The organism is Bacillus sp. SRL543 (assembly GCF_984799205.1).
This window is the reverse complement of the sequence record NZ_OZ481794.1, coordinates 3232238-3346634: the sequence shown is the minus strand read 5'-3', so window position 1 is coordinate 3346634 and position 114397 is coordinate 3232238. Positions and strand designations below refer to the sequence as shown.

Here is a 114397-nt window from a genome sequence, read left to right as displayed (position 1 = left end):
GCAGAGGCAAGGCAGGAAGCTCCTGCAGCCCCTCAGCGGACGCAAGAGCCTGCTGTACAGCCTGCGGCCCAAGCCGAGCCTGCAGCAAAGCAGCAAGCTGCAGCACCGAACGTACCTGTAATGCCTGGTGATATCGAAATCCCTGTAACGGGTGTCAGAAAGGCAATTGCCGCAAATATGCTCCGCAGCAAGCATGAAGCGCCGCATGCGTGGACAATGATGGAAGTGGATGTCACAAACCTTGTCGACTACCGCAACTCCATTAAAAATGAATTCAAAACGAAGGAAGGGTTCAATCTCACTTTCTTTGCATTCTTCGTCAAAGCGGTAGCCCAGGCGCTTAAGGAATATCCTCAGATCAATTCAATGTGGGCTGGCGATAAGATCATCCAGAAAAAAGATATCAATATATCCATTGCAGTTGCAACGGACGATGCGCTGTTTGTACCTGTAATCAAGCATGCTGATGAAAAAACGATCAAAGGCATCGGCCGTGAAATCGCAGAGCTTGCCGGCAAAGTGCGGAGCGGCAAGCTGACTTCGGCAGAAATGCAGGGCGGCACATTCACAGTCAACAATACCGGCTCATTCGGTTCTGTCCAGTCAATGGGCATCATCAACTATCCTCAGGCTGCAATCCTGCAGGTTGAATCGATTGTTAAGCGCCCTGTTGTGATGAATAATGGCATGATTGCGGTCCGGGATATGGTAAACCTTTGTATGTCGCTGGATCACCGTGTCCTTGATGGCCTAGTCTGCGGAAGGTTCCTGCAGAGGGTTAAAGAGATACTGGAAAACACATCAAAAGAAACTACATCTGTTTATTAAGATGAACGACAGCCGCTGCAGTTTAATCAAACTGCAGCGCTTTTTTTAGCTTATCCGAAAAAGGAGAATGTCCTGGTGTCCTTCATTGCCAGTTATCCTCTTGTATACTACAATAATATTAGAAAAATAATTTTGAATATTGGATATTTGATTTCTGAGGGGAGGGAAGCTGCTATCATCAGCAGCGGTATATGAGTTATCAAGAGATGGAAAAGATATCATTTCCCAAAAAAACGCTGGAAGATTGGAAACAGGCAGCAGAGTCCGCGCTAAAAGGAAAGGCTGCAGACGCATTGGGCCGCGTTACATACGAGAATATAAAATTGAAACCGCTTTATTCACCGGAAGATGCTGTCTTGGGCCCCATATCGCAATATCCGGGACAGGAGGATTTCCGCCGCGGCATCGATCCGCTTGGCTACAGCAAGAATGACTGGAAAATTTCTCAGAAGATTTTTGCAGAAACTGCGGAAGAGCTGAAGCAAGAATTAAAACAGGCACTTGAAAAAGGGCAGAATGCGATTGTCCTTCCGATAGAGGAAATCTTCCTTGAAAGCCTGCCTGAAATACTGGATGGAGCTCACAGTGAATATCCGTTTGCCATCAATGCCAAAGATGGACAATCCAGAGCACTTGCTGTCCTGGAAGATCTTCCGGAAAGCAAGAACATATACGGATATATTGGGAGGGACCCGCTTGCCGAAGCAGCATCAAATGGTCTCCCTGCCGGCCAAAATACAGAAGGACTATATGATGACTGGGCTGCAACTTTAGAAAAAGCGGCTGCTGAAATGCCGCAGCTTAAGACGATCCTTGCAGATGCAGTTCCTTACCACAACGGGGGAGCCCACGCCGCCCTTGAATTGGCAGCAGCCGCGGCTGCTGCGACAGAGCATGTAAGCAGACTTCTGGACCGTAATTTTTCCTTGGAGGATATTTTAACAAAATTGGTGTTCAGCTTTGCATCCGGCGGCAACTTCTTTATGGAAATTGCCAAGCTGCGGGCCGCAAGGATTATTTGGGGGAAAATCGCTGCTGCCTACGGAGCCCCAAAAGACCTGCAAAAAATGGTCATTGCAGCAGAAACATCTTATTTTACAAAAACGATGGCAGATCCTTTTGTGAATTTGCTGCGAACAGGGAATGAAGCATTTGCAGCGGTGATCGGAGGAGTCCAGTACCTGCAGGTGGGCGCATTCGATGAAGCTTTAGGAGTCAATAGATCCTCTTCACAGCGGCTTGCCCGCAATATACAGCTGCTTCTCCGTGAAGAGGCGCATCTCCTGAAGGTAGCAGATCCTTCAGGCGGATCCTGGTATATTGAGAGCCTTACCAATGAGCTGGCAGAGGAAGCCTGGAACCTTTTCCTTAAAATCGAATCTTTCGGCGGCATGGCTGATGCACTGGAGCAGGGGTGGATCCAGGAACAGGCGAGAGAGGTCCTGGGGAAAAAGAAGCATGATGCCGAGACCAGGAAGAAAAGTATAATAGGCACAAACGTCTATGCTAATCTGGAGGATAAGCTGCCAGACCAGGCTGGCCGCCCTGAAGAGATGCCGTCCCGGGGCTGGACAATCGAGCCGATTCACCAGGAAAGGCTTTCGGAGACATTCGAGAATCTCAGGAGAAAGGCCCAGGAATTGGGCCGCGGGGGCAGCCGGCTGAAGGCGGGGCTGATTTCGCTGGGCGAATTGAAGGAGCATAAAGCAAGAACCGATTTTGCTGCCGGCTTTTTCGCGGCAGGGGGGATTGCTGCTGTTAAAAGCGCAGATGTCCTTGGATTGCCGGATGCGGATGAACTTCAGGAAAGCGAATACACCTGCTATTGCATATGCGGGACCAATCAGCAGTATGAGTCGGAAGGGAAACAGCTGCTAAAAGATATAAAACAAAAGCATCCCAACTCGCCTGTTTACCTGGCGGGGCTTCCAGATTCGCCGGCGGACGAATGGAAAGAGCTTGGGATTTTTGACTTCATAACCGCTAAAAGCAATGTCACTAAGATCCTTACAAAGCTTTTAGAAGAAACAGAGGTGAAGATGAATGGCTAACAAACCGGATTTCAAGAACATCAATTTATTCGGAAGCAGCCAAGAGGATGCGGAAAGTTCCTGGAAGCTGGAGGCTGGCAGGCTGGCTGGAGGAGATGCGGGCAGCCTGCGGTTCGAGACCAACGAGCATATTCCGGTCAAGCCGCTGTATACCGGATCGGATATTAAAGGACTGGACCATCTGGATGATAAGCCCGGGCTTCCGCCGTATACCAGGGGCCCTTATGCGACCATGTATGTCAACAGGCCGTGGACGGTCCGCCAGTATGCGGGCTTTTCCACGGCAGAAGAAAGCAATCAGTTTTACCGCAGGAATCTGGCCATGGGGCAAAAAGGATTATCGGTCGCCTTTGACCTGGCTACACACCGCGGCTATGATTCTGACCATCCGCGCGTAGTAGGGGATGTTGGAAAAGCAGGGGTGGCCATCGACTCAATCATAGACATGAAGACCCTTTTTGACGGGATTCCCCTTGACCAGATGTCCGTGTCGATGACCATGAACGGTGCTGTCCTGCCTGTTATGGCATTTTTTATTGTCACGGCTGAGGAGCAGGGTGTGAGCCAGGAAAAGCTTTCCGGCACGATTCAAAACGACATCCTGAAGGAATATATGGTCCGCAATACATATATCTATCCGCCTGACATGTCGATGAAGATCATTGCCGATATCTTTGAATATACCTCGCAATATATGCCAAAGTTTAATTCTATCAGTATTTCAGGCTATCATATGCAGGAGGCGGGGGCGCCTGCAGACATTGAGCTCGCCTATACTCTTGCAGACGGGCTTGAATATGTCAGGACTGGGCTGAAGGCCGGAATTGATATTGATTCTTTTGCACCGAGGCTCTCTTTCTTTTGGGCGATTGGGATGAATTACTTTATGGAAGTGGCAAAAATGCGGGCGGCAAGGTACATCTGGGCAAAAATGATGAAATCCTTCGAGCCGAAGAATCCAAAATCCATGGCGCTGCGGACGCATTCCCAGACCTCGGGATGGAGCCTCACAGAGCAGGATCCATTCAATAACGTCACAAGGACACTGATAGAAGCACATGCTGCTGCAATGGGCCATACCCAGTCACTGCATACGAATGCTTTGGATGAAGCCATCGCACTGCCGACTGATTTTTCCGCAAGGATAGCGCGCAATACCCAGCTGTATCTGCAGGAAGAGACAGGCATCACGGACGTGATCGATCCCTGGGGAGGATCTTATTATGTGGAATCATTGACTAATGAGCTGATCCAAAAGGCATGGCAGCATATAGAAGAAATCGAGAACCTGGGGGGGATGGCCAAAGCGATTGAAACGGGGCTGCCGAAAATGAGGATTGAAGAAGCGGCTGCCAGGAGGCAGGCCCAGATCGACAGCAGGAAAGAAACAATCGTCGGGGTCAATAAATACAGGCTTGAAAAAGAAGAGCCGATTGAGATACTGGATATTGATAATACAGCTGTAAGGCTTAAACAATTAGAAAAGCTGGAAAAGCTGAAAAGCACGAGGGATGGGGAAAAAGCAGACGAGGCACTCGAAGCCCTCGCAAAAGCCGCCGAGACCGGAGAGGGGAACCTGCTGGATCTTGCAGTGAAGGCTGCCAGGGCGAGAGCGACCCTCGGGGAGATTTCTTTTGCGATTGAAAAATCAGCAAGGCGCCATAAAGCAGTCATCCGCTCCATCAGCGGCGTATACAGTTCTGCTTTTACGAATGAAGAAGAAATTGCCGAGGTGAAGAGCCTTACGGACGGATTCCTGGAAGATGAAGGAAGGCGCCCGAGGATCCTTATTGCAAAAATGGGACAGGACGGCCATGACAGGGGAGCGAAGGTAATTGCCACAGCGTTCGCAGACCTGGGCTTTGATGTGGATATCGGCCCCCTTTTTCAGACCCCGGCTGAAACGGCTCTCCAGGCGGTTGAGAATGATGTCCACGTTATTGGCATGAGTTCGCTTGCAGCAGGCCATAAAACGCTTCTTCCCCAGCTGGTTGAAGAGCTTAAAAAGCTGGGCAGGGAGGATATCCTCGTCATTATCGGGGGAGTTATACCAGCCCAGGACTATCAATATTTATATGATAACGGGGCCTCCGCCATTTTTGGGCCCGGGACGGTCATTCCTGCTGCTGCCCAAAAGGTCGTGCAGGAGATATACAGAAAGCTTGGCTATGAGGAAGTGGCGGAATAATGAAAGACAAAAAGCCGGAATGGCATGATGGCGGGCCTCCTGACCTTTTCTACACTTCAATTCGTGAGGGCAAAGAGGCAGAAGCACCTTCCTCTTTTGTGCAGAAAGGTCCCAAATTCCGCAAAAGGAAGACGGAAGATCTGTCGGTGGATGAACTGAAGAATGGGATCCTTTCAGGAAACAGAAGCTTCCTGGCGAAAGCGATCACGCTGGTTGAAAGCAATGCAGAGCGCCACTTCAGGGTTGCCCAGGAACTGCTGCAGGAGGTCCTTCCCCACACCGGTGATTCAATCAGGATCGGCATAACCGGAGTGCCCGGCGCAGGAAAGAGCACCTTTATAGAAGCGTTCGGAAGCCTTCTGTGCGGGCAAGGGCATACAGTGGCAGTGCTTGCGGTCGATCCGAGCTCCAGCATAAGCGGCGGCAGCATTCTTGGCGATAAAACACGGATGGAGAATCTCTCTAGAAATCCGAATGCCTTTATCAGGCCCTCTGCTGCGGGGGGAAAGCTCGGCGGCGTGCACCGGAAGACGAGGGAGACGATGCTTCTATGTGAGGCTGCAGGCTATGATGTCATCATCGTTGAAACAGTCGGGGTCGGGCAGAGCGAAATCATTGTCAGGGAAATGGTCGATTTTTTTATGCTGCTCGTCCTGACAGGGGCCGGTGATGAACTTCAAGGAATGAAAAAAGGGATCATGGAGATTGCAGATGCCATCATCGTCAACAAAGCAGACGGTTCCAACGAGTCCCAGGCATTGAAGACAAGAGAGGAATATTCGCGTATTGTCCATTTCCTCCAGCCGGCGACAAAGGGCTGGGAAACGAAGGCGCATGCCTGCTCCGCACTGACGGGGAAAGGCATCATGGAAATATGGGAAGAGATTGAAAGCTTTAAGGACACTGCCTCCCGATCCGGAGTGTTCAGTGGGAGAAGGCGGGAACAGACGAAGGACTGGATCAGCAGCATGATAATGGATCAGCTCCAGTACAGCTTCTTCCAGCACCCTGAGGTCAAAAAAGACCTGCCGCGGATGGAAAATGAAGTCATCTCGGGAGGAAGGACGGTCGCTTCTGCCGTCGAGCATTTATTTACCCTTTTTAAAGAGATGCAGAAATAAAAAAAGCGGCCGGTGTTCAACGGAACACCGGCCATATCTAGGGAGTTTAGGGGTATGGATCTAGCTGTACTGTTATCATTCCCCAATATATGGCTAATAAACTCTATTTTAGAATTTTAATGGATTTTTTTGGCGGCTTCCATTCTTATCTGCTGCAGATGCCAGCGTCTGTGAGTGATATACATTGAAAAAGGTGCCTTGAAATTGCTATTATTAGAGCAGAGATGAATTTAACTTTTACATGAGGGGCGATAAAAAATGAATATGGACTTTAACTTGTTTATGAATGATGTTGTGCGCCAGGCCCGCCAGGAGATAGTGGCAGCCGGATATACAGAGCTTACCACTCCGGAGGAAGTCGATGATGCGCTGTCCCAGAAAGGCACAACGCTTGTAATGGTCAATTCTGTCTGCGGCTGTGCCGGGGGAATTGCCCGTCCTGCAGCGGCTCACTCGCTGCACTATGATAAGCGCCCTGATCAGCTTGTGACTGTTTTTGCCGGGCAGGACAAGGAAGCCACAGAAAAGGCGCGTTCCTACTTCACCGGTTTCCCTCCATCTTCACCATCCTTCGCACTTATGAAGGACGGAGAAATCATCACAATGGTGGAGCGGCACGAAATCGAAGGGCACGAGCCAATGCAGGTAGTCCAAAAGCTCCAGGATGCTTTTGATAAACATTGTGAAGAAGTTTAAATACTATACAGAAAAATCCCCTGCGGCCTGCAGGGGATTTTTTTCTGCAGAAGACGAAAAACCTGCTTTCTGGCTGAAAGAATCTATAAATCTCTATTAAAATAATATTAATAAAACCTAAAAAATATATTTATATTTAATTATATTATTGCATAAATATTAATATGTGTTAAAATTCATTGTAGTGAATTTTTATTAACTTAGTGTTTTTACTTGTAATAACAGGATTGAACACTATAAAATACTACTAATTATGAAAATAATTAATTTTCTAAAAATTATAGGAGGAAAGTAAAATGAAGAAAAGTATGTTACTGTTTTTGATCAGTATATTGGCAGCCGGAATTCTGGCCGCCTGCGGAGCGAGTGAAGAACCGGCTTCAAGCGGAGGGGAAGCAGGCGGATCAGACGATGAAAAAGTGCTGATCATGGGAACTTCTGCAGATTATCCGCCATTCGAATACATCGATACAGCTAAAGGCGATGACATCATCGGCTTTGATGTAGATTTGGCGAATGCATTGGCAGATAAGCTTGGCTATAAAGTCCAGGTTGAGGACATTGAATTCAGCGGACTGGTGCAGGCTCTGAAATCCGGCCAGGTCGATATTGTTTTAGCTGGAATGTCTCCGACTGAAGACCGCAAAAAGAATGTTGACTTTACAGATATCTATTACACTGCAAGACATATGATTGTAACCAAAAAGGACAGCGGAATTGAAAAACTTGAGGATCTGAAAGGCAAGACGGTCGGCGTCCAGCTGGGTTCCATCCAGGAAGGGAAAGCCAACGATATTGCGGAAGAAATCGATATTAAAGTTGAAAACCGCAACCGTATCCCTGAGATTGTTCAGGAGCTGATGACCGGCCGCTTTGATGCTGCCATCATTGAAGATACTGTAGCGACGGGCTATTTTGAATCAAATGAAGATTTGAATGGATTTGTCATTGACGATGAGGAGGAGCTTGGATCTGCAATCGCACTTCCTAAGGACAGCGAACTGACAGACGACTTCAACAAAGCGCTGCAGGAATTGAAGGACAGCGGCGAGCTTGAAGAACTGGTACTGAAATGGTTTGGCGGGGAAGAGTAATTTGAGCCTGATGTTCAGCAGGGAATCCTGCTGGACATTTTGCATCCGCCGGAATGGACATGCAGCCTGGTCATAAGCAGGCTGCCATTGAATTGGCCTCAGAAAGAGAGGAATGATACAGGTTATGAATTTGGATTTTGCTCAATTTATCCCGTCAATGCCATATATATTAAAAGGGATCGGCGTCACCCTGCAAATTGTGCTTCTTGCGGGTCTTCTTGGTTTCGCACTTGGAATCATACTTGCTTTATTTAAAATAAGCTCCTTGAAGTATTTGGGCTGGCTTGCGGATGCGTATACATCCATCTTCAGGGGAACACCGCTGGTGCTTCAATTGATGCTCATCTATTACGGGTCTCCCCAGATCATCGGCTTTCAAATAGAGCCGTATGCTGCTGCAGTGCTGTCTTTCGGACTCAATTCCGCAGCGTATATATCTGAGGTGATCAGAGCCGGGATACTGGCGGTGGACAAGGGGCAGCGGGAAGCATCAATGGCCCTTGGGATTCCTTATAAGAAAATGATGTGGGACATCATCCTCCCCCAGGCTTTAAAAAACATCCTTCCTGCCCTGATGAATGAATTCATCACGCTTACGAAGGAATCAGCGATCGTTACAACAATAGGGGTTATGGATATTATGCGCCGTTCCTATCAGGTAGGCGCACAGAAATATTCCTTTTTTGAGCCTCTTCTGATTGCGGGCCTGATTTATTATTTGATGGTCATAACCTTGACAATCATCGGCAAAGCGGTTGAAAGGAGGATGAGGCGAAGTGATTAAGGTAGAAAATCTGCATAAGAATTTCGGCAGTCTGGAGGTGCTGAAAGGAATCAGCACCACGGTTCATGATGGTGAAGTGGTAGCGGTCATCGGACCTTCAGGCTCAGGGAAATCTACTTTCCTGCGCTGTCTGAATCTGCTGGAGCAGCCGACGGACGGCCGGATATTCATCGGCAAAGAGGAAATTACCGGACAAAAAGCGGATATTATGAGAGTGAGGCAGGAAGTCGGGATGGTTTTTCAGCATTTCCACCTGTTTCCGCATAAGACGGCCCTTGAGAACCTGACATATGCTCCGATGAAGGTGAAGGGAATTTCCAAGCAGGAAGCTGAAAAGATCGGCCAGGAGCTTTTGCAGAAAGTCGGCCTTTCCGAGAAAGCGAATGAATACCCGAACAGGCTGTCGGGAGGGCAAAAGCAGAGGGTGGCGATTGCCAGGGCATTGGCTATGCAGCCGGACATGATGCTGTTTGACGAACCGACATCTGCGCTTGATCCCGAGATGGTCAAAGAAGTGCTGGACGTCATGAAATCACTTGCCCACAGCGGCATGACAATGGTAATCGTCACCCATGAAATGGGCTTTGCCAAGGAAGTGGCAGACCGTGTCCTCTTTCTGGACGGAGGTGTCCTGGTAGAGGACTCGCCGCCGGAGGAATTTTTCTCCAGCCCGAAGAGTCTAAGGGCAAGGGATTTCTTGCAAAAAGTGCTTTAAATCGTATAATTAGGAAGAAGATGGTCCAGGATCATCTTCTTTTTCAATTGGCCCGATTTTCCCCGCTGCATTCTGGGGTCGGGTCTGCATAAGACTGTATAAGGCTTTTCAAGGGTTGATAATATCCGATGAATGGCTGCACATGTATAGGAGTGCATGATATGAAATTCAGGATAGGTTACCGAACAATTAAAACAGCTGCCGGGACGGCGGTTTCCATTATCATTGCACAAATGCTTGGGCTCAATAATTTTGTATCTGCAGGGATTTTGACAATCTTATGCATCCAGGTAACTAAAAAAAGGTCGCTTACAGCTTCCTGGGCCAGATTCCTGGCGTGTCTGCTCGCCATGGTATTTTCAACCGTATTTTTTGAAGGCATCGCTTACCATCCGGCTGTCATCGGTCTGCTGCTGTTATTCTTCATCCCTACGGCTGTGCTGCTGAAGGCAAGTGAAGGTGTGGTATCCAGCAGTGTCATCACCTTGCATATTTATTCTGCCGGCCAGGTTACCGGGGGCCTGCTGTTGAATGAACTTGGAATCATTACGGTCGGGATCGGAGTGGCTCTGCTGGCGAATTTATATATGCCGAGCCTGGACAGGAAGCTGGAAGAATATCAGCTTCAAATTGAGGACAATTTTAAGAAGATCTTTGATGAAATCATCAACTACCTTCGCACGAATGAAAGTGACTGGGACGGCAGGGAGATCACAGATACAGAGCGGCTGATTTCGGAAGCAAAGACCCTGGCTTTCAGGGATGTTGAGAATCATTTTCTCCGCAATGAAAATTCCTACTATCATTATTTCAAAATGAGGGAAAAGCAATTTGAAATCATTGAAAGGGTCTTGCCGACCGTTACATCAATCAGCCTTACTGTGGAGCAGGGAGAGATCGTCGCTGATTTCATCCAGGAGCTTTCAGATAATATCCATCCCGGCAATACAGCGATTGTGTATCTGGAAAAGCTGCTGAGGATGAAGCTTTCTTTTGAAGAGAGCGATCTCCCGAAAACCAGGGAAGAGTTTGAAGCACGTGCCTCACTTCTGCATTTTGTCAAAGAAATGGAACAATATCTGGTCATTAAAAGCTCGTTCAAAGGATTGAAAAAAGTGAAAAGCGCATAATACAGTGCCTGCCGGCAGAAGCTATTCAAAAATGAATACAGGCTGGTGAAATGGATGCTTAAAATGCTTTCAGTCCTTGCGCTTTCCTTTTCTCTTTCTCCCATCTGGCCGATTGGCCCCAATCCGCTTCCAGGGGATCCTTTCGTCATCATTAATAAACAAACGAATGAGCTTGCGCTTGTAGATGAAAACAGGGTCCAGACAGTCATAAGCGCTGCCACTGGGAAGACGGCGGATTTGACGCCCGAGGGGCTTTTTACAGTAACGGTCAAGGCGAAGGAGCCCTATTACAGAAGAAAAAACATACCTGGCGGTTCCCCCGACAATCCGCTCGGAACCAGATGGATCGGCTTTGACGCTGAGGAGACGGACGGGCGCATTTACGGGATACACGGCACAAATGAGCCAGGATCCATCGGCAAATATGTATCCTCCGGCTGTGTCCGCATGCAGAATGAAGCCATCGAATCCCTGTTCGAACTCATTCCGATCGGCACTAAGATCTTGGTCGTATCAACCGGCCAGAGCTTTGAAGAGCTCGGAAAAGAATACGGAGCTATCAGCGAGCTGAATACAATATGGCCATATAAGCAGTAAAATACTTAAAATTGAGCGCCAGCGAAGAGGAGACCAAGCGCCGGCCCCGGGGAAAGCGAAGTGCCTGGAACGGAATTCTCATTACCAAAAGAAATCATGGTAAAGCTCAAATTTCAATCTATCTATAATTTGAAAGGACCGCCATAAGGCGATCCTTTTTTACGTTCTATAAAAACATGGCTGCCCCAACGGCAAGGGTGGATGCGAGCATGGCGAAAATCATTAAATAAACGATGATCTTGCGGAAATTTTTATTAGACAAGCAGGATCCCCTCCTTCTGACATTCTAATCTACTTCTCTATTCTACTAAGAAAATTCAAAATGAACAACCGCTCAATATTTGAAGGATTTTCGACATTTTTATCGAATATTAAGAGTATTATGCAAGCGGGGGGTACATAAATGATTAATAAAGTGGATCATATCGGAATCGCTGTCCTTTCGCTTGACAGTGCCCTTCCGTTTTATACAGACGTGCTCGGCCTCGAGCTGCTTGGCGTGGAGGATGTCGAATCTGAGCAGGTAAGGGTGGCATTCCTTCATGCGGGAAACGCAAAGCTTGAGCTTCTCGAGCCTCTTGGTGAAGGAAGCCCTATAGCGCAATTCATTGAGAAGCGGGGCGAAGGTATCCATCATATTGCACTGGGTGTGGACTCTATCAATGAAAGGATAGCAGAGATAAAAGAAAAAGGCATCAGAATGATTAATGATGAAGCAAAGAAAGGCGCGGGCGGTGCGAAGGTGGCATTTATCCATCCAAAGTCATCCGGGAGCGTACTTTATGAATTCTGCGAGAAGAAAGGACTGGAAGAAGCATGACGGACATCTATGAAAAAATCAATGAGCTGTACGACCGGCGCCGGGAGGTGGAACTGGGCGGGGGCGACGAGCGGATAGAGAAGCAGCATGAGAAAGGGAAGCTTACAGCCAGGGAGCGGATCGGCCTCCTGCTGGATGAAGGCACTTTTGTGGAGCTTAATCCCTTTATTGAGCACAGATCGACTGACTTCGGCCTTGACAGGGCAAAGGGGCCGGGAGACGGGGTTGTTACCGGTTACGGAAAGGTAAACGGCCGGCCTGTCTATTTATTCTCCCAGGACTTCACCGTCTTTGGCGGTGCGCTTGGCGAGATGCACGCAAAGAAAATCGCAAATGTCATGGATCTGGCTGCCAAAAACGGCGCTCCCTTCATCGGGCTGAACGATTCAGGAGGGGCAAGGATCCAGGAAGGGGTTGTGTCGCTTGACGGCTATGGCCACATTTTCTACCGCAACAGCATTTATTCCGGCGTGATTCCGCAGCTCTCTGTCATTATGGGCCCGTGTGCAGGCGGGGCCGTTTATTCGCCAGCCATAACAGACTTTGTTTTTATGGTCGAAAAAACGAGCCAAATGTTCATTACCGGCCCGAAAGTGATTGAGACCGTCACAGGCGAAAAGATTTCTTCAGAAGACCTTGGCGGTGCAGAGGTACATAATTCAATAAGCGGCAATGCCCACTTCATGGGCGGGTCAGAAGAGGAAGTCCTTCAGCAGGTAAGAAGGCTTCTCAGCTATCTTCCCCAGAACAGCGAGGAAAAGCCGCCGCGGCTTTCAGCGGATGGAGAGGACGATTACCGGCCTGATCTGACTGACTGCATCCCATTTGACAGCCTGAGGCCTTATGATGTCCGGAAAGTAGTGGAACAGATTGTGGATGAAGGCTCGTTCATGGAGGTCCAGCAGGATTTTGCCAGGAATATCGTTGTCGGGCTGGCGAGGATTAAAGGCGAATCAGTCGGTCTTGTCTGCAATCAGCCCAAGGTAATGGCAGGCGGGCTTGATATTGATTCTTCCGATAAGGCTTCAAGATTTATCCGCTTCTGCGATTCCTTCAATATTCCGCTCATCACCTTTGAAGATGTAACCGGTTTCTTCCCGGGCATCAAGCAGGAGCATGGAGGGATCATCAGGCATGGGGCCAAGATCCTTTATGCCTATTCGGAGGCGACTGTTCCGAAGCTGACCGTTATCCTCCGTAAAGCATACGGCGGCGCCTATGTTGCCCTCAACAGCAAATCCATCGGCGCTGACCTTGTGTTTGCCTGGCCAAATGCTGAAATTGCGGTCATGGGCCCTCAAGGGGCAGCCAATATCATTTTTGCGCGCGAAATACAGGGCAGCAGCAATCCTGAGGCTGTCCGGGAGCAGAAAATCGAAGAATACCGCGAAAAGTTCGCCAATCCTTATGTGGCTGCCAGCCGCGGCATGGTGGATGATGTCATTGATCCCCGGGAAACGAGGGTGAAAATTATTCAGTCACTTGAGATGCTCCGGAACAAAAAGGAGTCGCGGCCGGCCAAAAAGCATGGGAATATCCCGCTGTAAATATAATGATTGGAGGGGCTTCCGGCCCTTCCTTTTTTCATGCGCTGCCAGTTTCCCGGGCTTCCCCGCATACAGGCTCTCTGTTTGCTGTTAAAGAGTGTGAGCGGTATACTAGTTTTGTACGCATACATATTGGAGGTTTTAAAAATATGATTAATCAGGAGCGTTTATTAAATGAATTCCTGGAGCTTGTCCAGGTGGATTCTGAAACAAAGCATGAAGCAGAAATCGCTAAGGTCCTGAAGAAGAAATTCTCTGATTTGGGAGTCGATGTTTTTGAGGACGATACGACTGCTGAAACAGGCCATGGAGCAGGAAATCTCATCTGCACGCTGGAAGGCACAAAAGAAGGCGTTGATACCATTTATTTTACTTCCCATATGGATACTGTCGTTCCCGGTAAAGGCATCAAGCCATCTGTTGAGGACGGATATGTGGTGACAGACGGAACTACCATCCTGGGCGCCGATGATAAAGCGGGCCTTGCCGTTATGCTTGAGGTAGTCAGGGTTCTCAAAGAGCAGAACATCGGGCATGGCACCATCCAGTTCATCATCACAGCAGGCGAAGAGTCAGGGCTGGTCGGAGCGAAGGCGCTTGACCGTTCCCTTGTAAAAGCTAAGTTCGGCTATGCGCTCGACAGCGACGGCAAGGTTGGGAATATTATTGTAGCAGCGCCGACACAGGCGAAGGTGAAAGCTGTCATCCAAGGCAAAACAGCTCATGCCGGTGTGGCCCCTGAGAAAGGCGTTTCTGCCATCACCATCGCGGCAAAAGCAGTGGCTCGCATGCCGCTTGGACGCATTGATGAGGAAACGACTGCCAATATCGGCAGATTCGAAGGCGGCCAGCAGACAAATATCGTTTGCGACCGTGTCGACATCCTGGCCGAAGCCCGTTCCCTTATTGGCGAAAAGATGGAAGCGCAGGCAGCCAAGATGAAAGAAGCGTTCGAAAGCGCAGCAGAAGAAATGGGCGGCAAAGCCGATGTTGAAATCCAGGTCATGTATCCTGGCTTCAAGTATGGAGCAGGGGATCATGTAGTTGAAGTAGCGAAGAAAGCTGCAGCAAAAATCGGCCGCAGCAGCGAACTTCTTCATAGCGGCGGAGGCAGTGATGCGAATGTGATTGCCGGATTCGGCATCCCGACAGTCAATCTGGCCGTTGGCTATGAAGAGATTCATACAACCAATGAGCGCATGCCGGTTGAAGAGCTGAACAAGCTTGGGGAAATGGTTGTAGCCATTATCAACGAAGTATCTGGAAATGAATGATTATCAGCGAGAGGGCCTGCGGGTTCTCTCTTTTTTCTTTTTATCAGGAGGACTTTGTACACAGTTAATCACCGGATCCGTAAAAAATATGGTATATTTGTAATAGATATACATAGCGCCAGGTTAGCGGACGGAGGGACTAAAGTGATGGATGATAATAAAAAAATGATTGTGTTTCAGGTAGGCAGAGAAGAATATGCTATTCCGATTGAATTTGTGATTTCAATCGAAAAGGCGGAGGGCATCACACCGATCCCCCATCTCCCAGCATATGTGAAGGGGATTTCAAAGGTAAGGGGAGAATTAATTCCTGTTATCGATTTCGAACATATTCTCTATGACCGCAGTCAGGCAGAATCTGATGCTGCCAGGATGATCGTGCTGCAGACAGAAGAGCTTTCTCTTGGCGCTTCGGTAGCCGACGCTAAGGAAATACTTGACATGCCGAAAGAAGCCATTAAAGAGCTGGGGCTCGCTGCTTATCAGAAAACCACCTACTTCAGCGGAGTGGCAGCCTTGGGCAGCCGGCTCATCACAATCATCGATCCTCTCAGGCTGGTACAAGCGCTTGAAGGAATCCGCGAAATCAAAGAGTTCATGAAAGACAGGAAAGAAGAAGCTGTCTAAAGCTTTTTCAGATCCGGGGCCTGCCGCCCGCTGCAGGCCCTTTTGCTTTCTTCGCCTTGGGTGCATAAATTTGTTAAAATAAAGCTATCATTCAGGCAGGGAAGTGCAGAGGCATGAGAGAATTATATCCAAAGAATGGGCGGGTCATTTTGCATGTCGATATGAACAGCTTTTATGCTTCAGTCGAGATGGCCTATGATCCCGAGCTGAAAGGGAAGCCTCTGGCGATTGCCGGAAACGCAGAAGAGCGAAGGGGAATAATCGTCACATGCAGCTATGAAGCCAGAAAGTTCGGTGTCAGGACAACAATGCCGTTGTGGGAAGCAAAAAAACTGTGCCCGCAGCTGATCGTGAAGAAGCCGAACTTCGAACGGTACCGGGCGGCCTCTATGGGAATGTTCAATATCCTCGGCCAATACTCCGCCCTTGTTGAGCCTGTTTCCATCGATGAAGGCTATGTCGATATTACAGAGAGCTATGAATATGGAGCTCCTCTTGAGATTGCAGAGAGCATACAGAAGCAGATACTCGATCAGCTTGATCTGCCCTGCAGCATAGGGGTGGCTCCTAATAAATTTCTTGCCAAAATGGCTTCGGATATGAAGAAGCCGATGGGCATCACTGTGCTTCGGAAACGGGATATCAAACATAGACTATGGCCGATGCCTGTGGAGGAGATGCATGGAGTCGGCAAAAAGACAGGCGAGAAGCTGCGCACCCTTCAAATTAAGACAATCGGCGGCCTTGCCGGAGCAAATGAGCTGCAGCTGAAAGGGCTGCTCGGCATCAATGGACCGCGCCTGAAAGAGAGGGCGAACGGGATCGACCGCAGGCCGGTAGACCCCGAGTCAGCTGCCGAGTTCAAAAGCGTCGGCAATTCAACTACGCTCCCAAGGGATGTGTCCAATCAGAAGGAGCTCCTAAAGGTGCTTGATATGCTGTCGGAAAAGGTATCCGCCCGCCTGAAGAAAAAGAAGGTATATACTTCGGCGCTCGGAATCACCATCCGCTACAAAGACAGAAAGACCATAACAAGGAGCCGGAAGCTGGATAACCCTGTCAGCTTAAAGGATGATCTGGCTGCTCTCAGCCGCGGGCTGTTCATCAAGCACTGGAATGGAGATCCGGTCCGCCTCCTCGGGGTTACGGCCCAGGAACTTGTGGAGCAGGACCAGGCCGTCCGCCAGCTTGATATATTTTCTTATGAAAAAGAGGCCAGGAAAGAGCCGCTTTTCAAAACCCTGGCCGATCTCCGGAGTAAATTCGGTGATAAGATCATAGGTGCTGCCGGCGATGAAGCTGACAAACCTGTAATCGGGACAGATACCAGCTTCAATAAGGATTTCCTCCACGGTGCAGGAAAACGCCAAATCCATCATCCAAATCAAAAAGATCAGGAATAATGTTTATAAAAGGAATGGAACGTCAAACTAAGAAGGGAAAGTCCAAGTTTGATTAGTTGCATTCCTTTTGCCGTTTTGAGACATTATTATTATTGGCAGCAGCCTTGGTGGGCATGCCAGAAGTAGAAACCAGCTTCAGGAGCAGAAAGGGAGATTGATATGGCTAAACAGGAAATAGGAGTCATCGGACTTGCCGTTATGGGAAAAAACCTTGCCTGGAACATTGAAAGCAGGGGATATGCTGTTTCTGTCTATAATAGATCATCTGAAAAAACGGAAGAAATGCTCAAAGAATCCGAAGGGAAGAACATTATTGGAACCTACTCGGTCGAGGAGTTTGTCAATTCCCTTGAAAAACCGCGGAAAATTATGCTGATGGTTAAAGCTGGCGGCCCTACGGACGCAACGATCGATCAGCTTAAGCCTTATCTGGAAAAAGGCAATATACTGATAGATGGCGGAAATACCTTTTTCGCAGATACCCAGCGGCGGAATAAAGAACTGAGCGAACTCGGCATCCATTTTATCGGAACCGGGGTGTCCGGGGGAGAAGAGGGCGCGCTGAAAGGGCCGTCCATCATGCCGGGCGGGCAAAAGGAAGCTTATGACCTCGTCGCACCGATTTTCAAGGATATTTCTGCAAAAGTGAATGGCGAGCCGTGTACAACGTACATAGGACCGGACGGGGCTGGACATTATGTCAAGATGGTCCATAATGGGATCGAGTATGGAGACATGCAGCTGATCTCCGAATCTTATTTCCTTCTTAAAAATGTACTTGGCTTGTCGGCAGAAGAGCTGCACACCGTCTTTGCAGACTGGAATAAGGGCGAACTCGACAGCTATCTGATTGAAATTACAGCAGATATTTTTACGAAAAAGGATGAGGAAACAGGCAAGCCGCTCGTGGATGTGATTCTCGATACAGCCGGCCAAAAGGGCACAGGGAAATGGACAAGCCAAAGTGCTCTTGATTTAGGTGTCCCGCTTCCAATTATCACTGAGTCCGTCTTTGCACGCTTCCTTTCGGCCATGAAAGAGGAGCGCGTCCATGCGAGCAAGCTTCTGAAGGGACCTGAAGCGAAGGGCTTTGAAGGAGACAGGGAAGCGTTCATTGAATCTGTCCGCAAAGCTTTATACATGAGCAAAATCTGTTCCTATGCACAGGGATTTGCCCAAATGCGGGCGGCTTCCGATGAATACAGCTGGGATTTGAAATATGGCGATATCGCGATGATCTTCCGCGGAGGCTGCATCATCCGGGCCCAGTTCCTGCAGAAAATCAAAGAAGCGTATGACAGTGACCCTGGGCTTAAGAATCTTTTGCTTGACCCGTATTTCAAGGAGATCGCCGAAAGCTACCAGGCGGCCCTGCGGGATATCATCAGCTCTGCCGTCCAGAACGGGATTCCGGTGCCATGCTTCTCAGCGGCGCTTTCTTACTATGACAGCTACCGGACGGAAACCCTGCCGGCCAATCTGCTACAGGCACAGCGGGATTATTTTGGTGCCCATACGTATCAGCGCACCGACAAAGAAGGAACCTTCCATACAAACTGGATTTAACTTTATATGCGGGAAGCCGTCTGAACCAGGCGGCTTTTTGAATGCAGAAGAACCCCTCCGGAAAACCGGAGGGGTTCTTCTGTTCTTTGGAGTTATATGCAGGATGCGGCCTGTGCAGCCGCCTCCGCATTTCGTATTGTCCAGCTCCGGTGGCTAGAGCCTCGAGTCATAAGCCGATCAGGCCAGAAGGTTAAAGAACAACCTTCCGTCCTGCTCGTCTTATGCTAGTCGGCTCTGGGCAAGCCGCCTCCGCATTTCTTTTAGCAATTATCAACGTCTAAGTCTGCCACTGGCCACCAGGAGAATCCTTCTTTTTCAAGGAGCTGGTCTGCTTCTTTCGGGCCCATTGTCCCGGCATCATAGTTAGGGAAGTTTTCCGCTTTATGGTTTTCCCATACTTCGGAAATCTTGTCCACGAAGCTCCAGGATAATGCCACTTCATCCCAGTGGGTAAAGTTTGTGGCATCGCCTCTCATGCAGTCATACAGCAGCTTTTCATACGCTTCGGGCGTATTTATGCCGCTTCCGCTTTTATTCGAGAAGTTCAGTTTCACTTGATTCGCTTCAAGCTGGTTTCCTGACTTTTTGGCATTAAGGTGAAGCGTGATTCCTTCATCAGGCTGGATATGGATGATCAGCAGGTTCGGATTGACTGTCTGTCCTGTTTCATAGTACAGGTTCATCGGAATATCCTTGAATTGGATGACAATCTTCGTTGACTTGACGGCCATCCTTTTTCCTGTCCTGATATAGATCGGGACGCCGGCCCAGCGGAAGTTGTCGATAGTCAATCTTCCGGCCACAAATGTTTCGGTATTGGATTCGCTGTCAACCATTGGTTCTTCACGGTACCCTGGCACTTCTTCGCCGTTAAGCTCGCCTTTGCCATACTGGCCGCGCACAAAATGTTCATGGACCATTTCGCCCTCAAGCGGACGCATGGCACGCAGGACCTTTACTTTTTCTGAGCGGATCTCATCGGTCGTCAAACGGATCGGCGGCTCCATCGCAAGCAGCGCCACCATTTGCAGCATATGGTTCTGAACCATATCCCTTAAGGCCCCGCTTTTTTCGTAATAGCGGCCGCGTTCTTCTACCCCAAGGACCTCGCTTGATGTTACCTGGATATTGGAAATATGGCGGTTATTCCAGAGCGGCTCAAACAGTGCATTGGCAAAACGGATTACCTCAATATTCTGGACCATTTGTTTACCAAGATAATGATCGATGCGGTAAATTTCATCTTCGGAAAAAGCATGCCTGATCTGGCTGTTCAACTCTTTTGCAGACTCAAGATCATGGCCGAACGGCTTTTCTATGACAAGGCGCTTGAATCCGTTGGTTTCGGTCAGGCCATCCTGCTTCAAATGAACAGCAATGGTGCCGAAGAATTCCGGTGCCATGGCCAGATAGAAAATACGATTGCCTTCCAGGCCATAAGTAGTATCAAGATCTTCAGCCATTGACTTTAAAGCTAGATAAGAGCTTGAATCTGTCACATCATGTGAGTGATAGTAGAAATGGGATGCAAACTCATCCAGCCTGCTGCTGTCCTTGATCGCCGACTGAACGGAATTTTTTACATTTTCCTGAAATTCCTCGTTGGAAAGCGGTCTTCTTGCAACCCCGACGACAGCAAAACGCTCTGAAAGATTTCCCTTTTCAAAAAGCCTGTAGAGGGAAGGGAACAGTTTACGGTTGGCAAGGTCGCCTGTGGCTCCGAAAATCATGATTAATCCTGTTGGTTTTTCATTCTGTTTCACGGTACATAAACCTCTCTTCAACAAAATTTCAATATATGTAAGTTCTTATGCTGTAGGCCTGCAGCGGGATTTATCTTTAGAAAAGCTCTTTTTATGCCGGCAGGCTCACTGGATCCGCAACCCGGATGATGCCCCTGACACAAACAAAGGCTATAAAAAGTCTTCCATTAAAAGAACACCCATACAAGTATAAAATTTTATAGCTTTCCCAATGAAATCGCAAATAATATGCGCCTTTCTCCTGCGAAAGCGCTGCCTTTGGCTGCTGCCTGATTAGTTTCCGCAATGGGCGGGAAACTATCCGTATTTTATGGGGCCGAAACCTGCCTTCAATTCCGGAAAGATCTTCCTGCTGGCATTTATGATATAGTGATTATAAAAATCCGATTTTGCAGGCAAATGGATTAACTAAAGGGGGATCATGGTGGATTTACTATTTTTAGGAACGGGGGCAGGAATCCCGGCCAAGCTTAGAAATGTTACCTCAATGGCATTGAAGCTTCTGGAGGAGCGGGGGACAGTCTGGCTGTTTGACTGCGGCGAGGCTACCCAGCATCAGATCCTGCACACTTCGTTAAAACCAAGGAAGATTGAAAAGATTTTTATAACCCACATGCACGGCGACCATATATACGGGCTTCCCGGACTTCTTTCAAGCCGCTCCTTCCAGGGAGGGGAAACAGAGGTGGAATTGTACGGGCCAAAGGGGCTGAAGGATTATATTGAGATCAGCCTATCAGTGAGCGGGACTTATTTGAAGTATCCGCTGAAAATCATTGAGGCAGCAGAAGGTGTTGTTTTTGAAGATGGTGATTTTAAAGTGGAGGCAAAGCTTCTTGACCATGGAATCGCTTCTCTTGGCTACAGGATCGTGGAAAAAGACAAACCGGGCACTCTCCAGGCTGATAAGCTGAAGGAAGCGGGAGTCATGCCGGGCCCGATTTACAGGGATATAAAAAATGGGATGCCAGCTGTGCTGGAGGACGGCACTGTTTTGAATCCGGCAGATTTTCTCGGCCCGGATATCAAAGGCAGGGTCATCACAATCCTTGGTGACACAAGGATGTGTGCAAGCGCCCTTGAACTGGCCAAAGATGCTGATTTGCTTGTCCATGAAGCAACCTTCCAGGCTGGCGAAGAAGCAATGGCACGCGACTATTTTCATTCCACCACTGTTCAGGCTGCGGAAATTGCCAGGCAGGCCAACGTAAAGAAATTGTGCCTTACGCATATCAGTGCACGCTATGAAAGAGCAGACTGGGCAGCGCTCACCGATGAAGCACGCACCGTTTTTCCAGCTGCTGACATAGCAGAGGATTTCAAGGAATTCCATATTCCGGTTAATAGATAAGGAGATGGGGAGCGTGAAGACACTTTATATCGTCCGGCATGCCAAAGCAGAAGGCCAGCCATTTGAAGCACGGCTGACTGAAGAGGGGAGAAGGCAGGCAGTGAAGCTTGCCGGATTTTTCAAGAATAAGCCTGTTGATTTTATCTATTCCAGCCCTTTCATCAGAGCACTGGAGACGGTCGGGCCGCTTGCAGAGTCTAAAGGGCTTGATGTCTCTGCTGACTCCCGGCTTGGGGAAAGGGTGCTGAGTTCACTCTATTTTGATGACTGGCAGGATAAGCTTAAGCAAAGCTTTGATGATTTCGGGCTGCGCTTTGAAAACGGTGAAACCCAGGAAGAAGGGATGGCAAGGGCTGCATCCGTCATAAAAGAAGCCCTCCAGCGTCCAGAGGAGCACATCCTCCTTGCCAGCCATGGAAATTTAAGCACGCTCCTGCTTAGATATTTCAACGGACAAAGCGGCTTTGATGTGTTAATGAAGATGTCCAATCCTGATGTCTTCAGGATTGCCATCAGTGATGATGGTCATATCCTTGAACGGATTTGGCTGGAAGAATGAAAGAAGAGCGTGCAGCCTTTGGGGACTGCACGCTCTTTTTGTGTCTTGAGAAGGGCAAGCGCCCTCCTCTTTTCTTATTGTCCAGCTCCAAAGCCTAGCCCCTCGAGTCATAAGCCACTCCTGGATTAAAGGCAAAGAACGCCTTTTATCCAGGAGCGTCTTATGCTTGTCGGGGCTGAACAAGGCTTTTCCGCTTTTCCTGTTGTCCAGCTCCGGGCGCTAGCCCCTCGAGTCATAAGCCAATCAGGCCAGAAGGTTAAAGTACAACCTTCCGTCCTGCTCGTCTTATGCTAGTCGGGGCTGGGCAAGCGCCCTCCGCTTTTCTTACCACCCTCTATCATATTGTTTCGGGGGTTCGATTTCGGTGCCGAGCTGTTTGGCTGCGGTTTTTGGGAAGTATGGATCGCGGAGCAGCTCACGTGCGATGAAGATGAGGTCTGCTCTGTCGTTCTGCAGGATTTCTTCAGCCTGCAGTCCGGATGTGATCAGGCCGACGGCGCCTGTCGGGATGTCTGCCTCACTTTTGATAGTTTCGGCGAATTTGACCTGGTAGCCGGGATAAGCGTGAATGCGGGCCGGCACGAGTGCTCCGGAGCTTACATCGATCAGGTCGATGCCCTGTTCCTTCATCCAGCGCCCGAACGTGACATAATCTTCGATATCCAGTCCGTTATCATTGTAGTCGCTTGCTGATATCCTCACAAAGAGCGGTCCGTCCCAAACAGCCTGGATGCTGTCGATGACTTCACTCAGGAAGCGGTAGCGGTTTTCTGCAATCCCGCCGTATTCATCTTCCCTGAGATTGGATAGGGGAGATAGAAACTCATTGATCAGATAGCCGTGGGCCGCATGGATTTCGATAACCTCGAATCCGGCTTTCTTTGCACGGACAGCACCTTCCTTAAAGGCTTCAATCGTTTCTTTAATCTCTTGTTTTGTCATTTCTTTCGGTGTTTTCATTTTTTCATTGAAAGCAACGGCAGATGGCGCAATGATTTCGCCCTCAATAACCGCTTTTCTGCCTGCATGCGCCAGCTGGATGCCGGCACGGGTGCCATGCTCCTTCATCATGCCTGTCAGCTGCTGCAGCCCCTCGATATGGTCATCGCTCCAGATCCCGAGATCCTGGGGAGAAATGCGGCCTTGCGCTGTTACAGCCGTCGCTTCCACAATGATCAGCCCGACTTGTCCGACAGCCCTGCTTGTATAATGGGTCAAATGCCAGTTCTCTACTTTTCCATCTTCATTATGGCTGGAATACATGCACATCGGCGCCATGACGATGCGGTTTTTTAGTGTAACATCTTTCACTGTATACGGAGAAAATAGCTTTGTGTCCATAATTGCCTCCTTCTTATTTCGTGCTGCTAAGCACTTTTAGTATAGCAGGGGGCAGAAGGGAAGGAAAAAGAAAGCGCTCGCGCTCATTTATTTTTTGAGCGAAGCTCCTTCAGGCTGTATTTTGTACCGCGCCAGATGATGCCTCCCCTCTTAAAGGTCAAGAAACTCGCGCGCATGATGCTGTAAATGAACAGAAGCGCTGTTAACGGAAAAACGAGAAAAAGCGCAGGTGAAAAGGGAGTCATTCGGTTTGAAATCATTGTATAGAGGCATCCCAGCAGAATGATATTTGCGGCACTGAGTCCCATGATCAGCCGATCCGGCGAAAAAACGGCAAAGAAGGGAAGCACTTGGGAAATGAAAGTGCCGGCAATGGCGAGGACCACCATGCTGATCCGGTAATGAAGGCCCGCGAATGTATTTTTCTCAAGGCCTTTCAATGCTTCTCCAAGGCTTGTATACCATTCGACTTCGAGCAGCTCCAGTGCAGCGGCGATTTTCTGCCTGTACCCAAGCCTCTTCACCAGCATCCCGAGCATCAGATCATCATCGGGCCTCATCCTGATGGCTTCGTGTGTGCCTGCTTCTTCATAAGTGTTCTTGGAAATAAGGTTAAAAGCGCCGATTCCGATCCCCGTTTTGGACTCCGGGCTATTGGCCAGCCAGGGACGTTTATAATAGGAGAAACCGAATAGGAAAAAGCCGATGAACGCCTTGAGCCAGAAGCTGTGCGCCTTTAAAGCCGGAGCAGCTGTGAGATGATCGAGCCTCTGGCGGAAGAAATAGGAAAGTGCTCTTCCTGCTGCATCTTTCCGGAACATTACATCAGCATCGGTAAAGAGGAGGATATCTCCCTTTGCCATTTTTGCTCCCTTGCAGAGCGCATGGTTTTTTCCAAGCCAGCCATCAGGCAGGGCATTGATATGAAGCACCCTGATCCTTGCATCTTCCTGCGCGAGCTTTTCCATGATTTTTCCGGTGCTATCCTCTGACCGGTCATTAACAAGTATCCATTCCAGGTGCCTGTAATTTTGCGCCAGCTGGCTGCGGATGCTCGCTTTAATTATGGCTGCTTCGTTACGGGCTGCTGTGACAATTGACAGAAGAGGGCCGGCAGCCAGCTCTGCTTCATCTTCAAGCCGGTCAAGCCTCCGCAAGCCCAAAAAAGCATCAGCCAGGGCACAGATCCATATGATGATGCAGAGCCCAAGAAGAATGGTCACCATTTTTTTCACTTCCTCCCTGTTTTTTGCTCCATTTTAAGGAAAGGGGAGAACATGTTCAACTTCGGCTATTCTTCTGCCGCAGTTCCTCTGTAATCGCTTTGCCAAGGCGCCCGGACTGAAGTGCCGCTTCTTTGATGCATAATCTGAAAGCCTCCTGGACGCCATGGCTGTCGAGCACGCGGATCCCGGCCTCCGTTGTGCCTCCCGGGCTGGTCACATTTCTCCGCAGCTCTTCCGGATCTTTATCAGAGCGGGCGAGCATGGCCGCTGCGCCTGCCAGTGTCTGGATGATGAGCTCCTTTGCTACCCGCTGATCAAGGCCGGCCTCGGCTGCGCTTTTCTCCATTGCTTCCGCCAAATAGTAGATATAGGCAGGGCCGCTCCCCGACAGGCCGGTCACTGCGTCCAGCTGTTCCTCTTCTACAAAAACCGCCGTCCCGACAGTCTCGAAAATTTCCTTGGCGAGTGCGGCCTGCTCTTTGGTAGCTTTAAGGTTTGCCGCCAGGGCAGTGGCCGATTTGCAGACTGCAGCCGATGTGTTTGGCATGGCCCTTATGATGGCAGGCTTGAGGCGGGAGAGCCTTTCAATGCTCTTCATCGGCACGCCTGCAAGGACGGAAATGATCAGCATACTTTCGTCCAGATAAGGTGCAAGCCGCGCCATCGCTTCTGCCGCATCTTTTGGCTTCATGGCCAGGATGACTGCTTCCGCTTCGGTAATAACCTCCTCCATACTGTGGGTGGCGTGTACGCCGTATATGCATGCCATTCTTTCAAGCCGTTCTTCATTGCTTTTATTGGTCACATAAATACTCTCGGCTTTCACGAGCCCGTTTTCTATCATGCCTGCAATCAGGGCTTCAGCCATGGATCCGGCCCCGATGACCGCCAGTTTTTTCATAGTGGTTCATCCTTTCTGTTTTTTGATCAGTAAAAAATAAAAAGCCCTCCGTCCAGTAAAGGACGAAAGGCTTTGCTTCCGTGGTACCACCTTCATTCACCAGTCCGTTTGTTCAGGGCTGGTGCAGCTTAGGCCCGTTAACGCCGGGACGGGACGTCAGGTTTTCCTGACAGCTCATAAGGTAGGTTCAATGTTCAAGCGGGCGGTGAAGCCTTTCAGCCGGCGGGCTTCACTCTCTTTCGCCATTTCCCATTTACTGGCCCTATTCAACGCTTCGTTTTTTATAAAAAAGATGTTTTTGTGATTATGCAAGAAAAAGAGCGGCCCGTCAATAGGCTTTCATCATGATTTTTAAAATCCCTTAAGAAAAGTTATGTGAAAATAATGACAATTGTATAGAATGAAGTTAAACTTACAGTATATACTGTCTGTGGATTCTCCGAAGTATACATAGATTCTGTGTTTTTTCCGGTATCGGCATTCTTTATCTTCCACTGAAATGATGGTGCTGCTGGAGAAGCCAGTGTTTTTATATCCATTACCTTTATTTAAATATAATTTCAAGGAGTTAAGAAAAATGGCTGAATGGAAGAATGATATCGCGAAATTAGTCATCCCCACCCCTTTTCCAGTTGGAGATGTGAATGTTTACCTGATTAAAGGCGACAGGCTGACTTTGGTGGACGCCGGCCCCAAAACAGAAGAAGCATGGGAAGCACTGAACCATCAGCTGCAGGAGCTGAAGCTGAAGCCGCAGGATATCGAACAGGTGATTCTCACCCATCACCATCCCGATCATGCCGGCCTGCTTGATTATTTTTCCCCTGAACTTGAGGTTTACGGACATCCGGCAAATGAACGCTGGCTGAACAGGACAGAGGCCTTTTTTGATATGCATGACCGCTTTTACAGGGGGCTTTTCCGCGAATTTGGCATTCCGGATGCTTATTTGCCGTTCATTGCCCTGATGAAGAAAACGCTTAGATTCTCCTGCAGCCGCTCTCTTACCGGCTCGATTTGCGAAGGCGATGAGCTGCCCGGCCTGCCGGGCTGGAGTGTGGTGGAAACCCCGGGGCATGCACAAAGCCATATAGGTTTGTACCGCGAAAAGGATGGCACCTACATCGGGGGAGACCATTTGCTTGCCAGTATTTCCCCGAATCCCCTCCTGGAGCCTCCGCTTCCTGGAGAAACAGAACGTCCAAGGCCGATGCTTCAATATAATGACTCACTGAAAAAGCTGCTGGAAATTCCTATCAGCCTTGTGTATTCTGGTCACGGCCCTGAAGTGAGCGAAGTTCCTCCGCTGATTGAAAAGAGGCTCGGCCGCCAGCATGACCGGGCAATGCAGGTCAAAGGATGGCTTGAGGAAGGGCCGCTTACTGCCTTCCAAGTATGCCAGAGGCTGTTTCCCGCCGTTTATGAGCGGGAGTTTACCCTGACTCTCTCGGAGACAGTAGCCCAGCTTGACTATTTGGAGTCGTTAGGGGAAATTGTTATTAAGGAGGAAGACGGCGCCTTCTTTTATACAATTGCTGAATGAGGTGGTTTTTTGCTGTCAGGACGTCTTAATGAAAAAAATATTGTCATCACCGGGGCATCAGGAGGCATCGGAGCGGAAATGGCTGCCCTTTGCGCAGAAAGAGGAGCGAGGCTGTGGCTTTTGGCGCGGAATCAGGAAAAGCTGGAGGAGATTGCCGGTGCACTTGGAACCCGCTATGGCGCTGAAGTGTATACAGACCGGCTGGATGTTTCTGATACAAAGGCGGTCCAGTCCGTTTTCGCCAGGATTCTGGATGAGTGGGGACATGTTGATGTGCTCGTGAACAATGCCGGTTTCGGGGTTTTCCGGGAAGCGCACGAAGCGCCGATCGAGGAAATAAAGGGGATGTTCGATGTTAATGTCATCGGGCTGATGGCCTGCACGAGCATGGTCCTCCCTTCTATGAGAAGCAGGAAGAGCGGGCATATCATTAACATCGCTTCCCAGGCAGGAAAGATCGCTACGCCAAAGTCAAGCGTGTATTCTGCCACGAAGCATGCAGTCCTCGGCTACTCGAACAGCCTCCGGATGGAGCTCGCCGATCTGGGAGTACATGTGACGACAGTCAACCCGGGCCCGATTGCCACTAATTTCTTTAATATTGCAGATGAAAAAGGAACTTATGTGAAAAATGTCCAGCGTTTCATGCTGCAGCCGCGCTATGTGGCAGAAAAAGTGGTGGATGCGATGCTGACCGGCCGGCGGGAAATCAATCTCCCGCGCTGGATGAATGCCGGCAGCACCATCTATGCCCTTTTCCCGCGCCTTTTTGAAAAGGCCGGCCGGCGCGCATTCAATAAAAAATGAGTGCGGTTTTTTTGGAGGGAATTGTAATAGTCCCGCCAGTTTTGCAGAGTTGCTAATAAAAACGGAAAGTTGCTAATAAACGGGAAAAGTTGCTAATAAAACCAGAAAGTTGCTAATAAACTGAAAAACTTGCTAATAAAAGTCAAAAATCCGCCTTTCGCCAAACAAACAGGGCCCTCCAGCAGAGGGTCCTGTTTGTTTTTCAATTGAAATACAAGTTTTCTTTCTATTCTCAAAAGTAAGGAGATCCGGTTACAAATCCATAAACCGCATCTTCGACTATTTCATGCAAATCCGCTTCTGCATCATTATTTTTCTTCTCCTCAATACTCCTGTAAAGTTCTTCAAATTCCCTGCTTTCAGGCTTGATTAAGCTGCTGTCATGGCCATACTGGCCAAGGCAGCCGGCCGCCATCTTATATATCAATTTTCTGTCCATAAAGTTTCCTCCCTCTTTGCCAGTATAGCCATTCTCTCTGCAATTGGAAGCCCCAGTCTGCCGGCTGCAAAACACTGGAAAAACAGCATATCGTCTGGCAGGCAACCCGAAATCAAGAAATTCGTCGTAAAATTTCCATTGAACACGAACGCATATTCGCTTAATATAGTGGGTATAATGAATTAGAACAGGTGTTCCTGTTGGGTCGTCTGAAGATGAAGCTAATTGGACCGCCAAGAGGAATGCAGCCAAGCACCAAGGGAGAGAGAAGAAATGATCGATTACAGCACGATGCCGAACAACCAAATATTATGTGTGGATATGAAAAGCTTTTATGCAAGCTGTTCCGCTGTGATGGAGGGCCTCGACCCGCTTGAATGCTATCTTGCTGTAGTAGGTGATAAAAAACGGAAAGGAAGCATCGTCCTCGCCGCCTCCCCGCGGATGAAAAAGGAATTTGGCGTCAAGACCGGCACCCGCTATTTCGAAATCCCAGATGATCCCCGCATTATGGTAGTAGAACCGAAAATGGCCACCTACCTGAGAATTTCCACCGAGATCACCCGTGTATTCCACCGCTACGTCCCAAAGGAAAGCATCCATACTTACAGTGTAGATGAAAGCTTCATCAAAGTGGATGGGGCAGCGAAGCTTTGGGGAGGCGCCTATACCATTGCCGAGAAAATAAAGGATGATATTGAAAGGGAGTTCCAGCTGCCCTGTGCCATCGGCATCGGCCCCAATATGCTGCTCTCCAAGCTGTGCCTTGATCTGGAGGCGAAGCAGAAGGGGATTGCAGAATGGACATACGATGACGTCAAGGAAAAGCTTTGGAAGGTTTCACCCCTGAGGGAAATGTGGGGCATCGGGAGAAGGGTGGAAAAGACCCTGAACGGGATGGGCATTTTCACGGTCGGGCAGCTGGCCCGCTATGATCTGGAAGCGCTGGAAAAGAAATTCGGGATCATGGGGAACCAGCTTTACCACCATGCCTGGGGCGTTGATCTTTCCGACATCGGCGCGCCCATCATGGAGGGGCAGATCAGCTTTGGGAAAAGCCAGATCCTGCTGCGCGACTATAAAGATGAAGGGGAGATCAAGCAGGTGATCCTTGAAATGTGCGAAGAGCTGGCAAGGAGGGCAAGAAACCACCGCAAAGCAGGAAGGACAGTCAGCTTTGGCGTCGGGTACAGCCAGGATGAATTCGGGGGCGGCTTCTACCGGTCGCGCACCATCGCCCAGCCGACAAATGTCACCATGGATATATACAAGATCTGCCTTGAGCTCTTTCAGGAAAATTACTCCGGGAAGACGGTCCGGAAAATTTCAATGGCCCTCGGCAATATCGTGGATGACCATGAATTCCAGCTCAGCCTTTTTGACCTGAACAGCTGGAAAAGCCGTGAGCTCGGATACACCGTCGACAGCATCCGCCGCCGTTTTGGATCCGGTGCACTGCTGCGGGCGATATCCTATACTGCGGCAGGGACAGCCAAGCATCGGGCCACACTGGTCGGAGGCCATAAAATGTAAGGAGGCAGAGATATGATCCGGGACAGGGGAAGGATAAAATGGACGTCGATGATGCTCCCTGAGCATGTAAAGCTGCTCCGCGACTGGGCGAAAGAAGACACCTATGAAAAATCAAAAGAACTGGATGAGCAGCAGCTTGAACAGATGAATGAGACGCTTGCCGAAGCGATGGAGTTCGGCCAGGCGGTTGCCATCACGCACTTCCGGAACCGGCGTCATGAACTCGTAATCGGAAACATTCACTATTGGGATGAAATCAGCCAAAAGCTTCATGTCATAGACCATTTTGGCGAGGTCCACCGCATCCCGCTGAACACGGTTGCGGATGTCAGGGCAGCAGGGGAATAGCGGCAGGAAAAGAGAATGGATTTGCGCAGGGGGAGCACCTTAAAGGCAGGAGGTGTTTCTTATGCCAAGAGGCAAAGAGCTTGAGCAGCTGCCTATGTCCAATATTGCTCCGGGAGCCGGGGCGGATAAAGGGAAGTTTAACCGCCATTCGCTCAGCGGAATAGAGCGGAAAGAACAGCCCCGTCCGGAAGATGCCGGGGGAAAATAGCCTTAGCCCGGAGACGGGGCCGCCATCTTCCGGGTGATTCCACATGCAGCCGGGCCTGTTTTATCAGCAGGGAAAAAGCGGAAGTGCTGAGCACGTGAAAAGGTGGAATGCCTGCTTTATGCTAGAATGGGATTATGAAACGAAAGCAGGTGATTTTCCCATGAAAATTGCAGTCACTAGAACAGCACAGGAAAAACTCAAAGAAAAAACAGCGGGAAAAGAAGGCTATTTAAAATTAAAATATGATACAGAAGGCTGCGGCTGTGTTGTCAGCGGTGTCAGCGCCTTATGGCTGGTGGATGAAGTGGATTCCGGCGACAGGGAAATCAGCACCGATGCCGGCAGCATCTTTATAGAAAAATCCAAAATAGTCTTTTATGATGAAAGCATGACAATTGATTATTCCAGCCAAGCGGGCTGCTTTCAGCTGAAAAGCCCGAATCAGTACTTAAATCCGAGAATGAGCTTTATTAACAAGATTTCCTGAGGCAGGCCGCAATGCGGTCTGTTTTTTTGGTTGTATAGGAATTTATAAATTGTAAGTTTTGGGGATAAGTATCAATTTTTGATCCACGTCCAGCAGCAGCGCCTGCCCCTGGAGGTCACAAGCCATTCCTGCCAAAAAGGCAAAGAGCGCTTTTCTGGCAGGATCGTCTTGTGCTTGCCTGGGGGTGAGCAAGGCGGGATGGGATTTTCCTGTGCTTTTGAATCAGAAACACCGGCAGAAGACGGGCAAAATGGATTTTTTTATAAATTCAGGTTTCAAAAAAGCCGTATAAGGCTAGAGAATCATAGCGCTGCTTGGCGCATGTTACATGCTGTTTCCGCATTTAATGATAGAAGGAACTGAAGGGGGCGGGAGAATGAAGAAAAAGGCAGGCTTATGGATCATGCTGGCGGCCATCTTCCTTGCAGCATGCCAGCCTAAATCCTTCGAGGAAGCGATGAGCACAGAAGTGCCTTTCAATGTGCAAAAGGTGATACATAAAGAAAAAGTGAAGGGCGGAACAATTGTTTTGTATCTGACAGAGCAGGAGCGGGAAGCAGACAATGGGGCGGAAAAGGTGCAGGCGGTTGCCGCAGCCTATCTTCAGGAAAGCAAGAAGGCCGGCTGGAAGAACGCGGGCCATAATCATTGGGAATATGAGCAGAATGATCATATGACGGTCTATCCCGAAACCTTCTATCAATATGACACAGAAGGCAATTTAAAGCATAAAGTGCCGGTCGTGTTTGGCCGGATCCGGAACGATGATATAAAGGCAGTAGAGGCGGGAAAGAAGGATGCATTCGAGCCAGCGAAGCTGATTGAGACAGAAGACGGGCGCTTTTACTTTGCGGCCGGTGAGTTCGAACTTGTGAGGGGCCTGTCTGCCGAAGGAAAAGCTGTCATACAGCAGAGAAACAGATAAGGAGATGCACGGCAATGATGCTAGGCCAGTGAATAGAGAAGGGAGGAGGCTTTAAGGAGCCTCCTCCCGAACTGTTTAAGAACCGGCCGCCACCGGATCTTTTTTTAAAACATAGTCCTCAAGAAATTCATCAATGGCTTTCTCATAATCATTGCGGTTCTCATTCAAGGACTGGGCATGGACCCCGTTCATGGCAAGAAACAGTTTTTTCGGGCCGGGCTTGCGCAGGAAAAGGGCCTCTGTCATGGTGGGCAGGATGAAATCATCCTTGGTGCTGTGGATGAACAGCACCGGCTTTTTGATCTGGTCGATGACAGCAATGGGGGACACTTCATTCAGGGAATATTTTTCCCTGAGGCGCAGGAAGATGTCTGCCACTGGCAGAACAAGCTGGGGCGGAAGCTTCATTTCTGTTTTCAGCCGGTAGGATAGCTGCTCCCTGAAATCCGAGAACGGGCAGTCAGCTACATAAAAATCGGCTCCGTCCTCAAGCATGCCGGCATACAGCAGCATGGTGGCAGCACCCATCGATTCGCCGTGGATGCCTAAAAGCAGGTCATCGCCTTTCTCTTTTTTCAGCCAGTGGACCACAGCCTGGAGGTCGAACTTCTCATAATGCCCATAGCTCGTAGTCTTGCCGCCAGATTCTCCGTGCCGGCGGTGGTCATAGATCAGGGCATTGAATCCGCGGTTGAGAAACAGATTCATATACTTGATGCTGTTTGTTTTGTTTTCGGTCACTCCATGGCAGATGATGATGTATTTATTGGATGCGTGCGGCTCTGCAAGAACCGCTTTGAGGGAATAGCCGAAAGGGGATGGGATAGAAACTTCTCTCTTCGCAAGGCTGCTGAAGGAAAGGGGATCTAACCTCCCGGCTTCTGTTTCCCTGTTAAGGATAAAGCTGTCATCCTTTTTCTTCATATACATGATCCGATTGGTGAAATACACACCGATCGAGGTTAAAAAGACGAGCAGTGAAAAAAGGTAACGGAATGCCTTTCTCAAGACGATCCCTCCAAAATTAAGGTTTTTTCTTTATTTTACCATTAGCAGATGCTCTTCGAAATGAAAACGGACCGAAAACCATCGTTTTCTTTATAAAGAAAAATTCTGCTTTAATGAACGAAAAACAGCCGCGGAAAACGCGGCTGCTGAGCAGCTATTGCGGAGAATTCTGGCCCCTTGCCGGGTGAATGGCTTTTTCCAGCTCTTCAGCTGCAATCGTATTATTGACAGTATCGCTTGACGGCTTGCCTTTCTGGCTGTTCCCTTTGTCACGCTTCTGGCTCATGCTGATTCCTCCTTTGATTTAGCATTAATTCTTAAAATGCTCACAAAGGCGGAAGTTATACAGATATACAGGATTATGAACCCGCCTGTTCCCTGGATGCCTCTCTTGCATGCAGCTGATAAACGGCGCTTTCAATCGGACGGCTGAGATGGGGCTGTACAACATCGATGGCATCTAAAAGGCGGCCCAAATCGATTCCTGTGCTGATCCCCATCCTTTCAAGCATATTCACAACATCCTCAGTTGCCGCATTTCCTGCCGCGCCTGGAGCGAACGGACAGCCCCCAAGGCCGCCGGCAGAGGTGTCGAAGCGGTCGACACCTGCCTGGAGAGCGGCAAAGATATTCGTCAAAGCCATTTTCCTTGTATCATGAAAATGTGCAGTCAGCAAAACATCCGGGAATTCCTGCTTCAGCCTGCTGAACAGGGAGTATGCTTCATGCGGGGCAGCCATGCCGATCGTATCGGCCACACTCAGCTCATCTGCACCGGCCAGAGTAAATTGGCGGCAAAGCTCAACGGTCCTTTCTTCCTCTATTCTGCCTTCATAGGGGCAGTAGAAGCTGGTCGAGATGCATGCGCGCACAAAGTAGCCTTTTTCCTTCAATTCCTCGATCAGCGGTATGATCTCCATCATGCTTTCTGCTGTTGTTTTGTTGATATTTTTCTTGTTGAAGCTGTCGCTTACCCCGACAAAGACAGCGATTGCCCGGCAGCCGGTCATATAGGCGCGCTCGATCCCCTTCCTGTTGGGGGCAAGGACGATATCACGCACCCCCGCCCCAATGGAGCTGGCGGCAATTTCTCCCGCATCCGCCATTTGCGGCACCCATTTCGGGGACACGAAGGAAGTAATCTCCATCTCGGCAAAGCCGGCTTTCTTCAGCGCAGATATGAATTCCTTTTTTACAGGGGTGGGAATGAATGTTTTTTCATTTTGCAGCCCGTCGCGCGGGCCCACTTCTATGATAGTCGCTTTCTTTGGCAGGCAGAGGGTCATGATTTCACTCCTGACAACATATTTTTATTTGTAGATTGCAAGACAATGAAAGGGCTTTCTTATATTGTAGGAGAAAAGAAAAATAAAAAGCAAGAATAATAGAAATTTTGACAAAATAAAAGGAATTTTTCATTTTTGGCTCGAACTAATACATATTGCAGTCAAGAAAGGGTGAATAGGATGAAGCAGACAGACATCGTAATAGCGAGTGCTGTAAGGACGGCTATCGGAAGCTTTAACGGGAGCCTGAAGGGAATTTCGGCTCCGGAGCTTGGGGCTGCTGCCATTAAGGGTGCATTGGAAAAGGCGGGTCTTGAGGCCGGCCAGGTGGATGAAATTATCATGGGGAACGTGCTGCAGGCAGGCCTGGGCCAGAATCCGGCAAGGCAGGCAGCTATTTTGGCGGGGATTCCTGAAAGCGTTTCCTCTATGACGATCAATAAAGTATGCGGCTCCGGATTGAAGGCAGTGCATCTCGCCTATCAGGCGATTATGGCGGGGGATGCAGATGTCGTCGTTGCCGGCGGCATGGAAAATATGAGCCAGGCTCCTTATTTGCTGAAGGGTGCCCGCGATGGATTTAAAATGGGCGATCAAAAGCTGGTCGACAGCATGGTCTCTGACGGGCTGTGGTGTGCATTCAATGATTACCATATGGGCATGACAGCGGAAAACCTGTGCTCGCAGTATGGACTCAGCAGGGAAGAGCAGGACACATTTGCGGCATGGAGCCAGGAAAAAGCGCAGAAAGCACAAGAAGCCGGGCGCTTCAAGGATGAAATTGTGCCTGTGGAAATTCCCCAGCGCAAAGGGGATCCGGTCGTCTTCGATACAGATGAATATCTGAAAAAAGGGACAACGGCAGAAAAGCTCGCAGGCTTAAGGCCGGCCTTCAAAAAGGACGGCTCCGTTACTGCCGGCAATGCATCCGGCATCAATGATGGTGCTGCTGCGCTTGTTGTGATGAGCAGGGCAAAGGCGGAAGAGCTCGGGGTCCAGCCGCTTGCTGTCATCAAAGCAAATGCAAGTGCCGGTGTAGATCCAAGCATCATGGGAATCGGACCGGTGCCAGCAGTCAAGAAGGTGCTGGAGAAAGCAGGGATTTCAATTGAAGATCTTGGATTGATCGAAGCAAATGAAGCTTTTGCCGCCCAATCGCTTGCAGTAGGCAAAGAGCTCGGCTTCAACAATGAGATTTTGAACGTAAACGGCGGGGCAATTGCGCTTGGCCATCCGATCGGCGCCAGTGGTGCAAGGGTCCTTGTTACACTTCTGCATGAGATGAAGAAGCGGAATGCAGAAAAAGGGCTTGCTGCACTATGCATCGGCGGCGGCCAGGGAGTAGCCACAGTGGTGGAGCTGGCCTAGCAGCCTGCGCTGAAGGGAAAGGCAGCAAAAAGAAAAAAGGAGAGGAGAGAAACGATGAAAACAATACATACTTCCTTCCAGGAAGCAGTTGCCGGCATCCAGGATGGAGCGACATTGATGGTAGGCGGCTTCGGACTCTGCGGCATTCCGGAGAATCTGATCCTTGCGCTCGTGGAAAAAGGGGTGAAGGATCTGACCGTTATTTCCAATAACTGCGGAGTGGACGATTGGGGTCTGGGCCTCCTGTTAAAAAACAAGCAAATCAGAAAAATGATCGGCTCCTATGTAGGGGAAAATAAGGAGTTTGAGCGCCAGGTATTGTCAGGCGAAATTGAGGTCGAACTGCTGCCGCAGGGAACGCTGGCAGAGAAAATCCGCGCAGGCGGGGCCGGCATTCCGGCATTTTATACACCAGCCGGCGTAGGGACCCCGATCGCGGAAGGAAAAGAGACAAGGACGTTCAACGGGAAGGAATATCTGCTTGAAGAGGCGCTTGCCGCAGACTTCAGCCTGGTCCGCGCCTGGAAAGGGGACCGGATGGGAAATCTCGTTTACCGGAAAACGGCGAGGAATTTCAATCCGATGATTGCGGCCGCAGGGAAAACAACCATAGCGGAAGTGGAAAACCTTGTGGAGACAGGCGAGCTTGAGCCGGAGCAGATCCATACGCCAAGCATTTATGTGCAAAGCATCATTAAAGGCAGCCAGGAAAAGCGGATTGAGCGGCTGACTGTTAAATCATAATCAAGGAGAGAAAGGAGCAGCAGACATGAGCAGCGATAAAGGCTCCGTGCGCGAGAAAATTGCCAGACGGGCAGAAAGAGAAATTGAAAACGGTTTTTATGTAAACCTCGGCATAGGCATGCCGACACTTGTGGCCAACTACATTTCCGAAAACAAGGAAGTTGTCCTTCAATCTGAGAACGGGCTTCTTGGAATCGGCCCCTATCCTGAAAAAGAAGATGTGGACGCTGACCTGATCAATGCCGGAAAAGAAACGGTAACGGCCATACCGGGTGCAGCCTATTTTGACAGTGCCGAATCTTTTGCGATGATTCGGGGCGGGCATGTCAATGTGGCCATTCTGGGCGGCATGGAGGTTTCCGAGGGAGGAGATCTGGCCAATTGGATGATTCCCGGCAAAATGATCAAAGGAATGGGCGGTGCGATGGATCTTGTCCATGGGGCACAGAAGATCATTGTCATCATGGAGCATACGAATAAAAACGGGGATAGCAAGATCCTCAAGTCCTGCTCCCTCCCGCTGACAGGAAAAGGGGTAGTGGACCGCATCATCACTGAACGGGCCGTGATTGATGTAACAGCCGATGGGCTGAAGCTGGTCGAGGTGGCGAAAGGCTTCACGGTTGAAGAGGTAGTCAGCTCGACCGGGCCGGAGCTGCAGGTGGACGATTCGGTCTTAACGGATGCATTTTAATAGAAGGCGGGTGCAGCCTTGGCGGCTGTACCTTTCTTCTGTCTTCAGAGAGGGGAATTTAAATGGGAGTTACATTTAAAGGAATTGATCATATTCAGCTGGCAGCTCCAAAAGGGACGGAAGAACAGGCCAGGGAGTTTTATGGCAAAATTTTGGGGCTTGAAGAGATTCCAAAGCCCGCCAATCTGCAAAAAAGGGGCGGCTGCTGGTTCCTGTGCGGAAGCCAGGAGGTGCACATCGGCATCCAGGATGATTTCCTTCCGGCGAGGAAGGCCCATCCGGGTTTTGCGGTTGAGAATCTCGCGGGACTGCGGAGCAGGCTGGAGGAGGCCGGGGCAATGATTAAGGAGGAGCCGCCGATCGATGGCAGAAACCGTTTCTTTACAGAAGATCCGTTCGGCAACAGGATTGAGTTTCTTGAATTCAGCAGCTGACCTTTTTTGAGCAGTGAAGAATTCGGCACCGGTCCTTGTATGCTATAATATCCTGTAAATACGCAAAAAGAGGGATAGATATGAAGAAAAAACGCCAGCCAACACAGCAGAAAAAAGATGATAAGCCGGTTACACTCGGTGATATGCTGAATCAGGACCTGATGGACCAGCTGAAGGCAGCAAAGAAGCAGCTGAAAGATGAGGAAGTGAAGAAGGCGGAGGAAGAGGAAAAAAGAAAGAAAGAGGAACGGCGTTTAAAAGAGAAGAATAAGAGCTTTGAAGAGCTTCTCCAAGATAGCGATTTAAATTGGAAAGAGTATAAATGATGGAAACCGGGCCGAGGAAGGTGGATGTCCTGCCGTACAGCCGGAGCTGGCCCATTTCCTTTGAGAAGGAAAAAAAGCTGCTCGCCGAAGTATTCGGCAGCACGGCAGTCATCCGCCATATCGGAAGCACCTCCATTCCCGGCATGAGTGCTAAACCCATCATCGATATCCTGGCCGAGGCGGACAGCATTGCTCTTTTTGAGCAGGCAGCCGACAGGCTGAAAGAATAGGGCTATATAGCAAAAGGAGAAAACGGGATTCCTGGCCGGAGGTATTTTGTAAGATTTACCGGAGCGGGTGAAAGGCTGGTGCATCTGCACTGTTATCCAAAGGGGCATAGGGAAATCGGCAGGCATCTTCTGTTCCGGGATTATCTGCGGGAACATCCGGAGGAAGCCGATTTATACAGCAGGACAAAGCTGAAAGCCGCCCGGAAATATCCTTATGATATTGAATCTTATATCAAGGAGAAAGATCCGGTGGTAAAACTGCTTGATGGAAGGGCGCTGGATTGGCACCTGCACAATAAAGAAAAGGAACAGGAAGTATTATAATCCTGTTCCTTTTTTTGATTATATGGCAATCGCCATGTCCTATCTGTGCTGTCCATATTGATTTGCCAGGCTGATAGACCTGATGGCCTCCAGTTCTTCAGCCGATAAAGGATCAGCTGCCGCCGCCCTTGCATTCTCCCTGACCTGTGCAGCCGAGCTGGCGCCAGCAGCCACAGATGCAACGACAGAGCTGGAAAGCACATATTGAAAGGCCAGTTCTGTCATTGAGCGGCTGCCTGCCGCATCTTTCAGCTGGCGGAGAACATCTTCAAGCTCTGTATAGCTGTAATCAAGATAGCCGTTTTCCTTTACGGACCCAGAGGCTTTGCCCAGCATCTTATCGCTCAGCATCCCCTTGGCGAGAGGCCCGCGGGCCACAACGCTGATAGCATTCTCCTTAAGAAGCGGCAGGGCTGTCTCCTCAGGGCGGCGGTCAAGGATGCTGTACTGCATCATCACGGAAGAGATATTGGACTTTTCCACGTATTCGCGGATTACATTAGGCCTGATGGAAGATATCCCATAGTTGCGGATATAACCCTCCTCTTTCAATTCCTCAAAAGCTTCAATTGTCTCTTCAATCGGATCATCAAGGGTCCCGCCGTGAAGCTGGTACAAGTCGATATAATCAGTTCCCAGCCGTTTCAGGCTTGCTTTGACCGCTTCTTTGATATATGCCTTTGAAGGGTCCCAGCTCCATCCGTCTTTTGCTTCGTTCCAGCGGTTGCCTGCTTTTGTGGCAATAATGACATTTTCACGAACTTCCCTGAGTGCTTCTCCGACGATTTTTTCATTTTCCCCGAAATCGTATAGATCGGCAGTATCAAAATAATTTACGCCTTCTTCCAAAGCAGCTTCAATGATTTTCCTGCCTTCCAGGGCATCTGTTCTGAGCGACATGCAGCCGAGCCCAAGCTCGCTTACATACAATCCTGACTTTCCAAGCTCCCTCTTTCTCATATCCTCACCTCAAAATTATGATGAATTCATTGTATCGAAAAGAGGGGCAGGGGTACAAATATAAGAGATTATTTTACCCTCCGGAGCCGGACTTCCTTCCGTCCGGCGGCTGCATCTGCCGAATCGATCCATTCCTTGAGCAGCGTATGTTTACTGCCGTACTCTCTTAATTTTTCACGGATTTCCCATGCCTTTCCTGCAAGGATGACGCCTTTAGAGTGGACGTGGATTTTCAATTCATACTCCCCCAAATAAAGTATGATAAAATGTATGAGCAGATAATCGGATTAGAACTGGAGTGATAGAACAGTGAATCATCCTTTAGAAGAAAAAACGATAAAGACTGAGCATATTTTTAACGGGAAGGTCATCAGCCTGCAGGTGGACGATGTGGAACTGCCGAACGGAAAAAACTCAAAGCGTGAAATTGTCAAGCATCCTGGAGCGGTAGCTGTCATTCCCCTTACAGATGACAACAAGATCGTGATGGTAGAGCAGTTCAGAAAACCCCTTGAAAAAGCAATCGTGGAAATTCCGGCAGGCAAGCTTGAAAAAGGCGAGGATCCGGAACTTTGTGCAAAGAGGGAGCTTGAAGAGGAGACAGGCTATGTGTGCGGAGAAATTGAAAAGCTCGTTTCCTTTTATACTTCACCAGGATTCGCTGATGAAATTCTCCATATTTACGCTGCCAGAAAACTGAGCAAAAAAGAAAATCCTGCCGTTCCGGATGAAGATGAGTTTGTCGATGTGATTGAGCTTAGCCTTGAAGAGGCGGAGGCTTATATAGAAGAACAAAGAATTCATGATGCGAAAACGGTTTATGCTGTCCAATATCTCCAGATCGAACAGCTGAAAAGCAGATGACTCTCCAGTCTTATTATGCTGATATGCACATCCATATCGGCCGGACAAAGTCAGGCCGCGCCGTTAAAATAACCGGGGCCAGATCCCTTGTTTTTTCCAATATCATTGAGCATGCAAGGGACAGCAAGGGACTTGATATGATCGGGATTATTGACTGCCATTCTCCTGAGGTCATTGCGGAAATGGAAGGGCTGATGGCCTCGGGCGAACTTGTGCAATCGCCTGAAGGAGGCCTGCTGTACGGCGGCCTTGCAATCATCCCGGGGGCAGAGCTTGAAATCTATGATGAAAGCTGCAAGGGCCCTATCCATGTGCTCTGCTATTTTCCAAGCCTTGATGATATGAAGGAATTCTCTTCATGGCTGAAAAGCCGCCTCAAGAATATCCATTTAAGCTCACAGCGCATTTATGCATCAGGGAAAGAGCTGCAGTCACAGGTGAAAGCACTTGGCGGATTATTCATTCCGGCCCATGTCTTCACGCCTTTCAAAAGCATGTATGGAAAAGGAGTGGACCGGTCGCTTGAGGAGGTTTTTGATAAAGATCTTATAGATGGGATTGAGCTGGGCTTAAGTTCGGATACAGAGATGGCGGATCAGATACAAGAGCTGCACAAATATCCATTCCTGACAAATTCAGATGCCCATTCACTCGGGAAGATAGCCAGGGAATATCAGCAGATTGATATGGCCGGGGCTTCATTCAGGGAGTTTCAGCTAGCCTTAAAAAAAGAGGGTGGAAGAGGGATTTCTGCCAATTACGGACTGGATCCGCAGCTGGGAAAATATCATCAGACGGTTTGTATGGATTGCCATTCCCCTCTCTCGCCCGGGCAGTCTGGCTGCAGGGAGTGCGGAAGCAGCAAACAGGTGAAGGGAGTGGCCGATCGGATTATGGAGCTGAAGACAGCTGTGGATGCACCGGCAGACAGGCCGCCATATGTCCATCAAGTGCCGCTCGAATTCATTCCCGGCCTAGGCCCAAAGATACTGGAAAGGCTGCTGGATCATTTCGGGACCGAAATGGATATTCTTCACAGAGTGCCGAAGGAGGCCCTGGAAGAGGTTATTCCCCATAAGCTTGCAGAGCTGATCGCCAAAGCGAGGAGCGGGCAGCTCAGCTTGAAAGCAGGCGGCGGAGGAAAGTACGGAAAAGTTGAGCATTGACAGCGCGGGAAGCAGGAACGAACCAGGCCCTGTCCCTGTTTATATTTAGAAATCGTCACAGCAGGCCGGATCCCCTAAGCGCGGATCCGGCCTGTTTCTATTCTTTTAGTTTCGCAAAGATGCAGGTATCCCGCAAAGCTTCTCCACTGGCGCAGAGAGTGTTTTTCTTCAATGTAGTTTCCAGCGTAAAGCCGAGTATTTCGGGGATTTTCCTGCTGGCAATGTTCTCCGGATCGCATCGTATTTCGATCCTATTGGCAGACAGGCTGCCGAAGGTAAACTCAATAAGGGCTTTGACCGCTTCTGTAATATATCCTTTCCTGTGGTGGCGCGTATCGCACCAGTACCCGATTTCAAACCGGCCGGCTTCCCAATCGATGCGGTGCAGGCCAGTCGATCCGATGAATCGGCCGTCTTCTTTGCGGTATATATGGAGGCGGATATCTTCCTTCAGCCAAAATTGGGCATATGATCTGCGGATTCCAGCTTCTGTTTCTTCAGGGGACTGCTCTTTGGCAGCGAAAGGCAGCCATTTTTTCAGCTCTTCCTTTGATGCCATGACAGCATCATATACTTCTTTCCCATCGCCAGGCAGGCAAGGGCGGATATACAGTCTTTCTGTCTCTGCGATGATCTCAGGGAAATCGATTAAAACAGGATTCATTTTCCATTCCTCCTTTATGATTGTTCCGATTATATCTGGTGCCGCAAAGACTGGCAATATTTTTTTGAATAATGGCAAAATGATAGATGCTTGTCATAGAATGCTGTCTTCTGCATAGGATGTAATAACAGATTCTACAGGAGGAAGAGCAATGAAGAAACGTATGTACCAGAACTTTGCAGCCACTCATTTTCGCGAGCATTCCTCGATCTACTTATTCGTCATCGTCCTGTTTCTGATGGGGGTTATATTCGGGGCCGTAGTAGTGAACAGCATGAGCTTCAATCAAAAGGAAGATTTGTATTATTATCTGTCGCAGTTTTTTGGACAAGTATCTGCCGGAACTGTGGCTGAGTCAAATGATCTTTTCATCCAAAGCCTGTTTCATAACAGCAAGTTCATCGGCCTGATGTGGCTTCTCGGAATCTCGATCATCGGCCTGCCTGTCATCCTGGTGCTTTTATTTATGAAGGGGATGGTTGTGGGGTTTACTGTCGGCTTTCTAGTGAATCGGATGGGCTGGGACGGTTTTCTGCTTTCCTTTGTATCGGTCATGCCGCAGAATCTTATCATCATTCCGATATTCATAATCACTGCAGCAATGACAGTGGCTTTGTCCTTGAAAATGATCAGGCGGCAATTCATGAAAAATCTCGGACAGCCTGTTATGCCGATGTTTGGAAAATATGTGGCGGTGTTCTGCATGGCGATTGTATTGCTATCAGTCGCAGCAGGCATAGAAGCCTATCTTTCCCCGGCCCTGATGAAATCGGTTGTCAGCAGCGTAAAGCCTTAAATAAAATTTTATAATTGTTTTCATATAATAATAACTTTGTTTTGATAATGTTTGTATCTTCTTATTTATAATGATTTTATTTTGAAAACATCTCCCTATCTGTTATAATGAGAGCTGACAGTGCGAGGGAGGGACTTTACGGGATGGAGACTAGAATAGATAGAATAAAAAAGCAGCTGCATTCGTCAAGCTATAAACTAACGCCGCAGCGTGAAGCGACAGTCCGTGTGCTGCTGGAGAATGAAGAAGATCATCTGAGCGCGGAAGATGTGTACCTCCTTGTCAAAGAGAAGTCGCCTGAGATAGGGCTGGCGACCGTTTATCGCACATTGGAGCTGTTAACGGAACTGAAAATTGTCGATAAAATCAACTTTGGTGATGGAGTTTCCCGCTATGACCTCAGGCAGGAAGGCGCCGCCCATTTCCACCACCATTTAGTATGCATAGAATGCGGGGCAGTAGATGAAATCCAGGATGATCTTCTGGAGGATGTCGAAGCGATTGTCGAGCGTGACTGGAACTTTAAGATCAAAGATCACCGCCTGACATTTCATGGCATCTGCTACCGCTGCCAGGATAAAGATGATAGCGCCGATGAGGCTGATTGACGGGAACCTTTTCTTTTAACCGGAAAAGGTTTTTATTATTTTCCGGAAATCCGCTGGAATGGCCAAAAGCTTTAGCCAGGGAGGTATAAATCTTGTCCAGCTTGGCATATCTTTTACTATAGAATGCAGCTGGAGGAAGAATGATGAGATCATGGATGATCATGACATTTAAAACATTGAAGGTATTTGTCCTGTTTACGGGATGTACAATCCTTTTTTATTATGGGCTTTTATGGTTAAATGAAGAATATCAGAGCTATCATCGCTATGATGAGCCGGAAGGCAGCGCCGTCAGGGTATCAGGTGATGCAGTTTCTGATGAAACCGACTGGTTTGACAGACTGATTCTGTTTTACCTGAATGGGGAGTAATGCATAAATGGAAGACAGGCTGAAAGATTTTGTCCACTTTTTAATGATTGAAAAGGGACTGGCTAACAATACGATTGTCTCTTATGAACGTGACTTGAAAAGTTATCTGAAATTCATTGTGAAAAGCGAAGGGCTTGCCAGTTTGAATGAAGTCCAGAGGGTCCACATCGTCCAGTTTCTGAAAAGGCTGAAGGAGCAGGGGAAATCCGCTAAGACACTTGCCAGGCATATTGCTTCCATAAGGGCCTTCCATCAGTTCCTGCTGAGGGAAAAGGCATGCGAAACAGATCCATCTGTACATATTGAGTCTCCGCAGCAGGAAAGAACCCTTCCGAAAGTCCTGAGCATGGCGGAGGTGGAAACCCTCCTGGAGTCGCCGTCCGACTCGAGTCATTACAGTCTCCGCGACAAAGCGATGCTTGAGCTTCTGTATGCAACAGGCATCAGGGTCAGTGAACTGATCGGCCTCCAGATAGGAGATGTCCATTTAACGATGGGCTTTGTCCGCTGCATCGGGAAAGGGAATAAAGAAAGAATCATCCCGATTGGGAAAACGGCTTCAGAGGCAATTGAAAGATACCTTCTGCAGGGAAGGCCGCATTTTGTTTCCAAAAGCCGCAGAGATGATACCTTATTCCTGAACCATCATGGAAGGCAGCTGACCCGCCAGGGATTCTGGAAAATCCTGAAAAAGCTTGCGGGCGATGCAGGCATCGAAAAAGAGCTCACTCCGCATACTTTAAGGCATTCATTTGCCACCCATCTGCTGGAGAATGGAGCTGACTTGCGTGCAGTACAGGAAATGCTCGGGCATGCGGATATATCGACAACCCAGATTTATACTCATGTAACGAAAACAAGGCTGAAGGATGTGTATTCAAAATTCCATCCCCGTGCCTGAAAAAAAGGCGCTTTGTATCTATAAAAAAATAAATCTAACAAAACTGCTGAATATAAAGCAGTTTTTTCTTGTTTTTTAGGCTGTTTATTTTGTAGAATATAGATGTCAGACTTCTGACGAATTTAAACCTCTTGCAGGTTAATCCTTTTGAAAAAGGGTAACATATACCTGTAAAATAAATTGAAAACGTGTACATGTTTAGGAGGAGATTACATGAATCCGCATACATATAAAAGAATCTTTCTCATTGTAATGGATTCGGTGGGAATAGGCGAGGCGCCGGATGCAGATCGCTTTGGCGACAAGGGCTCTGATACGCTCGGCCATATCGCTGAAAGAATGAACGGGCTGGATATGCCGAATATGGGCAGGCTGGGGCTCAGCAATATTAAAGAAATCAAAGGTATTGAAAAAGCAGAGAAGCCGCTCGCTTCTTACACAGTGATGCAGGAAGCATCAAACGGAAAAGACACCATGACAGGACATTGGGAAATCATGGGCCTGAATATCGAAACCCCGTTCAGGGTATTCCCTGACGGCTTCCCGGATGAACTGCTCTCAGAGCTTGAAGCCCGCACAGGCAGAAAAATCATTGGAAACAAGCCGGCAAGCGGAACAGAGATCCTTGATGAGCTTGGGGAAGAGCATATGAAAACAGGCGCGCTGATCGTGTACACCTCGGCAGACTCGGTACTGCAGATTGCAGCACATGAAGAGATTGTGCCGATCGATGAGCTGTACAGCATCTGCAAAATCGCCAGGGAACTGACACTTGACGAGAAATACATGGTTGGAAGAGTGATAGCGCGTCCGTTCATCGGGCAGCCGGGAGAGTTCAAGCGTACACCCAATCGCCATGACTATGCCCTGAAGCCATTTGACAGGACCGTCATGAATGAACTGAAGGACGGCGGCCTGGATGTGCTGGCGATCGGGAAAATTTCTGATATCTATGACGGCGAGGGCGTGACAAAGTCGCTCCGCACTGAGTCTAACATGGATGGGATGGATAAGCTCCTTGAAACGATGGATATGGATTTCACAGGATTGAGTTTCTTGAATCTTGTTGACTTTGATGCCCTTTTCGGACACAGAAGAGACCCTGAGGGCTACGGAAAAGCGCTTGAAGAATATGATGCGCGCCTGACTGAAGTCTTTGATAAGCTGAAGGAAGATGACTTGCTCATCATTACCGCTGATCACGGGAATGACCCCGTCCACCCCGGAACTGACCATACACGTGAATATGTGCCGCTGTTGGCTTATTCCAAGGGCATGTCAGGCGGAAAAGAACTGCCGGTCAGACAGACATTCGCCGATATCGGCGCGACTGTAGCGGAAAACTTTGCTGTGGCGGCACCGAAGTTTGGAATAAGCTTTTTGGGCGAATTGTAAACCTGCACCATCATCTTAAACAACTGACTATGCTGAGCATATAAATGAAACTGGCAGCGGAAGGCCAAGTCTGATTCTGCAGCCTGGCTCAGCATATTCATATAAAAAGGGGATTATAGAATGGACTACGGAAAAATTCAAAATGCAGCACAATTTTTAAAAGGAAAGTACGGAGAAACCCCAAAAATCGGTCTGATCCTTGGCTCCGGTCTCGGTATTCTCGCAGATGAAATCGAACAGCCGGTAAAGATTCCTTATAATGAAATCCCGGATTTTCCTGTTTCAACAGTTGAAGGGCATGCAGGCCAGCTTGTATTCGGCCTTCTGAACGGTGTGCAGGCTGTAGCGATGCAAGGGCGCTTCCACTATTATGAAGGATACAGCTTTGACAAAGTCACTTTCCCTGTAAGGGTAATGAAAGAGCTTGGAGTGGAAATCCTGATTGTCACCAATGCTGCCGGCGGTGTAAACGAAAGTTTTGCACCCGGCAATTTAATGCTGATTTCCGACCATATCAACAATATGGGAAGCAATCCGCTGATCGGGCCGAATGATTCCAAGCTTGGCGTCCGTTTCCCTGATATGTCGGAAGCCTACTCCAGGGAGCTGCGCAAGCAGGCAAGGGAAATTGCCAGCAAGCTGAATATTTCCATCCAGGAAGGTGTTTATGTCGGGAATACCGGCCCGACATATGAAACGCCTGCCGAGGTAAGGATGCTCCGCACCATGGGCGGGGACGCAGTGGGCATGTCGACTGTGCCTGAAGTAATCGTGGCAAGGCATGCCGGCCTGAAAGTACTCGGCATTTCCTGCATTTCCAATATGGCAGCAGGCATACTGGATCAGCCGCTGAACCATGAAGAAGTAATTGAAACGACTGAAAAAGTGAAGGCGGACTTCCTAGCTTATGTGAAAGAGCTTGTACGCCAGTTTGGTGCTTAAATAAAGAAAAAGTGGTGACGAAAATGAGAATGGTGGACTTGATAGAAAAGAAACGCGACGGCAAGGAACTGTCTTCGGAAGAAATCCAATTTATAATTAAAGGCTACACTGATGGTTCGATTCCTGACTATCAGATCAGTGCTTTGACGATGGCAATCTTTTTCCGGGGCATGACGGAAAATGAGAGAGCAGATTTGACGATGAGCATGGTGGAATCAGGCGATAAGATCGATCTGTCGAAAATCGAAGGCATCAAAGTAGACAAGCACTCCACAGGGGGAGTCGGCGATACAACTACGCTGGTGCTCGGCCCTCTTGTAGCAGCAGTTGGTGTACCGGTTGCGAAAATGTCCGGCCGGGGCCTTGGCCATACAGGCGGTACGATCGACAAATTGGAGGCGGTTGAAGGCTTCCACGTAGAAATAGAGAACGAAGAGTTCATCAAGCTGGTTAACCAGAACAAAATTGCCGTTATCGGACAGAGCGGCAACCTCACGCCGGCGGATAAGAAATTATATGCGCTCCGCGATGTGACGGCAACGGTTGACAGTATCCCGCTGATTGCCAGCTCCATCATGAGCAAAAAGATTGCAGCCGGCGCAGATGCCATCGTCCTTGACGTGAAAACCGGGGCAGGCGCCTTTATGAAGACGCTGGATGATTCAAGAGAGCTTGCAAAAGCGATGGTAAGGATCGGGAACAATGTCGGCCGCAAAACGATGGCAGTCATTTCAGACATGAGCCAGCCGCTTGGTTTTGCCATTGGCAATGCGTTGGAAGTGAAAGAAGCGATCGACACATTAAGAGGCGAAGGACCGGAAGATCTGACTGAACTGTGCCTTGTACTCGGAAGCCATATGGTTGTGCTGGCTGAAAAGGCAGAAACTCCGGCACAAGCACGCGAAATGCTGGAGCAGGCGATCAAGGATGGCTCCGCCCTAGAAGCAATGAAAACATTCCTCAGCTCACAGGGAGGCGATGCTTCGGTTGTCGATGATCCTTCCCGCCTGCCGCAGGCCAAATTTGTTTATGAGCTTGAAGCAAAAGAAGACGGCTATGTTTCAGAGATCGTCGCTGACGCCGTGGGAACGGCTGCCATGGTCCTTGGTGCAGGACGGGCGACAAAAGAATCAGAAATCGATCTTGCCGTCGGCCTGATGCTCCGCAAGAAGATTGGAGACACTGTCTCAAAAGGAGAATCACTTGCCACCATCTACAGCAACTTCGAGGACGTAGAAGAAGTCAAAGAGCGCCTTTACAGCAACATCAAAATCACGGCTGCTAAAGCAGATGCTCCTGTACTGGTGCATGAGGAAATTACTGAATAAGACTGTATGGAAAAGCTGCATCCTGAAGGGGTGCAGCTTTTTTCTGCGTTCAACCCTGTCCCCATCCCCTCAGCACCAGCCTGAAATACTGGAGAATGCACCCTTCCGGCACTCGGAGAAAACCCTCTGATCTGCAGTCCCTGAATATAGCAATCCATCTGAAGCCCCTTATGCAAAATAAAAACATCACCTCCGCTGATTTATTGTATAAATTTGTCTCCTTTGGAAAAAATGGAGGCTATAAAGAATGGAGGGTTATGTGATGAAGCGAATCGTTTCTATAATGGTGTTTGTTTTAATATCAGCAATGATGGCACCGGCAGCCTTAGCCGAAGAAAGCGGTGTGAAGCTGGTTGACAACGTAAAATCGGCAATTTTGATTGAGCGGGATACCGGGGCTATTTTATATGAACAAAACAGCAAAGAACAGCTGCCTCCAGCCAGCATGACCAAGATCATGACCATGCTGCTGATCATGGAAGCTATTGATACAGGAAAGCTTTCCATGAATGAAAAAATCAGGGCGAGTGAATATGCTGCCTCCATGGGGGGCTCGCAGATATTCCTTGAACCGGGTGAAGAAATGACCACAGAACAGATGCTGAAAGGGATTGCCATCGGATCAGGAAATGATGCTTCCGTTGCCGTGGCAGAAAGGCTCGCCGGTTCAGAAGAAGAGTTCGTCAAAATGATGAATAATAAAGCCAGGGAGCTGGGCTTGAAGGACACGGAATTCAAAAATGCGACAGGCCTTCCGGTAACCGAGCACTACAGCACAGCCCATGATATGGCCCTTATGGCCAAGGAACTGCTGAAATATGAAGGTATAACCAAGTTCACGGGAACTTATGAAGCCTATTTACGGGAAGATACCGATAAGAAATTCTGGCTGGTGAATACAAACAAACTGGTCCGCTTCTATCCGGGAGTCGACGGTTTGAAGACAGGCTTTACTAATGAAGCGAAATATTGTCTTACAGCTACAGCAGAGAAAAATGGGATGAGGGTAATCGCAGTCGTCTTTGGCGCTCCTACATCCAAGGAAAGAAATGCACAGGTGACCAAGATGCTGGATTATGCTTTCAGCCAGTATGAGACCCATCCAATGTACAAGCGGAGTGAAGCACTTGGATCTGCCAATGTCAGCAAAGGCGAGAAAAAGCAGGTGGAAGCTTTGACAAGCGAGCCGATCTCCCTGCTGACAAAGAAAGGTGAAGACACGAAAGAAGTCAAGAAAACCGTCATCCTGAAAAAAGATCTTAAGGCCCCAATCGCTAAAGGCGATCAGATTGGTACCCTGAAGGTTGAAAAAGACGGGAAGACCATCGTAGAGAGTCCGCTGGTGGCCAAGAGTGAAGTAAAGGAAGCAGGCTGGTGGACACTGTATAAACGGGCTCTGGGCATCTTTACGAAATCAAACTGATGTCGAAAAAAAGGCGCATCAAGGAAAATTTAGCGAAAGCGCACTAGTTTTGCCTCCAGGAAGGAATAAGGGCCTCTTTCAGCGAAATTGACTGTCTAGAAAGGCTTGTTCCATGCAGGGCAGCATCGGGCATGGACGGCCGGCCGGACCTTGAATTTTCCGGCAGCAGAGAAGGAGGCTATCAATCATGGGTCTAATGATTGGACTGGAAGTAAAAAATGATGTGCTGTGCATTCGCTTAAGCGGAGAACTGGACCACCATATGGCAGATGAATTAAGGGAAAAGGCAACAAGTGCCATTGAGTCTTACGGGATCCGCCATATTGTCCTCAATCTGGAGCAATTAACCTTTATGGACAGCTCAGGCCTGGGAGTGATCCTGGGCAGGTATAAGCAGATTAAGCAGCTTCACGGCGAAATGGTCGTCTGTGCAATTTCACCGGCGGTACAAAGGCTATTCGATATGTCGGGGCTGTTTAAAATCATCCGTCTTGAGCCGTCAGAGGAAAATGCACTGCAAAGATTGGGGGTTGCCTGACAATGAGAAATGAAATGAATCTTCAGTTCAGCGCTTTAAGCCAGAATGAATCCTTTGCCCGTGTGACAGTCGCGGCTTTTATCGCCCAGCTGGATCCGACAATGGATGAACTGACTGAAATCAAGACGGTCGTATCAGAGGCGGTGACCAATTCGATTATTCATGGCTATGAAAATGACAGTAAAGGGATAGTTTATATTTCTGTCAGCATCGAAGACGGCTTCATCGATATGACAATCAGGGATGAAGGCCAAGGGATCGGGGATGTGGAGGAAGCCAGGCAGCCCCTGTTTACGACCAAGCCAGAGCTGGAGCGCTCAGGCATGGGCTTTACGATCATGGAAAATTTCATGGATGAGATAGAAGTTCGCTCACACCCAGGAGAAGGCACCGAAATCCGTTTAAGGAAGCATTTATCAAACAGTAAAATGCTATGCAATTAAGGGAGTCATGCTATGGATGTGGAGGTAAAGACCGATAAGACACAGACGTATCTCAAGGATCACGAGGTAAAAGAACTCATACAAAAAAGCCAGGCAGGAGACCAGAGTGCGCGGGACACGATCGTGCAGAAAAACATGAGGCTGGTCTGGTCTGTTGTCCAGCGTTTTCTCAACAGAGGGTATGAGCCGGACGATTTATTCCAGATTGGCTGCATCGGCCTCCTGAAGTCGGTTGATAAATTTGATCTGAGCTATGATGTAAAGTTTTCCACCTATGCTGTCCCGATGATCATCGGGGAGATACAGCGCTTCATCAGGGATGATGGAACTGTGAAGGTCAGCCGTTCACTGAAGGAATTGGGAAATAAGATCCGAAAGGCAAAGGACGAGCTGACCAAAAATTTTGGACGGATTCCGACTGTAACAGAACTTTCCGCTTATCTGGAAATCCCTCCTGAGGACATCATCCTTGCCCAGGAAGCTGGAAGGACGCCATCCTCCATTCATGAAACAGTGTATGAAAACGACGGCGACCCTATCACACTGCTGGATCAGATCGATGATGGAAATGATGGCAAGTGGTTTGACCAGATCGCCCTTAAAGAGGCAATCCGCGAGCTGGATGAACGGGAAAGGCTGATTGTGTATCTCAGATATTATAAAGATCAGACACAATCTGAAGTGGCAGCAAGGCTGGGAATATCACAGGTGCAGGTGTCCCGGCTCGAAAAGAAAATCCTGCAGCAGATGAAAGACCGGATGGATATGTGAATCCTCCGGTCTTTTTTTTGTGCGCTGGACCCGGGGCACTCCTGAACGGCTTTTCCAATATCGCCAATTTTTGGTCAACATGATTGGATTATTTCTACGAATACTATTTATACAAGGAAAACACTGTTTGGGAAGTGATCATAATGGAAAAAACGGTTTATGTCCGGCTCAGGAACCGTATTCAGGTGCGCCCGCAGGCTTCCGTCCAATTAAAGGATATAGCTTTGATAATTGCAGATGAAACACTGTATGAACGATTAGGGAGTCTTTCCATCCATCGTGTTTCAGATCATGACCGAAACATTATTGTGATTGACATTGTCCAGGTAATCCAGGCCATTGCCGCGGAAAAGCTGCATCTGGATATACAGGCTGTCGGTCCCTCCCAGACAATCATTGAGGTGATTTACAAAAAGAAAAAGGCTTCCACAGCATTTTTCCTGCTGATCTGGTTTCTGCTGTTCTTTGGTGCAGCACTGACCATCATGAATTTTCATGAAGACGTCAGCATGCAGACAGTGCATCAGCGGATCTATACCATCATAACCGGCAAAGTGGAGAAAAAGCCCCTGCTGTTCCAGATCCCCTATTCACTTGGCCTTGGACTCGGCATGATCATATTCTTCAATCATGTCTTCAAGAAAAGGCTTAATGAGGAGCCCAGCCCGCTCGAGGTTGAAATGTTCAATTACCAGCAGGATCTCGACCGGTATGTCATCATGCATGAAAATAAAGAAAGCATGAAGAACCTTGATGACCATTAGTATCATTATCGTCATTTTCCTGGGATTTGCGGGTGGCATATCTGTCGGGGCAGGATTTGTTGCTTTTCTGACTGTGCTGGGGATCATACCAAGGCTGACCCAGCTGTCAAAGACAATGAAAATGATTCATCATTATGAATGGGCGGTCGTCATCGGGGCGGTTGCAGGGACAACTGCAAGCCTTCAGGACCCGAGGCTGTATTTTCCCGGCTTTATCCTCATTCTGTTCGGGCTTGCCGGCGGAATCTTTGTGGGGATGGTGGCCGCAGCTCTTACAGAAGTGCTGAACGTCCTGCCGCTCCTGGCCAAGAGGCTTGGGATTGACGGGAAAATAGTCGTTCTGCTGATGGCCATCGTATTTGGGAAAGTATTTGGATCTCTGTTTCACTGGATGTATTATGTAGACTGACTATGTAAAGCGAAAGGACATCAAAGCAATGGATGAACGGAGGAAAGTCATACTGATTACAGATGGCGATGAGTATGCAAGAAGGACTGCAGAGCATGTTGCGAAAGATATTGGCGGCAGGTGCATCTCTATGTCCCATGGGAATCCATCTGTTTTGTCAGGGCCGGATATCGTCAAGATGATCAAGAAAGCCCCCAATGACCCTGTTCTTGTCATGTTCGATGACTCCGGCTATGTCGGTGAGGGGCTTGGTGAGACCGCTCTTAAATATGTGGCAGGCCACAAGGATATTGAAGTGCTCGGTGTGATTGCGGTTGCTTCAAAAACAAGGCAGGCGGAATGGACCCATGTGGATGTTTGTGTCGACCGGTACGGTGAGCTTACGCCGTATGGCGTGGATAAACTCGGGGTCGCTGAGATGGAAATTGGCAAAATGAACGGGGATACGGTCTATTGCCTCGACGAATTGGACGTTCCCCTGATTGTCGGGATCGGCGATATCGGCAAGATGTCACGAAGGGACCATTATGAAAAAGGCTCTCCCATCACCAAAAAGGCGGTGGAACTCATTCTGGAAAGGAGCGGATTCTGTGGCGGAAACTAAAAAGAAAAATAAAACCCCTATTTCAGAATCACCCGGCAGAAACGAAGACTTCATGAAGGAGCGCATCGGGCTTGGCGTCAGCTTTGACCTCGGTGTCAGGAAGCTGCAGATCCTGAAGAAAGAAGTTCAGATTTATTATGTAAATGGATTATGCGACACTTCCTTCATCACTCAAATCCTTGAAGAGCTTGTTGAAATCAACGATCATGAGAAGCTTTCCTCTAACATTTTTAATATCGTGAAAAACCGCATCGTCAATCAGTCGGTGCAGCCGATTGAAACGATGGATGAGCTGGTGGATCAGGTGCTGTCCGGCCTGATTGTCATATTGGTCGAAGGGGAGACGACGGGACTTGTTGTCGATGTCAGAAGCTATCCCGGCAGAACACCGGAGGAGCCCGATACAGAGAAGGTTGTGAGGGGATCAAGGGATGGCTATGTAGAAAATATCATTGTTAATACCGCCCTGACCAGAAGGCGGATCAGGGATGAGCGGCTCCGCTTTGAAATCATGCGGGTAGGGGAGCGTTCCAAAACTGATATAGCGATCGCCTATATTAAGGATGTCGCCAGTACAGACCTGATTGAAGTAGTCAGACAGGAAATACAGTCAATTGATATTGACGGATTGACAATGGCGGATAAAACGGTTGAAGAATTTCTTTTAAAACAAGGATATAATCCATATCCGCTCGTCCGTTATACAGAAAGGGCCGATGTCGGAGCGACCCATCTGCTGGAAGGGCATGTCCTGATTTTCGTTGATACATCGCCAAGTGTGATCATTACGCCAACGACCTTTTTCCATCATCTGCAGCATGCTGAGGAATACAGGCAGTCACCGGCAGTCGGCACATTCATCCGCTGGATCCGCTTTGTCGGGCTGCTTGCCTCCCTATTCCTGCTGCCATTATGGTTTTTATTCACACTGGAGCCGCAACTGCTCCCGGAGGCCATCAAGTTCATCGGCCCGAATGAAAAGACAAACATACCAATCGTCATACAGATCTTTCTGGCAGATATCGGGATTGAATTCCTGAGAATTGCTGCAATCCATACACCTACACCGCTTTCAACCGCAATGGGATTGATTGCAGCTGTCCTGATCGGACAAATTGCCATTGATGTCGGACTGTTTGTACCGGAAGTCATTCTCTATGTGGCGGTTGCATCCATCGGAACCTTTGCAACCCCAAGCTATGAACTGAGCATAGCCAATAAAATGGCCAGGCTTGCCATTCTGATTTGTGTCGCCCTCTTCCATACGCCGGGCTTCATTATCAGCATAACGGTGTTCATCCTCCTGCTTGCGAGCATCAGGTCGCTGAACACGCCATATTTATGGCCGCTGCTGCCTTTCAGCCCGAAAGCATTTTTGCAGATTCTGATCAGAAGATCTGTACCGGGGTCGAAAATCAGGCCAAGCATCGTCCATGCGAAAAACCGCTATAAGCAGCCGGCCAAAAATTGATTATCATGCTAATACTAATTGCAGTTTTCTGTAAAATATGATAAGTTTTTAACTAAATAAAGGACTAAAGAAAGTGAAATAGACAGTTCAGAAACATGGACTGTCTATTTTATATAGGCAGGGATAAATCGGGGCTGGGAAAAAGCGGCCGCGGCAGTCTATAATAAGAGTAACAGTTTAGATGGAATGAGGGAGTAAGCATGTTTTTTCATGGGACAGCAAGAGTAAATGGACAATCACACTTAGAAATAGGCGGAATGGATACAGTTGAATTGGCAAAGCAGTTCGGGACACCGGTTTACGTGTATGATGTGGCACTGATCCGTGAAAGGGCAAGAGGGTTCAGGGAGACATTCGAAAAGCTTGGGGTGAAATCCCAGGTTGCTTATGCGAGCAAAGCTTTTTCTTCCATTGCCATGATTCAGCTGGCTGAAGAAGAAGGGCTGTCGCTTGATGTAGTTTCCGGCGGAGAGCTGTATACAGCATTGGCGGCAGAGTTTCCTGTCGAAAGAATTCATTTTCATGGGAATAATAAAAGCAGGGAAGAATTGGAAATGGCCCTCCATTATGGCGTCGGATGCATCGTAGTCGACAATTTTGATGAGCTGGAGCTGCTCAGCTCTGTCTGTGAAAAACAAAAAACGAAAATAAAGATCCTGCTGCGCGTGACACCCGGAATCGAGGCGCATACCCACGATTATATCCTGACAGGGCAGGAGGATTCCAAATTCGGCTTTGATCTGCAAAATGGACAGGCTGAAGCAGCGCTCAAGCAGGCACAGTCTTCCCCATGGCTCGAAACACTCGGCATCCACTGCCATATCGGATCGCAGATTTTTGAGACGACAGGCTTCATTCTGGCAGCGGAAAAAATATTCGAAAAGCTGTCAATCTGGAAAAAAGAACTATCCTATGAACCGGCTGTGCTGAATCTTGGCGGAGGCTTTGGCATCCGGTATACAGATGAAGACGCACCGATTGCGGCTTCTAAATATGTTGAAGAAATCATTAGTGAAGTGAAAAAGCTGGCCGGCAGCTATCAGATGGAAATGCCTGAAATCTGGATTGAACCTGGCCGTTCGCTTGTCGGCGATGCAGGGACAACTCTGTATAAAACAGGCGCTAGGAAGGATGTCCCGAATGTCCGCCAATACCTGGCGGTGGACGGGGGAATGAGCGATAATATCCGTCCTGCCCTTTATCAGGCAAAATATGAAGCCGTGCTAGCCAACCGGCCGCTCGAAAAAGCGGAAGAAACGGTCTCTATTGCCGGCAAATGCTGCGAGTCAGGCGATATGCTGATATGGGACCTGCCTTTGCCGAAAGCGGAACGGGAAGATCTTCTGGCTGTTTTTTGTACAGGAGCCTACGGATATTCCATGGCCAACAACTATAACCGCATCCCGCGGCCGCCGGTTGTATTCGCAGAGAATGGCGAAGCACGCCTTGTCGTCAAAAGGGAAAGTTTTGAGGACTTGATCCGCCTCGACCTGCCGCTGCAGGAAAAAATCAAGAATTAAGAAAAAGCAGCCGAATGGCTGCTTTTTTCAGATTGCTGCTGTTAAGCTCCTCCATTTTTCTATGAGAAAAAGGCTTTAACAGCGTCGATTGCACTTGAGAAAAAGCGTTTCAGGCTCTCAAGGAACCCCTGGCCTTCGTCACTCTCAAGATAGTTGGTGATTTTATCCTTTGCTTTATCAAGCTGATCTCCCACCTGGTTCCAGTCGATGTTCAAATCCTTCAGCTTGTTGAACAGGTCAATCAGGCTTTGCATTTCTTTATCTGTCAGGGTGATGCCAAGGTCCTTTGCCGCGTTTTCGATGATGCTCTGGAGCTCTTCATCGCTGGCTGGTTTATTTTTGCTTATTTCTTCTTTGATCTTTGCTATCAGGGCGGCAGCATTTTCATTTCCAACCGAATCGCCAAGCTTGGCTGTTTCAACCATTTCTTCATTGGCTGCCTGCTTGACCTCTTCAGGTATCGTCTCATCAGCTGAGATTTCATATGCCTTTATGATGCCGGTAAGGGCTGCGGTCCCGGAGACAGGCGAAGGAGCGGTAATATAGATTTCAGCATCTTTAACTCCAGCTGTGATCAAGGCATTGATATACATTTCGTCCGTTACCCAGTTGATATTCTTCGTTTCTACCGCAAGTCCTGAACCGGGTTTGGCGATTGTTGTCGCTGAAGAAGAAATGGCTCTTGTGCCAATGAGCGCTTTGCTGATATAGCTGCCCAGATATTGATGTTCCTCTTCATTTGACACTGTGATAGTCATGGCGTCCTTTGGCGCTTCCATTTCGGCAAGCAGAGCGCTTTTCTGTTCATCGGAAAGGTTTTCGCCGAGGGTGACGATCATATCCCCTTCGGCCATGTCTGCTGCAGCTCCCGCTGGAAGAATGAGCATCAGAGCAAGGGCGAACAGCATTATATTTTTGCATCGTTTAAGCATAATGTTCCTCCTAATCTTGTATACGCAGGCTGGACCCTATATTAATAGACGTACATAATGATATAAAAGTTTCGGGGAGAATGCATGCCTCTGCAGCCAATAGTCCCTATTTTCCCGGCGGGATAGATAAAAAAACGCATTTAGTGTAGAATAAAAAAGGAGTTTGGCGATTGGAGGCAAATTATACAATGAAAAAAAATAACTGGCTGCTTTTCTCCTTTTTCCTGGCCATCGGGCTGATTTGGGGGTTCATCTACTGGCTGGTCATAGTGCCTGGATCCTGATTCAATATATATGATTGCTGCCTGGCTGAAATTTTTGTATCATAGTGATTATTAGTGGAACCTGCAACAAAAATGCTTTCTTACATATCATATACTAGCCGCCATGAAGTTTAGACAATGGCTTTATGGGAAAAGATAGTTTGGAAATGTTTTATTTAATGAGGGATAATTATGCTAATTCGATATAAAAAGACATTCGAAAAAATTGCCATGGGCTTATTATCATTTATGCCTAATGAAAAGGATCTGAAAAAGCTGCAGCAGACAATGAAGCAGTATGAGTCTGATGACGGCTGGCAGCTGTTCCTTTGGAAGCAGGATGATATAACAGGGCTGATCGGGGTTTCTTTCATTGACGGCCCCGCAATGGAAATACAGCATATTTCCGTAAGTCCTTCACATCGCCAGCAGGGCATCGGAAGATCAATGGTCAAGGCTTTAAGGGATCTGTACCCTGACAGGAAGCTCGTCAGCAATGAAAATACAGAACCGTTTGTCGACAAGTGCACAGATGAAGATTGCTGAAAAGGCAGAGAACCTGGTTCTCTGCCTTTTATTGTCCGGTATCATTGCGTTCCTTTTGTGCGTCCATTGCAGCCTTCCTCTCCAGGATCACTTCCGTCCGGTCTCTCATTGAATGCCGGTGAATGAGCATCTGGTCGGAAAGATCACTTGGGCTTCCCCAAACAAGGCCGAGTGATTCTGCCTTTCTGGTGCATAGTCCGGCAAGCTCCGGATCGGCCAGGGGAATGAAGGGGCTTGTGTAATTTTCTCCTTTGGCAATGCTCTCCAATCTCCCATTTATCAGCAGCATGAATTCTGCGGCGCTGATTCCCAGCTCTTTCAGCTGGAGCGGCACCTTGTCCAAAATAGACAGGGATTTCCGCAGCGTCCGTTCGGCACCTGGAAAGTTGCGGCGGCGATGGTGATAGGCGGAAACCGCGAACAAAATGAGCCCTACCCAGACAGAGTCCTTATTCCGCGGGTCTGCTTCTTTCCAGTATTCTTCAAGCACTTCATGGCATTCGAAATAATCGCGGTCTGCATGGAAATGGACAAGATACTTTATATATTCTTCAGGGTACATAAAGACCTCCTTTTGCGCTGATGGCATTTTGCACTTATTTTATCATATTCCGGCTTGGAGCGGAGCGGGGGACAGTATCAAGAAGAAAGCCCGGCTTATGCCGGGCCTTCAGTCTATAGTTTTAGAAGCACCATGATGCTCCCACGATGATCAACAGAATGAACAATACCACTATTAAGGCGAACCCGCCTCCGTAACCGTAACCTGCACCTGCTTCTGACATTTAACCGATACCTCCTATATAGTCTGCGTTTTTCTTTACAAATGCATCTTATGCAGGAATGGGCCGTAACGTATGGGCGACTGGAAAAAAGCTTGAAGAGAAGGGATTCCTGCCCCCGGCTTTCTGGGAATTTGTCTGTATTTTTCTATTGGATATCAGAATGGAATCCTCTATACTAGTAATAGCCATTTACAGCATCGAACCTGCCTGTGTAAGGCGGGAAAGCAGCAGGCAAAATTCAAAATTAGAAATTATGGTGGAAATATGCAGTATAATGTGAAGATTGACGCGTTTGAGGGGCCTCTTGACCTGCTTCTTCATTTAATTAATCGCCTTGAAATAGATATATACGATATACCTGTAGCAGAGATTACTGAACAGTATCTTATTTATATACATACAATGAAAGAGCTCGAACTTGATGTTGCGAGTGAATTTCTTGTCATGGCCGCGACCCTGCTTGCCATTAAGAGCAAAATGCTTCTTCCAAAGCATGAAGAAGAGCAGCTGGACGATGAGTTTGATATGGAAGCAGGGGAAGAAGATCCCCGTGACGAGCTTGTTGAAAGACTTGTAGAATATAAGAAGTATAAAGAAGCTGCAGCGGAGCTCAAAACGAAAGAGCAGGAGCGCGGGCTGATGTTTACAAAACCGCCAAGCGATTTATCGGATTATGCAAAAGACACGCAGCCTGAAAAGGCAGACTTGAATGTGTCGCTGTATGACGTGCTGGGAGCGTTCCAGAAGCTGATGCGGAGAAAGAAGCTCCAAAAGCCGGTCACAGCAAAGGTGGCAAGGCAGGAAATACCCATCGAGAAGAGGATGGATGAAATCCTTGATCTGCTTCAGCGGGCAAGGGTGAAGACAAGCTTTTACGATTTGTTTCCTTCTGATGAAAAAGAACATCTTGTCGTCAGTTTCCTCGCTGTGCTGGAACTGATGAAGAGGAAACAAATCGAGCTGAATCAGGAACATAATTTTGCAGAGATTTTTGTATCTGCAAAGGAGGATCAATAAAAGTTTTGGAAATCGTAAATTGGAAAGGGATAACAGAGAGCCTGCTCTTTGCGGCGGGAGATGAGGGATTATCCCTGAAGCAGATCGCCGAGGTGCTGGAGATGGATGAAAGCCAGGCGGAAACCATTCTGCAGGAGCTTATCCAGTCCTGTGAAGAAGACCGCACGAGAGGCATTACAGTGGCCCAGTTTGCCGGCACCTACCAGCTGGTCACGAAGAAGGAGAACTCAGATTATCTTAAGAAATTGGTGGAGACCCCCGGGACAGGCTCCCTGTCACAGGCAGCATTGGAAACCCTGGCTATCATCGCATACAAACAGCCGATCACAAGGATGGAAATAGAAGAGATCAGAGGCGTGAAAACAGAGAGGCCGCTCCATACACTTGCTGCCAAAGCCCTGATAAAAGAGGCCGGAAGGGCAGAAGGTGCAGGCCGGGCCTATTTATATGCCACGACAAAGGAATTTCTTGATTACTTCGGCTTGAAGAGCATAGACGAGCTTCCGCCATTAACTGAAAATGAAGAGGATGAATATGCCCGGGATGACGCAGATTTATTTTTCGAAAAGTTTCAGGAAACCCTTGATAATTGATTTTTCTGACACATTCAGGCGGCTCATATGATAAAATATAGCTAGATTGTCCGAAGCGCACTTTTAGCATCCTGCTTTATATCTTGTTGCTTTGCCTGCTGAGTGAGCAGTCTGAGCCAGGGAGTGTCTGAATTGTTTATAAAGCATTGTAAAGGGTATGAATTGGAGAAAGAAATGCCGAACACATCTGAGGATTTCTTCAACAGGAGCGAAGTGGTGTACGAGGAGGAAGGGCAGGAGAAGGCCCTCCATGTACTGTATGTACGTTTTTTTGAAGAATCCATGGAAAGCTTCACCCCGTTTGGCTCGGACCCTGTGTTCAAGGCAGGCGGCAGGGAAGTGGCTTTCAAGGATATAGTGGCGCTTGTATGTCTGCTGAAAAAAACGGGATTCCGGGACAGAAAAAGAGTATACATAAATAACAGTGCTGAATTTGAATCCTATTTTGAAAAGCTGGACTTCGGCAAATTAAGGGAGGTTTTCAATGGCACAGAAGAGGGGGAAGGCTTTCAAATCGATTCGCCTCTCGATTTCTTCTATCATCAGAAAGCTTAATGCCGCTGCTTGCTGGAACCAGGCCTGTATTCAAAATATCGAAGTCTTATAAATTTGAAAGAAGTCCGGATTGGCAAACAGGGCAAGCCGGCCGAAATGCAAGAAAACGCATGGCATCAGCCTGCAGTCTGAAGGAGTGTAACAATGGCGAATACAATCGTTAAATCGCAGACAGAAGAAGTGAAAAAATTCCTGGGAAATACTGTTTCAGAATTGGAAACATATTTGAATGAAACAACACTCTCCGGACTCATAAATGAAAAGTCCGGAGACGGAGATTATTATAAAATGGTTTTGGGAAACCTTAGAAAACTGCTTGTTTTCTGTGAAGAAGGCCTTGATGCCTGCAGCGTCCTGCTGAAAAATGAGCCTTTCCCGAAGCCTGCGGCAGAAAAAACTCTTTACCGCATCTACCACCAGTGCATCGATGAATTTTTCTCTCCGAAAAATGATGCATGGTTCGAAAACAGCCGTTCTGCCTATACTGGAAAAAACTCCATTAAGTTTCAGGAAGAGGTCCCCGGAAGCATGAAGGGAATCTTTGACAGCCTGGAGAGTGAATTCCAAAGAATCAGGGAAGAGCTTGAATACTATGAAACAGATTACAGGACGAAAATGATACAATCCAAATAAACAAAGGCTGCCGAGGCAGTCTTTTTTTTTGAGCGGAATGCTCCGGACATGTATAAATTGCTTTGGGATAAGCAAAAATTTCATCATCACACATATCAATGGAAAAGGAGGAAGATAGAAGGAGGGGCAGAATTGAACAAATTTCACAGCTATATCAAGGACGTGTTTGATTGGAATCAGGATATGAAAAGATTCCTTGAATCAGAGAATGTGGAAAAAGACGCAGAATTATGGGGAAAGCTTGATAAATTCTCGGAGGTGATTGGAAAGCTTGATGGCCAGCTTGAAATAGAGGAGCTGAATGCGCTCCAGTCCACTGTGGATGAACTTCATAACGATGTCGAGCAGTATTTTGCCAGAAGGCAGCCAATAGGCAATATTTTCATCAATGAACCTTTCATTCCGGCAGGCGGACATTCCCTCCCTCCGCTGCCATATGGCTATGACAGCCTTGAACCTTATATTTCAGAAGAAATCATGAAGCTGCATCATACGAAGCACCATCAGTCTTATGTGGATGGACTGAACCGGGCGGAGGAGATGCTCGAAAAGGCACGGCGTGATGGCGATTTTAAACTTGTCAAGCATTGGTCAAGGGAGCTGGCATTCCACGGTTCAGGGCATTATCTTCATACTGTTTTCTGGAATAACATGAGCCCCTCGGGAGGAGGAAAGCCTTCCGGTGCTCTTCTGGGAGAAATAGAAAAGTATTTTGGAAGCTTTGAACAGTTCAAGAAGCATTTTTCTGAAGCGGCCAAACAGGTGGAAGGTGTGGGCTGGGCTATCCTCGTCTGGTCTCCGCGGTCAAGGCATCTTGAAATCCTCCAATCTGAAAGGCATATGCTGCTTACCCAGTGGGATACCATCCCGATCCTTGCCCTCGATGTCTGGGAGCATGCCTACTACTTGCAGTATCAAAATAACCGCGCCGATTATGTGGATAACTGGTGGAATATTGTGAACTGGAAAGATGCAGAAGAACGCTTTCAAAAGGCAAGCCAGCTGAAATGGAAGCCTTTTTAGAATCAGGGGGATGGCAGGGGCTATTCCTTTTTTTGTTGGGAAATCAGCCAGGTGGCCCCTCCGCTGTTCTTTTTGTCATAACCGCCCTCCTTTCGCATAAACTTGTACAAACATATTAGGAGACGGGGTTTTGGAGAATGAACAGATTGTTTAGATGGATGCTATTATCCTGCATAGCAGCTGTCCTGGCAGCACATCTGCCTGCAAAGGTACAAGCTGCCTATTCGGCCAGCTCAGGCAGCGCCATACTGATGGAGCAAAGCACCGGGAGGATCCTGTATGAGAAGGATGCTTATACGAAGAAAAGAATTGCAAGCATAACGAAAATCATGACCGCCATCCTTGCCATTGAATCCGGGAAACTGGATACAAAGGCCAAGGTGAGTGAAAATGCTGTACGGGCAGAAGGATCTTCGATTTATCTCCAGCCGGGAGAAAAAATTAAATTGGAGGACCTGGTTTATGGGCTTATGCTCAGGTCGGGGAATGACTCGGCGGTGGCAATTGCCGAACATGTCGGGGGAAGCCTTGAAGGGTTTGTATACTTAATGAACCAAAAAGCTGAAGAAATCGGCATGATAAATACCCATTTTGCCAATCCGCACGGGCTTGATGACCATGAGGACCACTATTCCACTGCTTACGATATGGCCGTTCTGACCAGGTACGCAATGAACAATGGAACATATAGGAAAATAGCAGGGACAAAGATGCATCGTGCCCCCAATCCGAATGAAAGCTGGGACAGAGTATGGAAAAATAAGAACCGCCTCCTCACTGAAATGTATGAATATTGCACCGGTGGAAAAACGGGATATACAAAACGGGCAAAAAGGACGCTTGTCACCACAGCCTCAAAGGATGGCCTGGACCTGATTGCGGTTACGCTGAATGGCCCGGATGACTGGAACGACCATATCGGCATGTATGAGAGCGGGTTCAAGGGGTATTCACTCAAAAAAGTTGTTGAACAAGGGAAAGTCGAGGAGCTGGAGGATACTGCCTATGAAAAAAAAGCCTATTTGAAGACAGACTACAGCTATCCAGCATCCGAAGATGAAAAAGACCTTTTCCGCGTGGAATACAAGATGCTGAAGCCTTCCGGAAACTGGAAGGAAGACTCGGACTTTCCCGATGTGGTCGGCAGGGCCATCATTTACTTTGAAAACAAGCAAGTGAAAAACCTGCCTATTTACTACGAAAAAGATCCCGAAAAGGAAGATAAATCATTTCTGGACTTCTTTAAAAGCATTTTCATGACCATTGCTGGAGTGAAGGCCGATGGTTAATATCATTTGGGTGGCCATGACCGTGATCGGGATCGTTTTTGCCATATTCAACGGCACTATGGCGGAAGTGAATGAAGCTGTCTTCAGCGGGGCGAAAGAAGCTGTCACCCTTTGCATCGGGCTGATCAGCATCCTCGTCTTCTGGCTGGGTATGATGAAGATTGCTGAAGATGCAGGGCTCCTGAAGAAATTGGCTTTTCTATTCAGGCCGGTCGTGACAAGGCTTTTTCCTGATGTCCCAAAGGACCATCCGGCAATGGGCTATATTTTATCGAACATGATGGCGAATATGTTTGGGCTGGGCAATGCTGCCACGCCTCTCGGAATAAAGGCGATGGAGCAGCTCAAATCGCTGAATGGCGGAAAAAGCGAAGCCAGCAGGTCGATGATCACCTTCCTGGCCATCAATACATCAAGCCTGACGCTTATCCCGACAACGGTGATTGCCATCAGGATGAACTATCACTCGGCCTCCCCTACTGAAATTGTCGGGCCGACCTTGATTGCCACCTTCTGTTCAACGCTTGGTGCAATTATGATTGACAGGTATTTTTATTACAGACGAACCCGTAAAGGATGAATAACCATGGAAATTGTTTCCTTAATCTCATTATGGTTTATCCCGGTGCTGATCGGATTTATCCTGCTGTACGGCACATTTAAGAAAGTCCCTACATATGAGAGCTTTGTGGAGGGCGGCAAAGAGGGAATCAAGATTGCCGTTTCCATCATCCCTTTTTTAGTCGGGATGCTGGTGGCCATTACGGTTTTCCGGGCATCAGGTGCACTTGAATTTATGATGGGCTTTATCAGGCCGGCGATGGAAGCGATCGGAGTCCCGCCTGAAATTGCTCCGCTCGCCATCATCAGGCCAATATCAGGCACTGCAGCCCTTGGCATGACAAGCGATCTGATTGCTGCACACGGGCCGGATTCTTTTATCGGGCGGCTCGCTTCGACGCTTCAGGGAAGCACAGATACGACTTTCTATGTGCTGACAGTCTATTTTGGGGCTGTAGGCATTAAAAAGATGGGTGATGCGCTGAAGGTTGGCCTCCTGGCAGACCTTGTCGGCTTTATTGCAGCGATTGCAGTTGTTATGCTGGTATTCGGATAAGAAAGAGAAGGGCGCCGCATAGGCGTTCTTTTTTTTGTTCCAGGGAGGCTCCTTTTTGTTTTCGGCATACTTTTAACAGCGGCTGCTTTGAAAATAGGCTGGTTTGTGTCATAATTCATTAGATGGACAAAAAATTGCCATAAGTATTTTATTGAGGTGACATAAATGGAAAGGCTCCAAAAAGTGATTGCCCATGCAGGAGTTGCATCGAGACGAAAAGCGGAACAGCTGATTGCAGAGGGACATGTTAAAGTGAATGGGAAAGTTGTAAAAGAACTTGGACTGAAAGTTTCTTCTTCAGACAGGGTGGAAGTGGACGGGATCCCGGTTGAACGGGAAGAGCCTGTGTATATCCTTTTGTATAAGCCCAGAGGGGTTATTTCAAGTGTGACGGATGACAAGGGAAGGAAGGTCGTGACTGATCTCCTGCCTCAGATCAAGGAGAGGGTCTATCCTGTCGGCAGGCTTGATTTTGACACGTCTGGCCTCCTGCTGATGACCAATGACGGAGAATTTGCCAATCTGCTCATGCACCCGAAAAACGAAGTGGAAAAAGTATATGTTGCGAAGATAAAAGGAATACCGCCGAGGGAAAAACTGAAAAGCCTTGAACGGGGTGTCCGTCTGGAGGACGGCAAGACAGCTCCGGCAAGAGTCAAGGTGCTTTCAATCGACAAACAAAAGAATACAGCCATCATTGAACTGGTCATCCATGAAGGAAGGAACCGCCAGGTCAGAAGGATGCTGGAGGCCATCGGGCACCCGGTCATGAAGCTTAAAAGGGAGCGATACGGCTTTCTTACACTGCAGGGATTGAGCGCAGGTGATGCGAGGGAGCTGACAGCCCATGAGGTGAAACAGCTCAGGACTCTTGCGAGCAGCGCCGGCAAAAAGAAAAATTCATAGAAGTTTCACAGTTGGAAGGCTTTGTTAACAACAGCGCGATATTGAATAAGGTATAATGATAGACAGTTGCCCGCGGGAGCGCTTATACCTGCACGCAAGGATTGTATGCGGATTCGCAGGGTGCTTTACTGCTCCTGAACGGGCTTAGGATAAAGCAGCATGAAAGTTCGGGGAGGTACTTATGAAAAAACGGCGTCTCGTTATGAGGACAGTCATTTTGCTTGTTCTGGGTGCTGCCGTTGCATACACTCTATACGCAAGCATCACTAAGGATAATATCAGAAAAGTTGCAGTCGGGGAGAAAGCCCCTGACTTTTCTTTGGTTGACATGGATGGAGAAAAGCACAGGCTTTCGGAATATGAAGGACAGGGGGTTTTCCTGAACTTTTGGGGAACCTGGTGCAAGCCCTGCGAAAAGGAAATGCCTTACATGAACAACCAGTATAAGCAGTTTACGGATGAAGGTGTCCAGGTGCTGGCTGTAAATGTAGGCGAATCCGATTTTGCCGTCAAGAAGTTTGCTGAAAGATATGGGCTCGCATTCCCGATCGTCAACGACAAGGATGGACAGGTCCAGAATGCTTATGCCATCGATCCCCTTCCGGCCACATTCCTGATCAATCCGGAGGGAGAAGTGGTGAAAATCCATACCGGCCAATTGACAGAAGATACGATCCGCACCTTCATGGAGCAGATCCAACCTAAGTAACAGGGAGTTTTTAGGATGAAAGAAGTTAAATGCGAATGCGGGCATCTCAATCCGCATGGGACCATACTTTGTGAATCATGCGGAAAGGTGCTCGAGGAGCAGGCGAAAGACAAAAAGCTGATCGATATGAGATATGAGGGGACAGCGCGGCGCTCACAGACCTATAATAAGACGTTTGTGGACAAAATCTGGAATTTCTTTTCCTCTGTCAAAGTCGGCGTTTGGATCATCGTACTCACCCTGATTGCATCGGCATTAGGGACAATCCTCCCGCAGGAAATGTATATCCCTCCAACCATGCCTGCTGCCGAATATTATGAAGACCAGTACGGATGGTTCGGGAAGCTGTATTATGAACTTGGCTTCCATAATCTTTACAGCTCTTGGTGGTATTTAATCCTGATTGCTTCCCTCGGCGTTTCACTGGTCATCGCCAGCCTTGACCGGGCAGTCCCTTTATACCGGGCTTTAAAAACCCAGCGTGTTACAAGGCATGAAGGCTATTTAAAACGCCAGCGGCTTTTTGGGATTTCAAAGACTGATAATGTGGACGGACAGTATGAAGTGATCAAGGAAAAGCTGAAGGCAAGAAAATACAATATCCGTGAAGAAAACGGCAATGTACTGGCAGAGAAAGGCCGCTTCTCCCGCTGGGGCCCATATGTCAACCATGTCGGTCTGATCATCTTCCTCATTGGCGGCATGCTCCGCTTTGTTCCTGGAATGTATGTGGATAAAGTGCTGTGGATCAGGGAAGGCGAAACGAAAGTCATCCCTGAAACAAAAGGGGAATATTATCTTTCCAATGAAGAATTTACTCTAGAAGTCTATGATAAAGAAAAAGACAAAGAAGTTTTTAATGACGCGATCGACAGGGCAGGGACTGTGGCTAAGAACTACCAGTCTGATGTGACGCTGTACCGTAAACAGAGTGAGACCGTTACTGGCGAAGCCCATGACCTTGAAAAGGTGAAGGATTACAGCATCAAGGTCAATGAGCCGCTGAAGTTCGAGTCGTTTGCGCTATATCAGGTAGACTATAAGCTGAACGAGCTGAACAAAATGTCGTTCTCCCTGGCCAATAAAGAATCAGGGGAAACATTCGGCGATCTCACGATTGATCTGTACGATCCACAGACGGAATACAAGCTGAATGATGGATATTCAGTTGAAGTCGTCAGCTATTTCCCGGACTTTGAATTCGATGAAAATGGGGATCCGACAACGAAATCGCGTATTCCGAATAATCCGGCATTTGTTTTCAAAATGTTTACACCGGATAAGCCGGATGGTGAAGTCAGTTTTGTGGCCATTCAGCAGACAATCGAGCCCCTGGGGGATAATGAATATAAACTGGCTTTCCAGGGTGTTGAGACAAAAGATGTTTCCGGCCTGACAGTGCGCAAAGATCTGACTCTTTGGATACTGGCTCTCGGCGGGGCAATCTTTATGATCGGCGTCATCCAGGGAGCATACTGGAATCACCGCCGTATATGGCTGCGCCGCTTCGATGGCGAAGTGTGGGTTGCCGGCCATACGAATAAGAACTGGCATGGATTAAAGAGGGAGATTGAACTGGCCCTTGAAGATACAGGCATCAGCATGCCTGAAGACCAGACGGAAAATGTTAAAACAGATAAACTGGAAAAAACAGATAAGGAGGGACAATAATTGTGGTAGCACTGAGCGGAAATTTATTATACACTGCCTTTATTTTATACTTAATTGCCACATTATTTTTTGGCGGAAGCATCAGGGATAAAAAACACGGCGCCGGCCAAAAGTCTCCAAACAGATGGGCAAGGATTGCCATTAGTGTGACCATTGCCGGGTTCGCTGCCCAGCTGGGTTATTTTATCACCCGCTGGATCGCCTCCGGCCATGCTCCTGTCAGCAATCTTTTTGAATTTATGACATTCTTCGGAATGTCCCTTGTTGGAGCATTCATCATCATTTACTTTTTATACAAAACACCGATGCTCGGTGTGTTCACCATGCCGGTCGCGCTGCTTGTCATCGCTTATGCCAGCATGTTTCCGCGCGATATCTCGCCGCTCATCCCTGCTTTGCAGAGTGACTGGCTTTATATCCATGTAACGACTGTTTCCATCGGGGAAGCGATTCTTTCAGTCAGCTTTGCTGCAGGCCTCATCTATCTGGTGAAGGCTGTGGATCAGACAAAATCCAGCAAACGCACATTCTGGCTCGAAGCCGTCATGTTCGGACTTATTTGCACGGTAGGCTTCATTGCTGTCTCATCCATTTTCTCAGCAGCTGATTATAAAGCAAGCTTTACATGGATAGACAAAGGAGACCAGGAAGCAGTACTTGATTACACAATGCCTGCCATTACCGGCCCTCATGAAGGAACACTTACAACTGACGGCAGATTTGAGCCGCTTGTGGAAATGCCGGCCATCATCAATGCTAAAAAACTGAATACTGTCATATGGTCGATCGGGGCGGGGCTCGTCCTCTACGGATTGCTAAGGCTGATCCTCCGCAAGAGGATTGCTGCAAGCATCCAGCCTCTTGTCCGCAATATCAAACTGGACCTTGTGGACGAAATCGGATACCGTGCAGTTTTGATAGGATTCCCTGTATTTACGCTTGGAGGGCTAATCTTTGCCATGATCTGGGCACAAATTGCCTGGACGAGATTCTGGGGCTGGGACCCGAAAGAGGTATGGGCGCTCGTCACATTCCTTTTCTATGCAGCATTCCTTCATCTCCGCCTGTCCAAGGGCTGGCATGGAGAAAAGTCGGCATGGCTCGCTGTTATCGGGTTTGCCATCATCATGTTCAACCTGGTTGCAGTCAATCTTGTCATTGCAGGTCTGCACTCATACGCGGGATCCTGACAATAATTCCATAAAGCCTTCACGATTTCTATGTGGAGGCTTTTTTTAAAATAGCTTTGTTAAACATTGTTGTTGATTTTGGGCTCATTCGTGTAAAACTCTGTTTTACACCATTTCAGCACAGCCTTTAAAATATAGACATTTGCGGCATTCCGGCTGCCCAGGGTACCCCTCGCAGCTGATCTATTAAAGGAGGATTCTATATGGAAAGAGAAACCAAAATCCTGGTAGTGGACGATGAGGTAAGAATCAGGCGGCTTTTAAAGATGTACCTGGAGAGGGAGAACTATGTAATTGAAGAAGCTGGTGACGGCAGCGAGGCTTTGGAAAAGGCTTTTGAAACCGACTATGATGTCATCCTGCTGGATTTGATGATGCCGGGCAAGGATGGGATTGAAGTATGCCGGGAGCTCCGGGAAAGAAAGGCGACGCCTGTCATCATGCTGACTGCGAAGGGCGAGGAAGTGAACCGGGTCCAGGGCTTTGAAGCAGGGACGGATGACTATATCGTCAAGCCGTTCAGTCCGCGTGAGGTTGTCCTACGGGTGAAGGCACTTTTGCGCCGGTCCAGCACGACGAGCTACCTGCAGACTGAAACGGCTGCCAAAGATGTAATCGTATTCCGTCATGTAACCATTGATAATGATGCCCATAGGGTGATTGCGGATGGAAAAGAGGTCAGCCTGACACCGAAGGAATATGAACTGCTGTATTTCCTTGCTAAATCGCCTGACAAGGTTTTCGAACGCGAGCAGCTGCTTAAGGAAGTATGGCAGTATGAATTTTTCGGAGATTTAAGGACAGTGGATACCCATGTAAAAAGGCTGAGGGAAAAGCTGAATAAGGTATCTGAGCAGGCAGCGCGGATGATTGTAACAGTCTGGGGCGTAGGCTACAAATTCGAGGTTGTTAATGAATGATGTTTTGGCGCAGTGTAGTAGGCAAGCTTTGGATCACCATCATCTTCCTTGTAGCCTTTGTCCTTTTTACCCTCACGGTGCTGCTTCTTGAGTTTTTCGAGAACAACCAGATCAATGAGATCGAAAAGGGGCTGACCAACACTGCCAATAAGATCTCCGTGATTCTTAAGGAGCATGATCTTGATGTGGGCCTGGAGATTTCCTGGGAGCTGGTTGATGATGTGACCAATATTGCTATCATCAAGAATGAAGAAGAATATTATCATTCTCCTGACACAGGGAAGCCGATCGAGCTTCCCCGCGAATTTTTCCTCGAAGATAAAGGGCTGGCAAAGGCTTTTTCCGGCCAGTCAGTCAAAAAGGTGTATCCATACCCGGCCAGCGGCGGAACGGATGAGGATTCCCGGATTCTGATCATCGGGGTTCCGTATATTGACGGAGGAGACACCGGGGCAGTATTCATATACCAATCTCTTGAGGAGATGCAGAAAACGACTAGGTCGACGACAAAGTTCATTATCCTTGCCGCCGGAATTGCCATTATCCTTACCACCATTTTTGCATTCTTTCTTTCTACAAGAATCACCGCTCCTCTCCGGAAAATGAGGGAGGCGGCTTTTGAAGTGGCAAAAGGCAAGTTTGATACGAAGGTCCCGATTCTCACACATGACGAAATCGGAGAGCTGGCAACTGCTTTTAATCAGATGGGCAGGCAGCTGAAATTCAATATTAATGCACTCAGCCAGGAAAAAGAGCAGCTCGCAAGCATCCTGAGCGGAATGGCAGACGGTGTTATTACCTTCAGCCGTGACGGGACCATCCTTGTCACCAACCCTCCGGCAGAGCGCTTCATCCAAAACTGGTATTATGAGCAGGGAGAAGCAATTGCCAATATTGAAGCGGTTCCTTTCGAAGTAATGAAGCTGTTTCAGCGTGCTGTCGATACGGGAAAAGAGCAGCTGGGCGAAATGCCGATCCAGGGAAGAATCTGGGTCATCATCGTCAGCCCGCTGTATAATAATACTTTCATCCGCGGTGCGGTTGCCGTTTTGCGGGATATGACAGAAGAAAGGCAGCTGGATAAGCTCAGGAAGGACTTCATTGCCAATGTCTCTCATGAGCTCAGGACCCCGATCGCCATGATGCAGGGCTACAGTGAAGCGATTGTGGATGATATTGCAGGGACAGATGAAGAGAAAAAGGAAATGGCCAGCGTCATTTATGATGAGTCCTTAAGGATGGGCAGGCTGGTCAATGAATTGCTTGATCTGGCAAGGATGGAGGCAGGGCATATCCAGCTTACCCTTGATGAAGTCGAGCTTAAGCCTTATATCAGCAGGATTGCGAGGAAGTTCCAGGGCCTTTCCAAAGAAAAGGAAATCAAGCTAGAAAGAGAATTCAGCATCACAGACGATGAGTTTGTCTTTGATCCTGACAGAATTGAACAGGTCCTGACCAACCTGATTGACAATGCCATCCGCCACACTCCTGAAGACGGGTCTGTCAAAATAACGGTGAAGTCTGAAGAGAAGGGGCTGATGGTCGAGGTTTCTGATTCCGGGTCCGGCATTCCGGAGGAGGACCTTCCATTCGTTTTTGAACGGTTCTATAAGGCAGATAAAGCAAGGACCCGCGGACGGTCCGGGACTGGGCTCGGCCTTGCCATCGCGAAGAACATCATTGATGCCCACAAAGGGCAGATTTCTGTACAAAGCAAACTGCAGCAGGGAACGACATTTTCCTTCGTCATCCCTCGAAATATCGAATAAAAGACAGGAAAATGCCGTTTATTCTTGATTCACAAGGAACATTATGCCATTTAAAGCAGTATGGATCCGAAGAGGAAGCAGCTGGAAGGGAATACACACAAAGTCCCTTCCTTTTTTTTCTGAGAAATACTATATTTATAGATGTAACTTTTTATACATAAACTGCGACTAATTTATGAACGGGGAGGGAAGACCGATGGACTCCGTTTTTGATGACTTATATTCAAATTATCATCAGGACGTTTTTCAATTCCTATTTTATATGGTGAAGAACAAAGAGCTGGCCGAGGATCTGGTGCAGGAAGTATATATCCGTGTCCTTAAATCCTATGACCGGTTTGAAGGTAAAAGCAGCGAGAAAACCTGGTTATTCTCTATCGCCCGTAATGTTGCAATCGATTCTTTCCGGAAGCAGAAAGGCTGGAAGCAGAGGATACTGGAAAAATTCGACTGGACCGAACAGCAGATCAGGGACGACAGCCCCATCCCCGAGGATCTCGCCATGCAGCGCGAAGAAATCCAGATGATCTACCGCTGCCTTGACCTGTGCACAGTCGACCAGAAGATGGTAATCATTATGAGATATATCCAGGAGTTGTCCATATCGGAAACGGCAGAAGCACTCGGCTGGACCGAGAGCAAAGTCAAAACGACCCAGCACAGGGCGCTGAAGGTGCTGAAGGGCCATATGGAGACCAGATTGATAAAGGAGGGAAGAGATGGTGAAAAGATCAGAGTGGAGCGATGAACAGCTTGAGAGGCTGCTGCGTCAGCTTCCAAAGATTCAGGATGAGCGGGATCCCAAGGATATCTACCAGAATGTATCCCGCCGGATGCGGAAGCGGAAAAACACATTCTGGGTCATTCCTGCAGCGGCAGCTGCTGCGGCTGTCCTTCTTCTATTTATCCTGATTCCGGGCCTGACCGGGCAGCAGTTCCAGGAATCGGCAGATAAGGCGATAGAAAGCAATAGGGATCAGACTTCTTCAGGAGCAGGTCCTTCCGAAAATACAGAAGATAACTACGAGACTGCCCAAAAGAGTGAAGACACGAGCGAAGGGGAGGCCGGGGAGCAAAATGACCCTGAGGCAGAGCCTTCTGAAACGGAATTACAGGGTGACGGAAAAGCGGGACTCGCATCTTTTGCAGAACAAGAAGGCGACTACAGGACTGCTCTATATGAAGAGGATGTACAGGGGCAGGCTATCCTCACTTATGCCATCCCGGATGCAAACATCCAGACACTGGTGCCTGTAAGCGTCCTTGCTGCTCCAGAAGAAGGCAAAACAGAGTTTGATTTATATAAAGAAACAATGGAAAAGCTCACAGAGGAGGAATGGGGCCTGGGTGAAGCGTACCCGATTCCGCAGGCAGAGCTGTCTTATGATCCCGGCACTGAAACATTGACTGCAGATATTAAAGAAGATGCAGACTTTTATGGGTCTGCAGCGGAAGTTCTGTTTAAATCGTTATTGACTAATCATATGGATACACTCAATGCAAAGACGGTACTTTTGACAACTGAAGGCAAGCCAGGTGCAGTGTTCGGCAATACCGGGGCTGCGGACAGCCTCACTGTTGAAGAAGACCAGGGAAATCATGCTTATTATTTTTTGTACACAGATCGGGGATCTAAGCCATTCATTGTACCTGGAAAAGAGAGCTACGGTTCGATCCAGGAAGCGATTGAGGCGATGAAACTGAATCAGGAATACACTGACTTGGAAGCTTCCATTCCAAGCGATATGAATATACAGGCGGGAGAAGAGTCTGCAGGAGAATCCAGTGAGCTTACACTGACTCTGGAAGAAGGCGCTCAGTTAGAGAACAGCGCTGCTTCATCGTATACCATCGAAGCTATACTTCTTATGGCCAAAGGATTCAATTACAATACAGTAAAGCTGGATAATGCCGAGATTGAAGAAGTAGGAAGCTTCCAGCTTCAGGAAGCACTGAATGTCCCGGCAGCGCCGAATGGGCGGCAGCTGCCATAATTTTAAACTAAATACGGGGAACAGGGATCGGTCCATAGGCTGATCCCTGTTTTATTTGAGTATATTTTCTTAACATGGATTATTGTCTATCAACTGCGCCTAACCCCCTCAGGTCACAAGCCAATTCTCTGAAAAAGGCAAGAGCACATCTTGCTGCGCAGACACAGCGCCAAGAAAAGCGCAATCGGCCTGCTAAAAGCGACGTGTGCTGTGACAGCCTCTGCATGGCGGCTACCTGCGGGCTTCAAAAAGTCCAAAAGCCCTTTCCTAAAATAACCAAATCATCCATGCGTGCATAAAATTGCCTGCCAGAATTGCATAATAATGGTTGTGCTTTCGCTGCTGATCGAGGCGGATAACAGAGAATTTCGTTCCTTGAGGTTCTATTAGAGGACATGCTGTCATACCGTGGGAAAGTAAAGCTGAAACGGCAAGGAGGATAATATGAGAGATTATATAAGAAGATTTTTAATAGCGTGGCTTGTGCTGGTATTCGTTAGCCTGCTGTTCATCGGCGGCAGGCAGCCGCAGGCATCAGAACTGCATGATGAAGTATTTGCCTCAGATTGGCAGTGGCCGGCAGATGGTGTCCTGTCTGACTGTTTTGGCACCCGGAATGGCTCGCACAAAGGAATTGACATCGCCTCAGATCCCGGTACTCCGGTTTATGCAGTTGAGGATGGCAGCATCACCAGATCGTATTATTCTGGTTCCTATGGGAACGTAATATTTATTAAGCATCCTAATGGCACAGAGACGGTCTATGCCCATCTTCAGGAGAGAAAGGCAGCAGAAGGGGAAAAGGTGCTGCAGGGCCAGACAATCGGCACTATGGGCAATACAGGGGATTCCTCGGGTGTCCACCTTCATTTTGAAATACATATGTCAGAATGGACATACGATAAGCAAAACGCTGTCGATCCATTTCTGGCACTGGGCGAAACAGAAATCGGGTCAGCCATCAGTTCAGTAAAACCGGCAGAAGATTACAGTAGCATAGAAATGGCCAGCCTCCTGCTTGCAGATGATAATGGACAATCCTACACCGCTTCAGACAGAAAAGCAGAAAGTGCCGGGAGCAAAGTACAAAGCGGCATAACTTCCAATGAAAAGACGGCAATTGCCGATCTAAAGCCCCTGGCAGTGCCCGCTGCCGAGGCCCGTGAACAAAGGGTCAGGCTGCGGCAGCTGATGATTGCATCCCTGAGCCGCAAGAAGGTCAAAGAAGCAGCAGAGCCAGTTTATGAAGTGAAAACCGGAGATACGCTGTATTCCATAGCAGCCATAATGGGCACGACAGTAGTGCAGCTTAAAAAAGCAAACAGGCTGGAAGATGACATCATTCATCCCGGGGAAATTCTTTCTGCCAGATAATTCACAGAATTTGTTGATGCCTATCCTCTCCCGAAGTATAATGAATAAAATTGGGGAGGGGATGCTTTGCTTACCGATTACCATAACCATCTGGAAAAAGGGACACTGACACTTGAATATTTAAAGCAATTTACAGACAGAGCAGAAGAAAAAGGAATTGCCCACTTCGGTATATCCGAACATGCATACCATTTTTATCAGACAGCGGATATACTGAGGAACCCTTGGGTAGATGAAAGGCGCTATTATGACATGAATGATTATACAGCGCTTTTCAGGCAGGCATGGAACAGCGGCATAGATGTGAAAATGTCGATGGAAATGGACTATACCCCAGGAAAGCATGATGAAATGCGCCGCTTTATCACGGGCTATGACTTTGATTACATAATTGGTTCTATCCATTGGATCGGGGACTTCGGGATCGATCTTTCTGAATATAAGCATGAATGGGACAAAAGGGATCTGTATGAAGTGTACAGAGCCTACTTTGACCAGGTCGTCACCCTTGCCCAGTCCAATCTCTTCGATATCATCGGCCACATCGATTTAGTGAAAATTTTTAAATATGTTCCGCAGGATGAAGAATTCCTGCTGGAGCAGTATGAGAGGGCAGCAAATGCACTAGCTGAATCAAAAACCTGTGTGGAAATAAGTACAGCCGGCTTGAGGAAGCCAGTAGGGGAGCTCTACCCGGACCCCAGGCTCTTAAAGAAATGCTATGAAAAAAACATACCGATAGTCTTGTCTTCCGATGCCCACTTTCCTAAGGATGTTGGCGCTGATTTCGATCAGGCGCTCCTGCTGGCAAAAGAAGCAGGATATGAGAAAATCATGACCTTTTCCAAGGGAGAAAGGGTGGAGCATCCGATCGGCTGAATAAGAAACAGAAGAAGATGGCGGCATCCGCCATCTTCTTCTGTTTGTGCTGCTATAGAGATATATTCCTGATGGAAACAATATCATCCTGGCCTTCAAGCAATCTGAAAGAGCTTTCGCCAAGCGGTTTATCAAATGATAAAACCATGATGGCTTCACCGCCAGCCTCTTTCCGCCCTACCTGCATGGCGGCAATATTGATGGAATGGTCGCCCAGCACCTTTCCTACCCGCCCGATTACCCCTGGACGGTCCATATGCTGGATATAAAGAAGTTCTCCCTCGGGAAGGAAATCAATATTGAACCCATTCAGGAATATGATCCGCGGCCCGTAATTTTCAATGAATGTCCCCCTGACAATAAATTCGCTTTTATCGTTCCTGGCTGCAACGGAAATGCAGTTTGCATAGCCGAAGCCTGACCCTGATATCTTTTCGCCGATTGTTATACCGCGTTCTTTGGCAGTTAAAAGGGCATTCACTTCATTCACATGAATATCAATGCGGTTCTTGAAAAAACCGGATAATAACGCTTTTGTCAGATAAGAGGTTTCCAGCTCTGTGACAGTCCCCGAATAGGTGATGGAAATTTCCTGGATCCCTTCGGTCAGGCACTGTGAAAGGATAAGGCCGATTTGCTTGGACAGCTGGTGGAAAGGCTGTATTTTTTCATAGATTTCCTTCGACATCGCCGGCAGATTGATAGAATTCGAAACAGGCTTATCTTCTAAAAAAAGCCTGACTTCCTCTGCTACCTGGGTAGCGACATTCAGCTGTGCTTCTCTTGTTGATGCGCCGAGATGAGGGGTTACAATTACATTGTCAAACTCCAGGAGCGGATTATCAAAAGGAGGTTCCTCCTCGAAAACATCAAGGGCCGCACCTGCAATATGCCCGTTCCGGATATATTCTGCAAGATCATTTTCATTGATGATCCCGCCGCGGGCGCAATTAAGGAAATACACGCCTCTTTTAGTCAATTCTATCTTTTTAGCGTCAATCAGGCCTTTTGTCTGAGGGGTAAGTGGAGTATGGACAGTGATGATATCCGCTTTTTTCAGCACTTCCTCAAGGGGGAGGCTTTCAACGGCAAGCTTGGCTGCCCGTTCTTTCGTCAGGAAAGGATCATAAACAGAAATGGACATCCCAAAGGCCTTGGCGCGCTTCGCCAGCTCAGAACCAATCCTGCCCATGCCGACAATGCCAAGCGTCTTTCCGAAAAGTTCATTACCGATGAAGGCATTTCTGTTCCATTCCATGTTTTTGACGGTCCGGTGGGCCTGGGGGATATTTCTCATCAATGAAGCCATCATGGCAAAGGTATGCTCTGCAGTAGAAATGGTGTTGCCATCAGGCGCATTGACCACCACTATCCCTCTTTTAGTAGCCGCAGCGACATCAATGTTGTCGACCCCCACACCGGCCCTTGCAATAATTTGGAGCCTTGGCATTTTATCAAGCAGCTCGCTGTCCACTGTTGTTGCGCTCCTGACCAAAAGGGCATCTATATTTTCCAGATCTGCTTCAGGGTCATCTGTCTTTTTTTGTATCAGCCGGGCGTTTTCCATCTCTGTGAGAGGAAGCAATCCTGCTCCGCTGATTGAATCTGCGACAAGAATTTGAAACATAACCAATCCACCTGCTTTATAATAATTTTCTGATAATTTTACAAGACGAACAATTTTCTGTCAATGTTGCCAAACGTTCTTGTTTAGATGTAAACGCTTTAATTTAAAAGAAATTTTCTGGTTTGAGGCATGCTTTTTGAATAGCATAAGAAAATGCCAGGGAAATCCCCTGGCATCAAGCCTAAAATTTTATCAAACCTGTTCCGTTCAGGAAAACAATGATAATGGCTGCAGGAACTGCATATTTCAGCAGAAGCAGCCAGAAGGCGAACAGCCGCCGGGCCATGCCGGATCCGGCATTCAGTTCATTGACCAGTGTCTTCCTGTCCATCCGCCAGGGAACAAAAATGGTAATGAATAAGGCACCTAGAGGCAGGAGGATGTTAGAGACAAGATAGTCGGCTGAATCAAAGAACGTTTTGCCGAAGATCAGGATGTCGCTCCATTCGCCAAAAGACAGGGCGGAAGGGATGCCGGCTGCAAAAATAAGCAGTCCGAACAGGAAGCTTGCCTTTGTTCTGCCTGCCTTTTTGCCCGCAGCTGCCACATTGATTTCCAGCATGGAAATAGCTGAAGTCAGAGCAGCAAAAAAGAACAGCAGCAGGAAGAGAATGAAAAAGAGCTCTCCGAACGCGATTTTGCTGAATATGGCCGGAAGTACAATGAACAGAAGGCCCGGCCCTTCTGCTGGCTCCATGCCGAAAGAGAAAATGGCAGGGAAAATCGCCAGTCCTGCGAGAAGCGCAATAAGCAGAGTCAGCCCTGTGATGGAGAAAGCGGCTTTCGTGATATTTTCCTTCTTGGATAAATAGGAACTGTATGTCACCATTACGGACACGCCTACAGACAGTGAGAAAAAGGACTGCCCCAAGGCATATAGAAACACATCAGGCGTCATCTTGCCAAAGTCTGGCTGCAAGAAGAACTTGACCCCTTCAATGGCATTATCAAAGCTCAATGACCTTGCAATCAGTGCCACGAACATGATGAATAATGCCGGCATAAAATATTTGTTCACCTTTTCAAGGCCGCCCTGCACCCCCCTGCTGACAATCAGGACCGAAAGCAGGATGAAAATCAGCTGGGCACCTGCAGCAAGCAGCGGGTCGGAAATGGCTTCGCCAAAGACAGCTTCAAAATTCAGCCCCTCGGACCACAATTTTCCGGAAAGGGCATACCACAGATAAATAAGGATCCACCCGCCTATGACACTATAAAAAGATAAGAGGAGGAAGCAGGCGGCAACGCCCATTCTGCCGACCCATGGCCACAGCGAACCTGGAGCAATCGTTTTATAGGCAGCAACGGCCTCCTTTTGGGTGCTTCTGCCAATGACAAATTCGGCAAGCAGGATGGGCAGGCCAATGAATAAAGTGAACAGAATAAAAACAAGGAAAAATGCGCCGCCTCCGCCTATACCTGTCATATACGGGAATTTCCAGATAGCGCCGAGGCCGATCGCGGAGCCGGCAGCAGACAGGATGAACCCGATTTTTGTCCCCCATTTTTGTTTTTCCATAATATCACTCTCCTAAAGACATTAATTCAGCGGGCACTGAAACAAATAAAAATCCCTGCATGAATTCATGCAGGGACGAAAAAAATTCGCGGTACCACCCTCATTGTGAAGAAAACACCAGGCACAGAAAATAAAAAACGCCCCTGCTTAACAGCAGGGACGATTATATCGCGGTACCACCCATTTTTGTGAAAACATCTTCACCACTTTGTTTGATAACGGTATACACTACCGTTTTCCGCTTTCTTATCCAAGAGTTCACGGAAAATGCTCCAAGGGGAACTTCATGCCATTTCTTTGTACCGGTTTTCACCTGCCACCGGCTCTCTAAAACAGGGAGAAATACATTACTATACCTTTTCAATGCCCAATATTTTTTTACAATATTACCACAGGTCAGGAGAAATAAAAAGATTTTTTTAAAAAAGAAATGCGGAGCTGGCCCAGCCGCCGGAGCTGAACATATTGAAATGCGGAAAAGCTTTGCTGGGCAGAGGAACGCGGACTAAGAGCGCCATGCCTGCTGCATCTTTGCAGCTGAGTGACATATCTGGGAGCCCGCTGAATGAGATAAGTTCTTTTTCCAGACAATAAAAAAAGCACCGCCCGCCTGGCGTGCTCAAAAACCGAATAGCAGACTGATAATGTTCTTTTTCTTCCAGCTTCTTTTGATCGAAGGGTGGTCAAAAACGGGAGGCTGATCAGCCGCAGCGGCTTTTTGTGATGCTTCGAGGCGCTCTATCTTCTCAGCCATCTGCAGAAGCTGGGTTTTCAGGTCCTCAATCTCGCGGCGGTGCTGCAGCAGCTGATAGGAAACAACGTCATCTGCTTTAGAGTCAAGCCGGTTGTCGAGGATGCTGACCTTTTCGGCCAATTCCGTAATTTGAGAAGTGTAATCCTCGGTTTGGTGTGTCATTTCCGGGTTTTTTTGGACCGAAAGCTTCACTTCCTGGACAAGGGCACCGTTCTGGATCTGAGATTGTATATCTCTCAGGATCTCTAATTGATCATCCCCAAAGTGGTAGTGGCCAAGTTCATTCCTTCCGACTTCGAGTCCGAACTGCTTAACCCAGCGCTGGATCGTGCTCGGCGATACTCCCAAAGAGCTGGCCGCTTTATTCGTATTCATTTTCATCACTCCTTTTTCTTACAAATACTGCAAAAAAGCAGACATTCCTCCCGCCGTGACAAAACAAGTTGGGATTCGGCAAAAGAAGCCAGGAACCCCATAAATCTGCCGGCAGCATCAGGGCTGGAGGGGAGACATGCAGGCAGATAAGGGGTAGAATGGCTGTAGCCAAGAAAAAGGAGTGTTGATTTTATGAGACTGGAAGGCAAAAAAATAATCAGCCTTGTACACCATGAGTTTGAAGACCTGGAGCTTTGGTATCCCATTCTGCGGCTCAGGGAAGAAGGTGCAGTTGTAGAACTGGCAGGTGAAACAGCGAATGAAATATATCTGGGGAAATATGGTGTCCAGGCAGCATCAGATTACGCCTACTCAGAAATTTCCGCTGACAGCTATGATGCCATCCTGGTGCCGGGCGGATGGGCGCCAGATAAAATCCGGAGGTTCCCGGAAGTTATTTCACTAATCAGGAAAATGGATGAAGCAAAGAAACCGATCGGGCAGATATGCCATGCAGGCTGGGTGCTCATATCCGCAAAGATCCTGGAAGGCCGCACAGTCACCAGCACCCCGGGAATAAAGGATGATATGGAGAACGCGGGAGCAATCTGGGTTGATGAGCCTGCTGTAACTGACGGGCATATCGTATCGAGCAGGAGGCCGCCAGACCTTCCTGATTATATGCGGGAGTTTATCCGGGCTCTCGAAAAGAAATAGTTTTGTGCAAATCCATCAAACTCCATGCCTATCCGGACGGTTTATGTGCTGCCGGGCTGATTAGGAACTTAGGTGGCTTCGGCAGAAAGTTAGAGCAATTTTCTTCACAAAGAGGTTTTTTTTCAGTATAATGAATTCAGAATTCCAAGTGGGTTCTAAAATAATTTAATACGGTCTATCTTCGGGGCAGGGTGAAATTCCCGACCGGCGGTGATGAGGCAAGTCAGCTCTAAGCCCGCGAGCCTGTTTTATTGGGCAGGATTTGGTGAGATTCCAAAGCCGACAGTACAGTCTGGATGGGAGAAGATGGAGGTTCTGCAAACGTTCAAAAGATGCAGGTTTTGAACGTTTATTAAGCCTGCCTTTGTAAATTCTCCCTCAAGCTTTTTGCTTGGGGGATTTTTAATTCAATGGCACAAGCTTTTTTTTGCCGAACCTTTCTTCTTTAGGTGAGATGGATCCTAAAAAGGAGAGAGGAACAACATGAAGAAATTTTCTATTAAAGCTTTGGTATCAATTGCAATGCTGAGCAGCATCTCATACGTCTTAATGCTGCTGAATTTCCCAATACCGCCGTTTCCGAAATTCTTAATGATTGACTTCAGCGACATACCTGCATTGATTGCTGCGTTGATCTTTGGTCCGGCTGCAGGGATACTTGTGGAATTATTCAAAAATGTACTTGATTATTTTATGACAGGAAGCGCCACCGGCGTACCGGTAGGGCATCTGGCAAACTTTGCTGCCGGAATCCTCTTCGTGCTTCCAACCTATTATATTTACAATAAACTGAGGTCGAATAAAGGCATGACAGCGGCCCTGGTCATTTCAACCTTCATCATGGCAGTGCTGATGAGCATCCTGAATTATTACATCATCCTGCCTGCTTATACGCTGTTCCTGAACATGCCTGCCATGTCAGCACCAGAAACGCGCACAATGGTCGTAACAGCCATTCTGCCGTTCAACATCGTAAAAGGCCTGATCATCACCGGGATTTTCATGCTTCTATTCGCCAAAATGAATCCGTGGATCAACAAGCAGTCTGCATACCGCAGTGCTGCATAAATAAAAAAACTGCAGCCTGCACTGCAGTTTTTTTTATGTGAAAATTTATTGTCAGGAAAAGTGAAAAGCGCCTGAATCCTGAGGAATACAGACAGTGAAGGGGTGGGGCCCTGCGGCAGGTCTGCAGGACCCCACCCCATCCTTATGCAGGGGCGTCTGCTCAGCGAGAGAGAATTTACCATAAGATCAACATAAGAAAAACAGCCTCGGAAGGGAGGCTGTTTCTTAGTGTCTGCTATTCAAATTTAAGGGCGTCGCCTTCAAACGGCTCATCCGCAACTTTGATGGAATCAGTCGGGCAGCCTTCAAACGCATCCATCATATCGTCTATTAAAACATCAGGAATCTCAACGATGCCTTCGTTTTCATCGAGTGTAACGAATGCAATGCCTTCATCATCATAGTCATAAATATCTGGAGCTGCAGCTCCGCATGCGCCGCATGCAATACATGTTTCTTTGTCAACAATTGTATACTTTGCCATGTAAAAACCTCCCAATCAATTAACCGATATTGTCACGGTTTCCGCGTTCTGGCGGGCGGAAACTCTTTCCTCATACACCTATTGTAAGTGTGCTTTCTTTACTTTTCAATAGAAAATGTATTGAGAATGCTTATCACATAAGGGTTTGCAACATTTTATACCCTGTTTGCATGTTTTAAAACAGCCGGGTTTTTTATAAACATGTTAAAATAATATAAAGGAACAGGCTGCTTAAAAATGTAATATATATTGCCGCATTAAAGTGTTATATTAGCAAAAAGGCTAAAAATATACAAGCAAGGTGAATTTTATGCCTATTAATTATCTGCAAATGATTATTTTATATTGTCTGGACAAGCTGAACGGCGAGAGGACCATCTACTCGATCTATCATCTGCTGAATGGAAAGAAGTCATCGCAGACAATCCAGGATGCCCACCTGTTCAATCTGGGCGCTTTATTCCAGACCTGCCCTTTATTGGGGAGGGCGGACCTTGATGAGCAGATAAAGCATCTGGAAAAGCAAGGCTTGATCCAGCAGAAGGAACAGCTTCATTACATGGTCACGGACGAGGGAGCGTCAGCCCTTGGTGCGCAGCTGCAGAAGACCCCTGTTCCGTCATACTTGAATGGATGGAAGCTTCATGACAAGGCTGCTCTTTTTTGGGAAAGGCTGTCGCTGCTGGTCCAGGTGGTTTCCCAGTTAAACCATAATAATTCACATTATATTCCGATACAAAGAAGAAGGGCCGCCCATATTTGGCTGAAAAAAGCCCTGCGCGAAGCAAAGTTGGATAAACAGGACCTCGCTGCCGGACTGTACAGTGAGCTGGAATCCGCACTGGAATCTTACAGAGGGGCCGACCCGGCCATCCTTGTCCTCAGACTTACAGGTGCCGGCCATATCGGCCTGACATCTGAACAGGCAGCCGAGGCTTTGAATTTGGACTGCGACTATTATAGGTTCTGCTTCCTGTCTATCCTGCACTATCTGATAGTTCATATCATGGAAGATCGCAGCAGCTTTCCTGTCCTCCGGTTATTATTTACCGGCGAAGAGTCATCCATTCCGCTGACGCAGTCCGCGCAGAAGACGTATATGATGCTGAAGCAGGGTGCCGGCTTGGAGAAGATCATCCAGGCAAGGGGACTTAAAAGAAGCACAATAGAAGACCATATTGTAGAGCTGGCGCTGAATGTAGAGGGGTTCAGCATTGACCCTTATGTACAGAGGGAAAAGCAGGAACTTATCAGGAAGGCAGCCATGAATGCCGAATCACGGCAGCTCAAAGCTATCAGGCGGCTTGCAGGCGGTGCGGAGTATTTTGAAATAAGGCTGGTGATTGCCAAGTATGGCGATGGTACAGAAGCTTGAAGAAGAGCTCAATAGATATTTCGGCTTCTCCTCCTTTAGAAAAGGGCAAAGGGAGGCCATTTCCTCCATCCTGGATGGACGGCATACACTGGCGATGCTTCCGACCGGTACAGGGAAATCCATCTGCTACCAGCTGCCGGGCTATTTGCTTGAGGGCACCGTTCTCATTGTATCACCGCTCCTTTCCTTGATGCAGGACCAGGTAGAGCAGATGAAGATGAACGGTGAAAAAAGGGTCGTTGCACTCAATTCATTCCTGACCTATGAAGAAAAACGCTGGGCCTTTGACAGCCTGCAGAAGTTCAAGTTTATTTTTATTTCCCCTGAGATGCTCAATACAGACTTTGTTTTAAAGATGCTCAGGAAACTGAAGATCGCTTTATTTGTGGTGGATGAAGCCCATTGCATTTCACAGTGGGGGTATGACTTCAGACCGGATTATCTTCGCCTTGGCGATATTAGAAAACAGCTTGGCAGACCGCTCACGCTGGCACTGACAGCTACCGCAACACCCGAGACAGTCAAGGATATCATTGCCCGTCTTGAAGTGGAAAGCTGTGAGCAGGTCATTTCTTCTGTGGACAGGCCGAATATCAGCCTTACAGTCGAGAAGCACAGCGGCTACCAGGCTAAGGCATCAAGGCTTACAGAACTTGTTCAGTTATTCAGCGGACCAGGGATCATTTATTTTTCCAGCAAGAAAATGGCCGAGCAGGCAGCGCTCTCTCTGAAAGAGAAAAGCTCCAAAAAGGTGATGGCCTACCATGGCGGAATGGATCAGGAAAACCGTATCCTGATACAGCAGCAATTTGTAAATGGCCAGATTGACATCGTTTGCGCCACAAGTGCTTTTGGCATGGGGATCAACAAAAGCGATATCCGCTTTGTCGTCCACTTCCATATGCCTCTCCAGCTGGAGTCTTATCTGCAGGAGATCGGCCGGGCCGGGAGGGATGGCAAGGCCAGTGCAGCCGTCCTTCTTTGGGCACCGGGTGATGAGCAGCTGCCTCTTCAGCTTGCGGAAGCTGAGCTTCCTTCCGAACACCAGGTTGATTATGTGTTTTCTTTGCTCAAAGGGCAGGGGCTTGGCGCCGCAGAGCTTGCAATGAATGAAAAAGAAATCCGCCTGCCTGCAGGGCTGACCGATATTCAGTGGCGGGTGCTGACCGAGCTTTCTGACAGGCTGGGGGATGAGGGAGCGGACAATCTTCCGCGCAGGATCAATGAGTTTCTCCGCAGAAGGATCAGAATCAAAAACGGCCAGATTGCGGAAGTGGGCCGCTGGATCCATTCAAAATCATGCCGGAGGGAAAAAATCATAGAGTATTTTCAGGAAGGCACAAAGCTTGAAAATGTTTCCTGTTGTGATATTTGCGGTCTGGATTTAGAAGAATATTTTGGACAGGCAAAGGAGCCTTCCCGCCAGTCAGGGCTTGGCTGGAAAGAACTCCTTGCCGGAATGCTAATCAATAAGTGAGCGATCATAATGAAAAAAAAGCATATGGAAATAGTGAAAGAATTATCCGACAAAGACCTTTTGTTCCACTTGTATGCAACACAGCTGCTGCTCCTTGCGATATCCGCAATTCTCGGCTTTATATTATTTAATGATTTTTCTTCCTTTTTCGACTTGTTTTTTTGGGGAGATTTAAATATTTTATATATAGGGGCAGGTGCCGGGATTGCGGTTGTTCTGGCAGACCTGCTGTTAATGAAAATCGTTCCTGCTTCGTATTATGATGATGGCGGACTCAATGAGAGGATATTCCGTTACCGGAACCCTATGCATATTGCTCTTATTGCGGCTATTGTCGGCTTTTGTGAAGAGCTGCTGTTCAGGGGGATCATTCAGACTCATTTCGGTCTGCTGGTTTCAAGCATGATCTTTGCAGCTGTCCATTATCGCTATTTATTTAATTGGTTCCTGTTTATCAATATCATCGTATTGAGCTTTCTAATCGGGATCATTTATTTAAAGACAGGCAATCTTGCCGTCACGATCGTGATGCATTTTCTGATTGATTTTTTACTGGGCATCTCCATCAGGTATCGGAAGCAGGACAATATAGAGGAAACAGGAAGGGATTTGGATGAACAGAGAGAATCCTTATAGAGACCAGGCTGAACGCCTGCGCAGGAAAATAGACGGCGGCATGGAACAGAAGGACAGGAAAAAAGAAGCGCTCCCCCCGAGGAGCAGCCTTCACCATCATAAAAAGAAAAAGACTAAATGGAAGCTGAAGTACCCGGTTGTGAGCCTGCTGGCCATCTTCTTCATTCTTCTGCCCGTCGCAATCTTCAGCATCTACACCTCCATGGGCAATGAGCCTGGCGGGGAAGCTGCTGAGGCAAGCAAGACGAGCTATGAGACGGTGGACTTTGGCGATGGCGCTGATGAGCCATCTGAAGCCGGAGAGCAAACGGCAGAAGAGGAGAAAGAGTCTGCAGCTGGCGAAGAGCAGGGGAAAGATTCCGATAAAGATGCTAAGCAAGAAGAAAAACAGGATACAAGCGCTAAAGAGCCGGAGGAATCATCTGATGCAGCGGCTATTGAAACTGGCGCGAAAGAAGCGGAAAAAACAGCAGATAAAGAAAAGGCTGCCGGAGAGGCCCAGGAGAAGGCCGAACCTGAACAGAAGGAAACCGCTGGAGGGTATGTAACGCATACAGTGCAGCCGGGCGAGACAATGTTCAGGATTTCAATGAAATACTTCAAGTCACAGGACGGGATAGAAATCATCAGGCAGGCAAACGGGCTGTCCGGCAATGAAATCCACGTGGGACAAGTATTGAAAATACCGCAAAACCAGTAATGCCGGTACCTTTAAGGGCCGGTTTTTTTGTGGTTTGAAGCGGATTGGAACCCTCTGTGCGGAAAAAAGAGAAACAGAGGGTCTTAGAGAAGGGGACTGGAACCCTCTGAACGGCAAAAAGGGGGATAGGGGGTCTTAGAGAAGGGGACTAGCACCCTCTGTGCGGAAAAAAGAGAAACAGAGGGTCTAGAGTAGGAGACTAGCACCCTCTGTGCGGAAAAAAGGGAAACAGAGGGTCTCAGAGAAGGGGACTAGCACCCTCTGTGCGGAAAAAAGGGAAACAGAGGGTCTCAGAGAAGGGGACTAGCACCCTCTGTGTGGGAAAAAGAGGAACAGAGGGTCTTAGTAAAGGGGATTGGCACCCTCTGAACGGGAAAAAGAGAAACAGAGGGTCTTAGTGAAGGGAGATGGAACCCTCTGTCATATGCCTGAGCAAGCCGCCTCCGCTTTTCATAGTATTATCCCCCGGACAGGCTCATATAATGGCAGGGGAGGGGGATTTTATGGAAACATATATTAAAATGCTGGATGAGCGGACAGATCAGGCTGCGAGGCAGATGCTGCAGAAGGTAGTGGAGCGGAAACGCAAATTTGACAGTTACAAAGCCAGGCACCTGGCAGTGATGTGGGCTGGTGTGTTTGTGTCCTTTTTTTATCTTATTTATTTATATTACACAGTTATGGAACCTTATTCGTATTCGTTCGCAAGCATGTTTTCCGCTTTTGCATCAAACAGCGCGAATTTATATTTGCTGTTTTTGGCAGGAGGGCTTTATGGGACGATGAATCTTTTTAAGGAAAAAAAGGACAAGGCGGAAAAGGAATACCATGCATTGCGCTGCGAAATAGTAGACAGAAGCAAAGATCTCTGGAAAAAGGAAGAAGAATGGAAAAACCGCCATATTGTATTTGAAATGATGAAAAAAAACTATGATATCAATCTTTATCATGAAAATAAATAGCTGGGAAGTGATCAGCAGAGCAAGTTGCCATTAATGAAAAATAAAGACACCCATAAAAAAAAAGGAATCTGGCAAAAAACATGGAATATATATGGGTGTCAGTTATTTTTTGGGGGGATGGCCATGTTTGTCAAAAGTGTTATGATTCCAAAATACTCGTGCTATACGATAGGCCATGATGAAACGCTTCAAAGTGCTCTTGAGCAGCTTGAAAAGCATCAGATCGACGGCCTGCCGGTACTGGATGGAGATAAGTATGCCGGCATTATCACGAGGTACGGGATTTATGAAAGCTACTTTAATTCAAGTCAGGAAAAAGAAACATATTTAGAAGGAACTAAGGTCAGAGAAATCGCGGATCATAAGGAAGTGTTCCTCCGCGGGAATGAGATTTTCGAAAGGCTTCTCCTTGACCTTAAAGACTTCCCGCTGCTAGCGGTAGTAGACGCAGCAGGCAAATTCCTGGGCGCTGTGACCCGCTTTGACGTTATGGTCCAATTTCAGTCGGCTTTCGGAACCAACCGTCCTGGGGTCAGGATCGCATTTACATCGGTCGAAACAGAGGGAAGGATTGCCCGTCTTTCTGAAATTGCCCGTCATTTTCATGAGCATATCATTTCACTCGTTACCTTCGATGAAACAGATAAGCTGGTCCGCAGGATTGTCATGAAAGTAGAAAAGAAAGATAATATTGATAAATTCATCAAGAAGCTTGAGGAGTCCGGATTCCGGGTTTTGGACATTTATGAAGATTAGATAAAAACGGCACAAACTTTGCCCTCTTTCATACAATTGGTGTGGGAGGGATTTTTTTGTGCTTTTCTTTATAATCAGGCTGCTGTCAGGGTTTTCAAGCGGATCCCTATTTATGATGTGGCTGCCTGTATCCATTCCGGCAAAGCCGGGTACGGCGCTGTCCCAGCTGCTCTTAAGCCCTGGTGAATTCCTGGCGGCAGCATTTGTATTCAGCATCAGCTTTGTAAGCTTTGCTTCATGCCTGAAATCAGGTATTGAAAGCTGGAGGGGGCATGAGAACAGGCCAGCCTCCGGGTTAGCGGCCGCTGCCTGCATTGGGGCTTTGGCATGCTGCTTTCTGGCTTTATTCTCTATGGGGTTTTGGAAGGCATTCCTGCTTTTCATTTTTTCGTTTTTATATGGTATTATTTCTATAGACTTTTACCGGAAGAGGTAAAGAGATTGTTACTTTGGGAGCGGGTATGGATATTTATATTTTTACAGTCATAATAATCCTCGTGTTATTTGGAGCCTGCCTCCTTGGCTATATGTTAAGAGAAGCCTTTCAGGACAGGGTCATACATAATGAACTTGAGTTCGAAGATTTCCCGGCAGGGTTTGGAAGCGTCACAATATTCTTCATTTCCGATATCCACCGGCGCAAAGTTTCAGATAAGCTTCTTGAACAGGTCAAAGGGAAAGCTGACTTGGTAATAATAGGCGGAGATCTGGCTGAAAAAGGAGTGCCATTATCTGCAGTCAAGGAGAATATTGAAAAGATAAAAACAGTTGGTCCAGCTTACTTTGTCTGGGGCAACAATGATTATGAGCTTGATCATAGGGAACTGGACGCGCTCCTGCTGGAAACCGGTGTTAAAATACTGGATAACACCGCTGTATCTTTCGAGGCGGAAAATGGGGATACAATGATCCTCATGGGAGTGGACGATGTCGGAAAAGGGAGGGACCGGCTTGACCTGGCTCTTCAGGATGCCGGGCCCCCAGGATTCCGGATACTGGCCTGCCATAATCCGGCCATTATTGGAAAGCTTGAGAAAGAACATGGAATCCGGCTGGTATTGAGCGGGCATACCCATGGAGGCCAAATACACATTCTGGGTTACAGCCCTTATGAAAAAGGGAAAGTAAAAGATATGGATGCGGCGACTCTGCTCATCAGCAATGGATATGGAACTACTGCGCTTCCTTTGAGGCTCGGTGCCAGGGCGGAGACCCATTTGGTCCGTCTTAGGCGTAAAGGCTGATTTAACAAAGGATGTCCATAGCCTATACAAAGTTTACACACATCTTCAGGATACCTATAATGGATGTATGAAACTGTACGCTGTAAACGGAGGATAATAAATGGCCAATCAAGAAGGAAAATACAACATCAAAGCTGTCTCTAAGATGCTGGGCATCCAGCCGGGCACCTTAAGAGCGTGGGAAAGGCGCTATCAGATGGTCGCACCTAAGCGGAACGAATCCGGCCATCGCCTTTACACAGAAGAACATGTCAAAACGCTGAGGTGGCTGCTCAGCAAAATCGACCAGGGATTTACAATCAGCCAGGCAGTATCCCTGCTGGAAAATAATGTCCTTGAACCAGACCCTGAAGGTCCGGCGGATGGAGGGAATCAAGCTGAAATCCTGGGGGACAGGCTCCTGGACGCATTGCTGCAATTTGATGAATCGAAAGCACATGATCTGATCAATCAGGCATTCAGTTTATATACAATTGATAAGGTTTTGGTTGATATACTGGGCTCTTTATTGGTCAAGATAGGGGACTTATGGGAAAGAGGCGAAATCACCACTGCCCATGAGCATTTTGCCTCTTCCATCCTGCGGTCAAGGATCGGCATCATCCTCCACTCTTTTCCCCATAATTCCATCCTGCCAAAGGCAGTGGCTGTGTGCGGGCCGAACGAATGGCATGAATTGGGCTTGCTCATTTTCACGCTGTTCCTGAGGAGGAAGGGATTTGAAGTTGTGTATCTTGGTGCCAGCATCGCCGAGAAAGACATAGATGTGGTCATCGAAACAGTGAACCCCAAATTTCTGTTCTTTTCGTGTACAATGAGGGAGAACCTTCAAGGCACACTCGATTTAGCTGAGAAACTGTATTCAGAACATTCAGGACTGAGCATCGGGCTCGGAGGTTTTGCAGTGGATCGGATGCCGCGGGAAAAGAAAGACAAATATGCCTCCTATATTTTAGGGAATGGTAAAAGTGATTGGGAGCGGTGGATAAAGGAACAAATGTCCTGAACACTATACGGATCGGCCCGGCGATGCAGGAAATGCGCCTGCGGTTAAAACTGGCTTAATAAATAGTAAGACGACTCACCATCTTTTATAACCTTCATACACTAAACTAAGAGTTGGTCACGGCAGGGGGCATTGTCATGCGCTTGGAAAGGTTAAATTACAATAAAATCAAGATTTTCCTGACTTTAGATGACTTAACAGAACGGGGCCTGACAAAGGAAGATATTTGGAAGGACTCTTTGAAATGGCATCAGCTTTTTCATGAGATGCTCGAAGAAGCCAGTGATGAATTTGGTGTAGATATTCAGGGTTCTGTCGCAGTGGAGATTTTCTCCATGCAGGCCCAGGGCATGGTGATGATCGTAACCATGCAGGAGCAGGATGAAGAAGAAGAAGAAGACTTTCTACTTTCTGAAGGTTTTATCGACATGCAGGTTGTAATTGATGACAATGAAGATCTCCTATTTGTGTATAAGGATGTGGAGGATGTCATTCAGCTTTCAAGGAGGCTGGCCGGTATGGGATTGAGTGGCGGAAGCCTCTATCATATGGAGGAACGCTATTACTTATTGTTCGATGATATCCTGGCAGAAGATGCAGAAAAGCTTGCCAGTATGCTTGCTGAATATGGCAGTACATCCCTTGTCACCCGCTGGAGGCTTCTTGAATATGGCAGGGAAATCATTGCGGATAGCGCAATTGAAACACTGAGCCATTATTTCTGAGAGTCTACCCGGCCGGCAGGCGCTGTTTGTTTGAATAGAATCATTAACCCAGGAGAATTTAATAGAAGAAGACAGGTTGGGTATTTTTTTGACGGCAGCCTGTCTTTTTGTGCGTCTACAAACTTTTTTGGTATAGCATTGAGCCCATTTTTGAGATATCGGAAATATGGCGTTTTTTTTACGCTAATAAGGGAAAAGTGTTAATGTGAAAATAACTGAAAATTCCCATTATATCAGTGTTGGCAGCGTTTTCATCAAGTAATCAAAAAATGCCGAAAAGTGTATTTTTCTTCTTGCATAAATCAAACAAAGGTGTATACTATGTCATGAATACGGACAAAATGCAAAGTGATTTTTTTAGGAGGTTTACAAATGGTAGCCGAGAACGGTACTGGAAACACAAATAAAGAAGACAAACATGACGTTTTAAAGTCAACTCAAACTGTTATTCATAAGGCTCTCGAAAAGCTGGGATATCCTGAAGAGGTATATGAACTGCTGAAAGAGCCGATCCGCATGATGACAGTTAAAATACCTGTCAGAATGGATGATGGGTCTGTTAAAGTCTTTACTGGCTACCGGGCACAGCATAATGATGCTGTTGGGCCGACAAAAGGCGGCATCCGCTTCCATCCGGGAGTAACGGAAAAAGAGGTGAAAGCCCTTTCTATATGGATGAGCCTTAAGTGCGGCATCGTCGATCTGCCTTATGGCGGCGGAAAAGGCGGGATTGTCTGTGATCCAAGAGATATGTCCTTCCGTGAGCTGGAAAGGCTCAGCCGAGGCTATGTCCGTGCAATCAGCCAGATTGTGGGTCCTACCAAAGATATTCCGGCTCCAGATGTGTTTACCAACTCTCAAATCATGGCTTGGATGATGGACGAATACAGCCGAATAGATGAATTCAATTCTCCTGGCTTTATTACAGGAAAACCCCTTGTTCTCGGAGGCTCCCATGGAAGGGAATCAGCAACAGCCAAAGGCGTCACGATCTGCATCAGGGAAGCTGCCAAGAAAAAAGGAATCAACCTTCAGGGAGCGCGCGTCGTCGTCCAGGGCTTCGGGAATGCCGGAAGCTTCCTGTCAAAATTCATGCATGACGCCGGTGCCAAGGTAGTGGGCATTTCGGACGCGTACGGAGGCCTGCATGATCCTGAGGGGCTTGATATTGATTACCTGCTTGACCGCCGCGACAGCTTTGGGACGGTAACCAAGCTTTTCAATAATACAATCACCAATAAAGAACTTTTGGAACTTGATTGCGATATCCTTGTTCCAGCTGCCATTGAAAATCAAATTACCGAAGAAAATGCCCATAATATCAGGGCAAGCATCGTAGTCGAGGCTGCAAACGGGCCTACTACTCTTGAAGCAACGCAGATACTTACAGAAAGGGGCATCCTGCTTGTGCCGGATGTTCTGGCCTCTGCCGGGGGAGTAACCGTTTCTTACTTTGAATGGGTTCAGAATAACCAGGGATACTACTGGTCTGAAGAAGAAGTGGAAGAAAAGCTCGAGAAGATCATGTGCAAGTCGTTCAATAATATTTACGATACGGCCCAGACAAGAAGAGTGGACATGAGGCTTGCTGCTTATATGGTAGGCGTACGGAAAACAGCTGAAGCTTCCAGATTCCGCGGCTGGGTGTAAGACAGAAGTTCATATCATTGAATGTTTGTTCAAAATCTCCTATCATAAATTGATGGGAGATTTTTTTGCTGTTTTGTGAAGGATAAAATATAAACACTGCCCTGCCTGTCTGGCGGGGCAGTCAAAAGAGAATGCTTATGTAAGGAGCGCTGACATATGAATTCGGAAGATGCGATTATAATAGGAGGAGGCCCCTGCGGGCTTGCGGCAGCCATTGCGCTGAAGGAAGCGGGAAAAAATCCGCTTGTTATTGAAAAAGGAAATATTGTCAATGCCATCTATCATTATCCGACCCATCAGACTTTTTTCAGCACTGCTGAAAAGCTTGAAATCGGAGGGGTGGCCTTTGTCACTGAGAACTATAAGCCTCAGCGGAATCAGGCCCTTGTTTATTACAGGGAAGTGGCAAAAAGGAAAGAACTCAATATCCGTGCTTATGAAAAAGTCCTTGGGGTAACCAGGGACCTTGGGGGAAGCTTCATCGTCCAGACGGATAAAGGCATATATACTGCACCATATGTGATTGTTGCGACAGGCTATTATGACAACCCGAACTATCTTGATATTCCAGGGGAGGACCTTCCGAAGGTGTTTCACTATTTCAAGGAAGCCCATCCTTATTTCGATAAAGATGTAGTGGTGATTGGCGGAAAGAACTCGAGCGTGGATGCAGCCATCGAGCTGAACAAAGCGGGGGCCAGGGTAACGGTCCTGTACAGGGGAAGCGAATATTCCCAGAGCATCAAGCCCTGGATCCTGCCGGAATTTGAATCGCTTGCAAGGACAGGCAAGGTGAAAATGGAGTTTGAGGCCGAGGTAAAAGAAATCACCGGGAGCGAAGTCATTTATGAGAAGGATGGCAGAAGGGCATCAATAAAAAATGATTTCGTTTTTGCCATGACCGGATACCATCCCGATCACACCTTCCTCAGGAAGATGGGAGTCGGCATCGACCCTGCTTCAGGACGTCCGCATTATAGTGAAGAAACCATGGAAACCAATATTGAAGGAATTTTCATCGCAGGCGTGATCGCAGCCGGCAATAATGCAAATGAAATATTCATTGAAAATGGCCGCTTTCATGGCGGCATAATTGCAGAAGCTATAAAGAAGCGTGAATCAAACAGCTGAATATGAAAGGGGCACCTCCATCCGGTGCCCCTTTTTATTTGTTTAGGAAAATTTTAATTTGTAAGCCTTGTAGAGTATGATCAATTATTGATCAACGTCTAGCAGCTGCACCGAGGTCACAAGCCAAACCTCCCAAAAAGGCAAAGAAAGCGGTTCGTCTTGAGGTCCCCGGGAAGGGGGTCATGCAGACGTTGCCGCAGGGCGTGGCGCTCTTTTTCTGCGTTCCTTAAGGGTGTTCAAGGCGCATGCGCTTTTGTTCTTTATACTTGGAAAAGCCTTTCAATATGCTCCATATCATCAGTGAGGGTCAGGGCGATCAGCAGTTTCAGGCGTGCTTTCTGGCCGTTCAGGCCGTTGGAGAAAATAACTCCAAGCTCTTTCAGCTGTTTGCCTCCGCCCTCATACCCGTATACATCCTGGGCAATCCCATTGAAGCATCTGGACACAAGGACAACAGGGATATTGGCTTCTATCAGGCTTTGGACCCCGACAGCGGCGGCGGGCGGAAGATTGCCCTGTCCAAGCGCTTCAATTACCACTCCATCCATCTGCAGGTCTTTAATGGCCAGCAGCAATGAAGAGTCCATTCCGGCATGTGCTTTAACGAGCACGACCTTTTTGGATACATCGGATACCTGGTAGCTTTCCTTGGTGAGTGGCGAGTGGTGGAAGAGCACCCCTCTTTTAGTGACGATCCCGATTGGTCCATATTGGGGACTTTGGAAAGTTGAGACATTGCTGGTATGGGTTTTAGTACAATTCTCCGCTGTGTGGATCTCATCATTCAGGACAACCAGGACCCCTTTATTCATTGCTTCGCTGCTTACAGCCACCCGCAGTGAGGCAATCAGATTATACAGTCCGTCAGAGCCTATCTCATTGCTTGACCGCATGGCACCGGTAACAATCACAGGGATTGGCGCCTGAAGGGTAAGATCAAGGAAATAAGCTGTTTCCTCGAGTGTATCCGTTCCGTGGGTGATAACTGCTCCGTCAATATTGCCCAGGCGGTAGTGCTTGTCTACCAAATCCCTTAACACAAGCATTTCTACTGGTGTGATATGCGGGGAAGGCAGATGAAAAGGCTCTTCTACGATGATATCAGCCAGTTCAAACAGTTCATTCGTTTTATCTGTCATAGGGTTCTTTTCAGTAGGAACCACGGCTCCGGTTGAAGCATCTTCACTCATTGAAATTGTGCCGCCTGTATGAATGATGAGTATTTTTTTCTTTGTCATTTTTATAGCCTCCACGATGATTTGCAGGAAATGCTGAGGCAGGGCATAATTCATGGGAATCCTGTACCGCTGCCTTTTCCCCATTAAATAGCTTGATCTATGATTAATCCATTTTCATTATCATAATATCATGATACGATTAAGAAAACAGATTGAAAAGAGGACAGCTCATGCTGGGAATATTATCTGCCGGAATAGCTCCTGGTCTGGCTTTGCTTAGCTACTTTTATTTGAAGGATGAATACGATTCTGAGCCGGTTTCAATGGTATTCAGGACTTTTCTTTTTGGCGCCCTGCTGGTGTTCCCGATCATGTTCATCCAGTATGTCCTTGAAACTGAGCAGATTGTCCAATCTGATATTGTCAGTGCATTCTTTTCTGCAAGCATGCTCGAAGAATTCTTTAAATGGTTTATTTTATTTTATACAGTTTATCAGCATATAACCTTTGATGAGCCGTATGATGGCATTGTTTATGGTGCAAGCGTGTCCCTGGGCTTTGCCACTGCGGAAAATATCCTCTATCTGATTGCCAATGGTCTGGAATTTGCGATTGGCCGTGCCCTGCTGCCGGTTTCGAGCCATGCTTTATTCGGCGTCATCATGGGCTACTATATTGGAAAGGGCAAGTTTACGGCTGAATCGAGGAAAAAGTGGATCAGCCTCTCACTTTTTTTGCCGTTTATCCTTCACGGAACTTATGACTTTATTCTCGTATCCCAGGAACATTGGAAGTTTATTATGGTGCCCTTCATGATTTTCCTCTGGTGGTATGGCCTTAAAAAGGTCAAGATTGCAAGGGCAATGAGCATGAAACCTATCGAGGAGAACTTTGATTATCAGAAAACCCTTTACCCCTAGGTGAAGGGTTTTTTTTTTGAGGAAAAGCATTGCATTCCATATATTTACTATTGCCAAATTGCTTTCAATTGCATAAAAACCCAGCAACTGAAAAAAATAGGGTTAATGTTAATTAGATTATCATCTGGGGGTTGCTAACCATGAAAAACAAATTATTGGTGATTAAGCTGGCTCTGCTCATTCCGCTTTTTGCAGCCGCACTCCCGCTGCTGGGGCCTTCGGAAAAAGCAGAGGCTTTTTCAGCCCAGGTCATACAGCATGGGGCTGTCGGCGATGATGTCATTGAACTTCAGTCAAGGCTTCAGTACCTCGGTTTTTATAACGGAAAAATCGACGGGGTATTTGGATGGGGAACTTATTGGGCGCTCCGTAATTTCCAATACGAATTCGGGCTGCCGATTGATGGGCTTGCAGGCCAGTCAACAAAGGCTAAACTCGCAAAAGCCTCCAAATACAACGAACAGTATGTAAAAGAACAAGTCAACAAAGGCAATAAATTCACCCACTATGGCGGCGTTGACCTGGACAAACAGAAGAAGCCGTCTGGCGGTGCCGGGCAGGGCGGAGGCGGAGGCCAAAGTGCCCCGGCAAAACCTCAAGCCAAGCAGCCTTCTGCTGCCAATATCCCGTCAGGATTTTCGCAGAATGACATTCAGCTGATGGCAAACGCAGTTTATGGAGAAGCAAGGGGAGAGCCTTACACAGGCCAGGTGGCTGTGGCAGCTGTCATTTTGAACCGCGTCCACAGTGCGACCTTCCCCAACACAGTTTCAGGCGTGATTTTCGAGCCGCGCGCTTTTACGGCTGTGGCAGACGGCCAGATTTGGCTGACACCCAATGAAACTGCCAAAGAAGCAGTGATGGACGCTATGAACGGCTGGGATCCTACCGGCAGCGCGCTCTATTATTTCAATCCTGATACCGCGACAAGCGGATGGATTTGGACGCGGCCGCAAATCAAAAAAATCGGCAAACATATTTTCTGTGAATAGAGAGGTGGTTTACAGTGATTAGAGGGATACTTATTGCGGTACTCGCCCTTGGAGCTGCAGGTGCAGGTTTCTGGGGTTACCAGGAGCACCGGGAAAAGAATGCGATTCTTATCAATGCAGAAAACAGCTATCAAAGGGCGTTTCATGATCTGACATACCAAACCGACCTGCTGCACGACAAAATCGGGACAACATTGGCCATGAATTCCAGGGAATCCCTTTCACCGGCGCTTGCTGATGTCTGGAAAATAACATCTTCGGCCCACAGTGATGTAGGTCAGCTGCCGCTTACACTGATGCCATTCAATAAGACGGAAGATTTCCTGGCGAAGATCGGGGATTTCAGCTACCGCACAGCAGTCAGGGATCTGGACAAAGAACCTTTATCAGATAAAGAGTATAAAGCGCTTCAGGGGCTTTATAAAGAATCGGCCGATATCCAGCAGGAGCTCCGAAAGGTTCAGCATATGGTTCTGAAGAACAATCTAAGATGGATGGACGTAGAAATGGCGCTGGCCTCCAACAAACAGCCGATGGACAATACGATCATCGACGGGTTCAAAACGGTGGAAAAGACAGTTGAGAGCTATGGGGAAACTGATTTCGGCCCTGCCATGGTCAATATGCAGAAAGAAGACTCTAACTATAAATATTTAGAAGGAGAGACCATTTCTAAAGACAAAGCCCGCTCCATTGCTGAGAAATATGCGGGAATGGGGAAAAAGGCGGCTGTAAAAGTAACAGAAAACGGAAAAGGCTCTGACTTCGGCTTCTACAGTGTTTCTGTACAGGACCCTAAAACCGGCAGGGAAGCCAATATGGATATAACTAAAAAAGGCGGATATCCGATCTGGTATATTTTAAGCCGGGATGTAAACGACCAGGCTGTCAGTTTGAATGAAGCCGGGAATAGAGCCATTAAATTCCTGAGTGACAATGGATTCAAGGATTTGGATCTGTTTGAAAGTACTCAATACGATCACGTCGGTGTATTTACTTTTGTATCCAAACAAGATGATATCAGGGTCTATCCGGATTCGATAAAAGTAAAGGTAGCGCTTGATAATGGGCAGATGATCGGCTTTTCAGCAGAAGATTATCTTAAATCCCACCATACAAGGGAGCTGCCTAAAGCGGAGCTAAGCAAGGAAGAGGCCAGGGACAAGATCAACCCTAAGCTGAAGATCCAGGAAACTAGACTCGCCGTCATCATTAATGATCTCAATCAGGAGGTATTATGCCATGAATTCCTGGGTACGATGGGTGACGACACTTACCGTATTTATATTAATGCCGATTCAGGCATTGAAGAAAAAGTGGATAAGCTGCAGAATGCAGAACCGATATACGAAGACGTTGTTTAAGGAGACGCAGGAGGGCCCGGGGATAATCCCGGGCTTTTCAGCATTATAAACAGGTCTTTTGAACTATATAAGTCCTTGATTCATTCATGGGTCCCGTGTCATAATTAAATGACAGGATTATCCTTTTGCCATCATGCATGGGGAAAGGAATTACTTAAGAGAGAGCAAGAAAGAGTGGGTCAGCATGATGAAAATTGGAGATTCAATAACACTTGAAACAGTGAATGGACATAAAGAAGAAACATATAGATGCAAGCTGGCCGAAAAGGACGAAAATGCCCTGTTCATTGATTACCCGGTCAATGTAAAGACAGGGAAAACAGCTTTCCTTTTGGACGGCACGCAGCTTAAAGCGACATTCGTCTCAGGAGATGGGTCTGTTTACTTATTTACTGCAGAAGTAAAAGGAAGGGTCAAGCAGAATATACCGCTGATGATCCTATCTTATCCGGGTCCAAAGCAGCTTATCAAAATCCAGAGGCGGCAGTACGTGAGGATCGAAGCAGCCATCGATGCAGCTGTCCAGCCGATTGGCAGGGAGTTCTCTCCTTTTAAGGCGGTGACGGAAGACATCAGTGCCGGCGGGGCAAGTCTGCTGGTGGATAAAGACAGCCCGCTCGATGCCGGCATGCCTATTAAACTATTGCTGGTGCTGGCCCTTCAGAATGGCGACTATCATTACTTGAAAGTAGATGCAAAAATTGTAAGAATCATAGAGCACAATGAACTTAAAAATAAGGCATCGATCGAGTTTGCAGATCTGGGACCGTCAGACAGGCAGCTTCTTCTGCGCTTCTGTTTTGACAGGCAGCTTGCCCTTAAGAAAAAAGGCCTGGAAGCTTAACGAATAAATGCCTGTCCTGATGCCAATAATGTTAATAAGATTGTCAACAGGCGGGGATGTAAATGAAGATGCTTGAACGGCTTATCGTGAAAGCGGTCATTATTCAACTGCTCTTTTTGCTCGCGGCCCAGGTACTGCTCCATAAATATGATGTAATGCCTGAGCTGAAGCAGCTTGCCCAGTACGAAGGTGTGGCAAAGAATAGCTTTGAGGAGCTGCTGGAAACTTTCAGCGGAAAATGAGCGGGCATAAGAGCCTGCTTTTTTATATGCTTATAAACCTTTAGAGGCAGTGCAAGGGTCAAAATAGTGATAAAAAACCAGGAGATAATATGTTAAAATGGTTCTTGTGAGTTTTAGAGAAACCCAACTGGAAACGTAACAGGAGGAAATATGGTAAAAAAAATTTCGATTGCCATTGATGGCCCTGCAGCAGCAGGCAAAAGCACGGTGGCAAAAATTGCGGCTGAAAAGCTATCATATATTTATATAGACACAGGGGCCATGTACAGGGCGCTGACATATAAAGCCATTGAAGCAGGCGCCGACCTGGAAAATGAAGATAAGCTGATGGATATCCTCACAGGCATCCAGATCGACTTGCTTCCGGGTGAGCAAGGGCAGGTCATCCTCGTGGACGGTGAAAATGTTACAGAAGTGATAAGGACAGCAGCTGTTACCAATTCTGTATCCATTGCGGCCAAGCACCGGAGAGTCCGTGAAGAGATGGTCAGCAGGCAAAAAGCATTTTCGATGGGCGGCGGTGTAGTAATGGACGGACGGGATATCGGGACCCATGTCCTTCCCCATGCCGAGGTAAAAGTATTCCTGCTTGCTTCAGTTGATGAGAGGGCCATGCGGAGGCATCAGGAAAATGTAAAAAAAGGCTACCCGTCAGATCTTGAACAGCTGAAAACCGATATTGCTTACCGGGATAAGCTGGACTCTGAAAGGGAAGTAGCGCCGCTTAAGAAAGCTGACGATGCAGTGGTGATTGATACTACCTCACTTGCTATTTCAGAAGTAGTAGAGAAAATCATGCTGCTTGCTGAAGAAAGGATCGGATTGACTTGACATTCTATTCTTTTGTAAGGTCAGCCGTTTATGGCGCACTGAAACCGATATACCGTTTTGAAGTGATCGGCAGGGAGAACTTTCCGGCTGAGGGGGGCGTGCTGCTGTGCAGCAACCATATCGACAATCTCGATCCCCCGGTTGTTGGCATTACTGCTCCAAGGCCGGTTCATTTCATGGCCAAAGAAGAACTGTTCAATCTTCCCGTACTTGGGAGTATAGTCAGGAACCTGAATGCCTTTCCGGTAAAAAGGGGCATGAGCGACAGGGAAGCTTTAAGGAAAGGGATTGCCCTTTTGAAGGAAGGAAATGTTTTAGGGCTCTTTCCTGAGGGTACTAGAAGTAAAACAGGGGAATTGGGAAAAGGCCTTGCAGGGGCAGGATTCTTTGCTTTAAGGGCACCCGCCCATGTTGTACCCTGTGCGATTATAGGCCCATACAAGCCGTTTAAGAGACTGAAGGTTGTGTACGGGAAGCCGCTGGACATGGATGAAGCACGGAAAAACAGAGCGTCCGCTGACGAAGTGACGGAAATGATAATGGAAGAAATCCGCCAGCTTATTGATCAGCATAGATAAGCCTTCTTGCTTGACAAATAAAGCTATTTGTAAGAAGTTAGAGGAAAGGCATCTTTTTAGAATATTCTATGTCTTTAATTTAGGACCTTGTTTTCCGCTGTGAAAATATCACATCTACTATAAAAGATTGGAAGCAGTCATTGGATTAAGGAGGATTACATATGTCAGAAGAGATGAATCAATCAGAAGAAATGAATTCGATTGAAGTGAAAAACTTTGAGGTGGGCGACCGCGTAACTGCGAAAGTCACCAAAGTGGAAGAAAAGCAGGTTGTCGTGGATATCCAGGACAGCAAGCTTGACGGGATCATCCCGATCAGCGAGCTCTCAAGCCTTCATATCGAAAAGGCTGAAGATGCAGTGGCTGAAGGAGATGAACTGGACCTGGAAGTACTGAAGGTGGAGGAAGAGGCACTCATCCTGTCTAAGCGCAAAGTGGATGCAGTGAAGGCCTGGGACACACTTGAAGAGAAATTCAGCAGCGGCGAAGTTTTTGACGCTGAAATTAAAGACGTTGTCAAAGGCGGTCTGGTAGTGGACCTTGGCGTTCGCGGCTTTGTACCAGCTTCGCTTGTGGAAGCACATTTTGTGGAAGACTTCACTGATTACAAGGGAAGGACCCTATCTTTTAAAATCGTGGAGCTTGATAAAGAGAAAAACCGCCTCATCCTCTCACACAGAGCTGTTGTTGAGGAAGAGAAGGGCAGGCAGAAGCAGGATATACTGGCTAACCTGCAGGCAGGCCAGGTGCTTGATGGCACTGTCCAGCGCATCACTGACTTCGGCGCATTTGTTGATATCGGCGGAATTGATGGACTTGTCCATATTTCCCAGCTGTCATATGAGCATGTTGAAAAGCCTTCCGATGTAGTGGAAGAAGGGCAGAAGGTACAGGTAAAAGTCCTGAGTGTTGACAGGGATAATGAGCGCATTTCGCTATCCATCAAGGAAACATTGCCTGGGCCGTGGTCTGATATTGCCGGGAAGGCACCTAAAGGAAGCACTCTTGACGGAGTTGTGAGACGCCTTGTATCTTATGGTGCGTTTGTTGAGGTGTTCCCGGGAGTCGAAGGACTTGTACACATTTCTCAAATTTCCCACAAGCATATCGGCACTCCGCATGAGGTACTTGAAGAAGGCCAGCAGGTACAAGTGAAGGTCCTGGATGTAAATGAAAACGACCAGCGCCTGTCTCTGAGCATCAAGGATCTCGAAGAAAAAGAAGCTGACTATGATACAAGTTATGAGATGCCTGAAGAAACAAAAGGCTTCCAGCTTGGAGAAATGATCGGCGATCAGTTAAAGAATCTTAAAAAATAATGGTGATATAATTTGTCCAGATCAAAACGGAAATGGGATCATATAGAATTTGCCCTTTCAACAGGCCAAAAGCGCATTGCCGGATTTGATGATATTGATTTTATTCACCAAAGCTTGCCTGATTCTGCAGTGAATCAAGTGAAAATAGAAACTGAAATTGGCGGACTTACTTTAAGTTCGCCAATTTTAATAAATGCGATGACAGGCGGCGGCGGTGAAAGAACCCTTAAAATCAATCAGGAGCTGGCGATGGCCGCGGCTGAAACAGGCCTTGCCATGGCTGTAGGCTCGCAAATGGCAGCTTTGAAGGATCCTGCCGAACGGGATTCATACAGAATTGTGCGCCAGGAAAATCCGAAGGGGATTGTTATCGGCAACCTGGGAAGTGAAGCGGATGTCGAACAGGCTAACAGGGCAATCGAGATGATTGAAGCGGATGCTCTGCAGATCCACCTGAATGTAGTGCAGGAACTGACGATGCCAGAAGGGGACCGGGATTTTAGGGGTGCCCTCAAGAGGATTGAATCTATTTGTGAAAACGTCAATGTGCCTGTTATTGTAAAAGAAGTCGGTTTCGGGACCAGCAGTGAAAGTGCTGCAAAGCTTGCAGCTGCTGGTGTTTCAGCCATTGATGTCGGTGGATTTGGCGGCACTAACTTTGCCAGGATTGAAAATGAAAGAAGAGAAAGGTTCCTTTCGTTTTTTAATGGCTGGGGAATACCTACTGCCTCCTCTATCCTTGAGGTAAAGGCAGAAGAAACTGGAGTCGGCATCATCGGTTCCGGCGGCGTCCAGACAGCTTTTGATGCAGCAAAAGCCATTGCCTGCGGTGCAGATGCTGCCGCTATGGCAGGATACCTGCTGAAGATTCTTGTGAGCGAAGGTCCTGAACAGCTGATAAAGGAAATACATACCCTCCATGAGGAGCTCGCCTTTATTATGGCTGCGCTCGGCGCTGAAACGATAAAGGACCTCCAGGGAGCCCCATTCATCATATCAGGCAAAACCCACCACTGGCTGTCCGAACGCGAGATAGACACAAAAGTTTTTAGCCGAAGGAAAATATAGGAAGAAGCTCCTGCTTTATTACAGCGGGAGCTTTTTTGCATTGCATAGTTAAACATTGAACACCACTAATCAAGGCGATAGAAGAGCCACCGGAGGTAGGACCACTATTCTGGCAAAAGAAGAAAATAGTGGTTCCAGCTAACGGAGGTAGGACCACTATTATGGAAAAAATGAGAAATAGTGGCTCTAGCCATAGAAGAGGGACCTTTGAAAGCGCCCTCCGCTTTTCTTTGTCCAGCTCCGGCTCCTAGGTGCTCGAGTCATAAGTCACTTTGGAACCGAAGGCAAAGAACGCCTTCAATTCCAAAGCGCCTTAAGCTTGTCGCACCTGAACAGTCGCCTCCGCTTTTCTATTGTCCAGCTCCGGGCGCTAGCCCCTCGAGTCATAAGCCACACAAGAATTAAAGGCAAAGAACGCCTTTTATTCTTGTGTGTCTTATGCTTGTCGGGGCTGAGCAAGCGCCCTCCGCTTTTCTAGCTATATTTAGAGTCGTTCATGCTCCGTGCTTCTTCCGGGCTTTGGAGTTTGGTGGCGCCTGGATAGTGAAGGGCCTGATCGCGGTCAGATTCGACTTTTCCGCCCGCTTTTAATTTTTTCTCTTGTCGGTCTTTTCCCATTGTACACACCCCCTTTTATATAAGATGGATCAAGGATAAAAGTTTATGTAAAAAAGATTAAAGTACATAACTATTACCCATAATGGAAATGATAGGTGGTGGTTATGTGGAAGGCTTTTTCTTTTATATGGGTGCCTGGTGCTGCTGGATTGCAGCGGTATTTTTTATGGGCAGGACGCAAAAGGGCAGGATGGCTTTATCGGCGTGCCTGCTGATCGCCATTATTGTTTCGCCTTATACATTGACTTTAGGCGGCATCCATATTTCGGCAGCAGGGCTTTTCATTTTAATTTGCTGCTATGTCCAGGCTGCCCGGATTACGGGGCTTGGAGCGGTATATTATTTTGTTTCAGTTTTTATGATCATGCTTGCATACGCAAGCTTTCAGCTATTCGCCCTTTTTGACCCGGTTTGGGTGATTTTCAAAAAAGAATGGATGCTGGCAGCCATCATGTTTGTTTTATCTGCCGTGCTTTTTGCTGACTGCAAGAAGCGGATTGCAGCCATGCTGACAGGTGCCATCCAGGGAGACCTCCTTTTCTCTCTGGTACTGCATAGACTTTCCCTGTCCTATGAGGCGTGGTCATTCGCGTTCCTTGACATGGCAGCTTTATCAGCATGCGCATTGCTGCTTTGGGACAGTTTTGCCAAGCTGGCAGCATATTTAGAGCGTCAGGCAGCCAATCTGGAAAAGGAGAAGCAAAAGATATTATGAGTGATTATACATACCCGATTGTATTTGGCCTGATAGTCGGAACGGCCACAAGGATGTACATGCTGCGGACGGATTACCGGCAGTACCCGACATATCTGCACGGTAAAATCATACACTTGGCCCTGGGCTTCATTGCCGCAGCTCTCGGGACGGTTGCTGTCCCTTCCATTCTGGAGCAGGATTTTACAGCCGTGACCTTTTTGACTCTTGCAGCAAGCCAGTTCCGGGAGGTCAGGAATATGGAAAGAAATACCCTGGCAGAACTGGATTCATATGAGTTGGTATCAAGAGGAAAAACCTATATCGAGGGGATTGCCGTTGCTTTTGAAAGCAGAAATTATCTTGTAATTTTCACTAGCCTGGCCAGCACCCTTTGTTATATTGTGGTCAATATCTGGGCCGGCATCATTGCAGCCATTCTGTCAGTGCTGATATCAAAGAAGCTCATGGCAGGCGGGAAGCTCGGGGACATAGTGGAAATTGAATATATGGAACCGCGCTTTGACGGCGCCGGCCTTTATGTTGACAATATTTATATCATGAATATCGGGCTTCCCGCGAGGCAGGAGGAAGTGCTGAGGTATGGAATGGGGTTCATATTAAAGCCCAAATCCTTCGATGCACGTTCCACCATCGCCAATCTTGGACAAAGGCAGGCGATCCTTCACGATGTCTCAATCGCAATGGGTGTGTACAGGGACTCCGGCACACCTGCACTCGTCCCTCTCGCCAAGCGTGATCTGGATGATGGAAGAGTCGGGGTTTTTCTTCTGCCCCAGGAGAAGGACGTTGAAAGGGCCATCAAGGTGATCGGCAGTGTGCCGACGCTTGAAAATGCCATCAGGATGCCGTCTGAACGGGAAAGGAAGAGCGGAAATGGTCATTGAGAAATTTATCCTGGCAGTGATTACGACGAACCCAAAGAAGGCACCTTCAGGGGCAGCTGTATTTCATTGTGACGACAAAAAAGAGATGGAGCATGTGGCTGCCAACCTTGAAGCCATTTTAGACGGCATTGCCCACTCACTCACAGATGAAATGTATGTAATTGTCAAGCATTGATGGTTCTTCCAATGTTTTCGTTGCGGGGAATCTGCCTCTTTGATAAAATGATTAGGTTAGGCCCTTCTGCAAACAGGAAGGGTTTATTTTATACACGGGCCATCCTGACAAATCAGGATGATGTTGAAAGCAATTCATTTGACTCTTTCGAGCAGTGTTTAAAGTATATAAAATTGAAAGGGTGATGTTCATGGCAAAACCGGTGATCGCCATTGTAGGACGTCCAAACGTCGGAAAATCAACGATTTTCAACAGAATAGTAGGAGAAAGAATCTCCATTGTCGAAGATATACCTGGTGTGACCAGAGACAGGATCTACAGCTCAGCTGAATGGCTGAATCTCGATTTCAATATTATCGATACCGGCGGAATCGATATAGGGGACGAGCCTTTTTTGGAGCAGATCAGGCAGCAGGCTGAAATCGCCATCGAAGAAGCTGATGTCATCCTGTTCTTGACCAATGGGCGGGAAGGCGTTACGTCAGCTGATGAAGCTGTCGCTAAAATACTCTATAAATCAAAGAAGCCAGTAGTGCTGGGGGTCAATAAGATTGACAACCCCGATATGCGCGACCAGATCTATGATTTCTATGCACTTGGATTTGGGGAGCCAATTCCGATCTCAGGTTCCCACGGGCTGGGGCTCGGGGACCTGCTTGATGAAGCAGCAAAGCATTTCCCTGACACGAAGGACAAGGACTATGGCGATGATGTCATCAAGTTCTCCCTGATCGGGCGTCCGAACGTGGGAAAATCTTCCCTCGTCAATGCAATTCTCGGTGAAGAGCGGGTCATTGTCTCAAATATTGCAGGCACGACGCGCGATGCTGTCGATTCCCTGCTCACTTATAATGGTGATCAGTATGTAATCATTGATACAGCTGGGATGCGGAAAAAAGGGAAAGTATATGAAAGCACTGAAAAATACAGCGTACTAAGGGCTTTGCGTGCCATCGAGCGGTCAGATGTCGTCCTTGTCGTCATTGATGCCGACGAAGGCATTCTTGAGCAGGACAAAAAGATCGCCGGCTATGCGCATGAAGCTGGCCGTGCTGTCGTGATTGTCGTAAATAAATGGGATGCTGTTGAGAAGGATGAAAAAACGATGAAGGCGTTTGAAACGAATATCAGGGAGCATTTCCAATTCCTAGATTATGCGCCGATCGTCTTTTTGTCCGCCTTGACAAAGAAACGGATTCATACACTGATTCCGCAGATCAACCAGGCAAGCGAGAACCACAGCATGCGCGTGGAAACGAGCGTCCTGAACGATGTCGTCATGGATGCAGTGGCAATGAATCCAACGCCTACCGATAAAGGAAAGCGCCTGCGGATTTACTACACAACTCAAGTGGCTGTCAAGCCGCCTGTTTTCGTGGTGTTTGTCAATGATCCTGAGCTTATGCATTTCTCCTACGAGCGTTTTCTTGAAAACCGCATAAGAGATGCTTTTGGATTTGAAGGCACTCCAATTAAAATATTCGCACGGGAAAGAAAATAAAAAGGGTGTGATTGTATGCTGGATCAATCGAGCAAGATAACCGTTGCCGGTGCAGGCAGCTGGGGCACGGCACTCGCCATGGTGCTGGCTGACAATGGCCGCCATGTCAGGCTCTGGGGGCATAACCCTGTACAGATCAAGGAAATCAATGAACAGCACACCAATCAAAAATATTTGCCTGATATAAAACTGCCTTCAGGCATTCAAGGCTTCAGCTCACTGGAAGAGGCCCTTGATGGTGTGGATACGCTGATTTTGGCGGTGCCCACAAAGGCCATCAGGGAAGTCGCCAGGAAGATTAACGAGTTTCAGCGTGTGCCCCTCACCATCGTACATGTCAGCAAAGGAATCGAACCTGATACATTGCTGAGGATATCTGAAATGATTGAGGAAGAATTCACGAGTGAAGCCCTCGGCAGCGTTGTGGTCCTTTCCGGTCCAAGCCATGCGGAGGAAGTGAGCCTCCGCCATCCGACAACTGTCACTGTATCTTCCAAAAATATTGAAGCGGCAGAGCATGTACAGGATCTTTTCATAAACCATAACTTCAGGGTCTACACGAATTCGGATATCATTGGCGTGGAAATCGGAGGAGCGCTGAAGAATATCATCGCATTGGCAGCAGGAATCACCGATGGTCTCGGCTATGGTGATAATGCCAAAGCGGCCCTTATCACCAGGGGACTTGCAGAGATTGCCAGGCTGGGCACCAAAATGGGCGCAAGTCCGCTGACTTTCTCGGGGCTGACTGGAATCGGCGACCTGATCGTCACCTGTACGAGCGTCCATTCCCGCAACTGGAGAGCAGGAAACCTTCTTGGAAAAGGCCACAGCCTCCAGGAAGTCCTTGATAATATGGGGATGGTTGTAGAAGGGGTCAGAACGACGAAAGCTGCGTACCAGCTGGCTGAAAAATACAATGTTAAAATGCCCATCACTGAGGCGCTGTATGAAGTACTGTTCAATGGAGCTGATCCGAAAGAATCCGTCGACAAGCTGATGGCAAGAGGAAAAACACATGAAATGGAAGACCTTGCAAACGTGCTTGAAGACAGGGTTGACAAGTGATTTAAATGCCTTTCTTTGAAAGCAGATAATTATTTTTGCCGGAACAGTAAAATTTAGGCATTCGAGGATGCGGGAAAGGAACTTCCTGCATACAATGCAACGAAGCAAACTGGTGATATGAACATGGTGCATGGGTTATTTAGTCGCATAAGGCCAAAGCAGAGATTGCCCCATCTCTCTTTGGCTCTTTTTTTTGTCATCATCTCTCAGCGAAAATCTCCTGCAGGTGCTCGCATTTTATGCGAAATGCTTTTGATTCATTTTCAGCCTGTATGATATAATACATTTCGGAAAAGGGAGTGAGACAATGTCGCCTGCTTTAATGAAGATGTGGGTATCTTTAGCTTCAATGGGGTTCATGTTCATATCAATATTAATGATTTATCTGAGCCGGTATAAATTAAACAATAAACCGCTTAAATTCATTTTCGCCCTTATTGCGTATGCACTAATGATTGTTTCCGGGCTAATCATCCTGTTTGTCGTTTTGAGCGGACCCACCAATGAATAACAAATTTAAAAAACCTGAAGGATTGGAATCTATGAAAAAGAAGCTGGCCATGCTGTCGATGACAGCGGTTTTATCCTTTCTGCTTGCCGGGTGCATGTATCCGGCGGACAAGCGTTCGCAGAATCAGACACCTTATCAGGATCAGGTTAACTCGGTCCAGTCCGCTGTTGATCAGTTTCAGGAAGACAACGGGGGCATCCTTCCTATAAAGACGAGGGAGGAAAATACACCGATTTACCAGAAATATCCGATAGACTTCAAAAAAATCACGCCAAAATATATGGCAGAGCCGCCAGGTAATGCTTTTGAATCGGGAGGCATCTTCCAGTATGTGATCATGGATGCTGAAGAAAATCCGAAAGTAAAGCTGTTCGATCTCAGGATGGCTGAGACGATAAGGGATATTAAAGTCCGCATCAAGCTGCAGGGCTATCCGCCATATAAAGAAAAAATTTCCGATCATGTCTATACGCTCGATTATGCAGCTCTTGGCTTTAAAGAGGAGCCGCTGGCTGTAAGTCCGTACACCAGCCGCAGTCTCCATTTTGTTGTTTCCGGAAATGGAGACGTTTACGTAGACTATCTGCCTGATCTCTATGAAGCGTTGGAAAATGCCAAGGACCACGGATATAAGGAAGGCGATGATATACGCGCTCTTCTTGGAAAAGATTCTCTCTTTGTGCCTGCCTATTCGCTTCCCTATACAATCAATGCCAAAGGAGAACCAATCTTTTTGGCGAAATAGTCATAACCCTTCTTCTGCAAAATATATTGTAGGAGAAGGGTTTTTCTTTTTAAAGCAATTTTTCAGCGTATAGAGAGCAATAGCTTTTCAAAGAGGGAGAGTATGGGGGATAAAATTAAAAAAACTGTCATAAAGAAATAGGACAACGTCATAAATATATAATGTCCAAAAATTATTGAATGATAGGATAATATTATCCCACTAACTCAAGATTCAGGAGGGGATCACTTGGAAAAGGTAGATATTTATAAAGATATTGCCGAAAGAACAGGCGGTGATATTTATTTCGGGGTAGTTGGTGCTGTCCGCACCGGTAAATCCACGTTTATCAAAAAGTTCATGGAGCTGGTGGTGCTTCCTAATATGAGCAATGAGGCAGAACGTGCGCGCACACAGGACGAACTCCCTCAAAGCGCGGCAGGAAAAACCATCATGACGACGGAGCCTAAATTCGTTCCTAATCAGGCAGCTTCCGTCCAGGTGGCAGAGGGGCTGGATGTCAACATCCGGCTGGTAGACTGTGTCGGCTACACGGTGCCTGGCGCCAAAGGCTATGAAGATGAAAATGGTCCAAGAATGATTACTACACCTTGGTATGAAGAACCGATCCCTTTCCATGAAGCTGCGGAAATCGGGACAAGAAAAGTAATTCAGGAGCATTCGACGATTGGCGTTGTCATCACAACAGACGGTACGATTGGAGAGATTCCGCGCACCAATTACCTTGAAGCTGAGGAAAGAGTCATTGAGGAGCTGAAAGAGGTCGGCAAGCCTTTCATCATGGTCGTCAACAGCGTTCAGCCTCATCACCCAAACACTGAAGCGCTGAGGGTCCAGCTGTCTGAGAAATATGACATCCCTGTGCTGGCTATGAGTGTGGAAAGCATGAGGGAAACAGACGTATTGAGCGTAATGCGTGAAGCATTGTACGAATTCCCGGTGCTTGAAGTGAATGTCAATCTGCCGAGCTGGGTGATGGTCCTGCGGGAGAATCACTGGCTTCGCGAAAGCTACCAGGAAGCAGTGAAGGAAACAGTCAAGGATATCAAACGGCTTCGTGATGTAGACCGTGTTGTCCACCTTTTCAGCGACTATGAATTCATAGACAGGGCGGGTCTTGCCGGAATAGAAATGGGCCAGGGAGTTGCAGAAATCGACCTGTTTGCCCCGGATGAACTTTATGATGAGATCCTGAAAGAAATTGTGGGGGTTGAAATCCGCGGCAAGGATCATCTGCTTGAACTGATGCAGGACTTTGCCCATGCAAAAGCTGAATATGACCAGGTTTCCGATGCGCTGAAAATGGTAAAGCAGACCGGCTACGGAATAGCGGCACCTTCACTTGCCGATATGAGCCTTGATGAGCCGGAGATCATCCGCCAGGGCGCGCGCTTCGGTGTACGGCTGAAGGCAGTGGCGCCTTCCATCCACATGATCAAGGTGGATGTCGAATCCGAGTTTGCGCCGATCATAGGCACTGAGAAGCAAAGCGAGGAGCTTGTCCGCTATCTGATGCAGGATTTCGAAGACGATCCTCTATCCATCTGGAATTCTGATATCTTTGGCCGCTCCCTAAGCTCCATCGTAAGAGAAGGAATTCAGGCTAAGCTTTCACTCATGCCTGAAAACGCCAGATACAAGCTGAAGGAAACGCTGGAAAGAATCATCAACGAAGGCTCCGGCGGTCTGATTGCCATCATCCTATAAAGAAAAATCTGAAGGGCGGCGGAAGCTGCCCTTTTTGGCGTTTAATTTTAGCATGGCCAACTGGTAGCCGCTTTGGACATTTATCAATGGCTATTTTCGCAAAGATTGTTGCTTTTAATTATAATAAATTTACATTTTTCCGTATTGAATGAAGGGAGGTTTCTTCAGCTGACAGGGCAGGGATGGTTTTGAGAAATCAGGAAGTCTTATCCTTATTTGAGTGACCAGAAAGCCTTAAAATTAGCGGAGAATTTCCGGTTAAGCTGCTGAATATGACCCGAATAGATGTAAATAAGCGGAAAATTTCCGGTAAAGAGGAGCGGATTTGCCCATTTTTCAGTTTTTTGAAATGATAGCCGGAATTTCTCCGTCTATTGCTAATATTTTTTGAGTTTTTTCGAAATTAGGGGAAATTCCTCCGCTTATTTTTCAGTGTCACTGATTCTCTCATTCAGTCCGGGAAGGTTCGCTCTATTATGGCTGGCCGGGGAGTGCTCTTAAATAGTTTTTCTTGAATGATCCAATAATTAGCTTATTGAACAAATGGATGCTTTAACAGCTGTGTCAAACAATGCTGTTAATTTGTAATTAGCCGTATGCATCTTTGTTTGATTCCTTTCAGCATTGCTGAATATTGGCTGAAAGATTCCGGAATCAACAAGGAGCCCTACGTAAGCCTTTGATAAAAAAATGATATATGTTTTGAAAAATAGCGGATCGGGTAACAAAAAAGGGTGTCTTATTACAAGTTTGTTTCAAATAAGAAAAGATTACCATTAATTAATGAATATTTCTTGATAAGCCCAGATGATTATGATAATCTTTTAACAGAATTACCGTCGTGACCGCGAAAACCCTTGTATATTAAGGTTTTTTAGCAAAAAAGATTGAAATCTTCATGCCGTTCATTTAATATAAGGTATGCCAATCATCACGACGTATAGAATTCCGTAAATTTGTTTACAAATGATGATAAGATCCTTATCAGGGCAAGATTTTTGGGAGGAGGTGAAAGGCATGAACAAGACAGAACTAATTAACGCAGTTGCTGAAGCTGGCGAGCTTTCTAAAAAGGACGCTACTAAAGCAGTTGACGCTGTATTTGATACTATTCTTAACGCACTTAAAAATGGTGATAAAGTACAATTGATCGGTTTCGGAAACTTTGAAGTCCGCGAGCGTGCTGCACGTAAGGGCCGCAACCCGCAGACAGGTGATGAAATCGAAATCGCTGCAAGCAAAGTTCCTGCTTTTAAACCAGGTAAAGCGCTTAAAGACGCTGTTAAATAAGTACATACCGTGCTTTAAGCTTATGCTTGAGCAAAAGGCCGCGAATTCTTCGCGGCCTTTTATTTTCTTTCAGGAAATGAATGGCTTGCAGCTAACTGTAAATTCTCGATCCGCGTCCAGCAGCTCCGCCGGCTCCTTGGAGACCTAAGAAGGAGCACGGGTAAGCTTGACATGAAGACGCTGCCCCAGGAGGCAATGTTCTTTGTCTGCGTTCCATTGTGACTAAGTCACTTGCGCTTTTGTTCTTGGAGCGAGCCCGCCCCGCCCCGCACCTTGTATTTTGCCTGTTTGGAAATGGATATGCTAATATGTATGGGTAAAGGCACTAGAGAGAGATGGTTTAGGAGGATGAATCATGGCAAATGTTAACCGCGCCCAAATCGAAGAGGCGGTGCGTTCTATATTAGAAGCAATCGGAGAAGACCCAAACCGTGAAGGCCTGCTCGATACACCAAAGCGTGTGGCAAAGATGTACGAAGAGGTTTTTATGGGGATCGGACAGGATCCTAAAGAATATTTTGAAACTATTTTTGGCGAAGAGCATGAGGAGCTTGTTCTTGTAAAGGACATTCCGTTCTACAGCATGTGTGAGCACCATCTGGTTCCTTTTTTTGGGAAGGCCCATGTTGCCTATATCCCAAGAAACGGCAGGGTTACAGGGCTCAGCAAGCTTGCAAGGGCAGTAGAGGCAGTGGCCAAAAGGCCGCAGCTGCAAGAGCGGATCACCTCTACTGTAGCGAATGCTATTATGGAAAAATTGGAGCCCCACGGCGTAATGGTCATCGTAGAGGCCGAGCATATGTGCATGACGATGAGAGGCGTTAAAAAGCCTGGTTCCAAAACTGTCACTTCTGCTGTCAGAGGCGTTTTGGCAGAAGATGCCAGGGCCAGGGCTGAAGTCCTTTCATTAATAAAAGATTAATCTGCATCCCGGAGGCTGAAAGTACTGCTTTTAGCCTTTTATCTTGGCCGAACGGCTTGAAGGAGTGAAGTATATGGAAACGAGAAATAATCCGGCAGGAGACTATGTGGTAATAAAAGCAAAGGAAGACGGCGTGAATGTGATCGGGCTGACCAGAGGCTCAGACACGCGCTTTCACCATTCCGAAAAACTTGATAAAGGGGAAGTCATGATCGCCCAATTCACCGAGCATACTTCCGCTATAAAAATCAGGGGCAATGCGTCGATCATGACTTGCTATGGAGAAGTGGAAAGCGAAGCGAAAAAATAGGAGCAGTTCACATGGGG

At 47.6% G+C, this 114397-nt stretch carries 122 protein-coding genes, 1 pseudogene, 1 riboswitch and 1 other annotated feature (1 of these 125 only partly in view); of the genes and pseudogenes, 102 read left to right on the top strand and 21 right to left on the bottom strand.

Annotated elements, in window-relative coordinates:
• From AC4E8B_RS17165 to AC4E8B_RS17120, 10 genes are all read left to right on the top strand, one after another.
• On the top strand, positions 1-828 hold the 3' portion of the coding sequence (locus tag AC4E8B_RS17165) for a dihydrolipoamide acetyltransferase family protein (protein WP_490214544.1). 477 nt of this gene lie to the left of the window's left edge; 828 of the gene's 1305 nt are visible here — the last part of the coding sequence; its start codon lies beyond the left edge, outside the window; the stop codon is at positions 826-828.
• Positions 829-1019: 191 nt separating this feature from the next.
• Positions 1020-2879 carry a methylmalonyl-CoA mutase subunit beta gene (locus AC4E8B_RS17160; protein WP_490214543.1) on the top strand — a complete coding sequence of 620 codons (1860 nt, stop codon included), beginning with the start codon at positions 1020-1022 and terminating at the stop codon, positions 2877-2879.
• A complete protein-coding gene (scpA, locus tag AC4E8B_RS17155) occupies positions 2872-5067 on the top strand; it encodes a methylmalonyl-CoA mutase (RefSeq protein ID WP_490214542.1) in 2196 nt (731 codons plus the stop codon). The genes AC4E8B_RS17160 and scpA overlap by 8 nt, the downstream gene beginning before the upstream one ends.
• Positions 5067-6188 (top strand): methylmalonyl Co-A mutase-associated GTPase MeaB, encoded by a 1122-nt coding sequence (gene meaB, locus AC4E8B_RS17150; protein ID WP_490214541.1) that lies wholly within the window; start codon positions 5067-5069, stop codon positions 6186-6188. Before scpA ends, meaB begins: the two co-directional genes overlap by 1 nt.
• Positions 6189-6446: 258 nt before the next feature.
• Positions 6447-6884 carry a BrxA/BrxB family bacilliredoxin gene (locus AC4E8B_RS17145; protein ID WP_490214540.1) on the top strand — a complete coding sequence of 146 codons (438 nt, stop codon included), beginning with the start codon at positions 6447-6449 and terminating at the stop codon, positions 6882-6884.
• Between the two features lie 296 nt (positions 6885-7180).
• Positions 7181-7978 (top strand): transporter substrate-binding domain-containing protein, encoded by a 798-nt coding sequence (locus AC4E8B_RS17140; RefSeq protein ID WP_490214539.1) that lies wholly within the window; start codon positions 7181-7183, stop codon positions 7976-7978.
• A gap of 124 nt (positions 7979-8102) precedes the next feature.
• Complete coding sequence (locus tag AC4E8B_RS17135; RefSeq protein ID WP_490219755.1) at positions 8103-8762, top strand: amino acid ABC transporter permease; 660 nt, start codon at positions 8103-8105, stop codon at positions 8760-8762.
• Positions 8755-9477 (top strand): amino acid ABC transporter ATP-binding protein, encoded by a 723-nt coding sequence (locus AC4E8B_RS17130; RefSeq protein WP_490214538.1) that lies wholly within the window; start codon positions 8755-8757, stop codon positions 9475-9477. Before AC4E8B_RS17135 ends, AC4E8B_RS17130 begins: the two co-directional genes overlap by 8 nt.
• 161 nt (positions 9478-9638) lie before the next feature.
• Entirely contained in the window at positions 9639-10607 is a 969-nt protein-coding gene (locus tag AC4E8B_RS17125) for an aromatic acid exporter family protein (RefSeq protein WP_490214537.1), read from the top strand.
• A gap of 54 nt (positions 10608-10661) precedes the next feature.
• The gene (locus AC4E8B_RS17120; RefSeq protein WP_490214536.1) at positions 10662-11204 is read left to right on the top strand and encodes a L,D-transpeptidase; all 543 of its coding nucleotides are present in this window, start codon (positions 10662-10664) and stop codon (positions 11202-11204) included.
• Between the two features lie 166 nt (positions 11205-11370).
• On the opposite strand, the gene prli42 is transcribed toward AC4E8B_RS17120, so the two are convergent.
• Positions 11371-11466, bottom strand: coding sequence for a stressosome-associated protein Prli42 (gene prli42 / locus AC4E8B_RS17115; RefSeq protein ID WP_148974517.1), 96 nt, complete (start codon positions 11464-11466; stop codon positions 11371-11373).
• 141 nt (positions 11467-11607) lie between these two features.
• Here prli42 and mce point away from each other — a divergent pair, with 141 nt between their 5' ends.
• The 6 genes from mce to gndA all read left to right on the top strand — a co-directional run bounded on the left by mce (position 11608) and on the right by gndA (position 18441).
• Positions 11608-12024: a methylmalonyl-CoA epimerase gene (gene mce / locus AC4E8B_RS17110; protein WP_490214535.1), complete on the top strand. Its 417-nt coding sequence runs from the start codon at positions 11608-11610 to the stop codon at positions 12022-12024.
• Entirely contained in the window at positions 12021-13571 is a 1551-nt protein-coding gene (locus tag AC4E8B_RS17105) for an acyl-CoA carboxylase subunit beta (protein ID WP_490214534.1), read from the top strand. The genes mce and AC4E8B_RS17105 overlap by 4 nt, the downstream gene beginning before the upstream one ends.
• A gap of 149 nt (positions 13572-13720) precedes the next feature.
• Positions 13721-14845, top strand: coding sequence for a M20/M25/M40 family metallo-hydrolase (locus AC4E8B_RS17100; RefSeq protein ID WP_490214533.1), 1125 nt, complete (start codon positions 13721-13723; stop codon positions 14843-14845).
• Positions 14846-14992: 147 nt separating this feature from the next.
• Positions 14993-15472: a chemotaxis protein CheW gene (locus tag AC4E8B_RS17095; RefSeq protein ID WP_490214532.1), complete on the top strand. Its 480-nt coding sequence runs from the start codon at positions 14993-14995 to the stop codon at positions 15470-15472.
• 113 nt (positions 15473-15585) lie between these two features.
• Positions 15586-16875, top strand: a complete 1290-nt coding sequence (locus tag AC4E8B_RS17090) for a DNA polymerase IV (protein WP_490214531.1) — start codon at positions 15586-15588, stop codon at positions 16873-16875.
• Positions 16876-17034: 159 nt separating this feature from the next.
• Entirely contained in the window at positions 17035-18441 is a 1407-nt protein-coding gene (gene gndA / locus AC4E8B_RS17085; RefSeq protein WP_490214530.1) for an NADP-dependent phosphogluconate dehydrogenase, read from the top strand.
• A 260-nt stretch (positions 18442-18701) separates the two neighbouring features.
• Here the strand turns inward: gndA and zwf are convergent, their stop codons facing one another.
• A complete protein-coding gene (gene zwf / locus AC4E8B_RS17080) occupies positions 18702-20171 on the bottom strand; it encodes a glucose-6-phosphate dehydrogenase (protein WP_490219753.1) in 1470 nt (489 codons plus the stop codon).
• Positions 20172-20628: 457 nt separating this feature from the next.
• On the opposite strand from zwf, the gene rnz reads away from it, so the two are divergent.
• Positions 20629-21555, top strand: coding sequence for a ribonuclease Z (gene rnz / locus AC4E8B_RS17075; RefSeq protein ID WP_490219751.1), 927 nt, complete (start codon positions 20629-20631; stop codon positions 21553-21555).
• Between the two features lie 13 nt (positions 21556-21568).
• A complete protein-coding gene (locus tag AC4E8B_RS17070) occupies positions 21569-22114 on the top strand; it encodes a histidine phosphatase family protein (RefSeq protein ID WP_490214529.1) in 546 nt (181 codons plus the stop codon).
• A gap of 324 nt (positions 22115-22438) precedes the next feature.
• Here AC4E8B_RS17070 and namA read toward each other — a convergent pair whose 3' ends face one another.
• The 3 genes from namA to proC all read right to left on the bottom strand — a co-directional run bounded on the left by namA (position 22439) and on the right by proC (position 25582).
• The gene (gene namA, locus AC4E8B_RS17065) at positions 22439-23455 is read right to left on the bottom strand and encodes an NADPH dehydrogenase NamA (RefSeq protein ID WP_490214528.1); all 1017 of its coding nucleotides are present in this window, start codon (positions 23453-23455) and stop codon (positions 22439-22441) included.
• An 83-nt stretch (positions 23456-23538) separates the two neighbouring features.
• On the bottom strand, positions 23539-24681 hold the full coding sequence (locus AC4E8B_RS17060) for a glycosyltransferase family 2 protein (RefSeq protein ID WP_490219749.1): 1143 nt from the start codon (positions 24679-24681) through the stop codon (positions 23539-23541).
• A gap of 55 nt (positions 24682-24736) precedes the next feature.
• The gene (proC, locus tag AC4E8B_RS17055; RefSeq protein WP_490214527.1) at positions 24737-25582 is read right to left on the bottom strand and encodes a pyrroline-5-carboxylate reductase; all 846 of its coding nucleotides are present in this window, start codon (positions 25580-25582) and stop codon (positions 24737-24739) included.
• Positions 25583-26159: 577 nt separating this feature from the next.
• Between proC and AC4E8B_RS17050 the strand changes: the two genes are divergently transcribed.
• Positions 26160-27125, top strand: coding sequence for an MBL fold metallo-hydrolase (locus AC4E8B_RS17050; RefSeq protein WP_490214526.1), 966 nt, complete (start codon positions 26160-26162; stop codon positions 27123-27125).
• A gap of 12 nt (positions 27126-27137) precedes the next feature.
• A complete protein-coding gene (locus AC4E8B_RS17045) occupies positions 27138-27932 on the top strand; it encodes an SDR family NAD(P)-dependent oxidoreductase (protein WP_490219747.1) in 795 nt (264 codons plus the stop codon).
• Positions 27933-28164: 232 nt separating this feature from the next.
• On the opposite strand, the gene AC4E8B_RS17040 is transcribed toward AC4E8B_RS17045, so the two are convergent.
• Positions 28165-28371, bottom strand: a complete 207-nt coding sequence (locus AC4E8B_RS17040) for a YqzH family protein (protein WP_490214525.1) — start codon at positions 28369-28371, stop codon at positions 28165-28167.
• A 273-nt stretch (positions 28372-28644) separates the two neighbouring features.
• Between AC4E8B_RS17040 and AC4E8B_RS17035 the strand changes: the two genes are divergently transcribed.
• From AC4E8B_RS17035 to AC4E8B_RS17015, 5 genes are all read left to right on the top strand, one after another.
• Positions 28645-29904 (top strand): Y-family DNA polymerase, encoded by a 1260-nt coding sequence (locus tag AC4E8B_RS17035; RefSeq protein WP_490214524.1) that lies wholly within the window; start codon positions 28645-28647, stop codon positions 29902-29904.
• Between the two features lie 12 nt (positions 29905-29916).
• Complete coding sequence (locus AC4E8B_RS17030; protein WP_490214523.1) at positions 29917-30252, top strand: YolD-like family protein; 336 nt, start codon at positions 29917-29919, stop codon at positions 30250-30252.
• A gap of 61 nt (positions 30253-30313) precedes the next feature.
• Positions 30314-30460, top strand: coding sequence for a hypothetical protein (locus AC4E8B_RS17025; RefSeq protein WP_490214522.1), 147 nt, complete (start codon positions 30314-30316; stop codon positions 30458-30460).
• Positions 30461-30620: 160 nt separating this feature from the next.
• The gene (locus AC4E8B_RS17020; protein WP_490214521.1) at positions 30621-30947 is read left to right on the top strand and encodes an iron-sulfur cluster biosynthesis family protein; all 327 of its coding nucleotides are present in this window, start codon (positions 30621-30623) and stop codon (positions 30945-30947) included.
• 376 nt (positions 30948-31323) lie between these two features.
• On the top strand, positions 31324-31872 hold the full coding sequence (locus AC4E8B_RS17015; RefSeq protein ID WP_490214520.1) for a hypothetical protein: 549 nt from the start codon (positions 31324-31326) through the stop codon (positions 31870-31872).
• Positions 31873-31947: 75 nt separating this feature from the next.
• On the opposite strand, the gene AC4E8B_RS17010 is transcribed toward AC4E8B_RS17015, so the two are convergent.
• From AC4E8B_RS17010 to AC4E8B_RS17000, 3 genes are all read right to left on the bottom strand, one after another.
• On the bottom strand, positions 31948-32880 hold the full coding sequence (locus AC4E8B_RS17010; protein ID WP_490214519.1) for an alpha/beta hydrolase: 933 nt from the start codon (positions 32878-32880) through the stop codon (positions 31948-31950).
• Between the two features lie 154 nt (positions 32881-33034).
• A complete protein-coding gene (locus tag AC4E8B_RS17005) occupies positions 33035-33166 on the bottom strand; it encodes a hypothetical protein (protein WP_490214518.1) in 132 nt (43 codons plus the stop codon).
• A 73-nt stretch (positions 33167-33239) separates the two neighbouring features.
• Positions 33240-34166, bottom strand: coding sequence for a hydroxymethylglutaryl-CoA lyase (locus AC4E8B_RS17000; RefSeq protein WP_490214517.1), 927 nt, complete (start codon positions 34164-34166; stop codon positions 33240-33242).
• Between the two features lie 180 nt (positions 34167-34346).
• On the opposite strand from AC4E8B_RS17000, the gene AC4E8B_RS16995 reads away from it, so the two are divergent.
• The 6 genes and pseudogenes from AC4E8B_RS16995 (at position 34347) to AC4E8B_RS16970 (ending at position 38286) form a co-directional block, all read left to right on the top strand.
• A complete protein-coding gene (locus AC4E8B_RS16995; RefSeq protein ID WP_490214516.1) occupies positions 34347-35534 on the top strand; it encodes an acetyl-CoA C-acetyltransferase in 1188 nt (395 codons plus the stop codon).
• 54 nt (positions 35535-35588) lie between these two features.
• Positions 35589-36278, top strand: a complete 690-nt coding sequence (locus AC4E8B_RS16990; RefSeq protein WP_490214515.1) for a CoA transferase subunit A — start codon at positions 35589-35591, stop codon at positions 36276-36278.
• 25 nt (positions 36279-36303) lie between these two features.
• A complete protein-coding gene (locus AC4E8B_RS16985; RefSeq protein ID WP_490214514.1) occupies positions 36304-36972 on the top strand; it encodes a 3-oxoacid CoA-transferase subunit B in 669 nt (222 codons plus the stop codon).
• Positions 36973-37034: 62 nt separating this feature from the next.
• Positions 37035-37406 carry a VOC family protein gene (locus tag AC4E8B_RS16980; protein WP_490214513.1) on the top strand — a complete coding sequence of 124 codons (372 nt, stop codon included), beginning with the start codon at positions 37035-37037 and terminating at the stop codon, positions 37404-37406.
• 80 nt (positions 37407-37486) lie between these two features.
• On the top strand, positions 37487-37732 hold the full coding sequence (locus AC4E8B_RS16975) for a YqkE family protein (RefSeq protein WP_490214512.1): 246 nt from the start codon (positions 37487-37489) through the stop codon (positions 37730-37732).
• Positions 37729-38286: pseudogene (locus AC4E8B_RS16970) on the top strand (GrpB family protein). The gene AC4E8B_RS16975 and the pseudogene AC4E8B_RS16970 overlap by 4 nt, the downstream one beginning before the upstream one ends.
• A 39-nt stretch (positions 38287-38325) precedes the next feature.
• Here AC4E8B_RS16970 and AC4E8B_RS16965 read toward each other — a convergent pair.
• Both AC4E8B_RS16965 and mciZ read right to left on the bottom strand, forming a co-directional pair.
• Positions 38326-39246, bottom strand: a complete 921-nt coding sequence (locus tag AC4E8B_RS16965) for an aldo/keto reductase (protein WP_490214511.1) — start codon at positions 39244-39246, stop codon at positions 38326-38328.
• A 68-nt stretch (positions 39247-39314) separates the two neighbouring features.
• On the bottom strand, positions 39315-39482 hold the full coding sequence (gene mciZ, locus AC4E8B_RS16960; protein WP_490214510.1) for a Z-ring formation inhibitor MciZ: 168 nt from the start codon (positions 39480-39482) through the stop codon (positions 39315-39317).
• A gap of 73 nt (positions 39483-39555) precedes the next feature.
• Between mciZ and AC4E8B_RS16955 the strand changes: the two genes are divergently transcribed.
• Together AC4E8B_RS16955 and AC4E8B_RS16950 are read left to right on the top strand one after the other, a co-directional pair.
• Entirely contained in the window at positions 39556-40110 is a 555-nt protein-coding gene (locus tag AC4E8B_RS16955) for an NUDIX hydrolase (protein ID WP_490214509.1), read from the top strand.
• Positions 40111-40133: 23 nt separating this feature from the next.
• A complete protein-coding gene (locus AC4E8B_RS16950) occupies positions 40134-41276 on the top strand; it encodes an endonuclease Q family protein (RefSeq protein WP_490214508.1) in 1143 nt (380 codons plus the stop codon).
• Positions 41277-41373: 97 nt separating this feature from the next.
• Here the strand turns inward: AC4E8B_RS16950 and AC4E8B_RS16945 are convergent, their stop codons facing one another.
• On the bottom strand, positions 41374-41940 hold the full coding sequence (locus AC4E8B_RS16945; RefSeq protein WP_490214507.1) for a GNAT family N-acetyltransferase: 567 nt from the start codon (positions 41938-41940) through the stop codon (positions 41374-41376).
• A 151-nt stretch (positions 41941-42091) separates the two neighbouring features.
• Here AC4E8B_RS16945 and spoIIM point away from each other — a divergent pair, with 151 nt between their 5' ends.
• The 16 genes from spoIIM (at position 42092) to lysA (ending at position 56224) form a co-directional block, all read left to right on the top strand.
• Positions 42092-42736 carry a stage II sporulation protein M gene (gene spoIIM, locus AC4E8B_RS16940; RefSeq protein WP_490214506.1) on the top strand — a complete coding sequence of 215 codons (645 nt, stop codon included), beginning with the start codon at positions 42092-42094 and terminating at the stop codon, positions 42734-42736.
• A 143-nt stretch (positions 42737-42879) separates the two neighbouring features.
• Positions 42880-43344: a ferric iron uptake transcriptional regulator gene (gene fur, locus AC4E8B_RS16935; protein ID WP_490214505.1), complete on the top strand. Its 465-nt coding sequence runs from the start codon at positions 42880-42882 to the stop codon at positions 43342-43344.
• A gap of 143 nt (positions 43345-43487) precedes the next feature.
• Positions 43488-43715 (top strand): YqzK family protein, encoded by a 228-nt coding sequence (locus AC4E8B_RS16930; protein WP_490219745.1) that lies wholly within the window; start codon positions 43488-43490, stop codon positions 43713-43715.
• A 7-nt stretch (positions 43716-43722) separates the two neighbouring features.
• Positions 43723-44616: a site-specific tyrosine recombinase XerD gene (gene xerD / locus AC4E8B_RS16925; RefSeq protein WP_490214504.1), complete on the top strand. Its 894-nt coding sequence runs from the start codon at positions 43723-43725 to the stop codon at positions 44614-44616.
• A gap of 213 nt (positions 44617-44829) precedes the next feature.
• Positions 44830-46011 carry a phosphopentomutase gene (deoB, locus tag AC4E8B_RS16920; protein ID WP_490214503.1) on the top strand — a complete coding sequence of 394 codons (1182 nt, stop codon included), beginning with the start codon at positions 44830-44832 and terminating at the stop codon, positions 46009-46011.
• Between the two features lie 120 nt (positions 46012-46131).
• Positions 46132-46953 (top strand): purine-nucleoside phosphorylase, encoded by an 822-nt coding sequence (locus AC4E8B_RS16915; protein WP_490214502.1) that lies wholly within the window; start codon positions 46132-46134, stop codon positions 46951-46953.
• Positions 46954-46976: 23 nt separating this feature from the next.
• Positions 46977-48281, top strand: coding sequence for a pyrimidine-nucleoside phosphorylase (locus tag AC4E8B_RS16910; RefSeq protein ID WP_490219743.1), 1305 nt, complete (start codon positions 46977-46979; stop codon positions 48279-48281).
• A gap of 262 nt (positions 48282-48543) precedes the next feature.
• Entirely contained in the window at positions 48544-49704 is a 1161-nt protein-coding gene (locus AC4E8B_RS16905; protein WP_490214501.1) for a D-alanyl-D-alanine carboxypeptidase family protein, read from the top strand.
• A 187-nt stretch (positions 49705-49891) separates the two neighbouring features.
• Positions 49892-50242, top strand: coding sequence for an anti-sigma F factor antagonist (gene spoIIAA / locus AC4E8B_RS16900; RefSeq protein WP_490214500.1), 351 nt, complete (start codon positions 49892-49894; stop codon positions 50240-50242).
• 2 nt (positions 50243-50244) lie between these two features.
• A complete protein-coding gene (gene spoIIAB, locus AC4E8B_RS16895; RefSeq protein ID WP_490214499.1) occupies positions 50245-50685 on the top strand; it encodes an anti-sigma F factor in 441 nt (146 codons plus the stop codon).
• Positions 50686-50697: 12 nt separating this feature from the next.
• On the top strand, positions 50698-51456 hold the full coding sequence (sigF, locus tag AC4E8B_RS16890; protein WP_490214498.1) for an RNA polymerase sporulation sigma factor SigF: 759 nt from the start codon (positions 50698-50700) through the stop codon (positions 51454-51456).
• Between the two features lie 143 nt (positions 51457-51599).
• Entirely contained in the window at positions 51600-52220 is a 621-nt protein-coding gene (locus AC4E8B_RS16885; RefSeq protein WP_490219741.1) for a stage V sporulation protein AA, read from the top strand.
• Positions 52210-52629 (top strand): stage V sporulation protein AB, encoded by a 420-nt coding sequence (locus AC4E8B_RS16880; RefSeq protein ID WP_490214497.1) that lies wholly within the window; start codon positions 52210-52212, stop codon positions 52627-52629. Before AC4E8B_RS16885 ends, AC4E8B_RS16880 begins: the two co-directional genes overlap by 11 nt.
• A gap of 28 nt (positions 52630-52657) precedes the next feature.
• On the top strand, positions 52658-53233 hold the full coding sequence (gene spoVAEA / locus AC4E8B_RS16875; protein ID WP_490214496.1) for a stage V sporulation protein SpoVABEA: 576 nt from the start codon (positions 52658-52660) through the stop codon (positions 53231-53233).
• Positions 53220-54704 carry a spore germination protein gene (locus AC4E8B_RS16870; protein WP_490214495.1) on the top strand — a complete coding sequence of 495 codons (1485 nt, stop codon included), beginning with the start codon at positions 53220-53222 and terminating at the stop codon, positions 54702-54704. The genes spoVAEA and AC4E8B_RS16870 overlap by 14 nt, the downstream gene beginning before the upstream one ends.
• A gap of 200 nt (positions 54705-54904) precedes the next feature.
• Positions 54905-56224, top strand: a complete 1320-nt coding sequence (gene lysA, locus AC4E8B_RS16865) for a diaminopimelate decarboxylase (protein ID WP_490214494.1) — start codon at positions 54905-54907, stop codon at positions 56222-56224.
• Between the two features lie 59 nt (positions 56225-56283).
• Here the strand turns inward: lysA and AC4E8B_RS16860 are convergent, their stop codons facing one another.
• The gene (locus AC4E8B_RS16860; protein WP_490214493.1) at positions 56284-57156 is read right to left on the bottom strand and encodes a DUF1002 domain-containing protein; all 873 of its coding nucleotides are present in this window, start codon (positions 57154-57156) and stop codon (positions 56284-56286) included.
• A gap of 455 nt (positions 57157-57611) precedes the next feature.
• Here AC4E8B_RS16860 and AC4E8B_RS16855 point away from each other — a divergent pair, with 455 nt between their 5' ends.
• Positions 57612-57965 (top strand): GNAT family N-acetyltransferase, encoded by a 354-nt coding sequence (locus tag AC4E8B_RS16855; RefSeq protein ID WP_490214492.1) that lies wholly within the window; start codon positions 57612-57614, stop codon positions 57963-57965.
• Positions 57966-57993: 28 nt separating this feature from the next.
• Here the strand turns inward: AC4E8B_RS16855 and AC4E8B_RS16850 are convergent, their stop codons facing one another.
• Entirely contained in the window at positions 57994-58527 is a 534-nt protein-coding gene (locus AC4E8B_RS16850) for a DUF309 domain-containing protein (RefSeq protein ID WP_490214491.1), read from the bottom strand.
• A gap of 121 nt (positions 58528-58648) precedes the next feature.
• A complete protein-coding gene (locus tag AC4E8B_RS16845; RefSeq protein WP_129612023.1) occupies positions 58649-58750 on the bottom strand; it encodes a YjcZ family sporulation protein in 102 nt (33 codons plus the stop codon).
• 264 nt (positions 58751-59014) lie between these two features.
• On the opposite strand from AC4E8B_RS16845, the gene AC4E8B_RS16840 reads away from it, so the two are divergent.
• From AC4E8B_RS16840 to AC4E8B_RS16755, 18 genes are all read left to right on the top strand, one after another.
• Positions 59015-59767: a segregation/condensation protein A gene (locus AC4E8B_RS16840; protein ID WP_490214490.1), complete on the top strand. Its 753-nt coding sequence runs from the start codon at positions 59015-59017 to the stop codon at positions 59765-59767.
• Positions 59768-59772: 5 nt separating this feature from the next.
• The gene (scpB, locus tag AC4E8B_RS16835; RefSeq protein WP_490214489.1) at positions 59773-60360 is read left to right on the top strand and encodes an SMC-Scp complex subunit ScpB; all 588 of its coding nucleotides are present in this window, start codon (positions 59773-59775) and stop codon (positions 60358-60360) included.
• A gap of 174 nt (positions 60361-60534) precedes the next feature.
• Entirely contained in the window at positions 60535-60915 is a 381-nt protein-coding gene (locus AC4E8B_RS16830) for a hypothetical protein (protein ID WP_490214488.1), read from the top strand.
• A gap of 144 nt (positions 60916-61059) precedes the next feature.
• Entirely contained in the window at positions 61060-61548 is a 489-nt protein-coding gene (locus AC4E8B_RS16825; RefSeq protein WP_490214487.1) for a YpuI family protein, read from the top strand.
• A 132-nt stretch (positions 61549-61680) separates the two neighbouring features.
• Entirely contained in the window at positions 61681-62571 is an 891-nt protein-coding gene (locus AC4E8B_RS16820) for a superoxide dismutase (RefSeq protein ID WP_490214486.1), read from the top strand.
• Between the two features lie 137 nt (positions 62572-62708).
• Positions 62709-63860, top strand: coding sequence for a D-alanyl-D-alanine carboxypeptidase (locus AC4E8B_RS16815; RefSeq protein WP_490214485.1), 1152 nt, complete (start codon positions 62709-62711; stop codon positions 63858-63860).
• A complete protein-coding gene (locus AC4E8B_RS16810) occupies positions 63853-64440 on the top strand; it encodes a nucleoside recognition domain-containing protein (protein WP_490214484.1) in 588 nt (195 codons plus the stop codon). Before AC4E8B_RS16815 ends, AC4E8B_RS16810 begins: the two co-directional genes overlap by 8 nt.
• Before the next feature lie 6 nt (positions 64441-64446).
• Positions 64447-64977 carry a spore maturation protein gene (locus AC4E8B_RS16805; protein ID WP_490214483.1) on the top strand — a complete coding sequence of 177 codons (531 nt, stop codon included), beginning with the start codon at positions 64447-64449 and terminating at the stop codon, positions 64975-64977.
• A gap of 165 nt (positions 64978-65142) precedes the next feature.
• Positions 65143-65883 carry a 23S rRNA pseudouridine(2605) synthase RluB gene (rluB, locus tag AC4E8B_RS16800; RefSeq protein ID WP_490214482.1) on the top strand — a complete coding sequence of 247 codons (741 nt, stop codon included), beginning with the start codon at positions 65143-65145 and terminating at the stop codon, positions 65881-65883.
• Positions 65884-66064: 181 nt separating this feature from the next.
• On the top strand, positions 66065-66592 hold the full coding sequence (gene resA / locus AC4E8B_RS16795; RefSeq protein WP_490214481.1) for a thiol-disulfide oxidoreductase ResA: 528 nt from the start codon (positions 66065-66067) through the stop codon (positions 66590-66592).
• A 15-nt stretch (positions 66593-66607) separates the two neighbouring features.
• A complete protein-coding gene (gene resB / locus AC4E8B_RS16790) occupies positions 66608-68263 on the top strand; it encodes a cytochrome c biogenesis protein ResB (protein ID WP_490214480.1) in 1656 nt (551 codons plus the stop codon).
• A 2-nt stretch (positions 68264-68265) separates the two neighbouring features.
• Positions 68266-69453 (top strand): c-type cytochrome biogenesis protein CcsB, encoded by a 1188-nt coding sequence (gene ccsB / locus AC4E8B_RS16785; RefSeq protein WP_490214479.1) that lies wholly within the window; start codon positions 68266-68268, stop codon positions 69451-69453.
• A gap of 203 nt (positions 69454-69656) precedes the next feature.
• Positions 69657-70373 carry a response regulator transcription factor gene (locus tag AC4E8B_RS16780; protein ID WP_490214478.1) on the top strand — a complete coding sequence of 239 codons (717 nt, stop codon included), beginning with the start codon at positions 69657-69659 and terminating at the stop codon, positions 70371-70373.
• Complete coding sequence (locus AC4E8B_RS16775) at positions 70370-72142, top strand: ATP-binding protein (protein WP_490214477.1); 1773 nt, start codon at positions 70370-70372, stop codon at positions 72140-72142. Before AC4E8B_RS16780 ends, AC4E8B_RS16775 begins: the two co-directional genes overlap by 4 nt.
• Before the next feature lie 196 nt (positions 72143-72338).
• Entirely contained in the window at positions 72339-72890 is a 552-nt protein-coding gene (gene sigX, locus AC4E8B_RS16770) for an RNA polymerase sigma factor SigX (RefSeq protein WP_490214476.1), read from the top strand.
• Positions 72862-74136 carry a hypothetical protein gene (locus AC4E8B_RS16765; protein WP_490214475.1) on the top strand — a complete coding sequence of 425 codons (1275 nt, stop codon included), beginning with the start codon at positions 72862-72864 and terminating at the stop codon, positions 74134-74136. Before sigX ends, AC4E8B_RS16765 begins: the two co-directional genes overlap by 29 nt.
• 444 nt (positions 74137-74580) lie before the next feature.
• Positions 74581-75510: a peptidoglycan DD-metalloendopeptidase family protein gene (locus AC4E8B_RS16760; RefSeq protein WP_490214474.1), complete on the top strand. Its 930-nt coding sequence runs from the start codon at positions 74581-74583 to the stop codon at positions 75508-75510.
• A gap of 66 nt (positions 75511-75576) precedes the next feature.
• Positions 75577-76389: a histidinol-phosphatase gene (locus tag AC4E8B_RS16755; RefSeq protein WP_490214473.1), complete on the top strand. Its 813-nt coding sequence runs from the start codon at positions 75577-75579 to the stop codon at positions 76387-76389.
• A gap of 52 nt (positions 76390-76441) precedes the next feature.
• On the opposite strand, the gene serA is transcribed toward AC4E8B_RS16755, so the two are convergent.
• The 3 genes from serA to AC4E8B_RS16740 form a co-directional block, all read right to left on the bottom strand.
• Positions 76442-78016, bottom strand: coding sequence for a phosphoglycerate dehydrogenase (gene serA / locus AC4E8B_RS16750; protein WP_490214472.1), 1575 nt, complete (start codon positions 78014-78016; stop codon positions 76442-76444).
• A 181-nt stretch (positions 78017-78197) separates the two neighbouring features.
• Positions 78198-79535 carry a sodium-dependent transporter gene (locus tag AC4E8B_RS16745; protein WP_490214471.1) on the bottom strand — a complete coding sequence of 446 codons (1338 nt, stop codon included), beginning with the start codon at positions 79533-79535 and terminating at the stop codon, positions 78198-78200.
• A 152-nt stretch (positions 79536-79687) separates the two neighbouring features.
• Positions 79688-79908: a binding site (T-box leader), on the bottom strand.
• 246 nt (positions 79909-80154) lie between these two features.
• Positions 80155-80664, bottom strand: coding sequence for a MerR family transcriptional regulator (locus tag AC4E8B_RS16740; protein WP_490214470.1), 510 nt, complete (start codon positions 80662-80664; stop codon positions 80155-80157).
• 192 nt (positions 80665-80856) lie between these two features.
• Between AC4E8B_RS16740 and AC4E8B_RS16735 the strand changes: the two genes are divergently transcribed.
• The gene (locus tag AC4E8B_RS16735; RefSeq protein ID WP_490214469.1) at positions 80857-81381 is read left to right on the top strand and encodes a type 1 glutamine amidotransferase domain-containing protein; all 525 of its coding nucleotides are present in this window, start codon (positions 80857-80859) and stop codon (positions 81379-81381) included.
• A gap of 173 nt (positions 81382-81554) precedes the next feature.
• A riboswitch (FMN riboswitch) is annotated at positions 81555-81693 on the top strand.
• Positions 81694-81864: 171 nt separating this feature from the next.
• On the top strand, positions 81865-82449 hold the full coding sequence (locus AC4E8B_RS16730) for an ECF transporter S component (protein ID WP_490214468.1): 585 nt from the start codon (positions 81865-81867) through the stop codon (positions 82447-82449).
• A gap of 235 nt (positions 82450-82684) precedes the next feature.
• Here the strand turns inward: AC4E8B_RS16730 and AC4E8B_RS16725 are convergent, their stop codons facing one another.
• A complete protein-coding gene (locus AC4E8B_RS16725) occupies positions 82685-82933 on the bottom strand; it encodes a ferredoxin (RefSeq protein WP_009794805.1) in 249 nt (82 codons plus the stop codon).
• 310 nt (positions 82934-83243) lie between these two features.
• Between AC4E8B_RS16725 and AC4E8B_RS16720 the strand changes: the two genes are divergently transcribed.
• From AC4E8B_RS16720 to AC4E8B_RS16665, 12 genes are all read left to right on the top strand, one after another.
• A complete protein-coding gene (locus AC4E8B_RS16720) occupies positions 83244-84308 on the top strand; it encodes a YpbB family protein (protein ID WP_490214467.1) in 1065 nt (354 codons plus the stop codon).
• Positions 84292-85785 carry a RecQ family ATP-dependent DNA helicase gene (locus AC4E8B_RS16715; protein WP_490219739.1) on the top strand — a complete coding sequence of 498 codons (1494 nt, stop codon included), beginning with the start codon at positions 84292-84294 and terminating at the stop codon, positions 85783-85785. Before AC4E8B_RS16720 ends, AC4E8B_RS16715 begins: the two co-directional genes overlap by 17 nt.
• Before the next feature lie 9 nt (positions 85786-85794).
• Positions 85795-86421, top strand: a complete 627-nt coding sequence (locus tag AC4E8B_RS16710) for a CPBP family intramembrane glutamic endopeptidase (RefSeq protein ID WP_490214466.1) — start codon at positions 85795-85797, stop codon at positions 86419-86421.
• Positions 86399-87121, top strand: a complete 723-nt coding sequence (locus AC4E8B_RS16705; protein ID WP_490214465.1) for a LysM peptidoglycan-binding domain-containing protein — start codon at positions 86399-86401, stop codon at positions 87119-87121. The genes AC4E8B_RS16710 and AC4E8B_RS16705 overlap by 23 nt, the downstream gene beginning before the upstream one ends.
• Positions 87122-87624: 503 nt before the next feature.
• Complete coding sequence (locus tag AC4E8B_RS16700) at positions 87625-88083, top strand: YpbF family protein (RefSeq protein ID WP_490214464.1); 459 nt, start codon at positions 87625-87627, stop codon at positions 88081-88083.
• Between the two features lie 123 nt (positions 88084-88206).
• Positions 88207-88839: a CBS domain-containing protein gene (locus AC4E8B_RS16695; protein ID WP_490214463.1), complete on the top strand. Its 633-nt coding sequence runs from the start codon at positions 88207-88209 to the stop codon at positions 88837-88839.
• A 58-nt stretch (positions 88840-88897) separates the two neighbouring features.
• Complete coding sequence (locus AC4E8B_RS16690) at positions 88898-89275, top strand: hypothetical protein (RefSeq protein ID WP_490214462.1); 378 nt, start codon at positions 88898-88900, stop codon at positions 89273-89275.
• Positions 89276-89300: 25 nt separating this feature from the next.
• On the top strand, positions 89301-90083 hold the full coding sequence (locus AC4E8B_RS16685) for a metallophosphoesterase (RefSeq protein WP_490214461.1): 783 nt from the start codon (positions 89301-89303) through the stop codon (positions 90081-90083).
• Positions 90084-90183: 100 nt separating this feature from the next.
• Complete coding sequence (locus AC4E8B_RS16680; RefSeq protein ID WP_490214460.1) at positions 90184-91089, top strand: MerR family transcriptional regulator; 906 nt, start codon at positions 90184-90186, stop codon at positions 91087-91089.
• 137 nt (positions 91090-91226) lie between these two features.
• Positions 91227-91814: a genetic competence negative regulator gene (locus AC4E8B_RS16675; protein WP_490214459.1), complete on the top strand. Its 588-nt coding sequence runs from the start codon at positions 91227-91229 to the stop codon at positions 91812-91814.
• Positions 91815-92186: 372 nt separating this feature from the next.
• Positions 92187-93464 (top strand): Glu/Leu/Phe/Val family dehydrogenase, encoded by a 1278-nt coding sequence (locus tag AC4E8B_RS16670; RefSeq protein WP_490214458.1) that lies wholly within the window; start codon positions 92187-92189, stop codon positions 93462-93464.
• A 156-nt stretch (positions 93465-93620) separates the two neighbouring features.
• Complete coding sequence (locus tag AC4E8B_RS16665) at positions 93621-94595, top strand: YpdA family putative bacillithiol disulfide reductase (protein ID WP_490214457.1); 975 nt, start codon at positions 93621-93623, stop codon at positions 94593-94595.
• 260 nt (positions 94596-94855) lie between these two features.
• On the opposite strand, the gene AC4E8B_RS16660 is transcribed toward AC4E8B_RS16665, so the two are convergent.
• Positions 94856-95833 (bottom strand): asparaginase, encoded by a 978-nt coding sequence (locus AC4E8B_RS16660; RefSeq protein WP_490214456.1) that lies wholly within the window; start codon positions 95831-95833, stop codon positions 94856-94858.
• Between the two features lie 170 nt (positions 95834-96003).
• Between AC4E8B_RS16660 and prsW the strand changes: the two genes are divergently transcribed.
• The 9 genes from prsW to fni all read left to right on the top strand — a co-directional run bounded on the left by prsW (position 96004) and on the right by fni (position 103931).
• Positions 96004-96693 carry a glutamic-type intramembrane protease PrsW gene (gene prsW, locus AC4E8B_RS16655; protein WP_490214455.1) on the top strand — a complete coding sequence of 230 codons (690 nt, stop codon included), beginning with the start codon at positions 96004-96006 and terminating at the stop codon, positions 96691-96693.
• Between the two features lie 140 nt (positions 96694-96833).
• Positions 96834-97685, top strand: a complete 852-nt coding sequence (gene sleB, locus AC4E8B_RS16650; protein WP_490214454.1) for a spore cortex-lytic enzyme — start codon at positions 96834-96836, stop codon at positions 97683-97685.
• Between the two features lie 14 nt (positions 97686-97699).
• The gene (gene ypeB, locus AC4E8B_RS16645) at positions 97700-99049 is read left to right on the top strand and encodes a germination protein YpeB (protein ID WP_490214453.1); all 1350 of its coding nucleotides are present in this window, start codon (positions 97700-97702) and stop codon (positions 99047-99049) included.
• A 184-nt stretch (positions 99050-99233) separates the two neighbouring features.
• On the top strand, positions 99234-99893 hold the full coding sequence (locus AC4E8B_RS16640; protein ID WP_490214452.1) for a flagellar brake protein: 660 nt from the start codon (positions 99234-99236) through the stop codon (positions 99891-99893).
• Positions 99894-99955: 62 nt separating this feature from the next.
• Positions 99956-100135, top strand: coding sequence for a YpfB family protein (locus AC4E8B_RS16635; protein ID WP_148974446.1), 180 nt, complete (start codon positions 99956-99958; stop codon positions 100133-100135).
• Between the two features lie 150 nt (positions 100136-100285).
• The gene (gene cmk, locus AC4E8B_RS16630; protein ID WP_490214451.1) at positions 100286-100966 is read left to right on the top strand and encodes a (d)CMP kinase; all 681 of its coding nucleotides are present in this window, start codon (positions 100286-100288) and stop codon (positions 100964-100966) included.
• Entirely contained in the window at positions 100963-101544 is a 582-nt protein-coding gene (locus tag AC4E8B_RS16625) for a lysophospholipid acyltransferase family protein (RefSeq protein ID WP_490214450.1), read from the top strand. Before cmk ends, AC4E8B_RS16625 begins: the two co-directional genes overlap by 4 nt.
• Positions 101545-101705: 161 nt before the next feature.
• Positions 101706-102863, top strand: a complete 1158-nt coding sequence (gene rpsA, locus AC4E8B_RS16620) for a 30S ribosomal protein S1 (RefSeq protein ID WP_490214449.1) — start codon at positions 101706-101708, stop codon at positions 102861-102863.
• Between the two features lie 12 nt (positions 102864-102875).
• Entirely contained in the window at positions 102876-103931 is a 1056-nt protein-coding gene (fni, locus tag AC4E8B_RS16615) for a type 2 isopentenyl-diphosphate Delta-isomerase (RefSeq protein WP_490214448.1), read from the top strand.
• A 474-nt stretch (positions 103932-104405) separates the two neighbouring features.
• Here fni and AC4E8B_RS16610 read toward each other — a convergent pair whose 3' ends face one another.
• Positions 104406-104549 carry a YpzI family protein gene (locus tag AC4E8B_RS16610; RefSeq protein ID WP_490214447.1) on the bottom strand — a complete coding sequence of 48 codons (144 nt, stop codon included), beginning with the start codon at positions 104547-104549 and terminating at the stop codon, positions 104406-104408.
• Between the two features lie 106 nt (positions 104550-104655).
• On the opposite strand from AC4E8B_RS16610, the gene AC4E8B_RS16605 reads away from it, so the two are divergent.
• The 11 genes from AC4E8B_RS16605 (at position 104656) to mtrB (ending at position 114380) form a co-directional block, all read left to right on the top strand.
• The gene (locus AC4E8B_RS16605; protein WP_490214446.1) at positions 104656-105264 is read left to right on the top strand and encodes a YphA family membrane protein; all 609 of its coding nucleotides are present in this window, start codon (positions 104656-104658) and stop codon (positions 105262-105264) included.
• Complete coding sequence (locus tag AC4E8B_RS16600; RefSeq protein WP_490214445.1) at positions 105261-106151, top strand: YIEGIA family protein; 891 nt, start codon at positions 105261-105263, stop codon at positions 106149-106151. The genes AC4E8B_RS16605 and AC4E8B_RS16600 overlap by 4 nt, the downstream gene beginning before the upstream one ends.
• Positions 106141-106326 carry a capping complex subunit for YIEGIA gene (locus tag AC4E8B_RS16595; RefSeq protein ID WP_490214444.1) on the top strand — a complete coding sequence of 62 codons (186 nt, stop codon included), beginning with the start codon at positions 106141-106143 and terminating at the stop codon, positions 106324-106326. The genes AC4E8B_RS16600 and AC4E8B_RS16595 overlap by 11 nt, the downstream gene beginning before the upstream one ends.
• A 190-nt stretch (positions 106327-106516) precedes the next feature.
• Positions 106517-107827, top strand: a complete 1311-nt coding sequence (gene der / locus AC4E8B_RS16590; RefSeq protein ID WP_009794834.1) for a ribosome biogenesis GTPase Der — start codon at positions 106517-106519, stop codon at positions 107825-107827.
• 15 nt (positions 107828-107842) lie between these two features.
• Complete coding sequence (locus AC4E8B_RS16585) at positions 107843-108895, top strand: NAD(P)H-dependent glycerol-3-phosphate dehydrogenase (RefSeq protein WP_490214443.1); 1053 nt, start codon at positions 107843-107845, stop codon at positions 108893-108895.
• 307 nt (positions 108896-109202) lie between these two features.
• On the top strand, positions 109203-109406 hold the full coding sequence (locus AC4E8B_RS16580; protein ID WP_490214442.1) for a DUF2768 domain-containing protein: 204 nt from the start codon (positions 109203-109205) through the stop codon (positions 109404-109406).
• 31 nt (positions 109407-109437) lie between these two features.
• Complete coding sequence (locus AC4E8B_RS16575; RefSeq protein WP_490214441.1) at positions 109438-110151, top strand: YphF family lipoprotein; 714 nt, start codon at positions 109438-109440, stop codon at positions 110149-110151.
• 228 nt (positions 110152-110379) lie between these two features.
• Positions 110380-111858 (top strand): stage IV sporulation protein A, encoded by a 1479-nt coding sequence (spoIVA, locus tag AC4E8B_RS16570; protein ID WP_490214440.1) that lies wholly within the window; start codon positions 110380-110382, stop codon positions 111856-111858.
• Between the two features lie 1017 nt (positions 111859-112875).
• A complete protein-coding gene (locus AC4E8B_RS16565; protein ID WP_009794840.1) occupies positions 112876-113148 on the top strand; it encodes an HU family DNA-binding protein in 273 nt (90 codons plus the stop codon).
• A 355-nt stretch (positions 113149-113503) separates the two neighbouring features.
• Positions 113504-114070: a GTP cyclohydrolase I FolE gene (gene folE / locus AC4E8B_RS16560; protein WP_224900886.1), complete on the top strand. Its 567-nt coding sequence runs from the start codon at positions 113504-113506 to the stop codon at positions 114068-114070.
• Positions 114071-114143: 73 nt separating this feature from the next.
• Positions 114144-114380 carry a trp RNA-binding attenuation protein MtrB gene (gene mtrB / locus AC4E8B_RS16555; RefSeq protein WP_022544139.1) on the top strand — a complete coding sequence of 79 codons (237 nt, stop codon included), beginning with the start codon at positions 114144-114146 and terminating at the stop codon, positions 114378-114380.
• The last annotated feature ends 17 nt before the right edge of the window (positions 114381-114397 follow it).

Coding starts and splice junctions, on each gene's coding strand:
- AC4E8B_RS17160 (WP_490214543.1), top strand. CDS start 1,020: ATGAGTTATCAAGAGATGGAAAAGATATCATTTCCCAAAAAAACGCTG.
- scpA (WP_490214542.1), top strand. CDS start 2,872: ATGGCTAACAAACCGGATTTCAAGAACATCAATTTATTCGGAAGCAGC.
- meaB (WP_490214541.1), top strand. CDS start 5,067: ATGAAAGACAAAAAGCCGGAATGGCATGATGGCGGGCCTCCTGACCTT.
- AC4E8B_RS17145 (WP_490214540.1), top strand. CDS start 6,447: ATGAATATGGACTTTAACTTGTTTATGAATGATGTTGTGCGCCAGGCC.
- AC4E8B_RS17140 (WP_490214539.1), top strand. CDS start 7,181: ATGAAGAAAAGTATGTTACTGTTTTTGATCAGTATATTGGCAGCCGGA.
- AC4E8B_RS17135 (WP_490219755.1), top strand. CDS start 8,103: ATGAATTTGGATTTTGCTCAATTTATCCCGTCAATGCCATATATATTA.
- AC4E8B_RS17125 (WP_490214537.1), top strand. CDS start 9,639: ATGAAATTCAGGATAGGTTACCGAACAATTAAAACAGCTGCCGGGACG.
- AC4E8B_RS17120 (WP_490214536.1), top strand. CDS start 10,662: ATGCTTAAAATGCTTTCAGTCCTTGCGCTTTCCTTTTCTCTTTCTCCC.
- mce (WP_490214535.1), top strand. CDS start 11,608: ATGATTAATAAAGTGGATCATATCGGAATCGCTGTCCTTTCGCTTGAC.
- AC4E8B_RS17105 (WP_490214534.1), top strand. CDS start 12,021: ATGACGGACATCTATGAAAAAATCAATGAGCTGTACGACCGGCGCCGG.
- AC4E8B_RS17100 (WP_490214533.1), top strand. CDS start 13,721: ATGATTAATCAGGAGCGTTTATTAAATGAATTCCTGGAGCTTGTCCAG.
- AC4E8B_RS17095 (WP_490214532.1), top strand. CDS start 14,993: ATGGATGATAATAAAAAAATGATTGTGTTTCAGGTAGGCAGAGAAGAA.
- AC4E8B_RS17090 (WP_490214531.1), top strand. CDS start 15,586: ATGAGAGAATTATATCCAAAGAATGGGCGGGTCATTTTGCATGTCGAT.
- gndA (WP_490214530.1), top strand. CDS start 17,035: ATGGCTAAACAGGAAATAGGAGTCATCGGACTTGCCGTTATGGGAAAA.
- zwf (WP_490219753.1), bottom strand. CDS start 20,171: ATGATTTTCGGAGCCACAGGCGACCTTGCCAACCGTAAACTGTTCCCT.
- namA (WP_490214528.1), bottom strand. CDS start 23,455: ATGGACACAAAGCTATTTTCTCCGTATACAGTGAAAGATGTTACACTA.
- AC4E8B_RS17060 (WP_490219749.1), bottom strand. CDS start 24,681: ATGGTGACCATTCTTCTTGGGCTCTGCATCATCATATGGATCTGTGCC.
- proC (WP_490214527.1), bottom strand. CDS start 25,582: ATGAAAAAACTGGCGGTCATCGGGGCCGGATCCATGGCTGAAGCCCTG.
- AC4E8B_RS17050 (WP_490214526.1), top strand. CDS start 26,160: ATGGCTGAATGGAAGAATGATATCGCGAAATTAGTCATCCCCACCCCT.
- AC4E8B_RS17040 (WP_490214525.1), bottom strand. CDS start 28,371: ATGGACAGAAAATTGATATATAAGATGGCGGCCGGCTGCCTTGGCCAG.
- AC4E8B_RS17035 (WP_490214524.1), top strand. CDS start 28,645: ATGATCGATTACAGCACGATGCCGAACAACCAAATATTATGTGTGGAT.
- AC4E8B_RS17030 (WP_490214523.1), top strand. CDS start 29,917: ATGATCCGGGACAGGGGAAGGATAAAATGGACGTCGATGATGCTCCCT.
- AC4E8B_RS17025 (WP_490214522.1), top strand. CDS start 30,314: ATGCCAAGAGGCAAAGAGCTTGAGCAGCTGCCTATGTCCAATATTGCT.
- AC4E8B_RS17020 (WP_490214521.1), top strand. CDS start 30,621: ATGAAAATTGCAGTCACTAGAACAGCACAGGAAAAACTCAAAGAAAAA.
- AC4E8B_RS17015 (WP_490214520.1), top strand. CDS start 31,324: ATGAAGAAAAAGGCAGGCTTATGGATCATGCTGGCGGCCATCTTCCTT.
- AC4E8B_RS17005 (WP_490214518.1), bottom strand. CDS start 33,166: ATGAGCCAGAAGCGTGACAAAGGGAACAGCCAGAAAGGCAAGCCGTCA.
- AC4E8B_RS17000 (WP_490214517.1), bottom strand. CDS start 34,166: ATGACCCTCTGCCTGCCAAAGAAAGCGACTATCATAGAAGTGGGCCCG.
- AC4E8B_RS16995 (WP_490214516.1), top strand. CDS start 34,347: ATGAAGCAGACAGACATCGTAATAGCGAGTGCTGTAAGGACGGCTATC.
- AC4E8B_RS16990 (WP_490214515.1), top strand. CDS start 35,589: ATGAAAACAATACATACTTCCTTCCAGGAAGCAGTTGCCGGCATCCAG.
- AC4E8B_RS16985 (WP_490214514.1), top strand. CDS start 36,304: ATGAGCAGCGATAAAGGCTCCGTGCGCGAGAAAATTGCCAGACGGGCA.
- AC4E8B_RS16980 (WP_490214513.1), top strand. CDS start 37,035: ATGGGAGTTACATTTAAAGGAATTGATCATATTCAGCTGGCAGCTCCA.
- AC4E8B_RS16975 (WP_490214512.1), top strand. CDS start 37,487: ATGAAGAAAAAACGCCAGCCAACACAGCAGAAAAAAGATGATAAGCCG.
- AC4E8B_RS16965 (WP_490214511.1), bottom strand. CDS start 39,246: ATGAGAAAGAGGGAGCTTGGAAAGTCAGGATTGTATGTAAGCGAGCTT.
- AC4E8B_RS16950 (WP_490214508.1), top strand. CDS start 40,134: ATGCACATCCATATCGGCCGGACAAAGTCAGGCCGCGCCGTTAAAATA.
- AC4E8B_RS16945 (WP_490214507.1), bottom strand. CDS start 41,940: ATGAATCCTGTTTTAATCGATTTCCCTGAGATCATCGCAGAGACAGAA.
- spoIIM (WP_490214506.1), top strand. CDS start 42,092: ATGAAGAAACGTATGTACCAGAACTTTGCAGCCACTCATTTTCGCGAG.
- fur (WP_490214505.1), top strand. CDS start 42,880: ATGGAGACTAGAATAGATAGAATAAAAAAGCAGCTGCATTCGTCAAGC.
- AC4E8B_RS16930 (WP_490219745.1), top strand. CDS start 43,488: ATGAGATCATGGATGATCATGACATTTAAAACATTGAAGGTATTTGTC.
- xerD (WP_490214504.1), top strand. CDS start 43,723: ATGGAAGACAGGCTGAAAGATTTTGTCCACTTTTTAATGATTGAAAAG.
- deoB (WP_490214503.1), top strand. CDS start 44,830: ATGAATCCGCATACATATAAAAGAATCTTTCTCATTGTAATGGATTCG.
- AC4E8B_RS16915 (WP_490214502.1), top strand. CDS start 46,132: ATGGACTACGGAAAAATTCAAAATGCAGCACAATTTTTAAAAGGAAAG.
- AC4E8B_RS16910 (WP_490219743.1), top strand. CDS start 46,977: ATGAGAATGGTGGACTTGATAGAAAAGAAACGCGACGGCAAGGAACTG.
- AC4E8B_RS16905 (WP_490214501.1), top strand. CDS start 48,544: ATGAAGCGAATCGTTTCTATAATGGTGTTTGTTTTAATATCAGCAATG.
- spoIIAA (WP_490214500.1), top strand. CDS start 49,892: ATGGGTCTAATGATTGGACTGGAAGTAAAAAATGATGTGCTGTGCATT.
- spoIIAB (WP_490214499.1), top strand. CDS start 50,245: ATGAGAAATGAAATGAATCTTCAGTTCAGCGCTTTAAGCCAGAATGAA.
- sigF (WP_490214498.1), top strand. CDS start 50,698: ATGGATGTGGAGGTAAAGACCGATAAGACACAGACGTATCTCAAGGAT.
- AC4E8B_RS16885 (WP_490219741.1), top strand. CDS start 51,600: ATGGAAAAAACGGTTTATGTCCGGCTCAGGAACCGTATTCAGGTGCGC.
- AC4E8B_RS16880 (WP_490214497.1), top strand. CDS start 52,210: ATGACCATTAGTATCATTATCGTCATTTTCCTGGGATTTGCGGGTGGC.
- spoVAEA (WP_490214496.1), top strand. CDS start 52,658: ATGGATGAACGGAGGAAAGTCATACTGATTACAGATGGCGATGAGTAT.
- lysA (WP_490214494.1), top strand. CDS start 54,905: ATGTTTTTTCATGGGACAGCAAGAGTAAATGGACAATCACACTTAGAA.
- AC4E8B_RS16860 (WP_490214493.1), bottom strand. CDS start 57,156: ATGCTTAAACGATGCAAAAATATAATGCTGTTCGCCCTTGCTCTGATG.
- AC4E8B_RS16855 (WP_490214492.1), top strand. CDS start 57,612: ATGCTAATTCGATATAAAAAGACATTCGAAAAAATTGCCATGGGCTTA.
- AC4E8B_RS16850 (WP_490214491.1), bottom strand. CDS start 58,527: ATGTACCCTGAAGAATATATAAAGTATCTTGTCCATTTCCATGCAGAC.
- AC4E8B_RS16845 (WP_129612023.1), bottom strand. CDS start 58,750: ATGTCAGAAGCAGGTGCAGGTTACGGTTACGGAGGCGGGTTCGCCTTA.
- AC4E8B_RS16840 (WP_490214490.1), top strand. CDS start 59,015: ATGCAGTATAATGTGAAGATTGACGCGTTTGAGGGGCCTCTTGACCTG.
- AC4E8B_RS16830 (WP_490214488.1), top strand. CDS start 60,535: ATGCCGAACACATCTGAGGATTTCTTCAACAGGAGCGAAGTGGTGTAC.
- AC4E8B_RS16825 (WP_490214487.1), top strand. CDS start 61,060: ATGGCGAATACAATCGTTAAATCGCAGACAGAAGAAGTGAAAAAATTC.
- AC4E8B_RS16815 (WP_490214485.1), top strand. CDS start 62,709: ATGAACAGATTGTTTAGATGGATGCTATTATCCTGCATAGCAGCTGTC.
- AC4E8B_RS16810 (WP_490214484.1), top strand. CDS start 63,853: ATGGTTAATATCATTTGGGTGGCCATGACCGTGATCGGGATCGTTTTT.
- AC4E8B_RS16805 (WP_490214483.1), top strand. CDS start 64,447: ATGGAAATTGTTTCCTTAATCTCATTATGGTTTATCCCGGTGCTGATC.
- rluB (WP_490214482.1), top strand. CDS start 65,143: ATGGAAAGGCTCCAAAAAGTGATTGCCCATGCAGGAGTTGCATCGAGA.
- resA (WP_490214481.1), top strand. CDS start 66,065: ATGAAAAAACGGCGTCTCGTTATGAGGACAGTCATTTTGCTTGTTCTG.
- resB (WP_490214480.1), top strand. CDS start 66,608: ATGAAAGAAGTTAAATGCGAATGCGGGCATCTCAATCCGCATGGGACC.
- AC4E8B_RS16780 (WP_490214478.1), top strand. CDS start 69,657: ATGGAAAGAGAAACCAAAATCCTGGTAGTGGACGATGAGGTAAGAATC.
- AC4E8B_RS16775 (WP_490214477.1), top strand. CDS start 70,370: ATGATGTTTTGGCGCAGTGTAGTAGGCAAGCTTTGGATCACCATCATC.
- sigX (WP_490214476.1), top strand. CDS start 72,339: ATGGACTCCGTTTTTGATGACTTATATTCAAATTATCATCAGGACGTT.
- AC4E8B_RS16765 (WP_490214475.1), top strand. CDS start 72,862: ATGGTGAAAAGATCAGAGTGGAGCGATGAACAGCTTGAGAGGCTGCTG.
- AC4E8B_RS16760 (WP_490214474.1), top strand. CDS start 74,581: ATGAGAGATTATATAAGAAGATTTTTAATAGCGTGGCTTGTGCTGGTA.
- serA (WP_490214472.1), bottom strand. CDS start 78,016: ATGTTTCAAATTCTTGTCGCAGATTCAATCAGCGGAGCAGGATTGCTT.
- AC4E8B_RS16745 (WP_490214471.1), bottom strand. CDS start 79,535: ATGGAAAAACAAAAATGGGGGACAAAAATCGGGTTCATCCTGTCTGCT.
- AC4E8B_RS16740 (WP_490214470.1), bottom strand. CDS start 80,664: ATGAATACGAATAAAGCGGCCAGCTCTTTGGGAGTATCGCCGAGCACG.
- AC4E8B_RS16735 (WP_490214469.1), top strand. CDS start 80,857: ATGAGACTGGAAGGCAAAAAAATAATCAGCCTTGTACACCATGAGTTT.
- AC4E8B_RS16730 (WP_490214468.1), top strand. CDS start 81,865: ATGAAGAAATTTTCTATTAAAGCTTTGGTATCAATTGCAATGCTGAGC.
- AC4E8B_RS16725 (WP_009794805.1), bottom strand. CDS start 82,933: ATGGCAAAGTATACAATTGTTGACAAAGAAACATGTATTGCATGCGGC.
- AC4E8B_RS16720 (WP_490214467.1), top strand. CDS start 83,244: ATGCCTATTAATTATCTGCAAATGATTATTTTATATTGTCTGGACAAG.
- AC4E8B_RS16715 (WP_490219739.1), top strand. CDS start 84,292: ATGGTACAGAAGCTTGAAGAAGAGCTCAATAGATATTTCGGCTTCTCC.
- AC4E8B_RS16710 (WP_490214466.1), top strand. CDS start 85,795: ATGAAAAAAAAGCATATGGAAATAGTGAAAGAATTATCCGACAAAGAC.
- AC4E8B_RS16705 (WP_490214465.1), top strand. CDS start 86,399: ATGAACAGAGAGAATCCTTATAGAGACCAGGCTGAACGCCTGCGCAGG.
- AC4E8B_RS16700 (WP_490214464.1), top strand. CDS start 87,625: ATGGAAACATATATTAAAATGCTGGATGAGCGGACAGATCAGGCTGCG.
- AC4E8B_RS16695 (WP_490214463.1), top strand. CDS start 88,207: ATGTTTGTCAAAAGTGTTATGATTCCAAAATACTCGTGCTATACGATA.
- AC4E8B_RS16685 (WP_490214461.1), top strand. CDS start 89,301: ATGGATATTTATATTTTTACAGTCATAATAATCCTCGTGTTATTTGGA.
- AC4E8B_RS16680 (WP_490214460.1), top strand. CDS start 90,184: ATGGCCAATCAAGAAGGAAAATACAACATCAAAGCTGTCTCTAAGATG.
- AC4E8B_RS16675 (WP_490214459.1), top strand. CDS start 91,227: ATGCGCTTGGAAAGGTTAAATTACAATAAAATCAAGATTTTCCTGACT.
- AC4E8B_RS16670 (WP_490214458.1), top strand. CDS start 92,187: ATGGTAGCCGAGAACGGTACTGGAAACACAAATAAAGAAGACAAACAT.
- AC4E8B_RS16665 (WP_490214457.1), top strand. CDS start 93,621: ATGAATTCGGAAGATGCGATTATAATAGGAGGAGGCCCCTGCGGGCTT.
- AC4E8B_RS16660 (WP_490214456.1), bottom strand. CDS start 95,833: ATGACAAAGAAAAAAATACTCATCATTCATACAGGCGGCACAATTTCA.
- prsW (WP_490214455.1), top strand. CDS start 96,004: ATGCTGGGAATATTATCTGCCGGAATAGCTCCTGGTCTGGCTTTGCTT.
- sleB (WP_490214454.1), top strand. CDS start 96,834: ATGAAAAACAAATTATTGGTGATTAAGCTGGCTCTGCTCATTCCGCTT.
- AC4E8B_RS16640 (WP_490214452.1), top strand. CDS start 99,234: ATGATGAAAATTGGAGATTCAATAACACTTGAAACAGTGAATGGACAT.
- AC4E8B_RS16635 (WP_148974446.1), top strand. CDS start 99,956: ATGAAGATGCTTGAACGGCTTATCGTGAAAGCGGTCATTATTCAACTG.
- cmk (WP_490214451.1), top strand. CDS start 100,286: ATGGTAAAAAAAATTTCGATTGCCATTGATGGCCCTGCAGCAGCAGGC.
- rpsA (WP_490214449.1), top strand. CDS start 101,706: ATGTCAGAAGAGATGAATCAATCAGAAGAAATGAATTCGATTGAAGTG.
- AC4E8B_RS16610 (WP_490214447.1), bottom strand. CDS start 104,549: ATGGGAAAAGACCGACAAGAGAAAAAATTAAAAGCGGGCGGAAAAGTC.
- AC4E8B_RS16600 (WP_490214445.1), top strand. CDS start 105,261: ATGAGTGATTATACATACCCGATTGTATTTGGCCTGATAGTCGGAACG.
- AC4E8B_RS16595 (WP_490214444.1), top strand. CDS start 106,141: ATGGTCATTGAGAAATTTATCCTGGCAGTGATTACGACGAACCCAAAG.
- der (WP_009794834.1), top strand. CDS start 106,517: ATGGCAAAACCGGTGATCGCCATTGTAGGACGTCCAAACGTCGGAAAA.
- AC4E8B_RS16585 (WP_490214443.1), top strand. CDS start 107,843: ATGCTGGATCAATCGAGCAAGATAACCGTTGCCGGTGCAGGCAGCTGG.
- AC4E8B_RS16580 (WP_490214442.1), top strand. CDS start 109,203: ATGTCGCCTGCTTTAATGAAGATGTGGGTATCTTTAGCTTCAATGGGG.
- AC4E8B_RS16575 (WP_490214441.1), top strand. CDS start 109,438: ATGAAAAAGAAGCTGGCCATGCTGTCGATGACAGCGGTTTTATCCTTT.
- AC4E8B_RS16565 (WP_009794840.1), top strand. CDS start 112,876: ATGAACAAGACAGAACTAATTAACGCAGTTGCTGAAGCTGGCGAGCTT.
- folE (WP_224900886.1), top strand. CDS start 113,504: ATGGCAAATGTTAACCGCGCCCAAATCGAAGAGGCGGTGCGTTCTATA.
- mtrB (WP_022544139.1), top strand. CDS start 114,144: ATGGAAACGAGAAATAATCCGGCAGGAGACTATGTGGTAATAAAAGCA.